The 115343-nt window shown below is 70.8% G+C and carries 88 protein-coding genes and 2 pseudogenes (2 of these 90 cut by a window edge); 34 read left to right on the top strand and 56 right to left on the bottom strand.

Annotated elements, in window-relative coordinates; translation table 11 throughout:
* The 4 genes from rhaI to AMK11_RS15110 all read right to left on the bottom strand — a co-directional run.
* Positions 1-471: the 5' end (the start) of an L-rhamnose isomerase gene (gene rhaI, locus AMK11_RS15125; protein ID WP_073727912.1), read on the bottom strand. 702 nt of this gene lie to the left of the window's left edge; only the first 471 of its 1173 coding nucleotides appear in the window; the start codon lies at positions 469-471; its stop codon lies beyond the left edge, outside the window.
* 64 nt (positions 472-535) lie between these two features.
* Positions 536-1330 (bottom strand): class II aldolase/adducin family protein, encoded by a 795-nt coding sequence (locus tag AMK11_RS15120; RefSeq protein WP_073727239.1) that lies wholly within the window; start codon positions 1328-1330, stop codon positions 536-538.
* Positions 1331-1389: 59 nt separating this feature from the next.
* On the bottom strand, positions 1390-3684 hold the full coding sequence (locus tag AMK11_RS15115) for an alpha-L-rhamnosidase (protein WP_198941369.1): 2295 nt from the start codon (positions 3682-3684) through the stop codon (positions 1390-1392).
* A 462-nt stretch (positions 3685-4146) separates the two neighbouring features.
* Complete coding sequence (locus tag AMK11_RS15110) at positions 4147-5100, bottom strand: LysR family transcriptional regulator (RefSeq protein WP_073727235.1); 954 nt, start codon at positions 5098-5100, stop codon at positions 4147-4149.
* Between the two features lie 163 nt (positions 5101-5263).
* On the opposite strand from AMK11_RS15110, the gene AMK11_RS15105 reads away from it, so the two are divergent.
* Both AMK11_RS15105 and AMK11_RS15100 read left to right on the top strand, forming a co-directional pair.
* Positions 5264-6385, top strand: a complete 1122-nt coding sequence (locus AMK11_RS15105; protein WP_073727910.1) for a PrpF domain-containing protein — start codon at positions 5264-5266, stop codon at positions 6383-6385.
* A gap of 106 nt (positions 6386-6491) precedes the next feature.
* Complete coding sequence (locus AMK11_RS15100) at positions 6492-7748, top strand: SLC13 family permease (protein ID WP_241846976.1); 1257 nt, start codon at positions 6492-6494, stop codon at positions 7746-7748.
* 435 nt (positions 7749-8183) lie between these two features.
* Here the strand turns inward: AMK11_RS15100 and AMK11_RS15090 are convergent, their stop codons facing one another.
* The 7 genes from AMK11_RS15090 to AMK11_RS15055 all read right to left on the bottom strand — a co-directional run bounded on the left by AMK11_RS15090 (position 8184) and on the right by AMK11_RS15055 (position 17241).
* Positions 8184-8963 (bottom strand): cupin domain-containing protein, encoded by a 780-nt coding sequence (locus AMK11_RS15090; RefSeq protein WP_073727229.1) that lies wholly within the window; start codon positions 8961-8963, stop codon positions 8184-8186.
* 30 nt (positions 8964-8993) lie between these two features.
* Positions 8994-9917, bottom strand: coding sequence for a PmoA family protein (locus AMK11_RS15085; protein ID WP_073727227.1), 924 nt, complete (start codon positions 9915-9917; stop codon positions 8994-8996).
* Positions 9910-11037 carry a Gfo/Idh/MocA family protein gene (locus tag AMK11_RS15080; protein WP_073727225.1) on the bottom strand — a complete coding sequence of 376 codons (1128 nt, stop codon included), beginning with the start codon at positions 11035-11037 and terminating at the stop codon, positions 9910-9912. The genes AMK11_RS15085 and AMK11_RS15080 overlap by 8 nt, the downstream gene beginning before the upstream one ends.
* Before the next feature lie 224 nt (positions 11038-11261).
* Entirely contained in the window at positions 11262-12947 is a 1686-nt protein-coding gene (locus AMK11_RS36855) for a substrate-binding domain-containing protein (protein WP_079187446.1), read from the bottom strand.
* Positions 12948-13072: 125 nt separating this feature from the next.
* Positions 13073-13750 (bottom strand): response regulator, encoded by a 678-nt coding sequence (locus AMK11_RS15065; protein ID WP_073727223.1) that lies wholly within the window; start codon positions 13748-13750, stop codon positions 13073-13075.
* Entirely contained in the window at positions 13747-14934 is a 1188-nt protein-coding gene (locus AMK11_RS15060) for a sensor histidine kinase (RefSeq protein WP_073727221.1), read from the bottom strand. The genes AMK11_RS15065 and AMK11_RS15060 overlap by 4 nt, the downstream gene beginning before the upstream one ends.
* A 93-nt stretch (positions 14935-15027) precedes the next feature.
* Positions 15028-17241 (bottom strand): MMPL family transporter, encoded by a 2214-nt coding sequence (locus AMK11_RS15055; RefSeq protein ID WP_073727219.1) that lies wholly within the window; start codon positions 17239-17241, stop codon positions 15028-15030.
* Positions 17242-17506: 265 nt separating this feature from the next.
* On the opposite strand from AMK11_RS15055, the gene AMK11_RS15050 reads away from it, so the two are divergent.
* The 3 genes from AMK11_RS15050 to AMK11_RS15040 all read left to right on the top strand — a co-directional run bounded on the left by AMK11_RS15050 (position 17507) and on the right by AMK11_RS15040 (position 21342).
* On the top strand, positions 17507-18853 hold the full coding sequence (locus AMK11_RS15050; RefSeq protein WP_073727217.1) for an MFS transporter: 1347 nt from the start codon (positions 17507-17509) through the stop codon (positions 18851-18853).
* A gap of 49 nt (positions 18854-18902) precedes the next feature.
* Positions 18903-19970, top strand: a complete 1068-nt coding sequence (locus AMK11_RS15045) for a zinc-dependent alcohol dehydrogenase family protein (RefSeq protein ID WP_073727215.1) — start codon at positions 18903-18905, stop codon at positions 19968-19970.
* Between the two features lie 100 nt (positions 19971-20070).
* Positions 20071-21342: a DUF4380 domain-containing protein gene (locus AMK11_RS15040; protein ID WP_079187445.1), complete on the top strand. Its 1272-nt coding sequence runs from the start codon at positions 20071-20073 to the stop codon at positions 21340-21342.
* A gap of 67 nt (positions 21343-21409) precedes the next feature.
* Here AMK11_RS15040 and AMK11_RS15035 read toward each other — a convergent pair whose 3' ends face one another.
* The 6 genes from AMK11_RS15035 to AMK11_RS15010 all read right to left on the bottom strand — a co-directional run bounded on the left by AMK11_RS15035 (position 21410) and on the right by AMK11_RS15010 (position 26894).
* Positions 21410-22282 (bottom strand): SMP-30/gluconolactonase/LRE family protein, encoded by an 873-nt coding sequence (locus AMK11_RS15035; RefSeq protein ID WP_073727211.1) that lies wholly within the window; start codon positions 22280-22282, stop codon positions 21410-21412.
* Positions 22283-22312: 30 nt separating this feature from the next.
* Positions 22313-23302, bottom strand: coding sequence for a sugar kinase (locus AMK11_RS15030; RefSeq protein ID WP_073727209.1), 990 nt, complete (start codon positions 23300-23302; stop codon positions 22313-22315).
* On the bottom strand, positions 23299-23967 hold the full coding sequence (locus AMK11_RS15025) for a bifunctional 4-hydroxy-2-oxoglutarate aldolase/2-dehydro-3-deoxy-phosphogluconate aldolase (RefSeq protein WP_073727207.1): 669 nt from the start codon (positions 23965-23967) through the stop codon (positions 23299-23301). The genes AMK11_RS15030 and AMK11_RS15025 overlap by 4 nt, the downstream gene beginning before the upstream one ends.
* 47 nt (positions 23968-24014) lie before the next feature.
* A complete protein-coding gene (gene dgoD / locus AMK11_RS15020) occupies positions 24015-25160 on the bottom strand; it encodes a galactonate dehydratase (RefSeq protein ID WP_073727205.1) in 1146 nt (381 codons plus the stop codon).
* 52 nt (positions 25161-25212) lie between these two features.
* Positions 25213-25998, bottom strand: a complete 786-nt coding sequence (locus AMK11_RS15015; protein WP_073727203.1) for an SDR family NAD(P)-dependent oxidoreductase — start codon at positions 25996-25998, stop codon at positions 25213-25215.
* Positions 25999-26162: 164 nt separating this feature from the next.
* Entirely contained in the window at positions 26163-26894 is a 732-nt protein-coding gene (locus AMK11_RS15010; protein WP_073727202.1) for a FadR/GntR family transcriptional regulator, read from the bottom strand.
* A 247-nt stretch (positions 26895-27141) separates the two neighbouring features.
* Here AMK11_RS15010 and AMK11_RS15005 point away from each other — a divergent pair, with 247 nt between their 5' ends.
* The 5 genes from AMK11_RS15005 to AMK11_RS14985 are packed head-to-tail and all read left to right on the top strand — an operon-like array spanning position 27142 to position 33965.
* Positions 27142-29466, top strand: coding sequence for a beta-galactosidase (locus AMK11_RS15005; RefSeq protein ID WP_241846975.1), 2325 nt, complete (start codon positions 27142-27144; stop codon positions 29464-29466).
* The gene (locus tag AMK11_RS15000) at positions 29459-30787 is read left to right on the top strand and encodes an ABC transporter substrate-binding protein (RefSeq protein ID WP_073727198.1); all 1329 of its coding nucleotides are present in this window, start codon (positions 29459-29461) and stop codon (positions 30785-30787) included. Before AMK11_RS15005 ends, AMK11_RS15000 begins: the two co-directional genes overlap by 8 nt.
* Positions 30784-31752, top strand: a complete 969-nt coding sequence (locus AMK11_RS14995) for a carbohydrate ABC transporter permease (RefSeq protein WP_241846974.1) — start codon at positions 30784-30786, stop codon at positions 31750-31752. The genes AMK11_RS15000 and AMK11_RS14995 overlap by 4 nt, the downstream gene beginning before the upstream one ends.
* Positions 31749-32651 (top strand): carbohydrate ABC transporter permease, encoded by a 903-nt coding sequence (locus tag AMK11_RS14990; RefSeq protein ID WP_073727196.1) that lies wholly within the window; start codon positions 31749-31751, stop codon positions 32649-32651. Before AMK11_RS14995 ends, AMK11_RS14990 begins: the two co-directional genes overlap by 4 nt.
* A 39-nt stretch (positions 32652-32690) precedes the next feature.
* Positions 32691-33965 carry a cellulase-like family protein gene (locus AMK11_RS14985; protein ID WP_073727194.1) on the top strand — a complete coding sequence of 425 codons (1275 nt, stop codon included), beginning with the start codon at positions 32691-32693 and terminating at the stop codon, positions 33963-33965.
* Positions 33966-33994: 29 nt separating this feature from the next.
* On the opposite strand, the gene AMK11_RS14980 is transcribed toward AMK11_RS14985, so the two are convergent.
* The 3 genes from AMK11_RS14980 to AMK11_RS14970 form a co-directional block, all read right to left on the bottom strand.
* Entirely contained in the window at positions 33995-36016 is a 2022-nt protein-coding gene (locus AMK11_RS14980) for a glycoside hydrolase family 31 protein (RefSeq protein WP_073727192.1), read from the bottom strand.
* A gap of 40 nt (positions 36017-36056) precedes the next feature.
* On the bottom strand, positions 36057-37121 hold the full coding sequence (locus tag AMK11_RS14975; RefSeq protein ID WP_073727190.1) for a rhamnogalacturonan acetylesterase: 1065 nt from the start codon (positions 37119-37121) through the stop codon (positions 36057-36059).
* A gap of 246 nt (positions 37122-37367) precedes the next feature.
* Positions 37368-38378, bottom strand: coding sequence for a LacI family DNA-binding transcriptional regulator (locus tag AMK11_RS14970; RefSeq protein ID WP_073727188.1), 1011 nt, complete (start codon positions 38376-38378; stop codon positions 37368-37370).
* Positions 38379-38834: 456 nt separating this feature from the next.
* Between AMK11_RS14970 and AMK11_RS14965 the strand changes: the two genes are divergently transcribed.
* The 5 genes from AMK11_RS14965 to AMK11_RS14945 all read left to right on the top strand — a co-directional run bounded on the left by AMK11_RS14965 (position 38835) and on the right by AMK11_RS14945 (position 45462).
* Positions 38835-39791 carry a carbohydrate ABC transporter permease gene (locus tag AMK11_RS14965; protein ID WP_073727186.1) on the top strand — a complete coding sequence of 319 codons (957 nt, stop codon included), beginning with the start codon at positions 38835-38837 and terminating at the stop codon, positions 39789-39791.
* The gene (locus AMK11_RS14960; protein WP_073727184.1) at positions 39784-40704 is read left to right on the top strand and encodes a carbohydrate ABC transporter permease; all 921 of its coding nucleotides are present in this window, start codon (positions 39784-39786) and stop codon (positions 40702-40704) included. Before AMK11_RS14965 ends, AMK11_RS14960 begins: the two co-directional genes overlap by 8 nt.
* A gap of 69 nt (positions 40705-40773) precedes the next feature.
* Entirely contained in the window at positions 40774-42057 is a 1284-nt protein-coding gene (locus AMK11_RS14955; RefSeq protein WP_073727182.1) for an ABC transporter substrate-binding protein, read from the top strand.
* Positions 42058-42207: 150 nt separating this feature from the next.
* Positions 42208-43770 (top strand): Gfo/Idh/MocA family protein, encoded by a 1563-nt coding sequence (locus AMK11_RS14950; protein ID WP_241846973.1) that lies wholly within the window; start codon positions 42208-42210, stop codon positions 43768-43770.
* Positions 43771-43818: 48 nt separating this feature from the next.
* Positions 43819-45462 carry a family 43 glycosylhydrolase gene (locus tag AMK11_RS14945; RefSeq protein ID WP_073727180.1) on the top strand — a complete coding sequence of 548 codons (1644 nt, stop codon included), beginning with the start codon at positions 43819-43821 and terminating at the stop codon, positions 45460-45462.
* A gap of 185 nt (positions 45463-45647) precedes the next feature.
* Here the strand turns inward: AMK11_RS14945 and AMK11_RS14940 are convergent, their stop codons facing one another.
* From AMK11_RS14940 to AMK11_RS14895, 10 genes are all read right to left on the bottom strand, one after another.
* A complete protein-coding gene (locus AMK11_RS14940) occupies positions 45648-45845 on the bottom strand; it encodes a ferredoxin (RefSeq protein ID WP_073727178.1) in 198 nt (65 codons plus the stop codon).
* Positions 45846-45918: 73 nt separating this feature from the next.
* Positions 45919-47139, bottom strand: coding sequence for a cytochrome P450 (locus tag AMK11_RS14935; protein ID WP_073727176.1), 1221 nt, complete (start codon positions 47137-47139; stop codon positions 45919-45921).
* Between the two features lie 43 nt (positions 47140-47182).
* Positions 47183-48403, bottom strand: a complete 1221-nt coding sequence (locus AMK11_RS14930; RefSeq protein WP_073727174.1) for a cytochrome P450 — start codon at positions 48401-48403, stop codon at positions 47183-47185.
* 136 nt (positions 48404-48539) lie between these two features.
* Complete coding sequence (locus AMK11_RS14925) at positions 48540-50093, bottom strand: carboxylesterase/lipase family protein (RefSeq protein ID WP_073727172.1); 1554 nt, start codon at positions 50091-50093, stop codon at positions 48540-48542.
* Positions 50093-51595 (bottom strand): MFS transporter, encoded by a 1503-nt coding sequence (locus tag AMK11_RS14920; RefSeq protein WP_073727170.1) that lies wholly within the window; start codon positions 51593-51595, stop codon positions 50093-50095. Before AMK11_RS14920 ends, AMK11_RS14925 begins: the two co-directional genes overlap by 1 nt.
* A gap of 59 nt (positions 51596-51654) precedes the next feature.
* Positions 51655-52728 carry a Zn-dependent alcohol dehydrogenase gene (locus tag AMK11_RS14915; RefSeq protein ID WP_073727168.1) on the bottom strand — a complete coding sequence of 358 codons (1074 nt, stop codon included), beginning with the start codon at positions 52726-52728 and terminating at the stop codon, positions 51655-51657.
* Positions 52725-54200 carry an aldehyde dehydrogenase gene (locus AMK11_RS14910; RefSeq protein WP_073727166.1) on the bottom strand — a complete coding sequence of 492 codons (1476 nt, stop codon included), beginning with the start codon at positions 54198-54200 and terminating at the stop codon, positions 52725-52727. The genes AMK11_RS14915 and AMK11_RS14910 overlap by 4 nt, the downstream gene beginning before the upstream one ends.
* Positions 54200-55399 (bottom strand): NAD(P)/FAD-dependent oxidoreductase, encoded by a 1200-nt coding sequence (locus AMK11_RS14905; protein ID WP_198941367.1) that lies wholly within the window; start codon positions 55397-55399, stop codon positions 54200-54202. The genes AMK11_RS14910 and AMK11_RS14905 overlap by 1 nt, the downstream gene beginning before the upstream one ends.
* Before the next feature lie 5 nt (positions 55400-55404).
* On the bottom strand, positions 55405-56670 hold the full coding sequence (locus AMK11_RS14900; RefSeq protein ID WP_073727164.1) for a cytochrome P450: 1266 nt from the start codon (positions 56668-56670) through the stop codon (positions 55405-55407).
* 234 nt (positions 56671-56904) lie between these two features.
* Positions 56905-57549, bottom strand: coding sequence for a TetR/AcrR family transcriptional regulator (locus AMK11_RS14895; RefSeq protein WP_073727902.1), 645 nt, complete (start codon positions 57547-57549; stop codon positions 56905-56907).
* A gap of 155 nt (positions 57550-57704) precedes the next feature.
* Between AMK11_RS14895 and AMK11_RS14890 the strand changes: the two genes are divergently transcribed.
* Positions 57705-59192 (top strand): MFS transporter, encoded by a 1488-nt coding sequence (locus AMK11_RS14890; RefSeq protein WP_073727162.1) that lies wholly within the window; start codon positions 57705-57707, stop codon positions 59190-59192.
* Between the two features lie 67 nt (positions 59193-59259).
* Positions 59260-60036 carry an SDR family NAD(P)-dependent oxidoreductase gene (locus AMK11_RS14885; RefSeq protein ID WP_073727160.1) on the top strand — a complete coding sequence of 259 codons (777 nt, stop codon included), beginning with the start codon at positions 59260-59262 and terminating at the stop codon, positions 60034-60036.
* A 30-nt stretch (positions 60037-60066) separates the two neighbouring features.
* On the opposite strand, the gene AMK11_RS14880 is transcribed toward AMK11_RS14885, so the two are convergent.
* Positions 60067-62139: an oxidoreductase gene (locus AMK11_RS14880; protein ID WP_241846972.1), complete on the bottom strand. Its 2073-nt coding sequence runs from the start codon at positions 62137-62139 to the stop codon at positions 60067-60069.
* 142 nt (positions 62140-62281) lie between these two features.
* Between AMK11_RS14880 and AMK11_RS14875 the strand changes: the two genes are divergently transcribed.
* On the top strand, positions 62282-63988 hold the full coding sequence (locus AMK11_RS14875) for a helix-turn-helix domain-containing protein (RefSeq protein WP_079187441.1): 1707 nt from the start codon (positions 62282-62284) through the stop codon (positions 63986-63988).
* Between the two features lie 138 nt (positions 63989-64126).
* Here the strand turns inward: AMK11_RS14875 and AMK11_RS14870 are convergent, their stop codons facing one another.
* The 3 genes from AMK11_RS14870 to AMK11_RS14860 all read right to left on the bottom strand — a co-directional run bounded on the left by AMK11_RS14870 (position 64127) and on the right by AMK11_RS14860 (position 68224).
* Positions 64127-65764: a choline dehydrogenase gene (locus tag AMK11_RS14870; RefSeq protein ID WP_073727156.1), complete on the bottom strand. Its 1638-nt coding sequence runs from the start codon at positions 65762-65764 to the stop codon at positions 64127-64129.
* A gap of 11 nt (positions 65765-65775) precedes the next feature.
* Positions 65776-66939: an NAD(P)/FAD-dependent oxidoreductase gene (locus tag AMK11_RS14865; RefSeq protein ID WP_073727154.1), complete on the bottom strand. Its 1164-nt coding sequence runs from the start codon at positions 66937-66939 to the stop codon at positions 65776-65778.
* A gap of 223 nt (positions 66940-67162) precedes the next feature.
* Positions 67163-68224 carry an isopenicillin N synthase family dioxygenase gene (locus AMK11_RS14860; RefSeq protein WP_198941366.1) on the bottom strand — a complete coding sequence of 354 codons (1062 nt, stop codon included), beginning with the start codon at positions 68222-68224 and terminating at the stop codon, positions 67163-67165.
* A gap of 613 nt (positions 68225-68837) precedes the next feature.
* Between AMK11_RS14860 and AMK11_RS14855 the strand changes: the two genes are divergently transcribed.
* A complete protein-coding gene (locus AMK11_RS14855; protein WP_079187440.1) occupies positions 68838-70100 on the top strand; it encodes an MFS transporter in 1263 nt (420 codons plus the stop codon).
* Positions 70101-70199: 99 nt separating this feature from the next.
* Here the strand turns inward: AMK11_RS14855 and AMK11_RS37400 are convergent, their stop codons facing one another.
* Positions 70200-71222 (bottom strand): PucR family transcriptional regulator, encoded by a 1023-nt coding sequence (locus tag AMK11_RS37400; RefSeq protein WP_073727150.1) that lies wholly within the window; start codon positions 71220-71222, stop codon positions 70200-70202.
* 178 nt (positions 71223-71400) lie between these two features.
* On the opposite strand from AMK11_RS37400, the gene pruA reads away from it, so the two are divergent.
* Positions 71401-72939, top strand: coding sequence for an L-glutamate gamma-semialdehyde dehydrogenase (gene pruA, locus AMK11_RS14845; protein ID WP_073727148.1), 1539 nt, complete (start codon positions 71401-71403; stop codon positions 72937-72939).
* A gap of 290 nt (positions 72940-73229) precedes the next feature.
* On the opposite strand, the gene AMK11_RS14840 is transcribed toward pruA, so the two are convergent.
* Entirely contained in the window at positions 73230-74051 is an 822-nt protein-coding gene (locus tag AMK11_RS14840) for an EamA family transporter (protein ID WP_241846971.1), read from the bottom strand.
* Between the two features lie 254 nt (positions 74052-74305).
* Positions 74306-75283, bottom strand: coding sequence for a quinone oxidoreductase family protein (locus tag AMK11_RS14835; protein WP_073727146.1), 978 nt, complete (start codon positions 75281-75283; stop codon positions 74306-74308).
* A gap of 107 nt (positions 75284-75390) precedes the next feature.
* On the opposite strand from AMK11_RS14835, the gene AMK11_RS14830 reads away from it, so the two are divergent.
* Together AMK11_RS14830 and AMK11_RS14825 are read left to right on the top strand one after the other, a co-directional pair.
* Entirely contained in the window at positions 75391-75729 is a 339-nt protein-coding gene (locus AMK11_RS14830; protein WP_073727144.1) for an ArsR/SmtB family transcription factor, read from the top strand.
* A 375-nt stretch (positions 75730-76104) separates the two neighbouring features.
* Positions 76105-76410 carry a hypothetical protein gene (locus AMK11_RS14825; RefSeq protein WP_073727142.1) on the top strand — a complete coding sequence of 102 codons (306 nt, stop codon included), beginning with the start codon at positions 76105-76107 and terminating at the stop codon, positions 76408-76410.
* Positions 76411-76529: 119 nt separating this feature from the next.
* Here the strand turns inward: AMK11_RS14825 and gndA are convergent, their stop codons facing one another.
* From gndA to AMK11_RS14800, 5 genes are read right to left on the bottom strand one after another with little or no spacing between them, the layout of a single operon-like run.
* Positions 76530-77993 (bottom strand): NADP-dependent phosphogluconate dehydrogenase, encoded by a 1464-nt coding sequence (gene gndA, locus AMK11_RS14820; RefSeq protein WP_073727140.1) that lies wholly within the window; start codon positions 77991-77993, stop codon positions 76530-76532.
* 32 nt (positions 77994-78025) lie between these two features.
* Positions 78026-79069, bottom strand: coding sequence for an L-idonate 5-dehydrogenase (locus AMK11_RS14815; RefSeq protein WP_073727138.1), 1044 nt, complete (start codon positions 79067-79069; stop codon positions 78026-78028).
* Positions 79070-79083: 14 nt separating this feature from the next.
* Positions 79084-79854 carry an SDR family oxidoreductase gene (locus AMK11_RS14810; RefSeq protein ID WP_073727136.1) on the bottom strand — a complete coding sequence of 257 codons (771 nt, stop codon included), beginning with the start codon at positions 79852-79854 and terminating at the stop codon, positions 79084-79086.
* Between the two features lie 50 nt (positions 79855-79904).
* Positions 79905-80972: a D-2-hydroxyacid dehydrogenase gene (locus AMK11_RS14805; protein WP_073727134.1), complete on the bottom strand. Its 1068-nt coding sequence runs from the start codon at positions 80970-80972 to the stop codon at positions 79905-79907.
* Entirely contained in the window at positions 80969-81607 is a 639-nt protein-coding gene (locus AMK11_RS14800; RefSeq protein WP_073727132.1) for an RraA family protein, read from the bottom strand. Before AMK11_RS14800 ends, AMK11_RS14805 begins: the two co-directional genes overlap by 4 nt.
* Before the next feature lie 478 nt (positions 81608-82085).
* On the opposite strand from AMK11_RS14800, the gene AMK11_RS14795 reads away from it, so the two are divergent.
* From AMK11_RS14795 to AMK11_RS37815, 9 genes are all read left to right on the top strand, one after another.
* Entirely contained in the window at positions 82086-83462 is a 1377-nt protein-coding gene (locus AMK11_RS14795; protein WP_073727130.1) for an MFS transporter, read from the top strand.
* Between the two features lie 56 nt (positions 83463-83518).
* Positions 83519-83719, top strand: coding sequence for a hypothetical protein (locus AMK11_RS14790; protein WP_073727128.1), 201 nt, complete (start codon positions 83519-83521; stop codon positions 83717-83719).
* A gap of 21 nt (positions 83720-83740) precedes the next feature.
* Positions 83741-84556: a LamB/YcsF family protein gene (locus AMK11_RS14785; RefSeq protein WP_073727126.1), complete on the top strand. Its 816-nt coding sequence runs from the start codon at positions 83741-83743 to the stop codon at positions 84554-84556.
* An 18-nt stretch (positions 84557-84574) separates the two neighbouring features.
* Positions 84575-85312 carry a 5-oxoprolinase subunit B family protein gene (locus tag AMK11_RS14780; protein WP_073727124.1) on the top strand — a complete coding sequence of 246 codons (738 nt, stop codon included), beginning with the start codon at positions 84575-84577 and terminating at the stop codon, positions 85310-85312.
* Positions 85309-86331, top strand: a complete 1023-nt coding sequence (locus AMK11_RS14775) for a biotin-dependent carboxyltransferase family protein (protein ID WP_073727122.1) — start codon at positions 85309-85311, stop codon at positions 86329-86331. The genes AMK11_RS14780 and AMK11_RS14775 overlap by 4 nt, the downstream gene beginning before the upstream one ends.
* A 49-nt stretch (positions 86332-86380) precedes the next feature.
* Complete coding sequence (locus tag AMK11_RS14770; protein ID WP_073727120.1) at positions 86381-87166, top strand: SDR family oxidoreductase; 786 nt, start codon at positions 86381-86383, stop codon at positions 87164-87166.
* A gap of 41 nt (positions 87167-87207) precedes the next feature.
* Entirely contained in the window at positions 87208-88377 is a 1170-nt protein-coding gene (locus tag AMK11_RS14765; protein ID WP_073727118.1) for a pyridoxal phosphate-dependent aminotransferase, read from the top strand.
* A gap of 32 nt (positions 88378-88409) precedes the next feature.
* Entirely contained in the window at positions 88410-88985 is a 576-nt protein-coding gene (locus AMK11_RS14760) for a TetR/AcrR family transcriptional regulator (RefSeq protein WP_073727116.1), read from the top strand.
* A 537-nt stretch (positions 88986-89522) separates the two neighbouring features.
* A complete protein-coding gene (locus AMK11_RS37815; protein WP_143194579.1) occupies positions 89523-89909 on the top strand; it encodes a hypothetical protein in 387 nt (128 codons plus the stop codon).
* A 314-nt stretch (positions 89910-90223) separates the two neighbouring features.
* Here the strand turns inward: AMK11_RS37815 and AMK11_RS14750 are convergent, their stop codons facing one another.
* Positions 90224-91195 carry a pirin family protein gene (locus AMK11_RS14750; RefSeq protein ID WP_073727896.1) on the bottom strand — a complete coding sequence of 324 codons (972 nt, stop codon included), beginning with the start codon at positions 91193-91195 and terminating at the stop codon, positions 90224-90226.
* 76 nt (positions 91196-91271) lie between these two features.
* Positions 91272-92102, bottom strand: a complete 831-nt coding sequence (locus tag AMK11_RS14745; RefSeq protein WP_073727112.1) for an alpha/beta fold hydrolase — start codon at positions 92100-92102, stop codon at positions 91272-91274.
* A gap of 162 nt (positions 92103-92264) precedes the next feature.
* On the opposite strand from AMK11_RS14745, the pseudogene AMK11_RS38505 reads away from it, so the two are divergent.
* A pseudogene (locus AMK11_RS38505) lies at positions 92265-92348 on the top strand (diguanylate cyclase); the annotation flags it as partial.
* Positions 92349-92552: 204 nt separating this feature from the next.
* Here the strand turns inward: AMK11_RS38505 and AMK11_RS14735 are convergent.
* The 4 genes and pseudogenes from AMK11_RS14735 to AMK11_RS14720 all read right to left on the bottom strand — a co-directional run bounded on the left by AMK11_RS14735 (position 92553) and on the right by AMK11_RS14720 (position 94733).
* The gene (locus AMK11_RS14735) at positions 92553-93173 is read right to left on the bottom strand and encodes a DUF4328 domain-containing protein (protein WP_241846970.1); all 621 of its coding nucleotides are present in this window, start codon (positions 93171-93173) and stop codon (positions 92553-92555) included.
* Positions 93058-93702, bottom strand: coding sequence for a hypothetical protein (locus AMK11_RS38500; protein WP_274535670.1), 645 nt, complete (start codon positions 93700-93702; stop codon positions 93058-93060). Before AMK11_RS38500 ends, AMK11_RS14735 begins: the two co-directional genes overlap by 116 nt.
* Positions 93699-93884: a hypothetical protein gene (locus AMK11_RS38960; RefSeq protein ID WP_274535673.1), complete on the bottom strand. Its 186-nt coding sequence runs from the start codon at positions 93882-93884 to the stop codon at positions 93699-93701. Before AMK11_RS38960 ends, AMK11_RS38500 begins: the two co-directional genes overlap by 4 nt.
* Positions 93885-93972: 88 nt before the next feature.
* Positions 93973-94733 (bottom strand): annotated as a pseudogene (locus AMK11_RS14720) (PIG-L deacetylase family protein).
* A 344-nt stretch (positions 94734-95077) separates the two neighbouring features.
* On the opposite strand from AMK11_RS14720, the gene AMK11_RS14715 reads away from it, so the two are divergent.
* The gene (locus tag AMK11_RS14715; RefSeq protein WP_073727106.1) at positions 95078-95704 is read left to right on the top strand and encodes a dihydrofolate reductase family protein; all 627 of its coding nucleotides are present in this window, start codon (positions 95078-95080) and stop codon (positions 95702-95704) included.
* A gap of 57 nt (positions 95705-95761) precedes the next feature.
* On the opposite strand, the gene AMK11_RS14710 is transcribed toward AMK11_RS14715, so the two are convergent.
* The 3 genes from AMK11_RS14710 to AMK11_RS14700 form a co-directional block, all read right to left on the bottom strand.
* Positions 95762-96655 carry an aminoglycoside phosphotransferase family protein gene (locus tag AMK11_RS14710; protein WP_079187437.1) on the bottom strand — a complete coding sequence of 298 codons (894 nt, stop codon included), beginning with the start codon at positions 96653-96655 and terminating at the stop codon, positions 95762-95764.
* 120 nt (positions 96656-96775) lie between these two features.
* Positions 96776-98353, bottom strand: coding sequence for an amidohydrolase (locus AMK11_RS14705; protein WP_073727102.1), 1578 nt, complete (start codon positions 98351-98353; stop codon positions 96776-96778).
* 6 nt (positions 98354-98359) lie between these two features.
* Positions 98360-98572, bottom strand: coding sequence for an MbtH family protein (locus AMK11_RS14700; RefSeq protein ID WP_073727100.1), 213 nt, complete (start codon positions 98570-98572; stop codon positions 98360-98362).
* Positions 98573-98661: 89 nt separating this feature from the next.
* On the opposite strand from AMK11_RS14700, the gene AMK11_RS14695 reads away from it, so the two are divergent.
* On the top strand, positions 98662-99771 hold the full coding sequence (locus AMK11_RS14695) for an alpha/beta fold hydrolase (protein ID WP_073727098.1): 1110 nt from the start codon (positions 98662-98664) through the stop codon (positions 99769-99771).
* An 80-nt stretch (positions 99772-99851) separates the two neighbouring features.
* Here AMK11_RS14695 and AMK11_RS39215 read toward each other — a convergent pair whose 3' ends face one another.
* The 5 genes from AMK11_RS39215 to AMK11_RS14675 all read right to left on the bottom strand — a co-directional run.
* The gene (locus AMK11_RS39215; protein WP_370443954.1) at positions 99852-99929 is read right to left on the bottom strand and encodes a 50S ribosomal protein bL37; all 78 of its coding nucleotides are present in this window, start codon (positions 99927-99929) and stop codon (positions 99852-99854) included.
* Between the two features lie 142 nt (positions 99930-100071).
* A complete protein-coding gene (locus tag AMK11_RS14690; protein ID WP_073727096.1) occupies positions 100072-101772 on the bottom strand; it encodes an ABC transporter transmembrane domain-containing protein in 1701 nt (566 codons plus the stop codon).
* A 6-nt stretch (positions 101773-101778) separates the two neighbouring features.
* The gene (locus tag AMK11_RS14685) at positions 101779-112680 is read right to left on the bottom strand and encodes a non-ribosomal peptide synthetase (protein ID WP_073727094.1); all 10902 of its coding nucleotides are present in this window, start codon (positions 112678-112680) and stop codon (positions 101779-101781) included.
* Between the two features lie 61 nt (positions 112681-112741).
* Positions 112742-114535: an ABC transporter ATP-binding protein gene (locus AMK11_RS14680; RefSeq protein ID WP_073727092.1), complete on the bottom strand. Its 1794-nt coding sequence runs from the start codon at positions 114533-114535 to the stop codon at positions 112742-112744.
* A protein-coding gene (locus AMK11_RS14675) for an iron-siderophore ABC transporter substrate-binding protein (protein WP_073727090.1) crosses the window boundary here: on the bottom strand, positions 114532-115343 show its 3' portion. The gene runs 250 nt beyond the window's last position; only the last 812 of its 1062 coding nucleotides appear in the window; the start codon falls outside the window, past its right edge; its stop codon occupies positions 114532-114534. The genes AMK11_RS14680 and AMK11_RS14675 overlap by 4 nt, the downstream gene beginning before the upstream one ends.

Raw genomic sequence — 115343 nt, 5'->3', positions numbered from 1 at the left:
GTAGTTGCGGCGCAGCCGGAAGTCGCCCTGCCCGGGGTAGTTGGTGCCGTCCGCCAGCCACATCGACATCACCTTCGAGCCGGTGGCCCGCATGACGTCGACGGCTTCCAGCGAGTGGTCGACCGCCTTGCGCCGGACGGCCGGGTCGAGGTTGGCCATCGAGCCGAAGCGGTAGTCGTCGTCCTGGAACAGGTTGGGGCTGATCGACCCGATGCGCACGCCCCGGTCCGCGGCGTACCGGGCGAGCGCCCCGTAGTCCTCGACCCGGTCCCACGGGATGTGCAGGGCGACGGTGGGCGCGACTCCCGTGAGGCGGTGCACGAGTGCGGCGTCGTCGATCTTCTCGTAGACGTCGCGGGGCGTACCGGGAGTGTTGAACACCTTGAACCGGGTGCCGGTGCTGACGTATCCCCACGACTGGGTCTCGATGTGCTGGACCGCCAGGCGGTCGAGGATCTGGTCCTTGCTCAGAGCTGCCACTGACTTCACTTCTTCCGGAAACGGTGGGTGCGGGTGGGTACCGGGCGGAGACTTGTCACTGGGCTGCGTCCGAGAGCATGCCGCGGCGCAGCACCTCGTCCGGCCGGGTGTCGATGCGCTCGCAGTCCTCTGCGGACAGGTGGCGGGTGCCCCCGACCGCGAGGGTGCCGCGCAGGATGCGGGCGCACTTCGTCGCCATCTCGGTGATGTCCAGAACTTCGCGAGTCGAGGACCCGAGGGCGAAGAAGCCGTGGTTGGCCAGGTATATGGCCTTCGGGGCGAGGCCGTGGCGGGCGGTGAACGCCCGCAGGTCGGCGCGGACCCGCCGGGCCAGGGCGAGACCGGGGTCGATGTAGGGGACGAGGAGCTGGTGCCGCCCGAGTACCACGATCTGGTCGGGGAACAGGCTCCCCTCGACGAGCAGTTCGGGCCGGGTCGAGCAGAGGAAGGCGTTGAGGTCGGTCGGGTGGCTGTGTCCGACGACCGAGGCCTGCCCCTCCGCGACGCAGACCGCGTGCAGCAGGGACTCCACGGACGGGCGCTTGGCCGCCGGGTCGGTCCGCGCCGCCGCGAAGGCCGCCTCGACCTCGCCGTCGCCGGCCGTGTCGTCGTCGATGAGCGCCGTCAGCTCCGCGAGTCGCACCCGGACGAAGTCCGAGCGCTCGGCCTCTCGCATGCGTGAGCCGGTGGCCTTGACGAGCAGCGTTCCGTCGCCGAGGGCGGCGGACACGTTGCCCTCGGCCACGCAGGCCCAGTCCCGGTCCTCGTGGCCGAGTCGTTGCGAGAGGTCCACCAGGTCGGCTGCGGCACGGGCCACGGTGGACTCGGAGGCCGAGTCGGAGAGATGCATGAGGGGGTTGGCTTTCTGCTGGTGGTGGACGTGCGGGCGATACTCCGGGCGGCCCCCGGTCAGGCCGTGGCCAAGGGCTCGTCGATCACGTGCTCCCCGGGAGTGAGGAGCCGCTCGTCGACGCCCGGCAGGCTGAGCACGCCCTCGGTGCCCTCCGGAACCTCGATCTCGACACGGATGCGGTCGCCGTCCAGCGTCCAGTCGAGGCGTGCCTGACCGTGCGGGGTACGCACCCGCGCGCCGGCCGACGACAGTCCGCCGCCGGGACGCGGTGCGAAGAGCACCCGTCGGTAGCCGGGCTCCAGCGGGCTCAGGCCCGCCACCACCCGGTGCATCCAGTCCGCGACGGAGCCGAAGGCGTAGTGGTTGAAGCTGGTCATCTCGCCGGGGTTGACACTGCCGTCGGGACGGATGGCGTCCCACCGCTCCCAGATGGTGGTCGCGCCCTTGCTCACCTGGTACAGCCAGGACGGGCACTCCTTCTGGGTCAGCAGCCGGTAGGCGGTGTCGGTGTGCCCGGAGATGCTGAGGGCGTGCAGGATGAACGGCGTGCCCACGAAGCCGGTGGCGATCACGTAGCCGCCGTCGGCGACGAGTTTGGCCAGCCGGTCCCCGGCCGCGCGGAGCTGCGCGCCGGACACCAGGCCGAAGGCGATGGCCAGGGCGTACACGGTGGGCGCGTCGGAGCGGATGTGGCCGTCCGCACCGACATAGCGGGTGGTGAAGCCCTGCCGGATGCGGGCGGCGACCGCGGCTCGGCGGTCCGCCTCCTCGTCGTCGCCGAGGGCGCGTGCCATGCGGGCGGCGAGGTCGACGGAGCGGTACATGCACGCGGTGGCGAGGACCTCCTTGTCGGCGCGGGCGGCGCCCGGGTCCTCCGGCGGGGCCGCGGGGTCGAGCCAGTCGCCGAGCTGGAAGCCCTCGGTGAGCGTCCCGTCCTCGTTGATGGTTTCCTCGATGAACTTGACGTAAGCCGCCACCGAGGCGCGCTGCTCGTCGAGGATGCGCAGGTCGCCGTACTGCTCGTACAGGGCCCAGGGAATCCACACGGCGCCGTCGTGGTAGAGGGCCATGGGCGCGGGCTTGATGACGACGCCCTCGGGTACCTCGTACATGCCGGTCTGGTACTTGAGGACGTCGGGCACCACGATGGGGACGAATCCCCCGGCCTTCTCCTGCTCCAGGGAGAGGTCGCGCAGCCAGTCGCGCATGAAGTCGCGCACGTCGAAGAGATAGGCGGCGGTGGGCGCGAAGGCGGCCAGGTCACCGATGTAGCCCATGCGCTCGTCGCGCTGCGGGCAGTCGGTGGGTACCTCCACGAAGTTGCCACGCATGCCCCAGATGACGTTCTGGTGCAGCTGGTTGAGGTCCGCGTCGGAGCACGTGAAGTGGCCGGTGCGGTCGAGGACCGAGCCGATGACCACTGCGCGTACGGCCTCCACGGCCTCCTCGTCCGTGCCAGTCCAACCTTCTATCGACGCGTACTGGAAACCGTGGAAGGTGAAGGTCGGCTCGAGGACGTCGTCGCCACCGGAGAGGACGAAGCGGTCCACGGCCTTCGCGGAGCGCAACGGGCGCACCGACAGACCGCCGTTCTCCAGTACCTCGGCGTGGCGGACCACCAGTTCGGTGCCTTCGGCGCCGCGCACCCGGATGCGGAGCCAGCCGACCAGGTTCTGCCGGAAGTCGAGGAGGAGACGCCCGTCCTGGTCACGGCCCACGACGGTGGGGGCGATCTCCTCCTGCCGGCGCACGGGCGGGCCGATGTACGGCTCCAGCACGGAGTCGTCGAAGTCCACCACACGGGCTTGGCCCCAGGCGTCGTCCGGGGCCAGGTGGGCCTCGGCGGGCATGAGCAACCGGGCGTCGGTGACCTGGCCGTCGTACCAGTCGTCCTCCACGATTCCGCTGGGCGCGGCCTGCCAGCCCGCGTCGGTCACCACGGTCTGGCGGTGTCCGTCCTCGAAGGTCACGACCAGTTCGGCGGCTGCGGCGCGTTCGTCACCGTAGACGGACTTCATGCCGAGCCAGCCCATTCGGCCGCGGTACCAGCCGTTGCCCACCGCGAGGACCAAGATGTTGGTCGGACGGATGAGTTCCAGGACGTCCCACTCGGTGTAGCGCAGTCGCTGTTCGTAGGCGGTCCAGCCGGGGGCGAGCACGTCCGGGGACACGGGGACACCGCCGAGGCGGGCCTCGACGATCCCGAGGGCCGTCGCGCGCAGGACCGCCGAAGTCACCTTCCCGTGACCGGTGTCGAGTTCGAAGGTCGTGCGCAGCAGCGGCGCGGACGAACAGTCGGCGGTGATCATTTGGGCGGACCAGTGCGGCTCTGACGCCGTGCGTGCGGACACGAGGACTCCTTGTACGTGGGTGCGGGAAGAGTGACTGCGGGGAGGGGTGCCGCTTCGCGTACGCGCTGGGCGCCAGGCGCTGTGGTGACCGGCGACCGTGGACACCCGCGCAAATGCCGCGGAAGGCTTACGGCGAGCGAGGGCCACCGGAGAGCGGAAGTCCTGGATCGCCTGTATGCCAAGGCCTTCTTCGGTGCAGGCCCGGACCTCCGTGGTCGCCTGCCGCGGTCCTGCCTCGACAAGCCGGCCGGTCCGGTCGGAGTCGGGCACTGACGGCCAGAACTGCGCGGCTGCGGATCATCGGCGTCCCACTCCTCAAGGTTGAGCACGACGGACGCCTCCCCCGTACGGGCGCCGACGACCGAGCAACAAAAATTTATTGCTGCTAAAAATTTAACTGTTTCTCCGCCCCCGTCAAGAGCCGTGTCACGCCGAAAGATGCCCTGACGTGCGTACCGGCGGTCAGCCGCGGCGCACGGACCCGAGCTGGGTCCGGTGCAGCCCCGGGGCCGCGAAGCGCTGGGCCACCGCGCGCAACACCCGGGCCATCGCCTCGGCGGGCGGGGTGGCGGGCCGGGACCGAGCGCTGGCGAGCAGGACCCGACGGGTGGGGGCGGGCACGTCGGAGGCGAACGGCAGCAGGCGGACGTCGCTGCGGCGGCTGGTGAGGGCCAGCCGGGGCGCGAGCGCGATGCCGAGACCGGCCGCCACCATGGCCTGCGCCTCCTGGTAGTCGTGCGAGGCGTAGGCGATACGCGGTTCGAAGCCCGCCTGACGGCAGCTGCGGCGCAGCACGTCGGCTACCGGGTGATTGTCGGCCCTGATGATCCATTCCTGCTCGGCGAGGTCGCTCAGGCGCACAGCCTGATCGACGCGCAGGGGCGAGTCGGCGGCAACCACCAGCACCGTAGGGTCGTCGAGGAGGTGGGTGAGCGTCAGGGCGGGGTCGTCGACCCGGCTCCAGCTGTAGTCCCACAGCAGCGCCTGCTCCACCTCGCCAGTGAGCAGCATCTCGCGCAGCTCGGCCAGGACTCCGGCACGCACCTCGATCCGCACGCCGGAGTGGCGGCGGCGGAACCGGGTGAGCGCCAGTGGCAGCAGGGACGCGCTGGCAGTGGGGAAGGAACCGAGCCGCAGGGTGCCCTGGTCGAGATCGGCAAAGGACTCCAGGTCGGCCCGGGCGGCACGCAACTCCCGGCGGATCGCCTGCCCGCGCTGCGCCAGCGCGGCGCCCGCCGGTGTGGGACGGACCCCTCGCGGCAGCCGCTCGATCAACGGCTGTCCGGCTTCTCTCTCCAAGAGGGACATCTGCTGCGAGGCGGCGGAAGTCGTCATCCCCATGGACTCCGCGGCGGCAGTGAGCGAGCCGCGCTCGGTGGCCTCGGTGAGCAGGAGCAGACGGCGGACGTTCAACATGCAGCTGACTTTAGTTGCACTAAACCTGAGTGAAGCAATCTGCCATTGTGCCCAAGGCACGCCTCTGCGAAGGTCTTCGCAATCACCGAGGCGGTTCACGTCTTGTCAACACGCCCGTAACCGTCCCCGGTCCTCTCCTGCGTTGATCGAGAAAGAGTCCGACGTGCACACTCCCGCCACACTGGTCCGCGGCGGCACCAGCAAGTGCTGGCTGTTCCAGCAGGTCCATGTCCCCGCCGAGCGGGGCGCATTGGAGAAGCTGCTGGTGGCCGCCTACGGTTCCACCGACCCCGTGGAACTCGACGGCGTCGGTGGCGCAACTCCCACGACCTCCAAAGCGGCGGTCGTGAGCGTCTCCCCCGAGCCCGGCACGGACATCGACTACCTGTTCGCCCAAATCGGCATTGGGACCGGCACCGTCGAGTGGACGAGCAACTGTGGAAACTGCGCCACCGGCGTTGCCCTGTACGCGGTCGCAAAGGGGATGGTCCCGATCACCGGCGACCAGACACGGGTACGGATGCGCAACATCAACACCGGTGCCCAGCTGGAGGGTGTCGTGGACACCACAGGTGGCCTCGTGCACGACTTCGGCGAGCAGACGGTGCCGGGGACGCGGGCGGGCGGTGTGGCTGTCGGCCTCACCTTCCTCGACCCGGCCGGCCGTTCGACCGGCGCCCTGGCCCCGACGGGGAAGGCCACGCAGGAGCTGCGTATCGGCTCGGCGGAGTCCGTACGCGTCAGCATGGTGGACGCCGGGGCCCCGGTCGTCCTGGTGGACGCCCTCAGCGCCAACCTGACGGGCTCGGAGACCCTCGACGAAATGCGAACGCACATCCCTTGGCTGCGCGCCGTCCGACATGCCGCCGCGCCGATGATGGGACTGCTCGTAAAGGGGCACGCCCCCGGTGACGCGGTGCCCAAGGTCGGTCTCGTCGGCGAGCCGGCGCCCTACACGACGACACTCAGCGAGATCGTCGCGGCGGAAGACTACGACGTAGCGGTACGCATGCTCAGCATGAACGCTCCGCACCCGGCCGTGGGCCTGACGTCCGCCGTCGCCGTCGCCGCGGCGGGCCTGCTGGAGGATTCCGTGGTCCACCGGGCCGCGGGCGGGCCGACCGGTGACTGGCTGCGCCTGGGCACACCCGCAGGCGTGGTCGCAGTCCGCTGCTCCGACTTGCGGGGCGGCCTGCCGGGCCGCGTCACCGTACAGCGGGCGGCGCGGTTGCTCGCCGACGCACGCATCTACGTACCCGAGCCCGGCCGAGCTCAGGCGGCCTGAACAGGGCGGCCGTCAACTCCCCGAGGTACTGGCCCTCACGTCATGCCCCGGGTCGACCTCGCGCCTTCGAAAAGCGCGCACTCCTGTCCCCACCGCATCAAGGACGATGATGTCTGCTGAAGTGATCTCTCTGGGCGCGCTCCTGGTGATGTTCGCGGTCGGTACCGCTCTGCCGATCAACCTGGGCATCCTGGCCTTCGTCGCCACCTTCGCCGTCGGCACCGCCTCGCTCGGCCTCAGCGAGGACCAGATCTTCGAGGGCTTCCCGGTGAAGCTGTTCGTCACCATCGTCGGAGTCACCTATCTGTTCTCCGTCGCGCGCCGCAACGGCACCATCGACTGGCTCGTGGCGGCCGGTGTGCGACTCGTGCGCGGCAAGGTGACGCTCATCCCGTGGGTACTGTTCCTCGTAGCAGCGACGCTCACGGCGTTCGGCACCTTCACCCCGGCAGCCGTGGCACTGTTGGTGCCGATCGCCATGAACTTCGCCTACCGGTACAGGATCAATCCCCTGGTGGCCGGAATGATGGTGATCAGTGGCGGGCACGCGGGTGCGTTCTCCCCGCTCGCCGTCTCCGGTGCCCTGGTGTTGGGTCTCGTCGACGACACCCAGCTCCACGTCTCGCCGGTGGCGCTCTTCGCCGCCAGCTTCACGATCAATCTGCTGATTTCCGTCCTCACCTTCGCCCTCCTCGCCAAACGGCCCGCTCCGACGGACGAGACGACCGCCGACTCCACGGCCGGCGAGGAATTCACCGACCCCCCGGGGCTGGACTGGCGGCAGTGGCTGACCCTCGGCTGCCTGCTCGCGCTGGTGATCGGCGCGCTCGGCTTCCACATGGAGATCGGCTTCCTGGCCCTGGTGGCGGGCGCGCTGCTGGCTCTGGTGGACATCAAGCGACAGGAGAAGGCCGTGGACGGCATCAGCTGGTCCACGCTCCTGCTGGTGGCCGGCATGATGACGTACATCGCGATGCTCGAGAAGGCCGGCATCATCGAGAATCTCTCCGAGCACGCCGCCGGTATCGGTGCTCCTCTCGTCGTCGCCCTGGTGCTCTGCTTCACCGTGGCGGTCACCTCCGCCTTCGCGTCATCCACAGCGATCCTTACGGCGATCATCCCCCTCGCGGTACCACTGCTGCTCTCCAGCCACCTCAGCGCCCCCGGTCTGATCGCGGCCCTGGCGGTGTCCACGACCATCGTCGACACCTCCCCGTTCTCCACCAACGGCGCGCTCGTGCTCGGCAACGCCCGCGGTGTGGACACCCGCCGCTTCTACCGGCAGGTCATGGGTTACACCGGCGGTATCGTCGCGATCGGTCCGGTCGTGGCCTGGGGTGCGCTCGTCCTGCCCTTCTCCTGACCTTCCCGGCCTCATCCCGACACCTCACATGCACCGGGCGCGCCTCCACAGCGCCCGGTGCACAGGTTTGCCCTGACCGTCACAGACAGCTTCGGGGCCGCTGGCAGAACGACTGGAAGGCGTCCGAGCTCCAGCGAAGGCCGCCAGATCACGACCCGGTGGCCACGGCCGACAAGATGTCCGGGCCGCACCCCGGCCGGCCTTGCCCGAGGCGACCGATCGCCGCCGCCGGAGCCGCCTCCACCTCACCGACTACATTTCCCCCACAGAGGTCCACGCCCAGCTGCTGACGCCCGGTCTGCCGGCCGACCACGCCGTCCGGTCCTGGACGAGATCCGAACGCGCGGCCCTCACCACGGACCTGAGCGCCTGCGTCTGTGCGGCGGTGTGAACCGCCGGAAGGGACGCGGGGGCCACGACGGCCGGGCCGGCGGATCAGGTGACGACATCCCGGGCGCCCGACCGAGGTGCCCCGCCAGCCGACGCTCCGGCCCGCCGGACCGGGTCGTAAGCATGGAGGAACCCGCACATGCCGAGTGTCTGCCCGCCAGGCCGCGCGATACGGTGCACCGCCGCGTCTGACAGGTGGCCGATGTCGCCCCGACGGAGCGCGTCGATGTGCTCGAGGGACTTCCGGGCCTCGGCGAGGGCACCGTCCTCGACCGTCCGCGCCCAGGCATCCAGCCGGGGGCGTACCAGCCGGGCGGCGGCGGCGCAGAAGTCGACGTAGGCCGCGTGCTTCCCGGAGTCCCACTGCCGCACCAGTTCCGCCATGCCTTCGACGGCCAGATCACGTCGCTCACGGGCGCGGGCGGCGCGGTCCGTGTCGTCGGCCCCGGTGAGTGTGGCTGCCTCCGCATACCGTTCCGGAGTGGTGAGGTGTTCGGGCGGAAAGGTCATCACCGCGTCGCCCGACTCCGGCAGGCCACTGTTCTGCATCACTATGACCACCCGCAGGTCGCCGTCGTTTATGGCGCGGTGGATGGTGCCGGGACCGAACCAGACGACGTCCCCCGGAGACAGTTCGGTCATCTTGTGGCCGTGGGCGTCGAGCGTCTGCAACCGTCCCCGGCCACTGATCACGACGTAGCACTCCCCACAGGTCAGGTGCATGTGCGGGGAGCCACCGTGTGCGCCATCCACCGTGGGCCACGGGTAGGCGTCCAGGCCGGTCAGCCCGACCGCTCCGGGGAAGGGCGGCAGTTCACCGGTCATGACGTGTGCCTCCTTTCGATCGGCCGTCGGTCACGGCATGAACTGCCGCGCGATCGGCTCCAGTTCGTTTCGACCGAGCTTGCGGTCGATGAAGACGAAGCGATGACTGAGAGTGAGGCGGCCGCCCGGCTCCAATTCGATTTCGGTGTCGAAGGCCGGAGAGGGGTTCAGGCAGGCGAAGGCACTGCTTCGGGCGAACCACTTCAACGGCACGGTGGCACTGGTGGTGCCGGCGTAGGCGAGGACCGTGGCCCCGCCGTCGATCTCGTCGTGGTCGCCGGTGGCGGCGGCCCAGGCGGCCCGCGATCCCATCGCCGCGTCGCCGTCCTGACCGTCGGCGGTGATGATGTCGCACCCCGTCCAGGCGCGCGGGCCGCGCCAGAACAGGCCGGTGTAGCCGGCGCCGGGGCGTCCGTGGGTGGTGGGGCTGCCCAGGGAGAGCGGAGCCTGGCGGGTGTTGGTCAGCTCCGTGGTGAAGTCCAGCGCCCAGGTTCCCGCGTGGGGGTCGACGCCGTGAAAGCGCAGGCCGCGCCGCTCACTGATCCAGGTCTCGCCACCGGAGGAGAGCCACTCCAGAGATTCGGCCAGGCGGACGGAACCGCCGTCACTGTGCTCCTCGGTGAAGTCCCGGTGCAGCTGGCGGCCGTGGTTCTTCCGCCACACATAGCCGTGGCCAGGGGCGCCCGGCGTGAAGGTGGGGCCGCCCCAGAAGTTGTCACCGGAGAGGTGGGACCAGGTGAGCTGGAGGCCCTTGTGCCAGCGGTGGTCGTGCGGTCGGTAGACGCCCACCGGCGCTCCGGAGAGAGTCTTCAGCGGATACAGGTAGGGCTTCGGAGACTCCTCGATGGGGGTGTCGGGCCGGTAGACGTAGGTCGCCACGTCGGTGCCGGCGGCGGAGACGACGAGCGCCCTCCTCGTGTCGTCATGGTGGACCTCGAAATCCGTATCAGACACCGACGTGCTCCTCGGTGAGGTCGTCCGGGGCGGTCTGCGCGGGCAGTCCGCTCATGGAACGGTAGAAGGGGTGGCCGGGGGTGAGCATGTCGGGAGTGACCGGTTGTCCGGTGCTCGCCGATGCGTACAGGGCGGTGATGAAGGCCATGACGCGACGGCCGTCGTCGCCGCCGGCCTCGGGGCGCTCACCGGCCCGTAGCGCGGCGAGCAAGGCACGGAACTGTGCCTCATGTGAGCTGGCGGTGTCCTCGGCGGGTGCGCCGAGGGCCGACGGAGTGGCGGTGGCCCGGTGCGGGGCGGGGGTCCACGTCCAGTGGCTGTTGTCGTAACCGTACAGATGGGAGAGTTCGACGGTGGCGTCGGTGAAGTCGAAGCGGAGGTAGCTGGTCTCCCGCGGGGAGAGGACGCTGTTGATCACCGACACCATCGCACCGTTGGCGAAGCGGGCGATCGCCATCGAGACGTCCTCGGTTTCGACGTCGCGGGCGAGAGTGCCGGTGGCTGCCCGCACCTCGGTCCACTCCCCGAGCAAGGAGAGCATCAGGTCCATCTGGTGGATCCCGTGCCCCATCGTGGGTCCGCCGCCCTCTGTCTCCCATTTGCCGCGCCAGGGCACCTCGAAGTACGCCTCGTCGCGGTACCAGAGGGTGTGACAGACGCCGACGAGCGGACGGCCGAGGCTGCCGGCTCGGATGTGTTCGCGCAGCGCCCGCGCGCCGGAGCCGAATCGGTGCTGGAAGACGTAAGAGACGTACGGTCCGCCGGGGCGTTCGTGCGCGGCGATGGCGTCGTACTCCGCCAGGGACAGCGCGGGCGGCTTCTCGCACCACACGGAAGCACCGGCGTCGAGGCATGCGGTGATGGCGGCGCGGTGGGCCACCGGCGGGGTGCAGACGACGGCGAGGTCGGGACGCACCGCCGTCAGCATCTCGTCCACGTCGTCGTACACGCCGGGTACTCCCCAGCGTTCGGCGAAAGCCGCCGCGCGGGCCAGGTCGACGTCGACGACCGCGACAACCGTGGCCGCGCCGCCCTGGGCCCGGATCGCGGGCATGTGAGCGCCGTCGGCGATGCCTCCGGCACCAACGATCGCCACGCGTACAGGAGAGGTGTCAGTCATGAGGTCTTCTTCCGTGAGGGCGGCCCCGGGCGGCCCACCGCGAACGCGGCGAGCAGGCCATTCGGGGAAGTCGACGGGTGCGTCGAGAGGGACGTGACAGCGGCACCGCGAAAATAGTGATCGATCACCTTCAGCGCGTCAAGGGTGACTGCGTGATCGTTCACTCAGATCCACGTGCGAAGCGCCTGCGCCGGTCGTGGTCCGGTGAGCCCGAGCGACGGGGGTCAGCCGGGGACCGGGCCGCTGGAACCCCGGGGAACGAGCCGGAAGAGGCCGTCGACGCGGACCGGGAGTTGTTCTTCGCCTCGCATCCGGGCGAGCAACGCCAGCATTGCCTGCCGGCCGTAGGCCTCCCGGTCGACCTGGATGGTCGAGAGGGCCGGCGTGACGTACTGGGCGAACTCCTCATCGTCCCAGCCGAAGACGCTGACCTGCCCCGGGACTGTGATGCCGCGGTCCTGCAGTCCGCGCATGACGCCCAGGGCCATGTGATCGTTGGCGGCCAGTACCGCCGTCACCCCGGAGCCCTCCGGGAGCGAGCGGATCGCCTCGTAGCCGGAGCGCACCGTCCAGTCACCGTCCAAGGTGCCGTACGACTCGAGCCCCATCCGACGCACGGCATCCGCGTAGACCGCCCGCCGGTTGCGCGCCGAGTTCCAATCCTTGGGTCCGGCGACGTGGAGGAACCGGCGGTGTCCCAGTCCGGCGAGGTGCCGCAGAATCTCCTCGACCGGCCGCCCGTCTGCGGTCTCTCCCCGGGCGCGCAGCGCGTCGTCGTACTCCCCGAGCACGATGACCGGGCGCGCGTCGAACCCGGTGCCCTCCGCCAGGGGGGCCAGGGAGAGCACCCCGTCGGCCTGTCGTCCGGCCAGCAGCGCGCCGACGCCCTCCGTCCTGCGCCGCTCGCCCCCTTCCAGCCCGACCACGTCGAGGGTGTACCCGGCTTCCCGTGCCACGGCCGCCGCGCCCTTCAGAATTTGGCCCGGTACGAAACTCGTGAGTCCGGGCAGCACGACCGCGATCCGGTGCGACCGTCTGGTGCGCATCGTCCGGGCGACAGGATCCGGTCGGTAGTCCAGCGAGGCCACCGCCCGGTCCACCTTCTGCCTGGTGGACGGCTTCATTCCCCCCTCGTCACGGAGATACCGGGACACGGTCTGGTGCGAGACCCCGGCCAGTCGCGCGACTTCCCAGATGGTCGCCCTCTTGTCCGCTCGGCGAGTCCTGGCGACCGGGGGCTCACCAGTCACCGCCGTTCGGTCGGACCGACCTGCCCGTTCGAGCAGGGTCCGCAGCAGTTCCTCGCCGGTTCCGTCGGCCGGCACGGAGAACCGGGGCAGAAAGGCAGCGATCCGCGGGGCCAGGCGCGCGGTGTCGACGAGTCCGCGGTCCTGCCCGTCGGCCAGCACCGCGCCGAGCAACGCGGCATCCGCGTTCGCACGCAGCAGGTCGACGAGGGTCCGTTCGGCGGTCGTGACGGGCAAACCGTCGACGAAGGTGACCTCGTCGGCGTCGACCGGCAGCCGGTGCAGGACCACGCCCTCGCTGCGGGTGGTCCGGCGGACCGGCGACGTTAGCTCGATCCGGTCGCCGGGCGGATCACCGAGGTTCAGCACCGCGCAGGCCGACGTGTGGGAGACGACCCCGGCTCCCGGGTCTTCGCGCCGCCGCCGGACGTCCGCCCCCGGGTCCAGCCGCAGCCAGGCGACCTTGAGCTCAAGGTGCCCGGTGCGTGGCGCGTCGGCGACGCGGTACACACCGTGTCCCACACCGACCAGCAGGCCCGCGCGCCGAAGACGCAGCAGTTGCACTCCCTCGACGCCGTCCAGCTTCGCCTGGGCCGCCGTTATCAGTCCCCATTGGCCCGAGGCTCTCTTCTCCAGCGCCTTCAGCGCGTCAGACTGCCGCATGCAGCAATCATTACATTGCTCCGGCGATCTTTTCACCTGCGGCAGGTCGTCGCCGGGTCCCTCAGGCTTGAGGATGACGCCCCGCTGCACGAGCTGGGCTCACCCGAGACAGCGGACTCGCGTCGTCAGCCGGGCGGCGGTGGCTTTACCAGTCCGCTGCGGTAGGCGTGGACGACGAGCTGGGCCCGGTCGCGGGCGTGGAGCTTGTTCATGGCCCGCTGGATGTGGCTGCGTACGGTCAGCGGGCTCACCACCAGTTCCTCGGCGATCTCCACGTTGGACCTGCCGTGTGCGGCCAGTGCCGTCACCTCACGTTCCCGCTCCGTGAGGACCTCCATGACATCGGGCACGGACGTGCTCGCCTCGTGGTGCGGGAGCGCCAGGAAGCGGCTGATGAGGGTACGGGTGGCGCCGGGCGAGAGGAGTGAGTCACCGGCCGCGACGGTACGGATGCCGGACAGCAGGGCGTCGGGGGTGACGTCCTTGCCCAGGAAACCGCTGGCTCCGGCACGCAGCGCCTTGGCGACGTTCTCGTCGTTCTCGAAGGTCGTGAGGACCAGGATGCGGCTGGCGGACAATTCGGGTCGTGCACAGATTGCGGCGGTGGCGGCCACTCCGTCCAGCTGCGGCATGCGGATGTCCATGAGAACCACATCGGGGCGGTGTGCCGCGGTCAGTTCGACCGCCTCCCGGCCGTCGGCGGCCTCGGCGACCACCGTGAGGTCGCTCTGCGCGTCGATGAGGATGCGGAAGGTGGCCCGGAGCAGGGCCTGGTCGTCGGCGAGAAGGACACTGATGGTCATCGGGAAGTACTCTCTGCCGTGCTGTTCAGCGGAAGGGTGCAGGTGACCTCGAAACCGCCCTCGGGACGGGGACCGGCACGGAAGGTACCGCCCGCCGCCATTGCTCGCTCACGCATTCCGACCAGGCCGAAGCCCTGCGGGCCCGCCGTCGGGACCGGCCCACCGGGCACCGACTCGTTGGTGACGGACACAGTCAAGTGGCGCCGGGTGTAGGCGAGGCGGACGGTGGCGGTGCGGGTCGCGGCATGTTTCGTGACGTTGGTGAGTGCCTCTTGAATGATGCGGTAGGCCGCCAGATCGGGGCCGGTCGGCAAAGGGCGGGCGTCGCCGTCGACCGTGACGCTCACGTCGAGGTCCGCAGTGGTGAAGCCGTCGATGAGTTCCGTCAATTGTCGCAGGCCGGGCGCGGGTGCCAGGTCGTCTGCGTAGTCGGAGGCCTGTCGCAGCAGCCCCACGGTGGCCTTCATCTCGGTCAGCGCGGCGGCGGTGGTGTCCGAGAGCCGGTCGAGCACCTCGAATGCCTGCTCCGGGTGGGTGCGGGCCAGATGGGCCGCGGTGCCGGCCTGGGCATTGGCCAGGGCAAGGTGGTGCGCCACCACGTCATGCAGTTCCCGTGCGATGCGCACGCGCTCTTGCGTGACCCGGTGGCGTGCCTCCTCCTCACGTTCCCGATCGGCGTGTTCGGTGCGGGCCAGCGCGTACTCACGACGTACCCGGACGTAGTTGCCGCAGACGGCGGCGAGCAGGACCCAGGCGGCGGGGCTGACGGTGACGAAGACCAACGAGTCGGGGAAGGAGGACAGGAACAGACCGGTGATCACCAGACAGGCGGCCGCCGTCAGCGCACTGTTCCAGGTGGCGATGCGGGCCCTGGCGCTCGCCCAGAACTGGCCGATCAGGAGGGGCGCCATGAGCAACGGTGTCAGGAGGTAGCCGAGTGCTCCCAGGCCCATGGCGCACAGCAGGGTGAGGCCGAAGGCGAGAACGGGATGGTCGCGCCTCCAGTACAGCGCCGCACAGGCGGCCGCGGACGGCAGCAGACCGGGCCAGAGCGCTTGCGGCTCCGGTGCGACCGCCGCTGACAGCGCGACACCGGAGACGGTGAAGCCGAAGAGGAGGATGAGAGACGCGGCTTCGGTGGCCGTGGGCCGGGCCGTCGCCAAGCGCTGCCAGTGCGTACTCATGGTGCTCCGGATCGTTCGTGAACGGTCATGGTCCCACGCGGCGGGCCGCGGTGCCGCGTTCGGCGGAACCGCGGCCCTGGTGGGCGACCGCTGTCAGAGGACGCGGGTCGCTTCGCGCGGCGCCGGGTCGTCGGCGGCGACGGCCGGCCCGGTGAGGCCGCTGCCTTCGACGTCGACGTGGGGCAGTACCTTGTCCAGCCGACGCGGTATCCGCCAGGCCCGGTCGCCGAGCAGGGCCAGCACGGCGGGGACGAAGGCCATGCGGATGACGAACGCGTCCAGCAGGACGGCCACAGCGAGGCCGAATCCCATGGTCTTGATCATCGACTCGTCCGCGCCGACGAACCCGGCGAAGACCGCGATCATGATGACCGCCGCGGCGACCACGACCCGGGCACTGTGCCGGAAACCGCTGACGACGGCCTGCGGCGCCCGGTCGCCGTGGATGTACGCCTCCCGCATGCGGGCCACCAGGAAGACCTCGTAGTCCATGGCGAGGCCGAAGACGATGCCCACCAGGAAGATCGGCATCAGGCTCATGATCGGGCCGGGCTGTTCGACTCCCAGCACTCCCGCGCCCCAGCCCCACTGGAAGACGGCCACGACCACGCCGAGGGAGGCGAGGACGGAGAGCAGGAAGCCGGCGGCGGCCTTGAGCGGGACGAGCAGGGAGCGGAAGACCACCAGGAGCAGCAGGAGGGCCAGTCCGACGACGACGGCGAGGTAGGGCACGAGCGCCTTCTGCAGGGCCTGCGCCACGTCGATGTTCATCGCGGTGGAGCCGGTCACCTGGAACGTGGCGCCGGTCGTCGTCTGCAGTTCGGGGCGCTCGGCACGGATGGTCTGGACGAGGTCCTTGGTCTTCTCGTCGTTGGGCCCGGTGGTGGGGACCGCCGAGAACAGCGCGGCGTCGCGGTCGTCGTTGAGTTGCGGGGTGGAAACGGAGACGACTCCGTCGGTGTCGCCCACCGTCCTGGCGATGGCCTCGGCCGCCGCATCCGGGTCGTCGGCGCCCTTGAGGTCGGCCACCACGGTCAGCGGCCCGTTGAAGCCGGCGCCGAAGCCGTCCGCGAGGGCGTCGTAGGCACGCCGTTCGGTGGAGGAGGTCGGCTGGGACTCGGCGCCGGGCATGCCCATCTCCAGGTGGGCGGCGGGCAGGGCGACGATGCCCAGCCCCGCGATGCAGGCCAGCAGGACGGGCACGGGGCGGCGCAGCACGAACCGTGCCCACCGGGAACCGCCGTTCTCCTCGGCCCCGGAGGCGTGGCCGGCGGCTCCGCCGCGCTTGCGCGTGCGCCGGGAGAGCACCGCGTCGGGCCACATGCCGAGCAGGGCCGGGACCAGCGTCAGGGCGATCAGCACGGCCACCAGGACGGCGGCCGCGGCGACGAGGCCCATCTTGGTCAGCATGGGCACCCCGACCACCGAGAGGCCGGCGAGCGCGATGACGACGGTCAGGCCGGCGAAGACCACCGCCGAGCCGGCGGTACCGACGGCGAGGCCGGCCGCCTCCCGCGCGGGGTGGCCGGCGGCGCGTTCCTCCCGGTAGCGGGAGACCACGAACAGGGCGTAGTCGATGCCCACCGCGAGCCCGAGCATCGACGCCAGGCTGGTGGAGGTCATCGACAGGCCCAAGGTGCTGCTGAGTGCCACGATGCCGGCCATGCTGATGCCGATGCCGATCACCGCGGTCAGCAGGGGCAGTCCCGCCGCGGCCAGCGAGCCGAACGTCACCAGCAGCACCACGGCCGCGAGGGCGAGGCCGACGACCTCGGCGGTGCCGCCCGGCGAGATGGCGGCGGCGAGCGCGTCGCCCCCGACCTCGACGGTGAGGCCGGTGTCACGGGCCTCGTCGACGCTCTTCTCCAGGGCCGCCTTGTCGTCGTCGGTGAGGTCGGAGGAGGAGACCGCGAAGTTGACGGTGGCGTAGGCGGTGGAGCCGTCCTCGCTCACCGCCCCGGCCTGGAAGGGGTCGGTGACACTGGAGACGTGCGGTCCGTCCGCTGCCTCGGAGACGAACGCCTCGACGGTGGCCCGCTCATCGGCCGCGGACATCTTGGAGCCGTCCGGCGCGATGAAGACGACCTGCGCGTAGGCGCCGTCGGTGGAGCCGCCGGGGAAGCGCTCGCCGATGAGGTCGGACGCCTTCTGCGCCTCGATGCCGGGCATGAAGGAGGTGTCCTCGGAGGCGGCGGGCGCGATGGCGGCGCCGACTCCCGCGATGCCGAGGATCAACACCCACAGGGAGGTCACCAGCCAGCGCCGCGCGAAGGCGGCACGACCCAGCCGGTAGAGCAATGTAGCCACGGAAACGGATCTCCAGGGTCTGGACGTCGGGTAGGTGACCAGCGTGGCCGGGAGAGGGGGGCCGAGGCATCGTGCTGCTGCCGCGTCCGCCGTCTGGTGCGTGCGCACTACGCGCGGCGCCGTACTCCTCCTCCGGGAGTAGGGGCCTCTTCGCTCATGTGACGGCCGCCACCATTGAAACCCCGAATTAATTCATATTTAATGGCTGCGCTTGCCGCTTCCGGCTACGTCCCCGGCCTGCCCCGGGCCCCAGGAAGGAACTTCGATGAGCACAGCCCCCGGCGCGCCGACGGTGCCGCGCAGCGCGCTGCCCTGGGTGGAGCGCATAGGCATCCCCCGCCCCCTGATGTGGGGATACGTCGCGGTCCTGATCTTCATGATCGGTGACGGTGTGGAGTCCAACTACCTAGAGCCGTACCTCCGCGACACCGGTTTCAGCTCCTCCGGCGCGGGTCTCGTCATCAGCGTCTACGGCGCCTTCGTCGCCCTCGGGTCGTGGCTCTCCGGCGCGCTGTCCAACGTCTGGGGACCGCGCCGCGTGATGCGGATCGGCGCGGTGCTGTGGATGCTCTTCGAGGTCCTGTTCCTCGTCGTGGCCCTCCCCAGTGAGAACCAGCTTCTCGTCTACGTCTTCTACGGTCTGCGCGGCATCGCCTATCCGCTGTTCGCCTACGCGTTCCTGCTGTGGATCCAGCTCACCGCCCGCAGGGAACTGCGCGGTTCCGCCGCGGGCTGGTTCTGGTTCGCCTACAGCGCCGGGCTGCCGACCATCGGCTCCGCCATCGCCGCCGTCAGCATCCCCCTGGTCGGCGCCTACGCCACCTTCTGGCTCTCCCTGGGGCTGGTCGCGGTGGGCGCGGCGATCGGCTCCTTCGCCGTCAAGGAGGCCCGCGGCACCCGGCCGATGGTCGACACCACGGCCCCGGGCTTCTCCTTCCGGTCGGAACTGCTGCGCGGTGTCAGTGTGCTCAAGCGCCACCCGCGCATCGGGATCGCCGCGGTGGTCCGGATGATCAACACCACGCCGTACTTCGGGTTCTTCGTCTTCCTGCCGTCGTTCTTCACCGACGACATCGGCATCAGCGAGTCCAAGTACCTCGCCCTGGTCACCTTCATGGGCGTCATCGGCATCCTCGCCGACCCGTTCTTCGGGCGGATCAGCGACCGGCTGGGCTGGCGTTCCACCATCGCCTGGGCCGGCGGTGTCGGCTGCGCGCTCGGCGTGGCGCTCGTCTACTGGGTGCCCCAGCTCGCGCCCGGCAACTACGCCGTCGCCCTGCTGGCCACCGTCGTCTACGGCATCATGCTCGCCGGATACATCCCGCTGTCGGCGCTGCTGCCGTCCCTGGTCCCCGAGGAGGACAAGGGCAACGCCATGGGCATCTACAGCCTCGCCGCCGGACTCTCCACCTTCGTCGGGCCCCTGACGTACTCCGTCGTCGACCCCCTCGTGGGCCACACCGGAGTCGTCATCGTCTACATCGGCATGTACCTGGTGGGCGCCCTGCTCACCTGGCGCTACCTGGACGTGCCCGAGGACCCGGGGTCGCGCCGCGCCGGTGGCCCCGGGACGGCGGTCTCTCTCGCACCGAAGGACCTCCAGTCGTCCTGACCGGCCGCCCCGCCTCCTCCCCCCCAGTACGTGAAAAACGAGGAACACCATGAGCACACACTCCCCCACCGCCACGATGACCGGCGCTTTCCTGCCCGGTGACGGCACCGTCGACCTGCGCGAGACGCCCCGGCCCCGTCCCGGCCATGGCCAGGTCGTCCTGCGCACCCGCGCCTCGGGGATCTGCGGCAGCGACATCCACTACATCTACAACGGCCACATCGGTGAGGGCGGAGCCCGCTACGACGACGTGGTGGCCGGGCACGAGCCGGCCGGCGAGGTCGTCGAGGTGGGACCCGGCTGCAAGCGGCTCAAGCCCGGCGACCGGGTCGCGGTCTACCACATCTCCGGTTGCGGCCAGTGCGACGAGTGCGCCCGCGGGTACTTCATCGGCTGCACCTCCGAGTCCCGCGCGGCCTACGGCTGGCAGCGCGACGGCGGCCACGCCCCCTACCTCCTCGCTGAGGAGAACACCTGCGTCCCGCTGCCCGAGCCGCTCACCTACGTCGACGGCGCCTTCATCGCCTGCGGCATCGGCACCGTCTACGAGGCACTGACCCGCATCGCACTGAGCGGCGCGGACCGGGTGCTGGTCACCGGGCTGGGACCGGTCGGCGCGGCGGCGGCCATGGTCGCCCGCGCCTTCGGGGTGCGGACGGTGTACGGCGCCGAGGTCGTCCCGGAACGGATGGAATGGGCCCGTTCGCTCGGCCTGTTCGACGAGGTGCTCGACTCCTCCGCCGATCCGCTGGACCGGGTCCTGGAGCTGACCGGCGGCACCGGTGTCGAGGCGGCCGTGGACTGCTCCGGCCACCCCGCGGCCCGCTCCCTCGCCCTCAAGGCGCTGCGTGTGCGCGGCCGGCTCGCGCTCGTCGGCGAGGGCGGGCAGATGACTCTCGACGTCTCGGATGACGTCCTCCACAAGCAGGTGTTGATCTCGGGCTCCTGGGTCACCTCGGTGCAGGGGATGACCCGGCTGGCCGAGCTCCTCGCCCGGCAGGAGCTGCACCCTGAGCGGCTGGTCAGCGACCGCTTCCCGCTCGCCGACGCGCAGCGCGCCTACGAGGCGTCGGCGGGCCGCGCCGCCGGCAAGGTCTGCCTCGTCTTCGAAGACTGAGAGCCAGCGCAACGCCGCTGTGACCTTTCCGCTTTCCGCACGGCCCGGACGGCGGGCGAGCCGCCCGCCGTCCGGGCCCCTTCGTTGGAGGAGTACGTCCGTGAGCACTACACCCGCACACCGCAGCGGCGAGGGCCGGGTCCGCGCCGTACGGCGGGCGCGGCCCGGACACGAAGTCGTGGAGCTGGACAACGGCCTGATCCGCCTGGTGATCGCCCCCGCGCTGGGCGGGCGGATCCTGTCGGCGGTCCGGGACGGCCGGGAGTTCCTGCACCACGATCCCGACCTCCTGGACGACGCGCTCGGCGCCCGGGACCCGCGGACCGTCGGTCCGCACGACGGTCCGATGTCCGCCTGGCACAACTGGGGCGGCGACAAGACCTGGCCGGCCCCGCAGGGCTGGTCGGGCCCCGAGGAGTGGGCGGGCCCCCCGGACCCTGTTCTCGACTCGGGAGCCTATGCCTGCGAGGTGGACGTCGCGGAAGACGCTTCGCGCGCCGACATCACTCTGATCAGCGGCGATGATCCGCGCACCGGGCTCCGCCTAACCCGCCGGATTACGCTCGCGGCCGGCCGGTGCGACTTCGCGTTGCGGCTCAGTGCCCGGAACGTCTCGGCGCGGAGTGTCCGGTGGGCGCTGTGGAACGTCACCCAGTTGCCGGGGCACCCCGCCGAGCGGCCGGGGGACGGGGTGTGGCTGGGGACGGCCGGTTCGGGCGCGCCGGACACCGTGGACCTGGTCGCGGGCACCGGACGGCCGCGCGTCGAGCGCCACGGTGACCTCCTGCACGTCCCGGCGCAGGACGTGGTCGGCAAGGTCGGCTTTCCCGATGCGGCCGGGTGGATCGCCCACGTCGGCCCCGCCGGAACCTGGACCTACCGCTTCCCCGTCGACCCCGACGCCCCCTACACGGATGGCGGTTCGCGGGCCGAGGTGTGGATGGAACACCCCCTGGACTCGCCTCTGGAACACCTGGGTGGCCTGCGGCCGCGCCACCGGGTCGTGGAGTGCGAGGCGCTCGGTCCCTACCGGGAACTGGCGCCCGGCGACACCACCGCACTGGACGGGACCGTGTCGCTCGGTCCCCGGCTCGGCGCGGTGGCCTCGGTCGGCGCGCACGCCTGGTGGGGCGAGCCGCTCACGTACGCCGAGGGGAAGGTGACCGGCGTGTGCGTGCCGTCGGGCGGCGGCCCGGCGTCCCTGCTGGTACGGGACGCGACCGGCCGGGTGCTTCGGCGCCAGGCCGTCGGTGAGTGCGATGCGGGCAAGCCCCTGGTGCTGGACGTCCGGTTGCCGACCGATCCGGGCGCTGCGCGGGTGGAGGTGTGCTGCGGGAGCCACGTCCTGGGCGCGGTGGCCGTGGCCGGTTGACCTTCTGCCGTACACCTGTGCCCGGCACCCAGGAAAACCCGGGGTGCCGGGCACAGGTGTACGGCGGTCAGGTCGCTGCGGAGCGGTAGGCGGCCGTCGGCACGCCGGGCACCTCCACCCGGGCACGGAACACGGCTCCGTCGAGCGGTCCGGGCGCGACGAGTCCCACGCGGGCCGTCGTGACGTAGAGGGTGTGTCCGTCGTCGCCGCCGAGGCAGACGCCTGCGGGCTGGGTCACCGGCAGGCGCAGTACGGTCATCAGGGTGCCGTCGGGCAGGTAGCGGCGGACCTCGCCCGCGCCCCAGACCGCCGCCCACAGGGCACCCTCGGCGTCCACGGTCATGCCGTCGGGGCTGCCTTCGGTGACCCGGGCGAACTCCTCGCCCTCGCCGAGGTCTCCGTCGCGCGGGTCCACGGAGTAGCGCCGTACGAGCCCACGCGCGCTGTCGGCGAGGTACATGGTGGTGCCGTCCCGGTCGAAGGCGGGGCCGTTGGGGATGGTGATGCCGTCGAGGACCCTGGTGACCGTACCGTCGAGGTCGGTCCGGTACAGGGAGCCGGCGTCCGGTGTCCCGTCGTAGGCCATGCTCCCGGCCCAGAAGCGGCCGTGCGGGTCGGCGCAGCCGTCGTTCATGCGCATCGCGGTCGGCGCGTCCCGTTCGGGCTCGGCCAGCCACTCGGGGTCCGTGCCGGGGGTGAGCAGGCAGATGCCGGTGCCGGCCGCCGCGATCCAGGCGCCGGGCCGGCCGGCGACCGGGGACACCGCGCCGAGCGGCACGTCCAGGCGGGCAAGGGTCCGCAGCGGGGCGGTGCCGTCGCCGTCCGGGGTGAGCAGGCGGCCGGTGAGGATGTCGACGCAGACGAGCCGGCCGTCGACCCAGCGGATGCCCTCGCCGAGTTCCAGGCGGTCCGGTGCGCCCAGGGGCATCAGATCGGTCATGGTGAGGCGCTCCCAGTGGTCGTGGACGGGTCAGCGGATCGTGGTGCCCGGGGCGGCGGCGAGCAGACCCAGCTCGTCGCGGCGGGGCAATCCCTCCCAGTCGCCGTCCGAGGCGACGGCGAACGCGCCGAGGGTGTTGGCGCGGGCGAGGCGTCCGTCCGGGGACAGTCCATCGAGCAGTCCGGAGAGGTAGCCGGCGCAGAACGCGTCGCCCGCTCCCACCGTGTCCCGAACGGGCACCCTCAGGGCGGGGACCATGTGCCGGGAACCGTCCCGGTCACGGAATGCGGCTCCCGCTCCCCCGCGCTTGACGATCACTTCCCGCACCCCGGCCGCCAACAGGCCGTCGACAGCGGCGTCCTCCCCCTGCGGCTGCTCGGTGAAGGCGCCGGTGACGACGGGGAGTTCGTCGTCGGAGGCGATCAGGACGGTGACGTGCTCCAGCAGGGGCAGCAGTGCCTTGCCCGCGTCCTCGGCCGTCCACAGGCGCTGCCGGTGGTTGACGTCCAGGACGACGGTCCAGCCGCGGGCGTGCGCGTGGGCGGCGGCCTCGTGCACCGCCTCCAGCGGGCCGGGGCCGAGGGCGCAGGTGATGCCGGTCAGGTGCAGGATCCGGGCGCCAGCGTCCAGGGCGGGCGCGAGATCGGCCGGGGCGAGCAGGGAGGCCGCGGAGTGGCGGCGCCAGTAGTGGACGCGGACCAGGTCGGCGACGCGTCGCTCGCGGAGCATGCCGCCGGTGGGCGCCTCGGGGCGGACGCCGGCATGTGAGATGTCGACGCCCTCGCCCCGCAGGGTGCGCAGGATCAGCCGGCCGGGTTCGTCGTCGCCGACCAGGCCCGCCCAGGCGGCCCGGTGGCCCAGGCGAGCCAGGCCGATGGCCACGTTGGATTCCGCACCGGCGATGGTGGTGCGGGCCTCGGCGCCGACCGCGAGCGGTCCGGGCAGCTGCGCGGCGAGCATGGTCTCGCCGAACGTGAGGACGTCGGCGGCAGCCTGTGCGGTCTCCGGAGTGACGCTCATGCCCGCCCTCCCGCGGTGTCGCCGGCGCAGAGCGCGACGAAGCGGCGGGCGCGTTCGCGCAGGGCCGCCAGGTCACCGCCGCGCGCGGCGTCGCCCACCAGCGGGGAGCCGACGCCGACCGCGACGGCGCCGTGCGCGAGGTACTGCTCGGCACCGGTCAGGTCCACGCCGCCGACCGGTACGAAGGGCAGGTCCGGGAAGGGGTCGCGCAGGGCCTTGAGGTAGGCGGGGCCGCCGATCGAGGCGGGGAACAGCTTGACGGCGTCGGCTCCGGCGCGCCGGGCGGCGACGGCCTCGGTCGGGGTGAGCGCCCCGGCCAGCACCGGCAGTCCGACGCGGACCGAGGCGGCCAGGGACTCCGTGAGGGCGGGGGTCACGATCCAGCTCGCGCCGGCCTCCCGGGCGCGGGCGACGTCGTCCTCGGTCAGCACGGTGCCCGCGCCGACGAAGGCCGAGGGACCGGCCTCGGCGACGGCCCGGCGGATGACGCCGAGGGCGTCGGCGGTGTTGAGGGAGACCTCGACGAGGGACACGCCCTCGTCGAGCAGGGTCAGGACGGTGCGCAGCGCGGCGTCGGCGTCCGGTCCGCGCACGATGGCGGCCAGCCGGGTGCGGCGCAGCACGGCGGAGAAGCTGTCGGTGGCGCGGGACTGCGGGGCGTTCATGGTCACGTCCGGAAGGGTCGGGGTCGAGCGGGGGTCTGCGGGCGGGGTCACCATTCGGCGAAGGAGCCGTCGGTGTGCCGCCACAGCGGGTTGTGCCAGTCCTCGACGGTGTCGTCGGCGGCGCGTACCGCCTTCTCGTCCACCTCGATGCCTAGACCGGGGGCGGTGGTGCGCAGCAGGTGTCCGTCGTGGAAGCGCAGCGGCGTGGTGTCGACCAGGTAGTCCAGCGGACCGGCGCCCACGTTGTAGTGGATGCCGATGCTCTGCTCCTGGATGAGGAAGTTCGGGGTGCCGAAGGCGACCTGGAGGCTGGCGGCGAGCGAGACGGGCCCCAGCGGGCAGTGCGGCGCCAGGAGTACGTCGAAGGTCTCGGCGAGCGCGGCGATCCGGCGGACCTCGGAGATGCCGCCAGCGTGCGAGAGGTCGGGCTGGAGGACGGCCACTCCGGCGGTGAGGGCGGGCAGGACGTCGGTGCGCGAGTAGAGGCGCTCGCCGAGGGCCAGCGGTACGGGGGACGACGCGGTCAGGTCCCGCAACCGGTGGGTGTACTCGGGGAGCAGGGGTTCCTCGACGAACAGCGGGTTGTACGGGGCGAGGTGCGGCAGCAGCTTGGCGGCGTTGGCGACCGTGAAGCGGCCGTGGAAGTCGACGGCGAAATCCCGGTCGTCCCCGAGCGCCTCGCGGGCGGCGGCGGCGCGGGAAACGACCTCGTCGATGTCGCGGACGGTCGCCAGCCGGTTCATCCGGCCGCTGGCGTTCATCTTGACGGCGGTGAAACCCGCCTCCACCTGCTCCCGGACCGCTTCGGCGATCTGGCCGGGCTCGTCGCCACCGACCCAGGTGTAGGCCCGAACCCGGTCACGCACGGGGCCGCCCAGCAGTTGGTACACGGGAGCGCCGTACACCTTGCCGGCGATGTCCCACAGCGCCTGGTCGAGTCCGGCGACCGCGCTGGAGAGTACGGGGCCGCCACGGTAGAACGACCCCTTGGTCATGGTCTGCCAGTGGTCCTCGATACGCAACGGGTCCTGACCGACGAGGAGTTCGGACAGCTCTTCCACGGCGGTGCGAACAGTGGCCGCACGGCCCTCGACCATGGGCTCGCCCCAGCCGACGACGCCGTCGTCCGTCTCGACACGGCACAGCAGCCAGCGCGGCGGCACGGCGAACGTCTCGACGCGGGTGATCTTCATGCTTCTCCTTGGTGCGGCCGGGCGCGGGTGCCCGCCGCGGACGGGCGCGTTCTCAGGACGAGGTCTTGTACGCACTCCAGCCGCCGTCCACGACCAGCGAGGCGCCGGTCACGAAGGAGGCGTCGTCGCTCAGCAGGAAGGCGGTGGCGCCGGCCACCTCCTCGGGTCGGCCGAGCCGGCCGGCCACGGTCTGTTCCGCGCTGGCACGTCGGTCCTCCTCACCGATGCCGTCCCAGGCACGGGTGAGGACGGGACCGGGCAGCAGGGCGTTCACCCGGACGTCCGGTCCGTACTCGACGGCCAACTGGCGTGCCAGGCCGGTGAGTCCGGCCTTGGCGGATGCGTAGGCGGGGCGGCCCGGAAGTCCGACGAGGGCGTGCACGGAGGAGATCAGGACGGCGCCGCCACGGGTGGCGCGCAGGTCCTCCAGGCATGCCCTGAAGCCGAGGAAGGCTCCGGTGAGGGTGACGCCGAGCTGCTGGTTCCACTGGTCGAGCGTCGTGGCGTGGGCCGGGGCGACGCGCACGGCGTAGGCGTTGGAGACCAGAGCGGAGACGGGGCCGTAGGCGCCGCGAACGGCGTCCAGCGCCGCGGCCCAGGACGCTTCGTCGCTCACGTCGGTGCGGTGGAAGAGCGCCTGGCCGCCGGCGTCCCGGATGGCGCGCGCCGTGCGCTCGCCCTCCGCGGTGTCGATGTCGGCGACGAGGACGCGGGCTCCCTCGTCCGCGAGCCGCCGTGCGGTCGCGGCGCCGATGCCGCCGGCCGCTCCCGTCACCACGGCGACACGCCCGTCGAAACGGGCCCCCGCCCGGGGAGGCTGCGGATACGAGGACGACATGGGCGACTCCGAGAGCTGCGGCGTGGACGGGTAGGTGGAGCGGGTGGGACGGTCCGGTGGAACGTGACCGCGCCACTGAAATTATTAAATATGAATTATTGACCGAGGCCAAGATGCCTCGCTTGAGGCGCAGGTCACAGCGTGCACGAGCAACGCTCGCCGGCTCAGCGGGCCCCGCCGGACGGCCGGGAGGCAGCCGAATCGCCGGTGAGCCGGCCGAGGTCCTCGACCGCCTTGGCCAGCAGGTCGAACATGGCAAGCTCGGCCCGGACCGGGTCACCGTCGCGCACGGCGTCGAGAACGGCGCGGTGACTGGGCACGGGGTCGTCGACGGCGGCGTGCGCGTGAACGAGGCGGTCGCGCTCGCGCAGACCGGGTTCGAGGAACAGGTCCATGCGGGCCAGCATTTCGTTGCCGGTGGCCGCCAGTAGGCCGCGATGAAAGGCGGCGTCGGCCTCGGCGGCTTCGGCGGAGTCCGCTCGGGCGCGCCCCATGGCGTCGAGCGCCATCTCCAGCGCCCCCAGGTCGGCGTCCGTCCGGTACAGAGCGGCGCGACGCGCGGCGGCAGGCTCGACAATGGAGCGGACGTCGGCGAGGTCCCGCATCAGCTGTTCACCGGCACCTCCCTCGACCAGCCAGCGGATGACGTCGGCGTCAAGGAGGTTCCAGTGCCTGCGCTCCCGGACGAATGTGCCCCGCTTCTGCCGCGCGTCGATGAGGCCCTTGCCGGCCAGGACCTTCAGTGACTCACGCATCACGGTCAGACTGACGTCGAGCTCCTCCCCCAGCGCCCGCACATCCAGGGTCGCCCCCTCGGGCACGGCACCGCCCACGATGCGCGCTCCGAGCGACTGCACCACCTGTCCGTGCACACCTCGGGCACTGTAGGCCGCCATGCCGTCATCTCCTTGACATCGAGCACGCCCGGGGCGCGCAAGGAAGGGCGCCGCGGGCGCGCGAGCGTGGGCCCATGATATCGCCGGACATTAATTATTAATACATCTTGACAGCCCTGTTACCGGCACTGACGATGAACCCCACTTCAGCGAGTCACGCTTCAGCAAGCCACTGACACGGGAGCCGCCCGTCATGCTTTTGTCGAATGCCCCCACGCCGCCCCCTCCCCTCTCGGGACACCTGCCCATGGGCAGCGCCGCGGGGACCCCGCGGCCCGTGTCGGTGGACAGCCGGTGTGTGTACCGGGACGGGCAACCCTGGATACCGGTCACCGGTGAGTTCCATTTCAGCCGCTACCCGGCCGACGGGTGGCGCGAGGAGCTGCTCAAGATGCGGGCCGGCGGTGTGGACACCGTGGCCACGTACCTGTTCTGGAACCAGCACGAGGAGCACCGCGGCGTCCGGCGGTTCGACGGCGGGCTCGACGTCCGCCGCTTTGTCGAACTCTGCGGCGAACTGGGGCTGGCCGTGGTGATGCGGATCGGTCCGTGGGCGCACGGTGAGTGCCGCAACGGCGGTTTCCCCGACTGGCTGGCGGAGACCGGCTGCGTACCGCGCACCGACGACCCCGCCTACCTGGATCTGGTCCGGCCCTACTACGCCCGGATCGCACAGGAGCTGCGCGGTCTGTCCTACGACGAGGGCGGTCCGGTGGTCGCCGTACAGATCGAGAACGAGCTGTACGACCAGCCGGCCCACTTGGCGACGCTGCGACGCACCGCCGAGGAGGCGGGGCTGCGGGCCCCGCTGTGGACGGCGACCGCCTGGGGCGCGGCGGATCTGCCCGCCGACGTGCTGCTGCCGCTGTACGGCGGTTACCCGGAGGCGTTCTGGGAGGAGGCGCACGACGGCTGGGCGCGGCACATGCGCCGCCACTACTTCTTCACCCCGATCCGTGACGACCACGCTATCGGCGCCGATCTCAGGTCCCACGCCCCCGCGGGCACGGGACCGGACGACCTCCGCTACCCGTACGCCACCTGCGAGCTGGGCGGCGGGATGGCCATCGCCTATCATCGCAGGCCCCTGATCCCGGCCGCCGACATCACCTCGTTGGCGCTGGCCAAGCTGGGCAGCGGCTCGGTGTGGCAGGGCTACTACCTGTACCACGGCTGCTCCCAGCGCCTGGACCACGAGTTGCCCAACCAGGAGTCGCACGACACCGGCTACCCCAATGACCTTCCGGTGGTCACGTACGACTTCCAGGCGCCGCTGGGCGAGTACGGTCAGGTTCGCCCGTCCTTCTTCGCCCTGCGCGCCCACCACCTCTTCCTGCACGACCGGGGGGCCGATCTGGCGCGGATGGCACCGGTGCCGTCGGAGACGAGGCCCGACGGCCTCGACGACCGCACCACCCTGCGTTGGACGGTCCGCTCGGACGGGAAGCGCGGCTTCCTGTTCGTCAACAACCACCAGCCTCACGAGCCCCTGCCCCGCCACGACGGGGTCCGCTTCCAGGTGCGCCTGGCGGACGGACGCGCGGTCACCCTGCCCGACCGGCCCGTGAGCATCCCGTCGGGCGCACACTTCGTGTGGCCGATCGGCCTCGGCCTCGGCCAAGGGGTCATCCTCGACTGGGCCACCGCCCAGCCCCTGACCCGGCTCGGAGTGGACGGTGTGCCCATGACAGTGCTGGCCGCCACCGCCGGCACACCCGTGACGCTCGCGCTGCCCGCGGGCCTGCGCGTGGAGGGACCGGCCGAGGTGCGCACGGGCACGGACGGAACCCTGGTCTCCGTGCCGCAACCGGGCACCGACGCCCTGCTCACGGTCCACGGGCCCGACGGCCCCGTACGCGTCCTCGTCCTGGACGAACAACAAGCTCTCACCGTCGACAAGGTCCACGTCCGGGGAACAGACCGGCTGCTCCTCAGCGACGACCTCGTCGTCACCGACGGCGACGAGATCAGCCTGCACACCACCGCGTCCACCACGTCCCTGGCCTTCCTCCCCGCGCCCGACGCGCTCACCGGCGGCGGTCTGGGTGCTCCGGTCGCCGACGGCGCCTTCACCCGGTGGCCGCTCTCCCCTCCCCGCGCCACGGCGGAGGCCAGGGCCGGCTGTGAACGCGCCGAGGCCACGGCCCCACCCGCACGCACGGGCGGATCGCACGACCGGGCGTCGGCCCCGCGCGACGAGGACTTCGACTCGGCGGCCGTGTACCGGGTGACGGTCCCCCAGGAGGCGTTCGCCGGCGGCGGCGAGGTGCTGCTGCGGGTGACGTACACCGGAGACGTGGCCCGCGCGTACATCGGCGGCCGGCTGGTCGCCGACCACTTCTGGTACGGCCCGGACTGGGAGATCGGCCTGCGCCGCTTCGCAGGGCAGGCCGTCGAGCACGGGGTCGAGATCCGCGTGCTGCCGCTGCCCGAGGAGAGCGAGGTGTACGTCGACGCCTCGGTGCGCGACGGTCTGGCGGCGGGGCGGAAGCGGGCTGCCGTGGACAGGGTGAGCCTGATCCCCGTGCACCGGGCCACCCTGCGCGTCGCCGACGGAGCCGATCATGGCTGACCCCGGCCGCAGAACCCTGCTGCGCGGTGCCGCGGGCCTCGGCCTCGGACTGCTGGCCGCCCCCGCTCTGACCGCGTGCGCGACGTCGTCGGCGGCACCCGTCGCCTCGGGGCCGGTGGACATCGACCTGTGGACCCACGACCCCGGGTACGTCACCACGTACCAGAAGGCGGTCCGGGACCGGGCCTTGATGCGTGGGTCGCGCTTCGACTACCGGATGCACATCACCAACGCCGCCCCGGCCGACATCGTCACGCGGCTGATGGCCCAGGCGATCGCCGACGGCGACACCCCGGACCTCGCGGGCATCGTCATCGACCAGTACCCCCGAGTGATGGGCTACGGCATCGCCGAGAATCTCTTCGTCGACCTCTCAGAGACCGTACGCCCCCTCGGCGACGGCCTCCTCAAGCTCGCCCCCTACACGGTGGACGGCGTCCCCTACGGCCTCGACTCCGACAACTCCGTCACCGTCCTCTACTACCGCCAGGACCTCTTCGAGAAGTACGGCATCGCGCCCGGCACCGAGACCTGGGAGGAACTCGCCGAGCAGGGCGAGCGGCTGCACGCCGACCACCGCGTCAGCCTCGGCATGGTCTCCACCGGTGACAACGGCTCCGTCGTCAACGGGTTCCTGCAACTGCTGCTCCAGCGCGGCGGTTCCTTCTTCGACGCCTCGGGGGAGCTGACCCTGGACTCGCCGGAGTCGGTGGAGGTACTGGAGTTCATGTGCCGCGGTGTGCGCACCGGCGTGTTGCTGGCCCTGCCCGACCCGTACGGCAGCGCCTGTGCCGCCGCTCTGAAGTCGGGGCGGCTCGCAGCCACCGCCATGCCGAACTGGTACAACGCCTACGGTCTCCAGGCCAACGTGCCCGAACAGAAGGGCCGGTGGCGGATGCGGACCCTCCCGCGCTTCGCCGGCGGCGGCCACCTCGCCTCCACGCTGGGCGGCACGGCCTTCACCGTCCTCAGGGACAAGCCCCACACCCGCGCGGCCCTCGAACTGCTCGGCCGCGTCTACCTCACCCGGGAGGGCCAGCTCCTGCGCTACCGCTCGGGCGGGTTCCTCCCCACTCTCACCTCCCTCTACGAGGATCCGGAACTGCTCGCCACCGAGGACGCGTACCTCGGCGGGCAACGCGTCTTCGACGTATACGGCCGCGCCGCCGCCGACCTCCCGCTCTTCTACCAGGCCCCCGGCATGCAGATCCTCACTGACGTCCTCGGAGGCCCGGTACTCGACGCGCTCAAGGGCCGCTCCTCCCCCACCGCCGCGCTCAAGGCCGGCCTGGCCGCCTACAGACAGCAGGTGAGACGATGACCGCTTCGCCACCGGCCCCCCTGACCGGCACCCGCACGACATCCGACGACACCCGTACGGGCACGAACCCCGACCGACGCTCCTGGTGGTCGCGCCGCCAGCGCACCTGGGCCCCGTACGTCTTCATCTCACCCTTCTACGTCCTGTACGGGCTCTTCCTGCTCGTCCCCGTCCTCGTCGGCCTGTACCTGTCCTGCACCGAGTGGGCCGGACTCGGCACCCCGCGCTGGGTCGGACTGCGCAACTACCGGGACCTGCTCGGGGACGACAGCTTCTGGACCTCGGTGGGCAACACCGGCTTCTACGTCGTCTTCGCGCTCTGCGTCGTGACACCGGCGGCGCTGCTCATCGCCCAGGCGCTCAACAGCCGCGGACTGCGCGGCCGGGACCTGTTCCGGCTGACGTACTTCATGCCCGTGGTGATCTCGCCCATCGTCATCACCCTGGTGTTCGGGCTGTTCTTCGACAACGAGTTCGGTCTGCTCAACGCGGCCGGGCAGGCACTGTTCGGGTTCGGCGGCATCGACTGGCTCGGCAGCCCCGGCTGGGCGCGGATCTGCGTGGTCGTACTGGTGCTGTGGCGCTGGACGGGCTACCTCACCGTGTTCTTCCTGGCCGGACTGCAGAACGTGCCGCGGGAACTGTACGAGGCGGCGGCCCTCGACGGGGCCGGCCCGGTGCGCCGCTTCCTGAACGTCACCCTGCCGGCGCTGCGGCCGGTGACCGCGTTCGTCGCGGTCACCGTCCTGGTCAGTACCGCGCAGATATTCGAGGAGCCGTTCCTGCTCACTCAGGGCGGTCCCGGCGAGTCCACGCTGTCGGTCGCCATGTTCATCTTCCGCGCCGGTTTCCAGCGCCAGCAGCTCGGTTACGCGGCGGCGGCCGGCGTGGTCCTCTTCGTCGCCGTTTTCCTGGTCGGACAGCTCGCGATGCGTGCCCTGGGCGTAGGAAGGAACGACCGATGACCGCCGCTGCCCCGCATCCCGCCGCCGTGACCGACGGTCCCGTCCCGCCTCGCCGTCCGCCGCGCGGGCGCCGCCTGCGCACCACGAGCGGTCGGGTCCTGCTGTACACGTTCCTGATCACCCTGCTGGCGGTGTTCGCGCTGCCGCTGCTGTGGGCACTGTCCTCGTCCTTCAAGGCACGGGGCGACATCTTCGGCTACCCGCCGCGTCCGCTTCCCTCGCCGGCCACCCTGGACAACTACCGGGGGCTGCTGGACGCCCAGCCGTTCTGGAGCTGGCTGTTCGTCAGCACCGTGGTGGCGGCCGTCTCCACAGTGCTGGCGGTCGGGTTGTGTGCCCTGGCGGGGTTCGCGTTCGCCAAGTACCGCTTCCGCGGCCAGAACGTTCTCTTCCACGTCATGTTCAGCTCACTGGCGGTGCCGTTCGCGGTGATCGTGGTGCCGCTGTTCATCATGCTCGCCAAGGCTCACCTGACCACCCCTTACTTCGCCCTGGTCGTGCCGTGGGTGGCGCCCGCCTTCGGGATCTTCATGATGCGGCAGTTCACGGAGCAGGCCGTGCCCGACGCACTGCTGGACGCGGCCCGGGTCGACGGCTGTACGGAATTCGGGCTGTTCCGGCGGGTGGTGGTGCCGCTGCTGCGGCCCGCCCTCGGCGCCCTCGGCGTGTGGTCCTTCCTCAACAGCTACAACAGTCTGATCTGGCCGCTGATCGTGGTGAGTTCTCCCGACGACTACACCTTGCCACTCGGCCTCCAGGCGCTGTTCGGGGCCACCGGCCGCCAGTACGACCTGGTACTCGCCGGATCCGTCCTCGCGGCCGTTCCGAGCCTGCTCGTCTTCTTCCTGCTGCGCAAGCAGCTCATCGAGGGGCTGACCGCGGGCGCCGTCAAGAGCTGACCGACCCACCACCCCAATTGCATGAAAGGCCTACGGACCTTGCCCACACCGCTGCCTGCCCATCTTCCCCCCGTCCTCGCCGTCTCCCTGTGGGACTTCTCCTGGTACACCCGCACCGGCCCCGGTGAGCCCTTCGACGACCTCGACCGGGCCTTCGCCGAGGCCGTGGAGCGCGGGTACAACACCGTCCGGATCTGCGCCATGCCGCTCCTGCTGTTCGGGAGCGGCCTCGACACCACCCGGCTGCGCCTCGGCCCACTGGGGGGTGACTACGGGCAGCGCGTCCGCTGGTACGACGTGCGCGCTTCGGCGCAGATCGACGCCCGCGCCCACCTGCTTGCCCTGTTCGAGGCGGCTCGGCGGCACGACTGCTTCGTCATCCTCTCCAGCTGGGAGTACCAGCAGTCACCGTCCTTCGCCGATGACCGCTCCTGGTACGACGCGGTCATGGCCGTCGAGCCGGAGCGTCGCGCGGAGACCCTGGCAGACGCCCTCGCCGACCTGGTCGACTTCCTCGCCGGGCACGACGGCTTCGACGACCGGATCGCCTTCACCGAACTGCACAACGAGGTCCAGGCCGGCCGCCTCACCGACGGCCTGCCCGCCGACGCGGACCCCGTCCTCGCGCTCCGCCCCCGCCTGGAGCGCGGACTGGCCCGGTTCCGTGAGCGCCATCCGGACCGCCCCGTCACGGTCAACTACGCCGAGGTGCCGGTCGGTTCTCTGCGCGGTGTCCCGCGTGACGTGGACGTCGCGGTCTTCCACCCGTACGTCTACGGCGTCCTCGGTGAACTCCTCGACACCTTCGCGCTGCGGGACCCGTCCCGGCCGTTCCCGCAGGAGCGAGCCGAGCGAGAACTGCTGCGCCCGGGAGCGCCCCGGCTGGAGGATTGGCTGCCGCCGAAGGAGGACCGGTGGCGTCTGGACGCCACGATCGTCGGCGCGCGCGAGGTGTACGTCCACGACTGGTGTGACCCCGACCGCTTCGACGCCTGGCTCTACGACCGGTACGCCATGCACCGCGTGGCCATGGAGACCACCCTCTCCCTCTGGATCTGGGCGGCCGCCGACTGGGCCGCCGACACCGGCGTTCCCCTGGTCTTCGGTGAGGGCTGGGTCGGCTACACACCCCTCAGCAGTGACTTCGAGGGAGGTCCGGTCGGCGCGGCCCTCTGTCGCCGGGCCGTCACCGAGTCCGCCCGTGCGGGGGCGCGGGGCGCCGTCGTCTGTTCCAACGCGGCGCCGCAGCACGCGATGTGGCGTGACATCGCACTCCAGCGGGAGTGCAACGCCCTGCTGGGCGGGGGCCGGTAGCGCGGGTAGGCTCCCGTCGCCCGTCCGCGTCAGTCGGCGCCCAGCAGTTCCGGGCGCCGGCCGTCGCGGACGAGGACGGGGATGACGGACAGCGGTGCGTCGAGCAGAGCCTCCTGGCCGCCCTCGTACACGCGGCCGTCGTGGAGGCTGGTCCACCGTGCGCCGTCGGGCAGGTAGACCGTCCGTTCCCGGGCGCCCGGCCGGGTCACGGGGGCCACCAGCAGGTCGGCCCCGAACATGTACTGGTCGGCCAGGTCCCAGCAGCGCTCGTCGGCGGGGAACTCGTAGAACATGGCGCGCAGGACGGGAGAGCCGGACTCGTGGCTCTCCCTCATCAGTTCGCGCAGGTAGGGGCGGAGCGACTCGCGCAGCCGCAGGTGGCCGGCGAGGATCTCGTACGTCTCCTCGCCGAAACTCCACACCTCGTTGCCGGCGCCCGTCGGGCAGCGCGGCGTGCCGTCGGCCCTGCGGACCTCGGACGCCGGGGTGCGGTCACCGTGCAACCGCATGACCGGGCAGAAGGTGCCGTACTGGAACCAGCGAACCAGCAGCTCACGGAAGGCGGGGTCGTCGGGGTCGCCGCCGTGGAAGCCACCGATGTCCGTGGTCCACCAGGGAATGCCGGCGATCCCCATGTGCAGCCCGGCGGTGATCTGCCTGCGGAAATCCTCCCAGGTGGAGCCGATGTCGCCGGACCAGACCAGGGCGCCGTAGCGCTGGCTTCCGGCCCAGGCGCAGCGGACCAGGTTGACGGGGTCGTCCTGGCCGGCGGCGACCATGCCCTCGAAGAAGAGGCGGGAGAACGCCTTCGGATAGAGGTTGCCGACCTGGAGGGCGGGGCCCTCGTGGTAGCGGTAGGCGGCGAAGTCGTAGGTCTCGTACTCCGGTTCCGCCTCGTCGAGCCAGAACAGCCGTACGCCCTTGTCGTGGTAGTTGCGCTTGCACACCTCCCAGACGTAGGTGCGGGCGGCCGGGTTGGTGGCGTCGAAGAAGACGGTCGGTTCTTGGAAGCGCATCTGCACGTCGATGCCCGTCTCGGTGCGCACCAGCATGTTGCCGTCGGCCAGGGGCCGGTAGTTCTCGGAACCGAAGGCCACCTGCGGCCACACGGAGACCATTAGCTCGACGCCCAGGTCCGCGAGCTCCGCGGTCATGGCGGCGGGGTCGGGGAAGAACTCCTCGTCGAAGCGGAAGTCGCCCTGGTGCGGCCAGTGGAAGAAGTCGCAGACGATCACGTCGAGCGGCAGGCCGCGCCGCTTGTACTCGCGAGCCACGTCCAGGAGCTGCTCCTGGTTCCAGTAGCGCAGTTTGCACTGCCAGAAGCCGAGGCCGTACTCGGGCATCATCGGCGGCCGCCCCGTCACCTCGGTGAAGCGCCGGACCAGCTCGGCCGGGGTATCACCCGCCGTGATCCAGTAGTCGAGCTGGCTGGTGCACTCGGAGCTCCACTCGGTGCGGTTGGTGTTGAAGCCGGCGCGTCCGATGCTCGGGTCGTGCCAGAAGAAGCCGTAGCCGGCGCTGGAGACGACGAAGGGGATACTGGCCTGGGAGTTGCGGTGGGCCAGCTCGAAGACGGCACCCTTGAGGTCGAACAGCTCCTGCTGATACTGACCCATGCCGTAGAGCTTCTCGTCGCGTGGTGCCTCGAAGGAGGCGGTCAGCCGATACTCGCCGCCGGGTATCTGCTGGAAGCGGCGGGCCTGGAGCTTGAGCGCGTTCTCGCCGCTGATCTCGCGCAGCAGCGGGCGGCCGTCGCGGTGGAAGTACTCGACGCGGCAGTGGACGACCTCGGGGATGCCGACGCCCATGAAAGCGCGGCGGGTGGTGAGGACCGCCTTGATCTTGCCGTTGACGATGACGGCGCTGTCGCCGTCGATGCCGATCACGGCTTCGGCCGGCGCGGAAAGGCCCAGAGCGTGTTCCGTGTCGAGGATGTCACCCATGGGACGGCAACGGATCCGCAGGCTGTCCTCCCCCCACGCCTGCACTCGCAGGGTCTCGCCGGGGCCGTGCCAGGTCAGAGCGTCACGGTCGACGGTGAACGATGTCATCAGCGGTCCTCTGGGTCGTCGACCGGCCCCCGGGCCGGTCTCAGCGGAACAGTCGCGGCGGGACGAGTCCTTGCTCGCGCAGCGAGTCGGCCACGATCTGCGCGTAGGTGGCAGCGCCATGGACGGACGTGTGGGTGTTGTCCCCGATGCCCGTCAGATACAGGTCCTTGGAGGCCTCGGGCCCCAACTCCTCCACCAGTTCCTTGGACGCCGCGGTGAGGTCGATCAGCGGCACGTCCAGTTCGGTGGCCAGTGAGCGCATCTCGGCGGGGAGGTCGGCCGCCATCACGTGCTGCGCGACCGGAGTCAGCCTTCCCTCCGGATTGAAGAGGCGACGGACCATGGGGGTGACGAAGACCGGCTGGCCCCCGCGGGCCCGGACGCGCTGGGCCATGGCCGTCAGGTTGGCGCGGTAGGTGGCGGCGGTGGTCGTCTTGTCGTTGTGCGCCAACTGGACGAGCACCAGGTCGCCCCGGCGCACGCGGCTCTCCAGTGCGTCGAAGAGAAGAGGGTTGCCAAGGAAACTGACGGTGCTCTCCCCGGAGTCGGCGTAGTTGGCCACAGCGGCGCCGCGCCGCAGCGATTGCGGCAGTCGCTGCCCCCAGCCGGTCCAGGGCGCGAGGGCCTGGTCGCACACGGTCGAGTCGCCGGCCAGCAGAATCTGAGACGCGTGGCGCGCCGGAGTGACCTTGACGTCTTCGAGGAGGGGCGCGGAGCCGCCGAAGCGGAGATCGAGACCGGGGGTGCCGATGTCGTCGTCCGTGGGCTGTCCCTCGACGGCCCGCACGTTCACGGTGAAGCTCCGGCGGACGTGCCGGCCGGGTGCCGTGACCGTCTCGTGAAGCATCGCGCGCCGTGTTTCGGCCTCGACCGAGGTGCTGCCGGCGGTGGCACCGCCGAGGACGGCGGTGACGTCGTAGTTGCCCGGCGGCACGTCGAAGTGGCAGACGACCGGCGCCGTGCCCACGCACGTGCCGGACAGGCCCGCGTGACGTTCACCGCGCGCCTGGGCCGGTAAGGCCAGCGCGGTGACGGTCGCGGCGGTGAGCGCGGCCAGCAGGGTGAGACGGGAGGTGGCTCTGGGAGACCGGAATGGTGCGCGCATGACATACCTCTCTGTGAACGTTCACTCGGCGAACTCGCCGAACTCGTGACACAACCGGTGACAGGCGAATGGAGCGGTGGCACGTGGGAACAGGCGGAGAGACGCAGGCAAGGCGCACAGGGAGTTGATACGTTTCAATCGATCGCCACGCCTGAACCTAAAGACGCCGCACACACACTGTCAACAGTCGTGCACGCAAGTCGTCGAAAAGCACGGCGACCGCCGCGCCAGGAAGCTGCTGACCGTTCAGTCCCGCACCGCGGCCGTCGACTCGCGCCAGACGATCGAGGTGATCGGGACGTGCCGGTCGGGCTGCGGCCGGTGCCCGAGTACAGCCAGCAGCCGCTCGACGGAGCGCCGGCCGAGACACTCGTGATCGACCGAGACCGTCGTGAGGGAGGGCACCATGACGGCGCCGAGCGGATTGTCGTCCCAGCCGGTGACGCTCAGGTCGCGGGGGACGTTCCAGCCTCGTTCGACCGCGCCGCGGATGGCACCCGCGGCGAGGAGGTCGTTGGCACACACCACGGCGGTGACTCCGCAGTCCTCGGGGAGGTCAAGCACTGCGGTGCGCGCCTCGGCCGCCAGCCAGTGGCAGTCGGCGACACCGTACGACTCGAGCCCCAGGCGCGCGATCGAGTCGAGGTAGACCTCCCTGCGGCGCCGGGCCGAGGTGTGCGCGTAGTCCCCGGCGATGTGCAGAAACCTGCGGTGTCCCCGCGCGGCCAGCCACTCGACCAGCTCGGCGACGGTGGAGGCGTCGGCCAGTTCGTCGATGCTCCGCATCTGGTCGTCGTAGGCGGCTGAGACGACGACCGGCGTACCACCCGCCGTGGCACGGTCGGGCAGCCGCGGCAGGGGGGCGAGGGACACCATGCCTTCGAAGAAGCCCGAGTCGGCCAGCTCCAGCACACGCGCCGGCCGTGCTTCCACCGGACCACCGAGAGTGACCACCTCGACGATGTAGCCGGCGTCGTGCGCTGCGGCCGTCGCCCCGGTGAGCAGCCCCAGGGAACCGACCGCGGTACCTGCCGGCATCAACAGGGCCAGCCGTCCGGTCTTGCGGTTGCGCATGGCACGGGCCACGAGGTTCGGCCGGTAGTCGAGCTGGGCGATCGCCTGACCGATGCGCGCCTGCAGGTTCTCGTTGACGGTCGCGTCGGCCCGCAGATAGCGCGACACCGTCTGGTGCGACACTCCCGCCAGTCGGGCGACCTCCCTGATGGTCGGCCTGCGCCTCGCCGGTTCTGAGCTCATGCACATTCCTCTTCATGAAGTCGCTGCATGCTGATTGACAGGTCGTGTGACCGTTCACTAGCGTCTCGCCCCGGGACGCAACAGGCAGCATTGCAATCAAATTTTCGTTGAGCAAGAGAAGATTCCGAAGTCCGAAGTGAACGGTCACTGGCATCGTGACCGACCATCGGCCTCATCGGTCCTGCCTTACTTCTTTCAGTACGTCACCCGTTGACGATCCGGCATGTCGCTGGCCTCAGCCGCGCAGTTCGATCCGGCATCGACTGAGGCGGTGACCGCCCAGCGATGCACAGCCGCTCTCCCGCTCTCGCCGGGGGCGGGAGCCCCGGCATCCCCAGACCACCCCCGACACCACGGGCGGATCCCGCACCGCCTGCCGGCGCGACGGACCGGGCCCCCGGGCACGTCCGCACCCAGGAGGACACACACCATGAACACCAAAGGGCCGCACATCCGATGAGCGCCATCAACGAGCTCAGCACGCTGCGCCGGAGGAGGCCCCGGTCCGCCGAAGAACGGCGGCTGCGGCGCAAGGAGGAAAGCCGCGACAACAGGGCGGCCTACCTGTTCCTCATGCCCTGGCTCATCGGCCTGCTGGCCGTGACGCTCGGGCCCATGCTGGCGTCCCTGTACCTCGCGTTCACCGACTACAGCCTGCTCCAGGCACCACGGTGGACCGGCCTGGACAACATCGAGCGCATGCTGCACGACGAGCGGCTGCACACCTCGCTGGTCAACACCTTCGTCTACGTCTTCGTCTCCGTGCCGTTGCAGCTGCTGCTGGCGCTGGTCCTGGCGATGGCCCTGGACAAGGGACTGCGCGGCATGGCGCTGTACCGCTCGGTCTTCTACTTGCCGTCGCTGCTGGGCGGTTCCGTCGCCATCGCGGTGCTGTGGCGTCAGATGTTCGGCAGTGACGGCCTGTTCAACCAGATCCTCGGCGTCTTCGGCATCCACTCGGACACCGGCTGGATCTCCGACCCGAAGTTCGCGTTGGGCTCCATCATCGTGCTGCACGTGTGGACGTTCGGCGCCCCGATGCTCATCTTCCTCGCCGGGCTGCGGCAGATACCGGAGATGTACTACGAGGCGGCGAAGGTGGACGGCGCGGGCCCCGTCCGGCGCTTCATGAAGATCACCCTGCCTCTGCTGTCACCGATCATCTTCTTCAACCTGGTCCTGCAGATCATCGGTTCGTTCCAGTCGTTCACCCAGGCGTTCGTCGTATCGAACGGGTCGGGCGGCCCCTCGGACTCGACCCTGTTCTTCACGCTCTACCTCTACCAGCGCGGCTTCGGGCAGTTCGAAATGGGTTACGCCTCCGCGATGGCGTGGCTGCTGCTGATCATCGTCGCCGCCTTCACCGCGATCAACTTCCTGCTGTCGAAGTACTGGGTGTTCTACGATGACTAGCCTTCACACGGCCGAAGCACCGGCCCCCCGCGCCCAGCGCGCCGACGACACACCCCGCAAGCCCGCCCCGGCCCGGCAGCCGGCCACCGGACGTGCCCGCCGGCTCACCAAGCACTTGGTGCTGATCGTCGCGAGCGCCGTCATGATCTACCCGTTGCTGTGGCTGCTGGTCAGCTCCTTCCGGCCGACCGAGGTCATCTTCCGTACGCCGGGCCTGTGGCTGAAGGACCCCACCCTCGCCAACTACTCCCGCGGCTGGGACGCGCTCGCCTCCCCGTTCGGCCACTACCTGATGAACTCCACGCTGGTCGTGCTGGGCTGCATCATCGGCAACGTCATGTCCTGTTCGCTGGCCGCCTACGCCTTCGCCCGGCTGAAGTTCCGCGGCCGCAACATCTGGTTCGCCGTGATGCTGCTGAGCATCATGCTGCCCATCCACGTGGTGATCGTGCCGCAGTACATCGTCTTCAACCACTTCGGCTGGGTGAACACCTTCCTGCCCATGGTGCTGCCGAAATTCCTCGCCACGGACGCGTTCTTCGTCTTCCTCATGGTGCAGTTCATCCGCGGTATCCCCCGGGAACTGGACGAGGCGGCCCGCATCGACGGCTGCGGCCACTGGCGCATCTTCACCCGGGTGATGCTGCCGCTGATGACGCCGGCGATCGCCACCACGGTCATCTTCACCTTCATCTGGACCTGGGGAGACTTCTTCACCCCGCTGATCTACCTGACGGCTCCGGAGAACTTCACCGCCCCCGTCGCCCTGCGTTCCTTCATGGACTCCACGGCGGGCAGCGACTGGGGCTCGATGTTCTCGATGTCCGTCGTGTCACTCCTGCCCGTCTTCCTGGTGTTCCTGTTCGGCCAGAAGTACCTGGTCAAGGGCATCGCGACCACCGGCGGCAAGTGACGCCGCAGTTCCCTCGCACGATCCGGCTCCCGCCTCGCACGACCCGGCATTCGCCTAAGGAGACACATCGTGATCACCCGTAGAGGCTTCCTCGGCCTCACCGGCGCCTCGCTCGCGGCCGGCGGCCTGGCACTGACCGGGTGCGGTACCGGCACCCGGTCCTCCGGCAGCGCCCTCCGCTTCGCCTGGTGGGGCAACGACGTGCGCCACCGCCTGACCGAGAAGGCCGTCGACCTGTTCACCAAGGACCACCGCGGGGTCGAGGTCACCACCCAGCCCGGCGACTGGACCGGGTACTGGGACAAGCTCGCGGTCTCCGTGGCCGGCGGCGACGCCCCCGACGTCATCCAGCAGGTCGACCCCTACATCGCCGAATACGCCCAGCGCGGCGCCCTCGCCGACTTGCGCGACATCAAGGGCATCGACCTGAGTCCCTTCGACGAGCAGGTCATGGCGACCGGCATCATCGACGGTGCGGTCTACGGCGTGCCCAGCGGCCTCACCTCCATAGCCGTCTGGTACAACGCCGGTGTCCTCAAGGAGGCCGGCGTCGAACTGCCCGACACCGACGCCTGGAGCTGGGACGACTACGCCCGTGTGTGTGAACGGGTCAATAAGAAGTCGGGCGGCCGGATCGCCGGTTCCAACCCCCTCAGCTTCGACCACGAGACCTTCACCGTCTTCGCCCGGCAGCGTGGCGAGGCCCTGTACGAGGGCAAGTCCCTCGGTTTCACCAAGGACACACTGGAGGAGTGGTTCGAGTATGTCCTGCGTATGCAGGGCAGCAAGGCGACTTGGTCGGCGCAGAAGGCCGTGGAGGAGTACGCCAAGAGCGTCGAGGAGAACGCGCTGGCGACCGGTCGTGCCGCGTTCGGCACCGGGTGGAGCAACCAGTTCACCGGAGTCATGGAGGCGTCGAAGGACGTCGACCTGCGGATGGTCCAGCTGCCGGGAGAGTCTTCCGGTCCACGGCGGGGCATCTACGTCAAGGCGTCCCAGATGTACTCGGTCTCGGCGAAGTCCGCCCGCAAGGACGACGCGGCCGAGCTGGTGAACGCCCTGGTGAGCGACGTCGCGATCGGCAAGGTTCTGCTGGCTGACCGCGGCGTGCCGGCCCATGCCGAGGTGCTGGCGGCCGTGCAGGACAAGTTCCCTAGGGGTGATGTGCTGGCCGCGGCGTACATCGACAAGGTCGGGAATCTGGTCCAGACACCTCTGCCGCCTTCCCCCGTGGGGGCCTCCACGATGGTCACCGCCTTCCCGCGCCACACGCAGGACGTCCTGTTCAAGCGGGCGTCCGCGGCCGACGCGGCGGACTCACTGATCTCGGAGATGGCGCAGGCGCTGTCCTGAGTGGAGTCCGCCCGCCCGTTGTCGGCTGTTCCGTCGCCGCTTCAGGTGCGGTGTGGATCCGCATTGTACGGGCGTGGTCGACCCGCCCTCACCCTTGTCACCTCCCGCATGCCCGTTGCCCGGGCACTCACAGCGAAAGCCTCGACATACGTGACCAAGCACCGTGCCGCCGACCAGAACCCGACCGCTCCCCGCCCCGTGGCACATCGCAGCACGGCCGCGGGGCCAGGGGTCGTGCCCGACTTCTCGCCGCCTCCCGCCGGTCGGCCCCGCCGCCGCTACGCGATCGCGGGGACCGGTCACCGAGCCGGCATGTACGTGGATGCCCTCACCGGTGAGCACTCCGACGTCGGTGAGATCGTTGCCTGGCTCGAGCCCAATCCCGCGCGCGTCGAGTACTACGACGCGGAGGTCGGCCTGGTCCTGGGCGACGGCTCTCCTGCGGGCCTGCCCCGTTACCTCCCCTCCGACCTGGAACGCATGATCGCGGAGCAGTCCGTGGACGCGGTGGTCGTCACCAGCCCGGACCACACCCATGCCGAGCTGGTCGACCGCAGCCTGCGCGCGGGTACGGACGTAGTGGTCGAGAAGCCGCTCACCACGGACGCCGCCGGCTGCCGCCGTATCACTCGGGCCGTGGCCGAGACCGGCCGGGACGTCGTGATGACGTTCAACTACCGGTACGCGCCGCGCAACTCCACCCTGCGGCAGCTCATCGCCGAGGGCACCATCGGCGACGTCACCGGCGTCCACTTCGAGTGGGTGCTCGACACCATGCACGGCGCCGACTACTTCCGCCGCTGGCACCGCGAGAAGGCCAACTCCGGTGGTCTGCTCGTACACAAGGCCAGCCACCACTTCGACCTGGTGAACTGGTGGCTCGACGACGTCCCCACCCGCGTGTTCGCCTCCGGTGGGCTGCGCTTCTACGGCGACGTGAATGCCGCGGCCCGAGGCATGGGACCCCGCCCCGAACGCGGCACCGGGGCGGTCGGTGACCCGTTCTCGCTCGACCTGCGGGACGACCCCCGCTTGGAGGCGCTGTATCTGAGGGCCGAGCACCACGACGGGTACCGGCGGGACCAGGATCCCTTCGCGCCGGGTGTCACCATCGAGGACAACATGTCGGTTCTCGTCGACTACTCCCGTGGAGCCACCCTCTCCTACTCCCTCAACGCCCACAGTCCTTGGGAGGGGTACCGCGTGTCCGTCAACGGCACGCTCGGGCGGGCCGAGCTGCACGTCGTCGAACGCGGCCACCTGGACTTCGGTGAGGGGCGTGCCCTCGACCCGTCGGCCACCCCCGAGGACGTCGAGGACGACCCGGTACGTCCGCCCGGTCACCGGCTCGTGGTACAGCGCCATTTCCGGCGGGCCGAGGAGCTCGTCGTACCGGACGGCGTGGGCGGGCACGGGGGCGGCGACGCGATCCTCCTGAAGGACGTCTTCCGCCGCGACCTGCGGATCGGGGCGGACCCGCTCGGGCGCGCGGCCGGCTATCTGGACGGCGTCCGGGCCGTGGCCGTGGGAGCGGCGGCGAACGAGTCACTGCTGACCGGGCAGCCAGTCACCGTGGAGAGCCTGCGTCTCGGCGTCCCGCTCACCGATCGGCACACCACCGTGCCTGTCGCCGCCGGCCCTCACCCCGCCGCTCCGGCCGCTGACTCACGGACCAGCTCCCCCGCCGCCGAGGAGCAGCGTCCGGTGGCCTGATCCCAGTGCCGCACTGCCGAGTTCCCTGACCGAGCAACGGAGGTTGTCATGGCTCCACCGCATGTCCCGCACATCGGCCGGCGAGCAGTTCTCGCCGGTGCCCTCGCCGGAACCGCCACCGTACTGGGCGGAGTCCCGCAGGCATCCGCCCACTCCACAGCCGGGCGCCCCTCCGCGTTCGGCACCATCCAGAACGACTCCTTCTGGCACGACACCGACGGCAATCCCATCTACTCCCAGGGCGGGGGCGTCTTCCGCTTCGGCGACCGCTACTACTGGTACGGCGTCCGCTACGCCGGGGCGGAGCTGTACTACCGCAACCCGACCCGGCTGTACGACAAGCACGCGACCTTCGTCTCCATCACCGCCTACTCCTCGCGCGACCTCGTCAACTGGACGTTCGAGAACGACATCGCCACCACTGCCACCGCCGTGCACATCCCGCCGTCGAAGGACGTGGCGGGCGACGCGCTGTCCCGGATGAAGACGCTCGCGGAGACCTCGTGGCTCGGCCGGCTCGGCGTCGTGTACAACCGCAACACCCGCAAGTACGTCCTGGTCACCCAGATGAAGACGGCCTACGACGCCAACCGCACAGGGCGTGCCCTGCTGTTCCTGCAGAGCGACACCCCTACCGGCGACTTCACCTACGCCGACATCCAGACGCACGTCGAGAACGTGGTGACCCAGGGCACGGGCGACCAGACCGTCTTCACCGACGACGACGGCAGCAGCTACCTGGTGTTCAGCAATGCCGAGGGCCGCAACAACTCGTACATCAGCCGCATCTCACCCGCCGACTCGCTCAGTATCGAGCCGGCCAAGAGGGTCGGGTACGTCGCGGCGGGGCGTGAGGGCAACGCCATGTTCAAGCTCGACGGGCACTACTACATCGCCACCTCGGACCTGCACGGCTGGAACTCCTCGCACACCTATCTCATCCGGTCGAAGACCGACGACATCCTCGGCGACTACTCCGGTGAGTACATCTTGCCCGGCACGGAGCGGGACTACAGTCACGTGACGCAGACCGGGTTCTTCATCAGCGTCAAGGGCAGAGAGCGGGACACCGTCATCTACGCCGGTGACCGGTGGGCGGACTTCGCCTGGAACGGTCTCGGCTACAACCAGTGGATGCCGCTGTCCGCCACCGCCGACGGCCCGGTCCTCCACTCGCTGAGCCAGTGGCAGCTCGATGCCCGCACCGGACGGTGGCGGGTGGGTGCGGGCAACAACTACCTGCTCAACCCGGAGTTCGCCGCCGACCGGGTGACGGTTACCGAGCTGACCGGTTGGGTCACCACCGTCGACACCGGGTACTCCGCCGCTCCCTTCATCACCAACACTTCGCCCGGTGCGAACGGTTCTCGGTTCGCCGCCACGCTCACCAGCACCGACCCATTCTCCGGTGCCCTGAGCCAGCGTAACGAGATCCCGCCGGGCACCTACCGCCTCACCGCCACCGTCAAGACGGCCGGGGGGCTCGAACACGCACGTATCAGGGTGACCGGGCGCCGACGGGAGTCCTATGTGCTCGACCTCAACCAGGCCACCGACGGCTGGGAGGACCGCACACTCGGGAGGCTGCGCCTCACGTCCGGTGAGGCCATCGTGAGTATCGAGGTGCGCGGTGCGGGTGGCGGCCAGGCGTTGTCGGTCGACTCGCTCTCCCTGACGCGCGACATGCACTGACCCGGCCGGACTTGCACCGCACAGGACTCGCCGGCACGGCCGCGCCGGAACCCTCCGCGCGCCACCGCGATGCGAAGGTCGGCTACGCGCGCTGCTTCCGTTGAGGCAGGTCGACGCATACGCACCAGTGCCCGGCGGGGCCCTCGCGGTGGCCCGCCGGGCACTGGTGCGTCCGGGCTCGGGGCCTACTCCTCGCTCACCGCGATCGCGGAGGCCGGGCAGACGGTGACCGCTTCGCGTACGGCGTCGTGCTGCTCGGCGGACGGCCTCTCGTCGAGGAGGACGACGATGCCGTCCTCGTCCCGCTGATCGAACACGTCCGGGGCGACGAGCACACAGGTACCCGCGCCGCAGCACTTCTCTTCGTCGACGGTGATCTTCACTGTGGTTCCTTTGCTTCCCTGTAACGGGTGGGGTCGGTGACGGGTAGTCGGAGCGGGCGGAGGGTCGTCTGTGCTACCAGTCGACGGGCAGGGCGCTCAGGCCGCCCACGCTCAGTCCGTCGATCTTCCGCAGTTCCTCCTCGGGCACGGCCAACCGGAGCGTGGGCACGCGGTCCAGCAGCACCTCCAGGCTGACCTGGAGCTCGGTGCGGGCCAGGGACTGGCCGAGGCAGGAGTGCGGGCCCGCGCCGAAGGTGAGGTGGGGGTTGGGGCTGCGCCCGAGGTCCATGTCGTCCGGGTCGGCGAAGGCGCGCTCGTCGCGGTTGGCGGAGGACATGTCGCAGAAGACGGTGGTGCCGGCGGACAGCGTCTGTCCGGCGATCTCGGCGTCTTCGTGCAGGTAGCGGCGGGTGCCGAAGTTGCCGAGGTTGGCGTCGTAGCGCAGTGCCTCGTCGACGGTGGTCCGCGTCAGGGAGCGGTCGGTGAGCAGGCGCTCCCAGCGGCCGCGGTCGCTCAGGAGCATGGCGGCCATCTTGACGATCATGTTGGCGGTGGTCTCGTGCCCGGCGACCAGCAGGGCCATGCCGGTGGCGACGAGTTGGTCGTCGCTCATGCCCGCGACTTCCGCCGCGCTCTCGGCGATCAGGACGCTGAGCAGGTCCTCGCCCGGCTCGGCGCGCTTCTCAGCGACCAGATCGGTCATGTAGGAGACGAACTCCCGGTGCGCGGCCTCCGTCTGCTGACTGGTGAAGCGGGTGACGCTGAGGAAGGAGTCGGACCAGTGGGAGAAGCGGTCCCGGTCGTGGGCGGGGGCGCCCAGCAGGTCGCAGATGACGTACACGGGCAGCGGGAAGCCGAACGCCGCCTTCAGGTCGGCCGGCCTTCTCCCCTCCAGCATGCGGTCGACCAAGAGGTGGGCTGTGTCCGTCATACGGGGGTGCAGCGCTCTCATGCGCTTGGCGGTGAAGTACTTGCTCAGGTGCCGTCGCCACCGCTGGTGTCCCTCCCCTTTGAGGGGGATCGCCAGGGAGGAGCCGCCGCCGGCCGCGACGCCACCGGCGCCTTCCGGTGCGATGCGGGCGGCCTTGTCCTCGGCCGTGGGGCGGGAGAAGCGGCCGTCCGAGAGAAGTTGCCGGACGTCTTCGTAACGGGTCAGGTAGGCGCCGGTGTCCCCGCTGGGCAGGACGGCGGTGGCCACCGGACACCGGTCGCGCAGCTCCTTCAGCGGGGCCGGCGGGTCGAGCGGGCCGTCGCTGGTCAGAGGCAGACGGATGGTGTATGCGCCGGAAGTCATGGTTCTCTCCAGGTGGGGCTGGACAGGGTGAAAGGTCTGCCGGTCACCAGGTCACGGGCAGCCGATGGACGCCGTAGACGACGCCGTACTCCTTGAAGGGCAGCTCGGCGCGGTCCACGGCGAGGCGGAGGGTGGGGATGCGGCGGAAGAGGGTGCCGAGGACGACCTGGAGCTCCACCCGGGCCAGCGGCTGCCCGAGGCATTGGTGGACGCCGAAGCCGAACGCCATGTGGTGGCGGGCGTTACGGCTGATGTCCAGGCGGTCGGGTTCCGGGAAGTAGCCGGGGTCCCAGTTGGCGGTGGCGCTGGGGATGACGATGCCTTCCCCGGCCCGGATGGTGTGGCCGGCCAGGTCGATGTCCTCCTTGGCCACGCGTCGGTTGCCCAGGTGGATGATGGTGAGGTAGCGCAGCAGTTCCTCGACGGCTCGGGCGAGTACCTTCGGGTCGTCGGTGTCCCGGACCGCGGCGAGCTGGTCGGGGTGTTCGAGCAGCGCGAGGGTGCTGAGCGTGATCATGTTGGCGGTCGTCTCATGGCCGGCGCCCAGGAGCAGCAGCCCGAGGGAGGCGGCCTCGAAGCGGGAGAGTTCGCCCTCGCGATGCCGTGCCGCGAACTCGGACAGCAGGTCGTCGCCGGGCCGGGCGAGCTTCGCGTCGAGCTGCTCCTCCAGGTACTGGAAGAGGGCTTGGTGCGCTGCCCGGGCCGCTTCCGGGGTGACGTCCTGGTGCAGGCCCACCTCACTCTGCGTCTGGAAGAACTCATGGTCGTCGTAGGGGACGCCGAGCATCTCGCAGATCACCAGTGAGGGCAGCGGCAGCGCGAGCGAGGTGACCAGGTCGGCCGGTGCGGGACTGGTCAGCATGCGGTCGATGAAGTCGTCGGTCATGCGCTGGACGGCGGGCCGCAGAGCCTCGATGCGCTTAATGGTGAACGATCCGGCGACCATGCGGCGGATCCGCGCGTGCTCGGGGTCGTCCAGGTTGAGGAAGGACGGCACTCCGCCACGGGACGCCGCCTCCCGGAAGGCCGGGTTGGTGTACGGGTATCCGTCCTTGGTGGGATCGACGCTGCAGCGCTGGTCGGCGAGGAGCGCCTTCTGTTCTTCGTAGCCGGTGACGAGCCAGGGGGTGCTGCCGTCCCACAGGCGGATCCGGGACAGTGGGCCCTCCGCCTGGGCCTGGCGCAGCCGCGGCGGCGGGGCGAAGGGGCATTCCGCCGCCCTCGGCATCGGGAAGTCGGGAACGGTCTCGGTGGGGGTGGACATCGCGCTCCTCGTCGGTCTTTCGGTGGGGGATGCCATCGAGGGTGGAATCAACGGGACGTGGATCCAGCGACAAATTAAGTCAGTCCGTTGATTTAAATCTTAGTGGCTGTCTGTCTCGCGTCAAGCATGGGAGTCCCTACCGGCCCCCCGTGGTCGGCGGCGCATCACCCAGCAGGGGCAGCGCCGTGAAGCTGTGACCGGCCCAGAGGCGACGCGAGGCCTCCTGCGGGTATGCGATGACGGACGGCTCCGTGTCGAAGACCCGGGTCAGCCGCGACCGCGGCTCGTAGGCGGGCCAGCCCGGGTCCCCGGTGGTGGCGAAGGCCGTCCAGGCCGGGCGGATCTGGGCGGTGAGCGCCTCGGCGGCGCCGATGTGGTCCGGGCCGATGGCGACCGGGCCGAGGTGGGCGTCGTACGTCCCGAACAGCAGGGGGCCGTCCAGTCCGTGGCAGGCACGGAGGAGTCCACCGCGCCCCGGAGACTGCCAGGCCAGTTCGTAGAGGTGGGCGCGTCCGCCGCCGGCGTGCTGGGCCTCGGCGAGGTGGAGGGTGGGCATGCGGAAGAGCCAGTCGGACTGCACCCGCTCGAAGAGGTCCTCGTCGGACGTGCCGGGGAAGGCGTCGCGGTAGGCCCGCGCTCCGTCCGCCCCTCCCGGGCCGAACCGCCGCAGAGCCTCCTCGGTCTCCACGGCGCTGATGGCGCCGAAGCGGTTGCCGAAGAGCATGAAGGTCCGCCACTCGTCGCGGTTGTGGCCGACGACGAGGGTGGTGTCCCGGGCGGCGCCGCCCGCCAGGCCCTCCCAGGGCGCGACCGGCAGCACGTCGCCGTCGACGACCGGTGAGAAGAGGGTCAGGGTGTGCGCGAACACGCCCCAGGACTCGGCGTACTGCCGCATCCTCGCCTCCACCGCGTGCCCGAGACGAGCCAGCCGGGACGGGTCGACCGCGGACAGCTGCGTCACGGACGGCTCCAGGCCCGCCTCGGCGGCGATGATGGCGCCGACGTCCCGGGCCAGGGCGTCGGAGAGGTACGTGCCCGGCAGGCTCTGCGCGACCGCGCGCTCGAACAGCCCGGCCGCCCGGTCCATGACCAGCAGGGCCGCGATGGAGCCGGCGCCGGCCGAGTCGCCGAGCACGGTCACCCGGCCGGGGTCGCCGCCGAAGGCGCCGATGTTGTCGCGCACCCACTCCAGCGCGGCGATCTGGTCGAGCAGACCCCGGTTGGCCGGAGCGCCGTCGATCGCGGCGAACCCCTCGACGCCGAGCCGGTAGTTGAGCGATACGAAGACGACGTCACCCTCGCGGGCGATGTGCTGGGCGTCGTAGCCGGGACTGCCGGAGAAGCCGTGCTTGTACGCGCCGCCGTGGATCCAGACCATGACCGGTCGGCGGGCCGCCGGATCGGGGGCGGGGGTCCACACGTTCACGGTGAGCCAGTCGTCGCCGCCGGTCCGGAAGAGGTCACCGCCGCTGCGGCCGGCCATGTGCGCGTCCTGCGGCGCGGGCGGTCCGTACGCGTTCGCCTCCCGTACGCCGTCCCACGGCAGCGCCGGGCGGGGCGCCTGGAAGCGGTCGGCGCCCAAGGGTGGACGGGCGTAGGGGATGCCGCGGAAGACCGCCAGGCCGTTCTCGGTGCGGCCGCGGACGGTGCCGCCGGTGGTACGGACCTCGGGAGAGGCGGTCGCCGGCATCACGACTCCTGTCGTTCGGTGGGGGCGTCGGACTGACGGGCGGCCGGCTCCAGGCTGCCCCGTAGGGTGACGGGCTTGAGCAGGAGCGCGGCGACGATACCCAGGGCGGCGACGCCGGTGCAGATCAGGAAGATCAGGCCGGTGGCGTCGCCGTAGGCCACGGCGCTCGTCTCTCCGGCGGTCGTCTTCTCGCTGACCTGCCGGGCCAGGACGGCACCGAGGACGGTGACCCCGAAGGTGCCGCCCAGCGTGCGGAAGAAGGTGACCGTCGTGCTGGCCGTGCCGATGTCCTTCATGGGCACGGAGTTCTGTACCACCAGGACGAAGTTCTGCATCGTCATGCCGACGCCGCAGCCGACGAACAGCATCGCCACGCTCATCAGCACCAGCGAGGTGCGGTGGTCGGTGAGGGCAAGCCCGGCGAAGCCGAGGGTGAGCAGCACTGAGCCGGTGAGCACGAACGGCTTGAGTTTCCCGCTCCGGCTGAGCATCCGTCCGGCGGCGATGGAGGAGACCAGGACACCGCCCATCATGGGAATGGTCAGCAGGCCCGCCTGCGTGGCCGAATAGCCGCGGCTGGCCTGGAAGTACTGGCTGAGGTAGACGGAGGCGGCGAACATGGCGGTGCCCGCCGCGAGACTGCCCAGGATGGCCAGCACGGTGGAGCGCTGCCGCAGGATGGGCAGCGGCACGATCGGCTCCGCGGCGCGGGACTCCACCCACAGGGCGGCACCCAGGAGTACGGCCGTCACGCCGAGCAGGGCGCCGGTCTGCCAGGAGAGCCAGGCGAAGGAGGCATCCACGAAGGAGACCCAGAGGAGCAGGACGCTCACGCCGGAGGCGATGAGCGACGCGCCCAGGTAGTCGATCCGCACCTGCTCACGCCGGTGGACGGGCAGGTGCAGGGTGCGCTGCACGAGGAGCAGGGAGGCGACGGCGACGGGCAGGCTGATCAGGAAGCACCAGCGCCAGCCCAGCCAGCCGGTGTCGACGATGAGGCCGCCCAGCAGCGGGCCGCCGATGGTGGACAGGGAGGTCACACCGCTCAGGTAGGCGGTGTAGCGTCCGCGTTCGCGGGGCGGGATCATCGCCGCGATGGCTATCTGCACCAGCGACTGCACGCCGCCGACGCCCACGCCCTGGAGCACGCGGGCGCCGATCAGCTGGCCGGCGTTCTGACTCACTCCCGCCGCCACCGAACCCAAGATGAAGACGACCACGGCGACCTGCACCAGCCGCTTCTTGCTGAACAGGTCGGCGAGCTTGCCCCAGATGGGCGTGGTGGCGGTGGTGCTGAGCAGGGTGGCCGTCACGACCCAGGTGTACTGCGTCTGGGAGCCGTGCAGGTCGCCGATCATCTTCGGCAGCGCGGTGGAGACCACCGTGCTGCTGAGGGTGGCGACGAAGAGCGCGGCGAGCAGACCACTGAGGGCGACCAGGACCTGGCGCTGGACTCCTGGCGGCCCGTCGGTGGTGGCTGTTCGTTCGGGTGCTGCGCTCATCGTCTTGCTCCGGGCGGTGGGTGGGAAAGGTGTCGGTTCAGGGAGGCGGGCCGGGTGGATCAGCTGATCACGGTGCGGACCCCCTCGCCCTGTTCGAGGAGGTGGAGGCCCTCGTTGACCTCGTCGAGGGTGATGCGGCGGGTGACCATGGACGCCAGGTCCAGGCGGCCGCTCTCGGCGAGGCGGATGAAGCGCGGGAAGTCGCGCAGGATCTGGGAGCCACCTACGACCGAGCCCTGGATGCGTTTGCCGCTGAAGATCGCGGAGATGGCCGGCAGGGTCAGCTCCGCGTCACGGCTCGGGGGCATGCCGATGTAGGTGACAGTGCCTTCCGGACGGGCCAGGTCGAACGCCTGAACCATCAACTGGGGCAGGCCGACCGCCTCGAAGGAGTGGTCGACGCCCCGGCCCCGGGTGAGCGCGCGGATCTGCTCGACGGTATCGCCGTCGGCCGGGTCGACGCCGTGGGTGGCTCCGGCGGCGAGGGCGGCGGCCCGCCGGTCGGCGGACAGGTCGACAGCGACGATGGTGGCGGCGCCGGCTATCCGGGCGCCCTGGACGACCGACTGCCCGACGCCGCCGCACCCGATGACGGCGACGCTCGAACCGGGCTGTACCCGCGCCGTGTTGAGGGCGGCGCCCAGTCCGGTGGTCACCCCGCAGCCGAGCAGGGCGAGTTGCTCGTCCGGCAGGTCGGTCTCCACCGCGACGACGCTGGCCTCGTCCACCACCATGGCCTCGGCGAACGAGCCGCAGCCGCACAGCGCCGGGGCGCGCCGGCCGTCGGGCAGGTCGAAGCGGGGCACCATACGGGTCGCCCCGCGCTCGCAGTGGTTGGACATCTCGTTGACGCACCACCAACAGGAGCCGCAGGCCGGGGAGACCGAGGCGAGGACCCGGTCGCCGGGACGCACCCGCCGTACGTCGGCGCCGACGGCCTCGACCGTGCCGCAGGCCTCATGGCCCGGGACGAGCGGGGTGTCGCGCTCGGCGCGGTTGATGGAGGTGAGGTCGGTGTGGCAGATGCCGCTGGCGGCGACGCGGACCAGAACGTCCCGTGGGCCGACCTCCGGAACGGGCAGGTCCTCCAGGACCAGCGGCTCGCCCGGCTCGTAGGCGACGGCGACCTTCACGAGGCGTCTCCCCGAGGGGCGAGGGCGGTCGGGATGCCGATGGTGTGCGGTTCGAGGTACTGGTGCAGGCCCTCCACGCCCAGCTCCCGGCCGAGGCCCGACTCCTTGAACCCGCCGAAGGGCGTCAGGGGCATCGGCGGTGTGCCGCCGTTGACCATCGTGCCGCCGGTGCGCAGCCGCCGGGCGACCGCGAGTCCCCGCTCGTCGTCCCCGGACCAGACGCTGCCGGAGAGGCCGTAGCGTGAGTCGTTGGCGATGCGGACGGCGTCGTCGTCGCCGTCGTGCGGGATGAGGCTGACGACCGGGCCGAAGAGCTCCTCCTGGGCGACGCGCATGGAATTGTCGACGTCGCCGAGGACGGTCGGCTCCACGTACCAGCCCTTGGGCAGGTGGGCGGGCCGGCCGCCGCCCGCCACGACGCGGAAGCCCTCCTCCGCGGCGAGGCCGATGTAGCCCTCCACCCGGGCCCGCTGCCGTTCCGCCACCAGGGGGCCGACCAGGGTCGCCGGGTCGTGCGGGTCGCCGACGGGGACGCTGCATGCCTTGTCGGCGGCGGCCTCCAACGCACGGCCGTAAACGGAGCGGGGCACCAGGATGCGGGTGATGGCCGCGCAGACCTGCCCGGAGTTGTGCATGCTGCCGCCGACCAGGTTGGCGGTGACGGTCTCCACGTCCGCGTCGTCGAGGACGAGGGCCGCGGACTTGCCGCCGAGTTCCAGCGAGACCCGCTTGATCTGCTCCCCGCACAGGCTCATGATCCGCTTGCCGGCGGCGGTGGAGCCGGTGAAGGCGATCTTGTCGGTGCCCGGGTGGGTGACCAGGTGTTCGCCGACCTCGCGGCCGCCCGGGACGAGGTTGAACACCCCGGCGGGCAGCCCCGCCTCGTGCAGCGCCTCGGCGAGGATGTAGGGGCTCAGCGGAGACTCGGGCGGCGGCTTCAACACGACGGTGCAGCCGGCCGCCAGGGCCGGGGCCACCTTCCAGGCGGCCAGCGTCACCGGCGCGTTCCAGGGCACGATCGCCCCCACCACGCCCACCGGGTCGGAGGCGATCAGACCGACCCGGTCGCCCTGGCGCACCACCCGGTCGAACGCGAAGGTGCGGGCCAGGCCGGCGTAGTACTCGAAGACCATGGCGACCGTGCCGACCTGCATGGGTGCCTGGCCGCTGGCGACGCCCATCTCGTCCACGAGGACCTGGACGATGTCGGGGGTCCGGGCCTTGAGGAGCCGGGCGGCCCGGTCGAGGACGTTCGCCCGCTCCCGGGGCGTCATCCGGGGCCAGGGCCCCTCGTCGAAGGCGGTGCGGGCGGCCACGACAGCGTGGTCGATGTCCTCCTCGACGGCGAGGGGCACCCGGCCGACGACCTCCTCGCTGGAGGGCGAGACCACTTCCAGGACGTCGGAGCCGGCGGGCTTGGCCCACGTGCCTCCGATGTAGAACTCGCCGCGGTGCATCAGGGATTCACGCATCAGCTCTGCCTTCCTGCCGCTACGGGGGTCTCGCCGGGGTGGGGTGCCGCGTCCACGACGAGCCGGCGCAGCTTGCGCAGCTCACGGTGGCTGTTCCAGCCGAGGACGCCGACGACCTTGCCGCCCTCGCAGTAAGCGACGACGAACCTCCGCTCGTCCGGGCTGCCGTGCAGCACGGTGGTCTCGGCGCCGCCGGGGAAGATGCCGAACGCCTGCATCTTCACGTCGTACTGGTCGCTCCAGAAGTACGGCACGGGAGCGAAGGGCTTCTGTCCGCCCAGGATGTTCCCGGCGACGGCCAGGGCCTGTTCGGTGGCGTTGAGACGGTGCTCGACCCTCATGCGCCGGGCGAAGTGCGGGTTGTGCCAGGAGGCGACGTCACCGGCCGCCCACACGCCGGGGGCGGCCCGGCAGTGGGCGTCGCACCGCACGCCGTCCGTGAGGTCGAGGCCGGAGCCGGCCAGCCAGGAGGTCGCGGGGGTCGAACCAACGGCGACCACGACGACGTCCGCCGGGACCACGCTGCCGTCGGACAGTTCGACGCCGGTGACCCGCCCGTCGGTCTGCGTGAAGCGGGCCACGCCCCGGCCGAGGCGGAGTTCGGCCCCGTGCTCCTCGTGCATCCGCCCGACCAGCGTGCCGATCCGCTCGCCGAACTGGCGGCGCATGGGGACCGGCAGCGGGTCGACCAGCGTCACCCGCAGGCCCATGCCCCGGGCCACCGCCGTGATCTCGGAGCCGAGGAAACCGGCGCCCACGACGACGACTTCGGGGCCGCCCAGCAGCTCGGCACGGAGCGCGAGGGCGTCATCCAGGCCGTGGACGACGTGTACACCGGCCAGGTCGTCGTTCGGGAGGCGGCGGGGGCTCACGCCGGTGGCGACGACCAGGGCGTCGTAGCCAAGAGTCTCGTCGCCGTCCAGGGTGATCCGGCGAGCGGCGGGGTCCAGGGCCTCGGCGGTACGGCCCAGCAGGAGCCGTGCGCCGAGCTTGGCAACGGTCGCCTCGTCCCGTAGCTGGACGCGCTCCGGTTCCCACGCGCCCGACAGGACCTGCTTGGACAGCGGCGGCCGGTCGTAGGGCAGCCGGTTCTCCTTGCCGACGAGAGTCAGGGTTCCTTCGTAGCCCTTGTTGCGCAGGGCCTCAGCGGTGGCGAGGCCCGCCGCCGAGGCTCCGACGATCACGACGTCCTCGGGCACGGCGCTCACCACGTGACCGGGAGCTCGTAGGCACCGTAGATGAACCCGTCGTGCTTGAACGGGATGTCGGCGAGGTCGACGGCCAGAGCGAGGTCGGGCAGGCGACGCAGCAGCGTGGGGTAGGCGACCTGAAGCTCCATGCGGGCCAGCGGCTGGCCGAGGCACTGGTGGATGCCGTACCCGAAAGTGACGTGGCGACGGGCGTCGCGGGTGAGGTCGAGCCGGTCGGGATCGGGGAAGACCTCGGGGTCGCGGTTGGCGGTCTCGTTGACGGTGATGATGCCCTCGCCGGCCTTGATCACCTGTCCGGCGATCTCGATGTCCTCCAGGGCGACGCGGCGCAGGCCACCGTGGGTGATGGTGAGGTAGCGCAGCAGTTCGTCGACGGCGCGGGCAATCACCTGCGGGTCCTCGGCATCGCGCACCAGCGCCGCCTGCTCGGGATTCTGGAGCAGGGCCAGTACGCCGAGAGTGATCATGTTGGCGGTGGTCTCGTGGCCCGCGAACAGCATCAGTACGCCCATGGCGACGGCTTCCTGCCGGGTCAGCTCCTCGGCCCTGACGCGCCCGGCGAGGCCGGTGAGCAGATCGTCCTGCGGATGGGCGAGCTTGTCGGCCAGCAGTCCGTCGAGGTACTCGGTCAGACGCTGGCGGGCGGCGACGCGGTCCTCTCCGGTGGTGTGCCGGTTGATGATGGCCTTGCTGTTGGTCTGGAAGAACTCGTGGTCGTCGTAGGGAACGCCGAGCAGTTCCGAGATCACCAGCGAAGGTACGGGGAGCGCGAAGGCTTCGACGAGGTCGGCCGGCTTCGGCCCGGCTGCCATGGTGTCGATGATGCCGTCCACCACCTGCTGGGTCGCCGGCCGCAGTGCCTCGATGCGCTTGATCGTGAACGCTGACGTCACCATGCGGCGCAGGCGTGCGTGCTCGGGGTCGTCCATCAGGATGAAGCTGTTCTCGGCGGCGGTGCGGCCCTGCTTCTGCGCCACCTCGATGTGACTCGCCTCGCCCTCGGAGAGCTTCGGCGCGCCGGGACGGAAAGGATCGACACTCACCCGCTGGTCGGAGAGGACCGCGCGGTGCGCCTCGTAGCCCGTCACGAGCCAGACCGGGGTGCCGTCCCACAGGCGGATACGGGACAGCGGGCCCTCCGTCTGCCGCGCCCGCATGGCGGGAGCCGGGTCGAGGGGACAGCGGGTGTTGCGGGCGATGTCGTACTCGGGAAGGCGTGCCGGGCACTGGCCGGGGGCGGCGCTTGCTGAGTTGCTCACTCATTCCTCCGGTGTCTGGGGGGCGGACGCGCGCCGGCTGAGCTGCCGGGCGGGGCGGCCGGGGTGGGGGGCGACCGGTCGAGCTGTCTCGTGACGGTGGGAGCGGACAACGGGCGCCGGTGTACCGATCAGGGCGTCCGGCCCGGTCCCCCGGCAGGGAACCGGGGCTCGTTCCCAGGGCCTCAGCCAATCAGGAGACGACCCATTAAGTCAACCGGTTGATTTAATAGTTCCTCACTCGCCCGGCGCGGAGACCGGGGCAAGCCACAGGGCCACGATCACGTCGACGAGTCCATCGGCGGCCTTACGCCAGCTCGCCCGCGCCGTAGCCGCACCGTCGGCCAGGGCCCGTTCACGCTCGGCCACCATGTGGGTGATCAGGTGGCGTGTCATGGCGACGCGCTCGGCGTGCACCATGACCGGAAGGCCGGGAACACACCTGTTCAGACCCTCCTGAAGGAGCCCCATGGAAGGGGAGGCCGCCATGAACGCCTCGGACATCAGCATCCGCAGCGCCGGATCGGCGGTGGTCTGGGCGATGAACCGGCCGTACCAGCTGGGCGCACCCAGGGCCTCGACGTGTTCGGTGACGGGTCGCACCGCGCAGGCCACCCAGTCACGCAGCTCCATCGACTCCTTGACGGCCTCGATCATCCGGAGCCGGCGCCGCTCGATGCCCTCGGCATGCCGGGAGGCGATAACCTGCACCAGATCGACCTTCGTGCCGAAGTGGTAGGCAACAGCCGCATTGTTGCCCTGCCCCGCGGCCTGGCTGATATGGCGATTCGCCACCGCGTGAACGCCCCTCTCGGCGAAGAGACGCTCCGCGGCCCGCAAGAGGGCCTCGCGGGTCGCACTGACCTGCCGGTCCCGCACCATCCACACCACTTCCGCACGCACAGCATCGGGGTCAACTTTAAATCAACCGGTTGATTTAATGTTACGCTGTAAGTGCCTCGCTGCCCAGTGGGTCGAACTAACGCCCCGCCGCAGAAGCATCGACTCTCCTTCCTGCCAATCACCGGAGCTCAGTCATGTCCGAATCGCCAGCCCCTCCGACCGCGGGCGCCGCCCCCGCGGTCCGCAACCCCAACGTGATCGTCGCCGTGCTCGCCTTCGCCGGCATCGTCGTGTCGCTGATGCAGACCCTGGTCATCCCGATCGTCCCGGAGCTGCCGAACCTGCTCGACGCGCCCGCCTCGGACACCGCCTGGGCGGTCACGGCGACGCTCCTGGCCGCGGCCGTGGCCACTCCGATCGCCGGTCGGCTCGGCGACATGTACGGCAAGCGTCGCGTCCTGCTGACCAGCCTGGTCACGCTGACCGCCGGTTCCGCGGTGGTGGCGCTGAGCGAATCGCTCACCCCGATGATCGTCGGCCGGCTCCTGCAGGGCCTGTCCGCGGGCGTTATCCCGCTCGGCCTGAGCATCATGCGCGACGAGCTGCCCGCCGACCGCCTCGGTTCCGGCACCGCCCTGATGAGCGCTTCCCTCGGCATCGGTGCCGCACTCGGCCTGCCCATCGCGGCCTTCGTCGCCGACAACTTCGACTGGCACGTGCTCTTCTGGGCCTCCGCCGTCATGGGCGCCCTCGGCTTCCTCGCCGTGCTGATGCTCGTGCCCGAGTCCAGCGTGCGCAGTGGCGGTCGCTTCGACCTCCTCGGCGGCGTCGGCCTGGCCGCGGGGCTCGTGTCGCTGCTGCTGGCCATCTCCAAGGGCGGGGACTGGGGCTGGGGTAGCGGCACCGTCCTCAGCCTGTTCGCCGTGGCCGTGGTCGTCTTCGTCGCCTGGGGCTTCTTCGAGCTGCGCACCCGCCAGCCCCTGGTGGATCTGCGCACCACCGTCCGCCCCCAGGTGCTGTTCGCCAACCTCTCCGCGCTGGTCTTCGGCTTCTCGCTGTTCGCGGTCCAGCTGATCGTCCCGCAACTGCTCCAGCTTCCGGAACAGACCGGCTACGGTCTTGGCGAGGACCTGCTCACCGTCGGACTGGTCCTGGCCCCGCAAGGCCTGATCGTGATGTTCGCGGCACCGCTATCGGCGAAGATTTCGCAGGCCAAGGGTCCCAAGATCACGCTCATGATCGGTGCGCTCATCGTCGCCGCCGGTTACGGCCTGAACATCGTCCTGATGAGCCAGATCTGGCAGCTCATTCTGGTCTCCTGCATCATCGGAGCCGGTATCGGCTTCGCGTACGGTGCGCTTCCGCTGCTCATCATGGGCGGGGTGCCGGTCAACGAGACCGCCGCCGCGAACGCCTTCAACACCCTGCTGCGCTCCATCGGCACCTCCATCGCCAGTGCCGCCTCGGGTGTGATCCTCGCCCAGATGACCACCGACTTCGGCGGCCACGCGCTGCCGTCGGAGAACAGCTTCAAGGTCATCATGGCGATCGGCTGCGGCGCCGCCCTCGTCGCGCTGCTCCTGGCGTCCTTCCTCCCCCGCCGGAACGCCACCGCGTCGGCAACGGCCAGCAAAACGGCGCCCGAGCCGACCGAGAACGACGTCACGCACGCCGGACGCTGACACCTCGCCCTCCGGCCCCGTCCGTCCACCGCCCTTCCCGACCCACCAACGAGTACGGAGCACTCTCATGTCTCAGCCCCTTCCCCCGACCGACCACGGCCTTCTCGCCGGGAAGGTCGCCGTCATCACCGGCGTCGGCGCCGCCGAGACGATAGGCGCGGTCACCGCCGGCCTCTTCGTCGCAGAAGGCGCTCGAGTGGTCGCGACCGACATCAGTGGCGCACAGGACGAGACGGCCGCCGAGCTCGGCCCCGCAGCCACCCCCTTCCAGGCGGACATCACCCGTGAAGAGGAGGTCGCCGCACTCTTCGCGTTCGCCCGCGACACATACGGACGGGTCGACGTCCTGGTCAACGTGGCCGGCACCCCGGGCAGCCGGCGCACGCCCGAGATCACGGTCGAGGAGTACGACAGTCTGACCAGCACGCATCTGCTGGGAACCCTCCTGACCAACAAGCACGCGGTGCGCGCCATGGCGCCGGCCGGTGGTGGGGCCATCGTGAACTTCTCCTCCGCCGCGTCCTTCAACATCGACGAGCGCATATCCCCCGCCTACTCGGCGGCGAAGGCGGGCGTCAATTCCCTTACCAAGTCGTTCGCGGTACACCACGGCCACGAGGGCATCCGAGTCAACGCGGTCGCCCCCGGCTTCACCCTGAGCAGGAAGAACACCCGCGTCCCGGCCGAGGCACTTGCGCAGTTGAGCGGCAAGTCCCCGCTGGGCCGCCCCGGCACCCCGCAGGAGCAGGCCCAGGTGGCTGCCTTCCTGGCCTCCGACCGTGCCTCCTTCATCACGGGTGTCGTGGTGCCCGTCGACGGAGGCTGGACCGCGCGGCTCGCCTGACGCGGTGCGTCCCCGTCTTCCGGGGTCCGTTCACAGGGACAGGGCGATGCGGCGCGCGTCGTACATCGCCGCGTGGATGTTGCGGCCCGCCACGGCATCGCCGATCCGGTACAGCCGGTAGAGCCCTTCGGCGTTGTTCACCAACTGCTGCGGAGCGACGGCTGCGTACGCGTCGAGGTCGATCTCGCCGAGGTTGGTGGACGCGTCTTTCAGTTCGAAGTAGATGTCGTCGTTGGGCTCCGTGCCGTGCTCGACGACGACCTGGTCCACACCCCGTTCCAGCAGTTCACCGGTGTATTCGTTGTGCAGCAGGGCTACCAGTGCGTTATCCGCACGGCGGACGCTGCGCAGGCGGTGGTCCGGGGTCAGACGTACACCCGCGCGGTAGAAGTTCTCCAGGTACGCCGGGTACAAGGTGCCCCGGACCTCGTGTCCCACTGCCCGGTCGGGAGTGACGATCTCGACGTCCGAGCCCGCCTCGGTCAGCCGCTCGACGGTCGACAGTGCCTGGTCGCCACCGTGATCGTCGAAGACCAGGACGCGCCGTGCTGGTGCCACCTCGCCGCCGAGGACGTCCCACGTCGAGACGGTGAGGTCGGCGCCGCTGAGGTGCGAGGGCGTCGCGGGCAGCCCACCGGTGGCGACGATGACGACGTCCGGGCCGAGCGCCCGAACGTCGTCGCCGTCGGCACAGGTGTTGAGCCGCACCGTCACGCCGAGCCGCCGTACTTCGGACTCCAGCCAGTTGACGATGCTGAGCAGCTCCCTCTGCCGTTCGTTCGCGCGCACGGCGAGTTGGACCTGACCACCGACTCGGCAGGCAGCTTCCAGCAGGGTCACCTCGTGCCCGGCTTCAGCACCGGTGCGGGCCGCTTCCAGGCCGGCCGGCCCACCGCCGACGACCACCACGGTCCTGCGGCGCTTCGCTGCGGGGGCTATGTGCGGAACCAGCTGCTCACGGCCGGTTGCCGGGTTGTGCAAACACAAGGAGTCGAGCCCGACGTAGATACGGTTGAGACAGTAGGAGGCCCCCACGCAAGGGCGGATCCGGTCCTCCTCACCGGACTCCAGCTTACGCACGATGTGCGGGTCGGCTATGTGGGCGCGGACCATGGCGACCAGGTCCACGCCCCCCTCACGCAGGGCATGGCGTGCGGTGGACAGGTCCGCGATGCGACCGGCGTGCATCAGCGGGAGAGCGACCTTGTCCCTGAAGGCCCGAACCAGCGGCAGGTAGCCGCCGAGCGGTGTGCCGAGCGGCGCGATCTGCTGTGACAGCTCCCGGTCCGTCGTGGCGGACCCCCCGGTCACGGAGATGAAGTCGACGAGCCGTGCTTCGGCCAGTCGCTGTCCGAGGATGACGGCGTCCTCCGCCGTCACTCCTCCCTCGACGTTCTCCGTCGCTGTCATGCGTATGCCGACGATGTAGTCGTCGCCGACCTCCGTACGGATCGCTTCGAGCACCTCCAAGGCGAAACGGAAACGGTTATCGAGGCTGCCGCCGTAGCGGTCGGTGCGCCGGTTCATCCGCGGCGACAAGAACTGGTCTATGAGGTGTCCGGCATAGGCACTGACCTCGACGCCGTCCAGGCCCCCGTCCTTGCACCGCCTCGCCGCTTCGGCGTACTTGCGTACCGTGCGGCGGATGTCGAAGTCCTCCATGGGCTTGGGGAAGCTCCGGTGCACCGGCTCCCGCAGCGTCGATGAGGAGAGGGGCGCAAGCCAGTGCGCGCTGTCCCACTCCGTACGGCGTCCCATGTGCGTGATCTGGGACATGATGGCCGCTCCGTGGGCGTGCACACGGTCGGCGATCTCCTGGAAGTACGGGATGATCGTGTCGTCCCCGACATGGAGCTGCCCGAACGTGGACGGGGAATCGATCGCGACGTTCGCGGAGCCGCCGATCATGGTCAACCCGATGCCGCCCTTGGCCTTCTCCTCGTGGTACAGCTGGTAGCGCAGTTTCGGCTTGCCCTCTTCGGCATAGGCCGGCTCATGACTGGCGCTGACGATGCGGTTGCGCAAGGTCAGGTGCTTCAGCCGGAACGGGGCCAACAGCGGGTCGTCCGAGGTCGTCTCGCCACCAGTGATCGCCTTCTTCACAGGCCGGTTCCTCCCATCTGCCCGCACGCGCCGCAGGCGGGTGGCAGCAACTATGAGAAGCGTGCGGGCGGTAGACAATGGCTTCGGAGCCCGCCTTCGGTGATCAATCGAGTCGAGTCAGAAGTCCTCATACACTGAGTGCATGGTCGGTCGTCCGCAGGGTCCTCTCGAAGTGACCCGCGCAGAGCGCGCGACACTCACGCGCTGGGTCCGCGGCAGCAACACACCCCAGGCGCTGGTGCAGCGTGCCCAGATCGTGCTGGCCTGCTCGGAGCATCCGACGACGGCCGAGGCCGCGCGAAGCCTCGGTATCTCCCGGGCCACCGTCGGGCGCTGGCGCTCACGCTTCCTCGACGACCGCCTCGACGGCCTCCGTGACCGCGCTCGCACCGGACGGCCGAGGACCGTCACCTCCGACGGCGGCGTGCAGCTCGTGGTGGCTATGCTGTTGACGCCCCCGCCATCGGCGGAAACCTGGTCGACCCGATCCCTGGCCGCCGCCACCGGACTCAGTCAGAGCACCGTGAGCCGGATCTGCGCTTCGCACTGGCCACGACGGGGGGCGCCGGCCCCCGCGGCCACCGAGCCCTTCCGCCATCTGGCCGGGATCTACCTCGACCCGGCACTCCATGTGCTCGCCGCATGCCCCGGCAGCGGGTCGCCCCCGCTCGCCCGTGCGGACCGGCCGGGGACGAACAGGAGCAAGCTCGCACGCAGCTGCGTCCAGAGCACGCTCGCCGCTTCAACTCTCGTCTCCCTGCCGGAGCAGAACGCTCCGGTCGAGCGTCCCTCAACGGGCGGGGGCGGATTGCTCCAGTTCCTGACGGCCCTGGACCGGACCGTCCCCGCCGGGCACACCATCACCCTCGTCGTCAAAGACACCGGTGGCCTCGACCCAGCGGCGGAACGGTGGCTGCAGCGGCGAGCCCGCGTCCGGGTGGTCCGCACCCCCGCGACAGCCGACTGGCAGACGTATGTCGAGCACATACTCGCTTCGCCGACACTGACGCTTGCCGACATCACCGACCTGCGTTCCCAGCTGCGCTCCTGGGTCCACACAGTGGAGCCGCGGTTCATCTGGAACCGCGAATGGAACGAGAATAATGATTCAGTACGCACATCGGACGCGTCGCGTGCGGCGAATGGCCGACGGCTGGCGGACCAGGTGGCTGACGCGTTGCGCGAGGCAATCGCGGCCAGGCGATTCCAGCCGGGTGAAAGGATCAAGGAAGCGCCGCTCGCCCACCGACTGCGCGTCAGCCGCGGACCGGTCAGGGAGGCACTGCGGGTCCTCTCCGAAGAGGGACTGGTCAACCTGGTGCCCAACCGTGGAGCGGTCGTCCCGCAGGTCCACGGAACCGACGTGCTGGAGACCTACGCGATCCGTTCCCCGCTCGGCGCAGTGCTGCTGCGGCGACTGGCGACACTCGGGCCCCCGGTGCTGGGCCCGCTCTCGGACACTGTGCCGGAGCTGCGAGCCGCCGCCCGCCGGGGCGACGCACACGAGGCCGGAGAGGCCGACCTGCGCTTTCAGGAAGCGATGGCCGATGCCGCCGGCCTTCCGCGCACCGCCCTCCACTTCAATCGGCTGGCGATACAACTGCGTATCTTCGTTGCGATCCTCGGTCTGGACTACGCCTACCCTCCCGAGCGCATCCTCCGTGACAACACGGAGATCCTCGAGGCCCTGCGGCATCGGTCCCCGGAGGACGCCGCCCGGATCTGGCGCGCGAAGATGGACCACTGCGTGCGATACCTGATCGCCCAACTCCCCGCGGAATCGTTCGACCAGGGTCTCTGGCTGACGGTCACTGGATCCGGCTCCTGCCGAGCTGCAGGCCCGCCTTGACCGGCCGTGACCCGTGGCGGGGCGTCGAGAAGCGGCGTTGCCCGGTTGGCGGGGCGGAGTCTTCGGTGCACGTCTCGCCGTCGATCCCGATCGCGACTGCGACCCCGCCATGTTGAGGAGACCGGCGTCCCTGAGGGCCTATCGAGGCGCGCGATAGTACGCCGCGGTGGACGGTGCCAACGGCTTTCTGCCGCGTATCTGATCCGCGATCTTCTCCGCCAGCATCATCACCGGGGCGTTCAGATTCCCGGTGACGACCTTGGGCATGATCGAGGCGTCCACGATCCGCATGCCGCGCACCGCGTTGACCCGCCCCGCACCGTCAACCACGGCATCCGCGTCCGTTCCCATCCGGCACGTACCGGACGGGTGGTAGGACGTTCCGGTAGCCTTGCGGATGAAGACCTCGAGTTCGTGGTCGCTGTCGACGTCCGGACCAGGGTTGAGTTGCCGCGGCCGGAACCTCTGCATGGCGGGCTGCCGGACCAGCCGGTCCCGGATCAGCCGTATGCCGTCGATCATGTCCCGCATGTCCTGACGGGACTCGTAGGTGTTGAACACGATCCGCGGCGGGTCCGCAGGGTTCCTCGACTGCAACGTGACGGAACCCCTGCTCTCCGGTCGGGAGAGGTCCATCCAGAACTGGAAGCCCGGCACCGGGATCAGTTTACCGTTCTCCAGCTTTCGGGTGAGCGGCAGGAACTCGTACTGCATGTTGGGAAAGCCGACGTCCTCGCGGGTCCGCAGGAATGCCCCGGTCTCGAAGAAGTTGGTCGTCCCGAGGCCCTTCCTGCGCAGTATCCAGTCCGCGCCCAGTCTGACCCGGCCGAGGTGGTTCAGCTCCGAGGTGAGCGAGTCCTCGTACCGAGTCGAGTACTGGATGTCGACTCCGGGGTGATTCTGCAGGTTCCGGCCCACTCCGGGGATGTCCACCAGGACGTCGATGTCGTGCCGCCGCAATTCCTCACCGGGTCCGAGGCCGGAGAGCAGCAGCAGTTTCGGCGTGTTGACGGCCCCCGCGCAGACGACGACCTCGCGTTCGCAGACCACACTGCGTGGGCCGTCGGGGGCGGCGACCTCGATGCCGATCGCGGCACCGCCCTGGACCAGTATGCGGTTCACGTGAGTCTTGGACATCAGTCGGAGATTGGGGCGTTGCAGCGCGGGACGAAGGTAGGCCCGTGGCGCACTCCATCGGACGCCGTTGTGGATGAAGGACTGCGCGACGTGAAAGCCCTCCTGCTGGTAGCCGTTGTGGTCCGACGTCACTCCGAAGCCGGCCTCCTCGGCGCCGCGGAGGGACGCCTCGAACAGCTTGTGCGCGGCCCTGGCCCGGCTGATGTGCATCGGGCCGTCACCCCCGCGGAACTCGTCGGAGCCGCCCGAGAACGTTTCCGACTTCCGGAAGTACGGCAGGCAGTGGGCGTAGTCCCAGTCCTCGAGACCTTTCTCCGCCCAGCCGTCGTAGTCCATCGGGTTGCCACGGTTGTAGATCATGGCGTTGATCGATGTGGATCCGCCGATGATTCTGCCCGCCTTCTCGTCAATCACCTTCCCGTTCAGATGGGGTTCGGGCCCCGACTGGTATCCCCAGCCGATCTTCTTGTTCTGGTAGACGAACGGCAGACCGCCGGGCATCGCGATGAACGGACGCCGGTCCGAGCCGCCTGCTTCCACCAGGAGCACGTTGACGTGGGGGTCCTCGGTGAGGCGGGAAGCCACGATGCAGCCGGCGGCTCCGGCACCGACGATGATGTAGTCGAACTGCTGGGCCATGAGTCGCCTCCCTAGATGATTCCCTGCTCGCGAAGCGGCGTGCCGTCGAGGAGGCGCTGCCAGCCGAGTCGGGTGAGGTCGATCGTCTGGTACCGCCCCTCCAGCAGGAGCTCCGCCATGGCACGGCCGGAGCCGGGGGCGTGCATCAGGCCGTGGCCCGAGAAGCCGGACAGCATGTGGAAGTTGCCGAGTCCGCCGGCGCCGGGCCCGATGATCAGGTTGCCGTCGAAGTCGTTCTGGTCGTAGAGGCCGGGGAGCGTGCTCAGGCAGCGGGTCCGCTCGAACTGCGGGAACCGGTGTGCCAGTGCGGGCCACACGGTGTTCTCGAAGTACATCCGGTCAACGCCGAAGTTGTAGCCGCGCGGTTCGTCGAGCGTGGGGACACCACCGGTGTAGCCCTTACCCTCCGGGCGGAATGCCAGTTTCTCGGTGTCTTTGAGGTAAGGCAGCGGCTCGATGGGATCCTGGCATTCGAAGTAGTGCTCGTAGCGGCGCAGCGGCTCGATGGGAACGTCGATGTCCAGCATCGCGCAGACGTCCTTCGCCCAGGCGCCGGCGGCGTTGACGAATTGGTCCGCCTCGATCTGGCGGCCAGACCTCAGGTGCGCGCGGGTGACGCGGTTCCCGTCGCGTCGCATTCCGACGACCTCGTCCGCCACGAACGCCGCACCCAGCGACCTGGCCTTGTTCCGGAAGCCCGTCAGGACGCTGTTCGGGTCCAGCCAGCCGTCATCGGGTGAGTGCACGGCCGCGCCGAGGTCGGTGACGTTCATCGAGGGGAACTTGTCCTTCAGTTCCTCCGGCTCCAGCCATACGACATTGCATCCCAGACGCTGTTCGACCTCGAAGTTCTGTTTCAGCACATCGCGGTCGGAAGGAGGGACGATGAACAGGTAGCCGTTCTTCTTGAGTCCGAGATCGGCATTGACTCCGTCGACGGCCATCGTCTCGCTGAACTCGTCGAAAAACGAGATGCTGTAGTTGGAGAGTTCGATGTTCTCCGGCAGATGGAAGAGCCGCCGGACGCCGCCGGACGCCCGTGGGGTTGATGCTCGGTCATAGGTGGGGTCGCGCTCGATGACGCAGACCTCGGCGCTGGAGTCCAGGGACTTCACGTAGTAGGCGACGGCGGCGCCGATCGCGCCGCCCCCGATGACGACTATGTCGGTTTTCATCTCACCTGCTGCCCGGTGCCCGAGTGGGGTACCCGATCGCTTCTGTTATGCCGCCGGTCCGATGTGCCGCCCGCTTGCCCGAGGAGACCATCACGACGCAGGGCTACCCGAACCAATGCAGGACATGGGGCTCGAGCGCGCACCGGACGCCGAGCGGCCGGGGACGGGCGGCCGTACGCAGTCCCCCCGCCCCGCGACGGACTGTGGGGCGGGGGGACTGCCTTCAGGAGTTCGGGGCGCCGACTTGGTCTCGCAGGTGGTCATAGACGGCCACGAAGCGGCTGTACTTGTACTCGCCGCAGGTGAACGGGGCGAATCGTGCGGGGTTCTCCGCGCTCACACAGTTCGGCAGTGGCTTGACCACCGCGTCGTAGTCGGCGTCGATGAAGAACGGGATCGAGTACCGTTCGGCCCCGCTGATATTGACGACCCGGTGAACGGTCGAGGAGTAGCGGCCGTTGGTCAGGGTCTGAACCAGGTCACCGATGTTGATGATGAAGGTGCCCTCGACGGGCGGTGCGCTCACCCAGTCACCGTCCCTGTTGCGGACCTGCAGGCCTCCGACGCTGTCCTGGGAAAGGATCGTCAGGAAGCCGTAGTCGGTGTGCGCGCCGATGCCCATTTCCCGCTGGGAGACCTCGCCCTCCTGCGGCGGGTAGTGCAGAAGGCGCTGAATCGTGATGGGCTTTCGCTGCATGGCCTCGAAGTAGCCCGCCGGCAGGTCGAGGCTGAGGGCGATCGCGCTGACCAGCTTCCGCGCCAACGCCATCATCGTGCTGTGGTATCCCTCGCAGGTCTCCCTGAACTCAGGGAGCTCCGAGGAGGTCGGCATGAGGTTCGGGCCGAAGAAGGGTGACACCTCTTCTTCGGGGGCGCCGAAGTCGAACGCCTCCTTGAAGTCGCGCGTGTTCTCGGGGTCCGCGTTCTCGGCGTACGTCGGGATGTAACCGCGCACCGTCGGCCCGGAGTTCGCGACGTTCAGCCGCTGCTTCGTTTCGAACGGCAGGTCGAAGAAGCGCTCCGTCGCCCGGTACATGCCCTCGATCGTTTCCGCGGGGACGCCGTGGTTCTTGACGTAGAAGAACCCGACCTGCTCGCAGACTTCACCGATCCGCTTGGCGACGCCGAGCGGGTCACTGCCGTCGATCAGAGGCGCGATGTCGATGATGGGGATCTCGCTGAACGCCGTCTGCTTGCAGGCGAGGAGAACGCTGGATTCGGTACTCACGTTGGAACTCTCCTTCTGTGGTGAGGGCATCCCGATCAACGGCGGCTGCGGCAGCAATCTCGCGGCTGCCGCCGTCGAGGTTCGTCATGCGGGACCCTTAGCGGCCGGCAGGTCGGCTCTGGGCGGCTTCGCTGTGCGCCGAAGCATCGGTCCGGGGCCCCACGGGGTGAAGCGGTGCGTCCGGCGCGGGAGGTAAGAAGCAGTCGCGAGGCGACTGTTCTCACGGCAATGACTGTAGGCGGGGGCCACTGCGGTCACATCCACGGCAGAGAGGAAAGGCTCCTCCGCGAGTCCGACAAATGTCGAAGGTCGTGGCAACCCGGTGTCGGCGGCCTACGCCTTTCGACAAATGCAGGAATCGAGGCCCCGGAATCCACTGATCGTAGCGATCACGGCCGGCGTCACTGGCCCACGATGGTCTGCGACTTACCGACCGTGACGTTCACTCATCCGTCACCAGGTGTTCCTGCGTGCGCTGGGGAGCGAGCGCCCGACCCGCAGCCTTCGCGCCTCGTCGTTCCCCGAGAGAAGGAAAGCCCATGTCATCCGTACCGACTACGAGGTGAAACCAGTGCCTTCACTTGAAATCTCGGCCGGCAGCCCGGGCCGAACCCCTGCCCGGGATTCGGGTCGGACCTCAGCGGCGTTCAGGCGTCGCTTCACTGTGAGGATGATCGTTGTCCTGACCGGTGGCATGTTCCTCGACGGTTACATACTGGGCATCGTCGGCCCCGTGTCCGCGACCATCGCCACGGACATGCACCTCAACGCATTCTGGGAAGGCCTCGTAGCCGCAGGCGCTTTGTTCGGCATACTGATCGGCTCACCGCTCGGCGGCTGGGCCGCCGACAAGTACGGCCGCAAGCCACTGTTCATGATCGACATGGCTCTCTTCGTGATCGCGTCGGCACTGCAGTTCTTCGTCGACTCCCCCACGCAGCTGGCCGTCGTGCGCCTGCTGATGGGTGTGGCGATCGGCGCCGAGTACTCCGTCGGCTGGCCGCTGCTGTCCGAGTTCGCACCTGCCCGTCTGCGTGGCCGGCTGATGGCTCTCACTCTTGTGGCCTGGTACGCCGGGTTCATGGTTGCCTTCCTCATCGGCTTCCTGTTGAACCGGGCCGGCCTCGACTGGCGTCTCATCCTCGGTACCAGCACCGTGCTCGCGCTGGGATTGTTCCTCGCCCGGCTCGGTCTGCCCGAGTCGCCGCGCTGGCTCTGGCACGCGGGCCGTCAGGAGGAGGCCCGTCGCATCGCCCACCGGTACATGGAGCACGCCGAGGACATGGCGGACGTCGAGCAGGAGGAAGCCCACAAGGGCAGCTTCGGGACCCTGTTCTCACCTGAGTACTGGCGTGCCACGCTCTTCGTATCCATGTTCTGGTTCTGCGCCGTCGCACCGTACTTCGCCATCGCGACCTTCGCGGACAGCATGCTGCAGAAGTACGGCCTCAGTGGAGGGCTGGCCGGTGGGGTTGGACTGTCCGCGGTCGCCCTCGCCGCCGTCGTGCTGACGGTGCTCCTGATCGACAGGATAGGCCGACGTGCCCTGACCGTGCCGCCGCAGTGGCTGTGTACCGCCATCCTCGCGGTGATCGGTCTGTGGGCGGGGGCGCCACCGCTGGTCGTCCTGATCCTCTTCCTCATGTTCTCGTTCTTCAATGCCATGTACACCACCCTGACGGGCGTCTACCCGAGTGAGGTGTTCCCGACCGAGATCCGCGGGATCGGCACGGGCTTCGCGGCCGCCGTCAGCCGGATCGGCGCCGGCCTCGGCACGTTCCTTCTTCCGGTGTCCATGGAGGGCCTGGGAAGCGGACCGACCATGCTCATGGCCGCGGGTGTGGCCCTGTTCGGCGCCGCCCTCTCGCAGTGGCTGGCCCCGGAGACGAAGGGCAAGAGCCTCAGCGAGACGGCCACCTCGGTCAGCCACTAGACGGCTCGTGAGCATGCGTTCCGGCCCCGCCGTCGAGCGCGGGGCCGGAAGCCGACGCGCGCCCTGGTGACGGTCCGGCCCCGGACAGCGGCGACGGGGCTACACGAAGGCGCTGCGATAGGCCGCGAGCCAGAGGGCCATGTGCAGACTGGTCCGGTCTCCCCCGGACCGCAGGTCGACGCCGGTCAGCTCCGCGATCCGGTTGAGGCGGTAGTAGAGCGTGGTGCGGTGTACATGCAATTCCTCGGCCGCGGCGCTGACCTCACCTCCGTGGTCGAGGACCACGCGGGCCGTGAGCAGCAGTTCGTCCCGCGTTCGCTCGAGGAGGACTTCGGCTCCGGGATGCACCTGCGCCACCGTCAGGGAGGCAGGCGCGTCGGTGATCAACCGCCAGGCGCCCAAGGCGTCCCAGGAAGGCGCTTCCAGTCGGGCGCCGGCTGCGATGGCCCGCCGAGTGACCTCCGCCCTACGTACCGCTTCGCCCAGTTCGGCCAGGGGAACCGGGCCGCCACTCGTCGCGTTCCGCGGACGGCTGCTGACGACGTGCGCGCTCATCGAACCCTGCAACGGCCATCCCCCGGCCGCCGCCGGTGCCTCGACCTGAACGCAGGCATCGGTCGGCAGGTGTTCCAGCAGCGCCAGCTCACGGGCGACGTCCTGGTCCGGAGCACAGATCAGACGCTCGATGAGCGCATCACGCTGCCGGTGCCGCCGCTCGGCCGCCTGCCTGGAGCCGGCCATCGCCTCGGCGGCCAGCTCCGCGCACTCCACCAGGGCCGGAAGGTCAGACTCCGTCAGCGTGCCGTCCGGATCCAGGACCCATAGGAGGCCGATCACCTTCTCCTCGTGCCGGACAGGCATGCACCACCGCGCCCACATGTCCGCCTCGGGGATCGCGGGCGTGTGCACCGGCCGGGTGGCACGGGTGAGTTTGAGCCGCTGTACGACGGCGGCGGCGGTCGGCTCCACATGCCGATCGAGGATCGTTCGCATACGCGTGCCGTCGACCGCTCCTCGGGTGCTCCACCACACCGGTCGCTGATCACGGTCTTCGATGAGAACCGAAAGTCCCACCGCCGACGCCAGGTCATCCACCACGGTCTGCATGTCGACCGGCTCCATCAGACTCCCCCTTCCCTCCCCGTCGGAGCGGCGCTCTCCTTGTCCATCCCGCAGAGCTGGCCGTTTCGACGATTGTATGAAGTCTGGCCGAAGGTTCCACCTCAGTGCCGAAGCCCCGCGGTGCGGGCCGCACCTAGGGTCAAGTCACACCGGATCGACACCGCCATCGGAGTCTGTCATGACCGAACTCGCCGCCGCCCTCGCCGAGGTCCGCGCCGCGGCCTACGACGTGCCCAACGTCATCGGGGGCCGAGAGGTTCGCACGGGCCGCATCCTGCCCGTCGTGACGCCACATGAGCACGCTGTGCAGCTCGGACAGGTGCACCACGCCTCCGTGGAGCATGTCGGTGAGGCTGTCGACGCGGCGATCGGCGCCTCCCGCTGGTGGAGCCGGCTCAGCCCCGAGGAGCGCGCCGCGCCTTTCCTGCGGGCGGCCGAACTACTGGACAGCGGACCGTGGCGCGAGCGGCTCACCGCCGCCACCATGCTCGAACTGTCGAAGACACCGGACCAGGCCGAGGGCGACGCAGTGGCCGAGACGGCCGACTTCCTCCGCGTCAACGCCGAGAACATGCGCGCGATGGCCGACGTACAGCCATTCTCCCCGGAGGGCGTCCGCAACCACGTCGAGTACCGGCCCCTGGAGGGTTTCGTCTTCGCGGTCTCACCGTTCAATTTCGTGTCCACCAACAACCTGGCATTCGCCCCCGCCCTCCTCGGCAACACGGTGGTGTGGAAGCCGGCCGAGAGCGCCGCGTTGACCGCACATCTGTCCCTGCGACTGCTGCGCGAGGCAGGCCTGCCGGATGGTGTCGTCAACGTCGTCCATGGGAGCGGAACGGAACTCGGCCCGGCGGCGCTCGGCCACCGCGACCTCGCAGCGGTCCACTTCACCGGCTCCACTGTCACGTTCCGGCAGATCTTCCGGACGGTGGGTGAGAACATCGACCGTTACCGGAACTACCCGCGCGTGGTCGGCGAGACCGGCGGCAAGGACTTCATCGTCGCTCATCCGTCGGCCGACGTCGAAGCCCTCGCAGTGGCCTGCGTCCGCGGGGCTTACGAGTACCAAGGGCAGAAGTGCGCCGCGCCATCGCGGTTGTACATCCCACGCAGCCTCTGGCCCTCCCTCAAGAGGCGGCTCGTCGAGATGACCCGGCGCGTCGTGGTCGGCGACCCCACCGTGCCCGGTACCCACATGGGGGCCGTCATCAGCGCCCGTCAGCACGCCAGGCACACCGTGGCGTTGACGCGAGCACGAGCGGAAGGCCTGGTCGTCGTCGGTGGCACCACGGACGACTCGGTCGGCTGGTTCGTCGATCCCACCGTCCTTCGAGTGAGGGACCCGCTCTCCCCGTTCATGACCGAGGAACTGTTCGCGCCTGTCACAGCCGCGTACATCTATGAGGACGCCGACTGGGAGGAGACCTTGCGGCTCGTGGACGAGTCCACCGTCTACGGCCTGACCGGCGCCGTGTTCGCCGAAGACGAAAGGGCGCTCACGGAGGCTGCCGACGCCCTGAGGTACGCGGCCGGCAACTTCTACATCAACGACAAACCGAGCGGCGCCGCCGTGGGCCAGCAGCCGTTCGGCGGTGCCCGGGCGTCGGGAACCAACGACAAGGCGGGCACGGTCTGGAACCTCATCCGGTTCGCCAGCCCGCTGTCCGTCAAACGCCCGGAACAGGTGGCACGTGCCCCCTGGCCGTCGACCTAGTCCAGCCTTCCGCTCCCGAGCTGCGCCGGTGGGAACGCGCTCGGTGTCGCGGCTCTCCCACCAACACAGCCGTGCCTGATGTACTGAGGCCATCGCGATCCTTACGGCGGCTGGTTCGGGACGCCGGGCGGGTCCAGCGTCCAGCGGCCTCCTCTCCGAGTGGGCCAGCGGAGCGAGGTGGCCGAAGGCGACGCCACAGGCGCCTCAGGAACCACGTCTCGACTTCACCGTCGACGAGCATGTCCCACGTCGTCTGGACGCCCGCATCCAATCCTGTTCCACGGCAACGCTCAGTTGGCCGAGGGGAGGTCGGCCTCCTCACGTCGGCCGCCTTCGGCTTGCGGGGTGCTCGTGGTGTGGACGCGTGAGGTACGGCGCTTACCGGCGCCCAGGTACGTGGCAAGGGTGGAGGCACCGGCGACTGCGGCAATGCCCCACCACTGGGGCCAGTTGAGGTGCTGACCGAGGACGAGTAGGCCGAACAGGGCACCGGCCGCTGGTTCCAGACTGGTCAGGACGCCGAAGACGCGGGGTGGGATTCGGCGCATGGCCTCCAGGTTGAGGGAGTACGGCAGCACGCTGGAGACCACCGCGACGACGGCGGCCACCCACAGGACGTTCGGGTCGAACAGGCCGATACCGGCGTGAATGATGCCGTAGGGGGCACTGAGCAGAGCAGCGAAGGCGATGGCGACGGCCAGACCCTGGCCACCCGTGAGGCGGGTGGCCATGCGCGCGGAGACCAGGATGTATCCGGCCCAGCAGCAGGCCGCTGTGGCAGCCAGCAGGAGTCCCGCCGCAGGCAAGGACGTGCTGCCGGTGCCGCTCAGCAGCAGCACGCCGATGGCGGCCATGCAAGCGGGCAGGAGGTCGAGCGCTCGCCGGGAGCCGAGCAGGGCGATCAGGAACGGGCCGAGGAACTCGATGGTGGCCACGATCCCCAGCGGAATGTGGTTGACGGCCTCGAAGAATGCGATGTGGTGCCCGGCCAGGAGCGCTCCAGCCGTCAACACCGTCGGCCACGTTCCCTTGACTCTCATGAGGCAGGTGAGCCGGGGGCGCCACAGCGTACACAGGATGCCCCCGGCGATCAGCAGGCGCAGGAAGACCACGCCCGCCGCTCCTGCCTGGGGATAGGCGCTCGGCGCGAGGGCGGCACCGAACTGGAGGCCGCATACACCCGTCAACACGAGAGCGGGGGCGGGAACCCTGCCGGCGAGGGTGGAGACGGGTGGGACTGAACTGGGTCGGTGCATGACAGATTTCCGGGGTCGTTCGGGCCGGGGGCCTCCCGGGAGCGGACCAGCAGGTGTGCGAGCGATCGGCGTGATAAATGGTGGCCGTTCGGCTGCCAGGCCGTCGGCGGTCAGCCGGCCACACGCAGCAGAAGCTTCCCGGTGGACGCGCGACTGTCCACGAGACGGTGGGCTCCGGCAGCGTCGGACAGGGGGAACTCGGCGCTGACGGGCAGCGACACCACTCCGTCGACCACGCTACGCAGGGCACGCTCCGTCAGCGTCCGGACGGCATCGGGAGCGCTGTGAGAAAGAGCGAGCACGGAGAAGCCGCCGACCGATCGGCCCTGCCCATACAGCTCGGGCTGTCCTACCTGCCACGCTTCGGCGCCACCGGCGTTGCCGTAGGACACCAGGCGCCCGAAGACGGCCAGCGCGTCCAGCCCGCGGCGCAGTGTCTCACCACCCACCGGGTCCAGGATCAGATCGACGCCTCTGCCGCCGGTGGCGCGCCGCACGTCCTCGGCGAAGGTGGCGGGCCGGAACAGTTCATCATAGCCGTGCTCACGCGCGTAATCGGCCTTGACGTCGCTGGAGACCACCCCGTAGACCGCACCGGCACCCGCCGCCCGGGCGAGCTGCCCCACCGCCGTGCCGATGCCGCCCGCAGCGCCGTGCACCAACAGGCTCTCACCGGCGCGCAGCCGCCCCACCTCGTGGACGAGGGCATGCGCGGTCGGCAGCACTATCGGCACGGTCGCCGCAGTACGCAGGTCCAATCCCTCCGGCAGGGCGAACACGGCCGCGGCCTCGGCAAGGACCACCTCCGCGTAACCTCCACCGTCGACGAGCGTGGCCACCTCCTGGCCTGCCCGCAGATGCTCGACGTCCCGTCCGACCGCACGAATGCGCCCGGAAACCTCCAGGCCGGGGCGGAAGGGCAACGAGGCCACCCGATAGCCGTCGGCGCGCGCCTTGATGTCGGCGAAATTGACCCCGGCCCAGGCGGCGTCGATCGTCACCTGGCCAGGCCCTGGCTCGGGCACCTCGGCCTCCACGATCTGCAGGACATCCGGCCCGCCGTACGCCCGGAACTCCACAGCGCGCATGCTCGGACCACCTCCACTGATGTTCAATCGAAAGCGAACATAGGCAATGTATGATGGACATCGAACATCTAGCAAGCGGGTACGTCGTCCGTACAGGAGGCAGAGCGATGTCGGAGCAGGCCACAGAGACCGCAGGTCACCGGCCGGCACCCGTGCACACGCACCCGCAGGACGTCTCCGTACTCACGGCCCTGTCCGCGCTCGCCGATCCCGTACGCATCCAGTTGGTCCGCACCCTGGCCGCCCACCCCGACTGGACGCTCAGCTGCAGCAACTTCGACGTCTCGGTCGGCAGAGCCGCGAAAAGCCACCACTTCTCCGTCCTGCGCGATGCCGGCCTGGTGGAGCAGCGCGATCAAGGCACCAAGCGCCTAAACCGGCTCCGCCGCGAGGAGTTCGAAGCCCACTTCCCCGGCCTTCTCGACATCGCCCTGCGCGACGGATGACGGCGCGGACCCTGCCTCTCGCCGCTTCTCCACCCCCCGATCGACTGCAGCCCGCCTCGGCACCACTCCTCCGCCGGCCGCACAGGACTGCCCACCGGTAGACGGCCGCCTCAGGCGCGACCGTGTGGCCTGGCCACCAACATCCGGGCACACCGGAAATCTCGGCCTCGGCGACGTGCCCACGCGAGCGGCTGCGGAGGCCAGCCTCAGCGACCCTCCCTCAGGAGGTCGGGCAAACACTCCTGACCTCAGTGGCCGCCACTCAGCTGCTCTGAGTCAGGCGGCCGCCGCACGCTCCAGCAGCGCGTCGAGCTGAGCCGCCGCCCTTCAGGGCCTGTGTCGTGGTGCCCCAGCGCGTCGAGCACCCGTTGGCAGATGAACGCTGACGGCTTGCACGGCCCCGACGAGTGCCATGAGGAAGCTGCTGGCACGGCCTTCTGGTGGACCGGCAGCCTTCCTGCGTGGCCTCATGGGGTGATCGTGTTCTGGCGGCACGGTCGGGACTGGCGGCTCATCCTGCTGGATCGTGATGAAAAGCTAGTCCGGGACGGCACTGGGCGGCTCCCCTGGCCGGCCGAGCTGCCACCGGACGAGGCCGCTCAGCGGGTCGCAGAACTGCTGACGGAGGCCCGCTGGCGTGAGGCCGCGACCGACATAGCTGCCACTCTGAAAAAGCAGTGAGTACTCCCCGATCAGAACAGCCTCACTCCATCGTCCAGCCTGCTCGTGCAGCACCGCGACGGGTTACTCCCGCAGCGGCTATTTTCTTCGCCTCCTCCACGGCTGCCCGCCAGCGGGTCTCACGCTCCCGTCGCTTGGGAGCCGGCATCTGTCCGGATCTCAGTGCGGTCACCGGACCAGAGGGTGTGGAACGTTCCCTCCTTGTCGGTACGCAGGTAGGTGTGGGCGCCGAAGAAGTCGCGCTGGCCTTGGACTAGTGCGGCGGGGAGACGGCTCGCGGCGAGGGAGTCGAAGTAGCTCAGCGCGGAGCTGAACCCGGGCACCGGGATGCCGGAGCGGACGGCGAGGGCGACGATGCGGCGCCAAGCGTCCTGGCCCTCGCTGACCGCTTGTGCGAAGTACGGGGCCTCCAGCAGGGTGACGATGTCAGGGCTGTCGGTATATGCCTCGGCGATGCGGTCGAGGAAGCGCGCGCGGATGATGCAGCCGCCCCGCCAGATCCTGGCCACGCGGTCGTTGCGGATGTCCCACCCATACTTGGCAGCGCCGGCGATGATGGCGTCGAAGCCCTGCGCGTAGGCGACGACCTTGGACGCGTATAGCGCCTTGGCGACGTCCTCGGCGAAGTCGGGGCCGGCCTCCTGGAGCGCGGGGCGGACGATGCCGAGCCGGCGTACGGCCGCGCGCTGGTCCGGCTTGGAGGAGACGGCGCGGGCGAATACGGCCTCCGCGATGCCGCCGACGGGGACGCCGAGGTCGAGGGCGTTCTGCACGGTCCACACGCCGGTGCCCTTGGAGCCGGCCTGGTCGAGGACGACGTCGACGAAGGGCTTGCCGGTGCCGGGGTCGACCTGCCGCAGGATCTCGGCGGTGATCTCGATCAGGTAGGACTCCAGCGGACCCTTGTTCCACTGGGCGAAGACGTCGGCGATGGCGAGCGGTTCGAGGCCGCCCACCGTCCGCAGCAGGTCGTAAGCCTCGCCGATGAGCTGCATGTCGGCGTACTCGATGCCGTTGTGGATCATCTTGACGAAGTGGCCGGCGCCGTCGGTGCCGACGTGCGTGACGCAGGGTTCACCGTCGGCGACCGCGGCGATCGAGGAGAGGATCGGCCCGAGGGTCTCGTAGGACTCGGCGGACCCGCCGGGCATGATCGAGGGGCCCTTGAGGGCGCCTTCCTCGCCGCCGGAGATGCCCACCCCGGCGAAGTGGATGCCGGTCGGGGCGATGCGCTGCTCGCGGGCGATGGTGTCCTGGAAGTTGGCGTTGCCTCCGTCCACGATGATGTCACCGGGCTCGAACCGCTCGACGAGCTGGTCGATCACCGCGTCCGTGCCAGCGCCGGCCTGCACCATGATGATCGCGGTGCGCGGCCGGGCCAGTGAGGCGACGAAGTCGTCGATGGACTCGGCGGCGACGAACCCGGCTTCGGGGTGGGCCGCGACGAGTTCGGCGGTGCGGGCGGGGGTGCGGTTGTGGACGGCCACGGTGTTGCCCTCGCGGGAGGCGAGGTTGCGGGCCAGGTTCGCTCCCATCACCGCCAGTCCGATGACACCGATGTTGGCCGTTGCGCGGGTGGTCATGTGTTGTTCTTCCGTTCGGTGGGACGGTCGCGTCAGAACGCGAGGAGGACCTTGCCGGAGACCGAGGCGTCGGCGGCGACGGCGAGCGCCTCCACGGCGTCGGCGGCGGGGAAGCAGTGGGTGACGACCGGTGCGACGGCGAGGGAGCCGTCGCCGAGGGCCGCGATCACCTCGTCGATCTCGTCGTTGAACCGGAAGGAGCCGACCAGGTTCAGCTCCCGGGTGATGGCGTGGGCGATCTGCACCGGCTGGTCTCCCTGGGGAAGCAGGCCCACCATGACCACCGTGCCGCCCCGTGTGGCGCCGCGGAGCGCGGAGGCGAGGCCCCGGTGGTTGCCGGAGGACTCGATCACCACGTCGGCGTCGACGGCGGCGACGGCCTCGGCGTCGCCCGCGTCGAGGGTTCGTGCCGCCCCCACCTCGGTGGCGATCCGGCGGGGCGTGTCGTGCAGGTCGACGGCCACGATCTCACCGGCGCCGGCCCGCTTGGCGACCGCTACGGCGAGGGCGCCGATGGGGCCGCTGCCGACGACGAGGACGCGCTTGCCGCGCACGTCGCCGGCCCGCGAGACGGCGTGCCAGGCGACGGCGGCCGGTTCGGCCAGGGCGGCGACGCGCAGGTCGAGGTTCTCCGGCAGTTCGCGGAGCATGGCCGCGGGCAGGACGACCTCGCGGGCGAAGGCTCCCTCGGTGTGTGGGAAGCGTGCGGCGGAGCCGAGGTAGCGCACGCCCGGCGAGAGGTTGGGCCGGTCGTGGGGGAAGCGGATAGCGGTGGGTTCGTGCCGCGAGGGGTGGACCGCGACGCGGGTGCCGGCGGCCGGGCCGCTGCCGTCGGGCGCCGCCCGCAGGACGGTCCCGACGACCTCGTGTCCGAGGACCATTGGGGCCCGCAGCACGGACTCGCCGACGGCGCCGTGCTTCCAGTAGTGCAGGTCGGAACCGCAGATCCCGCCGAAGGCCACGGTGACGACCGCCTCATGCGGCTCCGGGGAGCGCAGGCCGATCTCCTCGACCCTGACGTCGCCGGCGCCGTGGGCGACGACCGCGGTGGTGGTGTGGGTGAACCGGGTGGACACGGAGGGTTCCCTTCTCAGACGACGACCGTCATGCCGCCGTCGACGAAGACGACCTGGCCGTTGACGTAGTCGGAGGCGCTGGAGGCGAGGAAGATGGCGGGTCCGACGATGTCGGCCACTGTGCCCCAGCGCCGGGCGGGGGTGCGGCCGAGGAGCCAGGAGTTGAACTCCTCGTCGTCGACGAGGTTCTGGGTCATCTCGGTGTGGATGTATCCGGGGGCTATGCCGTTGATCTGGAGTCCCTCGCCGGCCCATTCCGCCGTCATGGCCCGGGTCAGGTTGCGCAAGGCGCCCTTGGCCGCGGTGTAGGGGGCGATGGTGGGGCGGGCGAGGTCAGTCTGTACCGAGCAGATGTTGATGATCTTGCCGGCGCGGCGCGGCAGCATCCGACGGGCGACCTGTCGGCCCGTGACGAAGGCGCCGGTGAGGTTGGTGTCGAGCACTCGCTGCCAGTTCTCCCGGCTTACGTCGAGGAGGAGTTCGCGGTGCTGGACCCCGGCGTTGTTGACCAGGACGTCGACCGGGCCCACCTCGGACTCGACCGACGCGAGGGCCGCCGCGACGGCGTCCTCGTCCACGATGTCGAAGGCGCGGGCCGCGACGCGGTCCTCGCCGAACCGTTCGGCGAGCGCGGCGCGGGTGGCTTCGAGGCGGGCGGGATCGACCCCGTTGAGGACGAGGGTGGCTCCGGCTTCCGCGAGACCGGTGGCAATGCCCAGTCCGATGCCGCGGCTCGATCCGGTGACCAGGGCTGTTTTGCCGGTGAGGTCGAAGGGAGAGGTCATGCGTGGTGGTCTTCCTGGTCGTTCGGTCGTCAGGTCGGGTTCGGTGGGGCTCAGTAGAACTCGACCGTGTTGACGCGGTTGAGGAGTGACTGTCCGTCGAGGAGGCGGGTCGCGTTGGCGGCGAAGAGTTCGGCGATGAGCCGGTCCTCCGCCGCGTCGAGTGCCGCGGTGTGCGGGCTCACCAGCACCCGGCCGTCGTCCCAGAGCGGGCTGTGCGCGGGCAGCGGTTCGGTCTCGAAGACGTCCAGGGCGGCGAAGCCGACCCGTCCGGAGCCGAGCGCGGCGACCAGCGCGGCCTCGTCGACCACGGTTCCCCGGCCGACGTTGACGACCGTGGCGCCCGGCTTGAGGGCGTCGAAGAACCGTACGCCGAGCAGGTGGTGGGTGGCGTCGGTGCCGGGCAGCGTGTTGACGACGGCGTGAACGTCGGGGGCCAGCCCGGTGATCCGGTCGGGGTGGACGACGCGGGAGACGCCGGGGACGGTGACGTCCCGGCGGCTGGTGCCGACGACCGTCGCGCCCAGTGCGTCCAACGACGCCGCGACACGGCGGCCGATCCCGCCGAGGCCCAGCACGAGAACGGTCTGCCGGTGCACCTGGCCCATCGTCCAGCGGCCGCTCCATTCCCGCGCCCGCTGCTGGCGCTGGAGCCGGGGCAGGTGCTTGGCACCCGCGAGCACGCCGAAGACGGCGAACTCGGCCAGCGGACGGCCGTGCACACCGGCGGACGTGGTGAAGGCGACCCGGTCCAGCTCGCCGGCGTCGAGTCCGGCGGCCTTCACCTGTCCGCCGCCGCCCGCGGCCATCGTGTGCACCCAGCGCAGCCGCGGGTTGGCCCGTACGGCGCGCGCCAGGGCGGCGGGGTCCACGTCGGGTATGCCGTACAGCGCGTCGGCGGAGTCGATCGCCGCCTCGTAGGCGCACTGCTGCTCGGGGGTGCGGTGCCAGTCGGGGTCGCCGGCGAAGTCGGCGGGCCAGCGCATCGGCGGCAGCAGCGAGGGGTCGACGACGAGGTCGACGCGCGGTTCCAGCTCCTGGATGCGGGCGCGGTTCTCCTCGGACAGTGGGGCGGCCACCGCGACGCGCAAGCGTTCCGGTGGCGTCGGCGCGGCGGTCACCTGGCGGCCTCGGCGCGCAGCGTTTCGACCTCGGCGTCCAGGGCCGCCTCCCGGGCGACGACGGCCTCGACCGCTTCAAGTGCTTCCTCAGCACGATGCGGCGGGATGACGATGACCCCGTCACCGTCGGCGGCGATGATGTCGCCGGGGTGAACGACGACACCGCCGATGGCGACCGCCTCGCCGATGGTGCCGGGGCCGTTCTTGAAGGGACCGGCGGGTGTGAGTCCGCGGGCGAAGACCGGGAAGGCGAGGTCGTGGATGATGGCGGCGTCGCGGACATAGCCGTCCACGACCGCGCCGGCCGCGCCGTGGACGGCGAAGCGCTGGGCGAGGTTGTCACCCATGATGGCGCGGCCCTCGTAGCCGAACGCGTTGATGACCAGCATGTCGCCGGGGCGTATGTGCTCCAGCGCGGCGATCACGGCCTTGTTGTCGCCCGCCACGGAGAGGACCGGCAGCGCCGTGCCGACGGCCTTGGCGCCGTTCCAGACAGGCACGATGCCGCCGTCGACGATGTTCAACCGGTCCAGGGCGTCACCGAGGTTGGCCACCGAGTGGGCCCGGAACCGGTCCAGCAGTTTCTCTTCGACGCGGTTCCACTCGGTGTGGACGCGCACGTTGTCCTGGGTCATCGGCAACTCCTTGCGGGGAACTGATCGCAGTGGCGACGAGGGTGGCCGTGGTCGCCGTGGTCACGCCGGCGCCACGGGGCGGAAGACAGGGGGAGGAACCGCCACCACCCGGAAGTGCGAAAACTTTCGCGTTTCGCTTGAGTCAGTCTGCATACATCCGTGGCGCAGCACAAGGGTGAGCTGCGGTCGGACCACCTTCCGACCCCCGCTTCAGACCGGGAATCACGACGGAATCGGAAGGTTAACTTCGGGGCAACACGAGTCCTTGACCGCCGCGAGAATGCGAACCTATTCTCATTCGCGATTGAAGTCGCATCTTGGGCGCGGCGCTGTGATCCGCATGCCGACAGCCCCGGAACACGTCACTCCCTCTCCCGGGGTTCCCCTCTACGCTCCCCGCCCGCACCGGGGCGAGCAGGCATACCTCGACGCCGTCAGGACACCACGCAGGGGTCCGCGACACCGAAAGTGAACGCGTATGACAACGTCAGATCGGCTCGGCACCACCTCAGATCGTCACGAAGCGGCGTCGGACACCATCGACGCCGCGGCCGTCGACGTCGTCTCCTCCCGGGACAAGGACGTCCGCAAGGCCACGGTCGCCGGCGCGATCGGTTCCTTCGTCGAGTGGTACGACTACGGCATCTACGGCCTGCTGGTCACCTACCTCGCCCTCACCATCATGGGCGAGGGAGACGCGGGCAGCCTCTTCCTCACCAACGTCGGCTTCCTCGTCAGCTTCGTCGCGCGGCCGTTCGGCAGCGTCATCTGCGGCTACATCGGGGACCGGATCGGCCGCAAGAGCCTGCTCGCCGCCCTGCTGATACTCATCTCGGCCTCGACCGCGGCCATCGGCCTGATCCCGTCCTCCAACGTCATCGGCATCGCCGCGCCCATTCTGCTGGTCCTGCTGAGGGTGCTTCAGGGCTTCTCCGCAGGAGGCGAGGTGGCCGGGGCGATGTCCTTCGTCGGCGAGTACGCGCCGGACCACCGCCGCAACTACATGATGAGCTTCATCGCGGTCGGGTCGTTCGTCGCCCTCATGGTCGGCAGCGTCCTGTCCGCCCTGCTCATCACGGTGCTCGGTGACGACGCGATGACCTCCTGGGCCTGGCGGGTGCCGTTCCTGCTCGCCGTCCCGCTCGGCTACGTGGGCTTCTACATCCGCCGCCGACTGGAGGAGACCCCCCACTTCGAGGCGCTGCGCGAGCAGAACACCGTCGCGCGCAACCCGCTGCGCGAGGCGCTCGGCTCGCCCCGTCACCTCAGGGCGATCGTGCTGACCATCTTCCTGCCCGCGCTCAACGGTCCCGGCTATTACCTGCTGTTCGTCTACATGCCGACCTACCTCAAGACCTCGCTCGGCGACAACAACTTCTCGATGCTGCGGGCGCTCCTGGTCACCGCGGTCAGCCTGGTCGCCATCGCCCTCTGTATCCCGCTGATGGCTCGTCTGTCGGACCGGATCGGCCGCAAGCCCGTCCTCGCCGGGTCCGCGATCGCCATGGCCGCCGTCTCGTACCCGATGTTCGAGCTCATCACCACGGGCCACACCGGACTCGCCTGCATCGGCACCGTCGTCCTGGCCGTCGCCTTCTCCGGCCACGCCGCGGTCATTCACACGGTCCTCGCCGAGATGTTCCCGACCACGGTGCGCTACTCCGCCTACAGCATCGGTTTCAGTCTCTCGACCATCATCTTCGGCGGCAGCGCCCCGCTGGTGATGACCGAGCTGATCGAGTCGACCGGGTCCCAGCTGGTGCCCGCGTTCGCCGCCATCGTCACCGCACTGATAACCCTGGTGAGCCTGGTCTTCGTCCGCGAGACCAAGGGCCGGCCGCTCGCCGCCCGTTGAGCCACCGCCCACCGGGCCGTCAACAGCCCGAACACCGCTCCTCGAAGGGAGCCGCCGTGGGACCCGTCCACGCGCCCGGCGCCGACGCCCATGACCCGCGCCGCCCGCGGGCCGTGGACGCGGTCCGCAGGAACCGGGCCGTCGCCGAGTACGTCGAGCGCGGCCTGGAACGGGGCGAGCATCCCGTCGTCCTCGTCCCGCCCGTGGCCTTCCTCCGGGGGGCGCCCTCCGCCACCCGATCACACGCCGAACCGTAGAACCCGCACCAGGAGAACCACATGGGAATCAACTCCGTAGCCGTCGTCGCCGACCTCGGCGAGAGCTTCGGCAACTACACCATCGGGGACGACGAGGCCCTGCTCGGCCTCGTCACCTCCTCCAACATCGCCTGCGGCTTCCACGCCGGCGACCCGCGCATCATGGACCGGACCGTCGCCCAGTGCGTCGAGCGCGGCATCGAGCTGGGCGCCCACCCGGGCTACCCCGATCTCGTGGGCTTCGGCCGCCGCCTGATCGAGGCGACCGAGGAGGAGATCCGCACCGACGTGCTCTACCAGCTCGGCGCGCTCGACGGTTTCGCCCGGGTGCACGGCGGCACCATCAGCCACGTCGCGCCGCACGGGCGCATGGGCTCGATCGCGCAGACCGACGCCAAGCACGCCCGCGCCATCACCGAGGCTGTCGCCGCGTACAACAAGGACTACATCGTCATCTGTCAGCGCGGTCTGCTCGCCGAGGAGTCACGCAAGCGCGGCCTGGAGGTCGGCTACGTCTTCCTGGCCGACCGCGGTTACGGCGACGACGGCATGCCGGTGCCGCGCTCGCACGAGGGCGGCCTCATCCACGACCCGCAGCTCATCGGTGAGCGTGCCAGGCAGGTCGTGCGCGAGGGCACGGTCCGTTCCGTCAACGGCAACGTGGTCCCGCTCGGGCACGACGCCGACATCCTGCTGCTGCACGGTGACCACCCCACCGTGCTGGAGAACGGCACCGCGCTGCGCGCCGCGCTGGACGCCGAGGGCATCCGCGTCACCGGTCTGCGGGACGTCCTGGCGGAGAAGGCACGGAAGACGGAGGCCGCGTCGGCCCGCTGAGGCCGGGCGCACCAGGAGATGACCACAGCACCGTACGGCGCCGTCACCGTCGAGCCCTTCGGGGACTCGGCGGTCATGCTGACCATCCCCCACCCCGAGCAGACGATCCGCAGGGCCGCGATCGTCGCCTTTCGGGACCGCTTTCTGGCCCACCGGCCGCCCGGCGTCCTCGACGTCGTCTCCGGTCTGGAGTCGCTGCTCATCGAGTTCGACCCGTTGCGGACGGCCCTGCCGCACATGGAGTACGCCGCTCGCCTGGTCGCGGAGTGGGCGCCCGCGCCCACCACGGGCGCAGGCGGCGCGCGGGAAGCGCGCACCTTCGAGATCCCGGTCGTCTTCGACGACGAGGCGGGCCCCGACCTGGCATCGGTGGCACGGGAACTGGACCGCTCCCCCGCCGGGGTCGTCGAGGCCATCGCGGACTCCACGTTCACCATCTCGTTGCTGGGCGCGGCGATGGCGCCCATGATGGACGGGCTGAAGGTGCCCCGGCCGGTCCGCCGACGCGCCGAACCGCGTACCGACGTCGTCCCCGGATCGGTGATGATCGCGGGCACCAACGCCATCATCCAGCCGTTCCCCGGACCCACCGGGTGGAGGGTGGTCGGCCGCACCCCGCACACCATCGTCGACATCACCCGTCCGGAACCCGTCTCGTTCGCCCCCGGTGACGTCGTGCGCTTCCTCCCGGTGACCCGGGCCGAGGCGGACGGGCTGGACGCCGGTTTCCTGCTGCCGGTGGAGGACCGCGCATGACGACCGTGGGACTCGACATCACGCACACCGGCTGGGTCACGACGTTCCAGGACCTCGGGCGGCTCGGTTCCGAGCAGCTCGGCGTGCCCACGGGCGGCGCGGCCGACCAGCACGCGGCGGTCGTCGCCAACCTGCTCGCGGGCAACCCCGCGCCCGCGACGCTCCTGGAGAGCCTCGGCGGCGAACTGGCCCTGGTGCCGGACTCCGACGTGCTCCTGTCGGTGACCGGTGTCCCGGCCGAGGTGACGGTGGCCGGAATGCCCGCGGACACCTGGACGCCCCTGGTGGTGCCGGCCGGGCAGGAGATCCGCGTCCGCCCGGACATCGGCCGCGGGATGCGCACCTATCTGGCGGTCAACGGCACGCTCGCCGCGAAACGGCTGCTGGGCAGCGCCGCGCCGGACGCCCGGATGGGCTTCCAGCAGACCGTGTCGCGGGGTGACCGGTTGCTGCTGGAGACGGAGTTCCGGGGCTTCGCCCACCGGCCGTTCGAGCCGTCGCTGTTCCGGCTCCCCGTGCCAGTCCCCCGCTTGGACGACGGCATCTGGGTCGTCGACGTCGTCGCGAGCCACGGCATCCACGACATCCCCGGCATCCGGGAGCTGATCGAGGACTCGGTGTACGCCGTCACCCCCCGCTCCGACCATGTGGGGCTCCGGCTCGACGGGCCGGTGCTGCACCCGGACGGCGACGCCGAGATCGTGTCGCACGGGGTGCCCGTCGGGGCGCTGCAGATCCCGCACGCGGACGAACTCATCGTCCTCGGCCGCTACCGGAGCCTGACGGCGGGTTACCCGATCGTCGGTGTCACCTCGCGGTTCTGCCTGCCCCTGCTCGGACAGGCGGGACCGGGACGCCGGCTGCGTTTCCGGTGGACCGACCGGGAGACATCGGTGTACCGGTCCGCGCAGCGTGCGGCGGAGGTGCGGACACTGGCACACGCGGCCGCTGAAGCGTTCGCCGCCCTCGGCTTCTCAGCACCCTTGTCGCACATAAAACGAGAAGCTATTCTCACTTGAAGGAAAAATCTCACTTAATCATGCTCAAACCGATCAAGGAGGTGACCTGGTGACAACGGCCAAGACCGCGCTCATCACGGGCGCAGGCAGCGGAATGGGCCTGGAAACCGCGCGGCTGCTGGCCCGGGACGGCATCCGCGTCGTCCTGCTCGGCCGCCGGCAGAAGGCCCTCGACGAGGTCGCGGACACCATCCGCAGCGAGGGTGGCACGGTTCTGGCCCTCGCCGCCGACATCACCCGCGCCGAGGACGTCACGCGCGTACTGGAGCGGGCTCGCGCCGAGTTCGGCCCCATCGACATCCTGGTGAACAACGCGGGCAGCTCCTCCTCGGTACTCAACCCGCAGTGGCTGCCGCACGAGGAGTGGCGCCAGGTGCTCGACGTCAACCTCACGGCCGTCTTCCAGCTCACCCAGGCCGTCCTGCCGGACATGCTCGGACGCGGCACCGGAACCATCGTGACCGTCTCCTCGCTCGCCGCCGTCAACCCCAACCTGCTCGGCGGAGCGGCCTACGGCGCGGCCAAGGCCGGCGTCCGCAACTTCATGACGTTCCTGCACAACACCTTCCGCAACCAGGGGCTGCGCGCGATCACCGTGCTGCCCGGCGAGGCGGACACCCCGATCCTCGACAACCGGGCGCGCCCGCCGGCCCCCGAGGAGCGCGCCGGCATGGTGCAGCCCGTGGACGTGGCCGAGGCCATCCGCCTCGCCGTCACCCTCCCTCAGCGGGTCGTGCTCCAGGAGATGGTCGTCGCTCCCACCCGGCAGCGCGACACCTCCGGCGACCTGGAGGTCAGCCGCTGGGCGGGAGCTCCCGCCGACGCCAAGCCGTGAACCCGCACGCCCGTCACCGCGACCGCCACCAGGAGAGTCCGATGTCCCCCGCCCTCGCCGCACCGTCCCCCACCTTCGCGGCGGCCGACGCCGTCGCCCGGATCGCCGCCGCCTCCCGCCGCACCCAGCAGCCGCAGTCCCGCGACGACCTCATCTCTCTCGCCATGGGCGAGCCCGACTTCGACACCCCCGAGGCGGTGACCGAGGCCGCCCTCCGCGCGCTGCACGCCGGCCGCACGCACTACTCGCCACTGCTGGGCGAAGCGGCACTGCGCGAGGCGCTCGCCGAGCGGCTGACCGGTCTGGCCGGGGTGCCGGCGAGCGCCGGCGACATCCTGATCACCCAGGGCGGCACCGCCGGTCTCGCCGCCTCGGTCCTCGCCGTCGTCAACCCCGGTGACCGGGTCGTCGTCCCGGACCCCACCTACTCCCTCTACGCCGACCTGGTCAGCATGGCCGGCGGCGTCGTCGTGCCCGTACCGCTCGCACCGGACCTGCACTGGGACCTGGACCGGCTGGCCGACGCCCTCACCGATGCCCGGCTCTTCGTCTTCTGCAACCCCTGCAACCCCACCGGTATCGTGCACAGCCGCGAGGAACTCGAGGCGCTCGCAAAGATGCTCGACGGCACCTCGACGATCGTCATCTCCGACGAGGCGTACTCCGCGCTGGACTTCACCGACCTCCCTTTCACCTCCGCGATCTCGCTCGACGGTCTGCGCGAGCGCACCGTGTACTGCCAGACCTTCTCCAAGAGCTACGCGATGACCGGCTGGCGCGTGGGGTATCTCTGGGGTCCGCCAGAGGTCATCCGGGCCTCGGCCCGCATCCACAACACCTTCAACGGCTCCGTCAATACCTTCATCCAGGACGCGGCGCTGGTCGCGGTGGAGCGCTGCGAGGCGGACGTGGAGCGGATGTGCGCGGCGTACCTCCAGCGACGCGACATCATGCGCGACGCGCTGGCCCAGATACCCGGCCTGACACTCAGTTCGCCGGAGGGGGCGTTCTACCAGTTCCCGCGCTACGACCTGGATCTGCCGTCCGTGGAAGTCGTCGCCGCCCTGCGCGATCACGGCGTGGCCGTCCGGCCCGGCAGCGAGTTCGGCGCCTGCGGCGAGCGGCACCTGCGCCTGTCGTACGCTGCCAGCCCGCAGTCCATCACCGAGGGCGTCCGCCGACTCGCCCTGGGCTTCGCCGCCTTGCGATGACCGCCGCCCCCGACGCGAGGAGAAGTCGCCCCATGCGCAGTGACACCGAGCGCAACCGCAGGCACCTCATCAAGGCCGCCGCGCTCCTGTTCGAGAACTCCCCGGAACCGGTCAGCCTGGCGGAGATCGCCAAGCACGCCGAGGTGTCCACCGCGACCGCCTACCGCCACTTCTCCTCCGTCGAGGAGGTACTGCACGCGTTCCGCGCCCAAGTGGGCGAGGAGCTGAAGGAGTTCAGCGCACGGCAGACCGTGCGGGGCATGGCCAGACTCGAAGCCGTGTCCCGGTACTGGGTGTCCCTGGTACTGGAGCACGGTGGCGCGATGGCCCAGATGCGCTCGCACCGCGGCTACCTCGAACGACTGAGGGAGAACACTGGCTACCTCGTCCCGCAGGCCGAGGCGCTCGCCGAACCGCTGCGGCAGACGACCGAGGAACTCGGCCTGGGCGACCTCGGCGTCGAGGCCCTGTACCTGTGGAACGCGCTGTTCGACCCGCGCGACATCCTCGACCTCATCAAGAGCGGCCGCGGAGAGGAGGAGGCGGCCACCCGTCTCCTGTCGGCCCTGCGCGGCGCCCTGATCGGCTGGGCTACCCAGCGACTCTGAACGACAGGGAGACAGCACGTCCATGGACGTCAGCGCCCATATCGGCTCCCCCGCACCGAGTTGTGCCGGTGCGACCGGGGAGAGGCTGAGGTCACCAGGCCGCGTGTGAGGTCCTGACGGTGACAGACCCCGTGCTGCGGGCGCGTCCGGAGCACGGGGTCTGTCACATGAGCATGACCCTGCTCGTCTTCGCCGGGCACCACCACCCTGGTGAGCGCGCTGTCCATCCCCGCGCCCACGTACCGGATGGACCCGGCCGAGCGTGCGACGGCCCTGGACATCGGTCGGTCCCTGGCACAACAACGACCCACGCCCCGCAGGAGGGGCCCGCCTCCGTGTGGAGTCCTCAGCGCGTCCCGGGACGGCCCGCTCACCGGCACGACCCCGCAGATAGGACCACCCGATGGTCCCACGCACCCCCACCATGAGCCACCTCACGGATGAACCCGAAGACACCGACGCCCTGATCACCAGGGCCGGTCCGGCGGGTCTGTGCAACGCGTACTGTGCAGTCTTCGCCACCTGAGCGTCACCGTCATGAACAACCTGCCGCAGGACGCGGTGATGCTGCAGCTGGACGCCTACCTCGCGCAGGTCACCGAGGAAAAGCACCGTAAACGTGCACTGGCCGCGTCGCGGCAGCCCAATGGGGCAAGTTCGATGATCGGTGCGTCAGCGCACACTGCTCCGCGGGCGGCCAGTCCTGTGCCTGCCGAGTATTACGTCGGCTACCGGTGCCGCCTGCCAGCCCAACTGCCAAGCCCTGAACCAAAACTCATTCTGAAACGATCAGTAAGAGCCGCGAGCTGGCCAACCTCGGCGGCGACCACCTCGCCGATGTCGCCGACGCAGCCGAACGCGGCATCCACCGAGTCTGCTCCAGCGAGCAACTCCCATGGTCCTCCCTCGCCCACACCGGCCTGACCCTTCATCCCCAAACACCACAGAACTAACGAAAAACTCAGTAGGACCGACCCGCCACTGGCCGCGCAAGGTGGCGAGGTGATCCAGGTCGGCGGCCTACCCGCAACAGGCGGCATCGAGCGCAGTCCGCGCTCAGCGAACGGTGCTGCCCGCGTCGATGGCTAGTACCTCACGGGACGGCGTCGGCAACAAACAGAGGTGACACGGAACTGGCCTGCCGGCTGGAGCCGATGTGGACGCTGCGGGATTCTCGCTTACCAGTCAGGCGCAGCAGCGATCTGTCCTGTCGACGTACGGTGCACCGTATCCGCAGGTCAGCGCGCCCTTCGTCGCGGCTTCAAGGGCGCGTTCGGCAGTTCCGGCGCGGGCAGCGGAGCCCCGTCGTAGCCGTGCACCTCGCCGAAGCGGTCCCCCTTCATCCAGTCCTCGCGAGCCTGTACGATCTCCTCATGTGACCGCCCGATGAAGTTCCACCACATGATGATCTCCTCGGGGAACGGCGGTCCGCCGAGCAGCACCAGCCGGGCGGTCGCGGCCGACTCGTTGGTCAGGGTCAGCGTCCGGCGGCCCGGCGCGAGGTAGCCCAGTTCGGTCGGCCGTACGGTGTCGCCGTCGACGCGTACGTCACCGCTGTCGACGAGAACGCCGTGTTCGAACCCCGCGTCGACGTCCAGGGTCATGGTGCCGCCCGGGTCCAGCGACACCTCGGCGCCCAGCAGCGGCGTGAAGGTACTGACGGGTGAGGTGTCCCCGGCGAGCGAGCCGAGGAAGACGCGCACCGTGCCGTCGTCGAGGGTGACCGGTACGGGCGCGTGGTGCTGGAAGTCCCGGTCGGTGCCGCGGTGTTCGTCCGGCAGTGCCACCCAGAGCTGGACACCGTGCAGAACGGTGGTGTCGGCCGTGGACACCTCGGAGTGGGCGATGCCGAAGCCGCCCGTCATGAGGTTGAGTTCACCCGGCCTGACCGACGCGTGGGTGCCCAGGCTGTCCCGGTGCTCGATCTCGCCGCTGAAGAGCCAGCTGACCGTCTGCAGACCGGTGTGCGGGTGCGGTGGGACGTTCATGCCGCCCGACCCGGCCACGTCGTCGGGACCGTAGTGGTCGGCGAAGCACCAGGCTCCGATCAGCGTCCGGGCCCGTTGGGGCAGCGTGCGCCGCACCTTCATGGCGCGCGGGCCGCCGAGGGGGACGTCACGGGCGGTGAGGACCTCGATGCCGGCGGCGGGCACGTCGTCCTCCGAGGTGCCGCACCTCATCTCCGCGGGGTGTGTCTCCGTGTTGCTCATGCTCACCGCACCCGCCCCGACGACGCCGACGCGAAAGTTCCACTTTCAACATCCATGGAGTGATGATAGAGCCGGACTAGGACTTCACGAAGTCCAGCAGGTCCGGGTTGAGCACTTCGGGGTGGGTGGCGAGCATGCCGTGCGGGAGTCCCTCGTAGGACTTCAGCGTGCCGTTCTTGAGGAGCTTCACCGACAGCGGCGCCGCGTCCTCGTACGGCACGACCTGGTCGTCCGTGCCGTGCGCGACCAGCACCGGGACGTCGATCCGCTTCAGGTCCTCGGTGAAATCGGTCTCGGAGAACGCCTTGATGCACTCGTAGTGGGCGTTGGCCGCGCCCGTCATTCCCTGCCGCCACCAGTTGTCGATGAGCCCTTGGGAGACCTTCGCGCCCTCCCGGTTGAAGCCGTAGAACGGGCCGGAGGGCACCTCGATGTAGAACTGCGCGCGGTTGGCGGCCAGAGCCGTCCGGAAGCCGTCGAAGACCTCGATCGGGGTGCCGCCGGGGTTGGTCTCGGACTTGACCATCACCGGTGGCACGGCGCCGACGAGCACCGCCTTGGCCACCCGGCCGGGCTCGGCACGTGCCACGTAGCGCGCGACCTCGCCGCCGCCGGTCGAATGCCCGATGTGCACGGCGCCCCGGAGGTCCAGCGCGTCGGTCAGCGCCGCGACGTCGGCGGCGTAGGTGTCCATCTCGTGGCCCGTCGAGGGCTGACTCGAACGCCCGTGGCCGCGCCGGTCGTGGGCGATCACGCGGAAACCCTGGGAGAGGAAGAACAGCATCTGGTTGTCCCAGTCGTCCGCGGTGAGCGGCCAGCCGTGGTGGAAGACGACCGGCCGGCCGTCACGCGGCCCCCAGTCCTTGTAGAAGATGCTCGTGCCGTCGGAGGTGGTGACCCTGCCCATCACTGTTCCTTCCGCGTCTGTGTCGGATCTGTCAGAAGCGGCCGGCGGACCTGGTTGCGCGACCAGGAACCCCGGCGGAATCCACGCCAGCCACCCTACGCCCATGTCCGGTATGTCTCACCGGGAGATTGCGTCCGGGGCCCGCGGCCCACGGAAGAGGGAGCGGACGTGCTGGAGCACTTCGTGCCCGGCTTCCGGCGTACGGACTTCGTCGACGTCATCGAGAAATCGGCCTGGCCGGAGTAGCCGGTCCTCCCCCATTACGGGCGCACCCCAGTTCGGCTACCGCCTTCGCCGGAGTGGGGCGCCGCGTCCCGGCCGTGCACCAGGGTCGTGCGGCGGCACAAGCCGGCGTCGAAGAACGCGACGGACAGGTCCAGGTCGGTGCGGTTGCCCGCCCCCGTTGCCATGCGCATTCTCCGGGCCGGGCTCGCGGGCCCCGCGGAGGGCTCAGTGCCCCGGCACGGCCGGCCCCGCGAGGGCCTTCTCGTGCTGTGCGGCGGTCAGCCGGCGCACGAAGAGGATCGCGAGCACCGCGGCCAGGGCGTCGAAACCGGCACTGGCCATGACCAGTCCGGCCGCGTCGTGGATCGCGTCGACGTCCTGGGCCTTGTCGTACGTCCTGGACGCGTAGCGGTCGAAGACCATGGCCCAGACCCAGGCACCCCACCAGGCGTTGAGGAGTCCCCGGTGCCGCGGGGCCCCGCCGTAGGGGTCGGGCTGGGCGGCCCGCAGCACGTCGGCGGCGATGCCGCGCGGGATCCAGAGGTTGGCGATCGGGATGAACCAGCAGGCGATCGCCCAGCCGGGGGTCCTGCTCTGGGTGTCGGGCGCGAAGACCTCCGCGTTGTGTCGGACCCGGTGGAACCAGATGACGAAGACCACAGCCGTCGCCAGCATGGCGATGACGTACAGCATGGCCGACCCGGCCATCGCGTAGTCGGCGCGGTTCGCCTCACCCTCGTCGAAGTCGACCACGCCGCCCGAGGCGACCTTGCCCATCAGGGACCGCATGTTGAGCGATGCCGCGACGATCAGCAGATCGGCGACGATGACGACACCGAGCAGCACGGTGACGGCCTGCGCGAGGCCGACGGGCGAGCGCAGCACAGGGCCGGGCGCGGGCGGGTGAGAACTGGGCATGGGTGTGGACGCATACGTCATGTCGGGCCCCCCGGGGATGGTGTTGAGCGCGGCGACCGGTCCGAGGACGGCGCGGCAGACGACCACGTGTGCGCGATCGGCCTCGGGACTTTATCCCATGTCGGCGGGCCGATTCCGCCGGCCGGGCCCCGCAGCTCGTCCCGGCCGCCCCGTACGGTCGTCCCTGGTCGAGGCGCCCGGTGACGGCCATACCAGCGCCGAGCCCGATCATGGCCAGGCCGCCGGTGCCACCGATCAGTGCCGTCCCGCGAGGAGAACGGCCCAACCAGTCGCGCGTGGTCGACACGGTCAGCCCCCAGACCCCGTCGAAGAGCAACTGCAACAGGGCGCCGGCCAGGCCGAGAAAGAGTATCTGAGCTGCGACACGACCGGCCTCGCGATCCACGAACTGTGGCAGCACCGCGGTGTGGAAGACGAGGCTCTTCGGATTCGTCACCCCGACCACGAGCCCCGTCCGGACCGAACCCCTGGTGCCGCCGGCGGGTGGCCCCGCGGTGACACCGTTCCCACCGCCCGGCTCCGCCAAGTCGCCCGCACCGCCTTCGCACCCAGAAACATCAGGTAGGTGGCACCGGCCAGCTTGACCGCGTGGAAGAGCAGGACCGACCGCTCGACCACGTTCCCGACTCCCAGAGCCACGGCCACGACCAGGAGGACGACGGACTCACCAGACCGACTTTCGACCTGGACCGGGCGTCCGGCGGTCTCAGACCGTCAGTTCGCTCTGGACCGGGGCCACGCGAACGGGCGGGTGCCGGATGAACCACTCCGTCGCGAGCAGCTGCCCCCGGGCCCGGTGCCCGAGTCCGGCGATCACGCCCGGCAGGGCGCCCCGCTCCGCTTCGGAGCGGTGGGCCAGTACCGCGGTGATCTTCCGGTCCAGCCAGGGGCGGACGTCGACGATCGCGGTGACGTGCTCGTCCGGGACACTGAACCGCGCCTTGCGCGCCCCGACCACTTCGCATAGGGCCGGGACGGCTGAGTGCGGGTGGGTGACGAGGTAGAGGGCTCGGGGGCGCCACGGGGCGCCGGCGTCCGGGTGGAACAGGTCGAGCCCTGCCGCCTGGACCGCCAGTACGGCCACCCGGTGGGTGCGCAGGTGGTCCGGGTGGCCGGTCAGCCCGCCGTACGCGTCGTGGGTGACGACGATCTCCGGGCGGAAGTCCCGGATGTGCGCCACCAGCTTCCGCACCGCCTCGTCGAGCGGCGCGTCGCGGAACCTCGGCATGCGCGGGGCCGACGACGGGACGCGCGCGTCGGCGTAACCGAGCATCCGCGGCGGGCCCGCGCGCCGAGCGTCCGCAGGGCTTTGGCCAACTCAGCGGCCCGCGGGCTGTCCTCGGCCCAGGTCGCCGTGACGACCGCAGTGCGGGCCCCCACGGCGGCGTGCCGGGCGAGCACCCCGCCCGCCGACAACGACTCGTCGTCCGGGTGGGCGAAGACTGCGAGCAGGCTCGGCGGGGGCACGGGCAGGGGCATGGGCGGAACCTCCGGATCGGCCGGGAAGATCGTATGCGTCACCTGCCCGGAGGGGAACGGACGCCGGCGGCCCGGCCTCACGGAATCTTCGCGCCGACCGGTTCGGGGCGTCGGTCTGACCGCGGACGGACGGCCGTGCGCATCGAACGTACCGTGTGGGCCGCACGCCGCCCCCGACCACGTCCCGTCCCCGCGGGCCGGCTCTCTGGAGCCCGTCGCCCCGCCGCCACTGGGCGGCCGGGCGAGTCGACAGCTCGCCGCCGGAGGACGAGGATGTGAGACATCGGCCCGTCCACCCGGCAGGCCGCCGCTCTCGGTGCGAAGGAGTAGCGATGACCGATCGACCGGGCAGGGTGATCGGCGACATCACGATCTCGGTCGACGGGTTCTCGGCCGGGCTCAACCAGACGCAGGACCGCCCCTTCGGCGACGACGGCGGTGACGGCTCGGGGGCCGGACTGCACGCCTGGATGTTCGACACCCCCGACGAGAACCGCGCCGAGCTCGAGCAGTTGGCCGCCGCGAAGGCGTTCATCATGGGTCGCAACATGTTCGGCCCGGTGCGCGGCGCGTGGGACCGGCCCTGGAACGGCTGGTGGGGCGACGATCCTCCGTTCCACGCCCCGGTGTTCGTGCTCACCCATCACGCGCGCGAGCCGCGGCCGATGGAGGGCGGCACCACGTTCCACTTCGTCACCGACGGGATCGCGTCGGCGCTGGCGCGGGCCCGCGAGGCGGCCGGCGACGGCGACGTACAGGTCCAGGGCGGCGCCACCACCGTGAACCAGTACCTCGCCGCCGGCCTGATCGACGAACTGCGCCTGCACATCGCGCCGGTGGCGCTCGGCGCGGGCACCCGGCTGTTCGACGGCGTACCGCCCTTGCGGCTGGAGCAGGTGTCGTCGCGGTCGGCGAGCCTGGTCACGCACGTCACCTATCGCGTCCGGGGCGTGGCCTGAGGGCCGCGGTCCGGTGACCGGGCGAGGCGAGGGCCGTCCGCGCGGATCGTCGGCCGTTCAGCCCGTGAGGGCCTGGGTGATCTGCCGGGTGGTCTGTGCCGCGACCCTCGGGCTGACGGCGGCGTAGGCCGTGTAGGCGTTGAGGCCCGTCGCGAGGGCCCAGCCGCGCCCGCGGGTCCAGGTGGCGTCGTCCACACCGAGCGCGGCGCGGAAGGCGGCTCGCGGCGCGGCGGACATCAGGGTGAAGGCGATGGTCAGGTCACGGGCGGGGTCGCCGATGCCGAGTTCGCCGAAGTCGATGACCGCGCTGAGGCGGCCGCCGACGGTCAGCAGGTTGCCCGTGTGGAAGTCGCCGTGGAACCAGACCGGAGGACGGTCCCAGTCCGGGGCGTTCAGCGCCTCGTCCCACAGTGCGGTCATGGCGGCGGCGTCGAACACGCCGTCGACCTGCGCGATGGCGGCGCGCGTCGCCCGGTCCCGGTCGGCCAGCGGTGAGCCGGTGAGGTCCCGGCGGGCTCCCAGTGACGCGGTCTCCCCGGGCGCGAACCGTTGTAGTGCGCTCAGGAATCCGGCCAGTTCGACGGCGGCCTCGCAGGAGTCGCCCAGGGTCCGGACCGTGGCCGCCTCACCGTCCAGCCAGCGGGTGACCGCCCAGGCCCACGGATAGCCGAAGCCGGGTTCTCCCACCGCCACGGGGACCGGGACCGCCAGAGGCAGGTGCGGGGCGAGCCGGGGCAGCCACTCGGAGTCCTTGCTTGCCTGCCCGAGGGCACCCGCGTGGCAGGGCAGCCGGACGGCGAGGTCTTCACCGAGCCGGTGGATCACGTGGTCCGAGCCGGCCGGTTCGAACCGTTCCAGCGGCAGTTCCGCCCACTGCGGGAACTGGCTGTCCACCAGGCGTCTCACCAGTGCGGTGTCGATCGAGGGGCGGTCCGGAGCGCTCCCGGTCACCAAGGACGTCTCCTGACGTCGGCCCGCTGCGTGCGGCGGGCGGTCAGGGCCATGGAACGGCGTCGCCCGTCGCCGTGTCGACCGGATTTCTCCGACGCGTCTCGTGCGGGAGTGGCGGGCTCACGCGGCCGGGCGTCCGGTCGGGAGGCCGTCCACGTACGTCTCCACGACCTCGATGTCGCCGATGCGCGAGGTGTCGACCCGCCGGGGGTCGTCGCCGAGCACCACCAGGTCGGCCCGCTTACCCGGGGTCAGGCTGCCCAGGTCGTCCTCCCAGTGGCAGGCGTGGGCGGCGGCGACCGTGTAGGCGTGCAGGGCCTCGTCGGCGGTGACCCCCTCGTCGGGGCCGATGGTCAGGCCGGACTCGGAGGCGCGCTCGACCATGAACTGGACGGCGCGCAGCGGCGATCCGTCGGTGACGGGGCGGTCGGAGCTGCCCACCAGGGGGACGCCGTGGTCCAGGAAGGCCCTGCCGCGGTAGAGCCAGGGGGCGCGCTCCTCGCCCATGATCGCGGCGTAGTCGTCGCCGAAGTACCGCAGGAAGTTCGGCTGCACGACCGCGCTGACGCCGAGCCGTGCGAAGCGCGGGAGCTGGTCGGGGCGGATCAGGCCGGCGTGCTCGACGCGGTGCCGGGCGTCGGGGCGCGGGCGCAGCCGCTGGGCGCGTTCGAGGGCGTCGAGGGCCACGTCGGCGGCACGGTCGCCGATCGCGTGCACGGCGAGCTGCCAGCCGGCGAGGTGACCGTCCACGATGGTGTCGGCGATGACGTCCGGATCGTCCTGCAACTGTCCCGCGTGGCCGAGCCCTTCGTACGGGGCGGTGAGTGCGGCGGTGCGGGCCATCATGCCGCCGTCGGTGAAGACCTTCAGCGCGCCGACGGACAGCCGGTCGTCGCCGAAGCCGGTGCGCAGGCCCAGGTCGAGCGCCCGGGGGATGCCGTCGCTCTCGTGGGCGGCGACCGGGTGCAGGGTGTCGGCGGCCACCATGAGCCGCACCCGCAGCGGCAGCAGGCCCTTGTCGCGGGCGAGTTGGTAGGCGCCCAGTTCGACCGGGCTGTGTCCCAGGAGGGCGCCGCCGATCCCCGCTTCGGCGCAGGCGGTGACCCCCTCGGCCAGGCAGGTGCGGGCGGCCCGCCCGATCGCCTCGGCCAGCTCCTCCTGGGCGTACGGCAGTCGCAGCGCGCGGGCGGCACCCATGGCGCCCTCGGCGAGGAAGCCGTTCTCGTGCGGGGTGCCGGCGGGGAGCAGGTCCAGGACGGCGGAGTTGACGACGCAGCCGTGTCCGGAGTCGTGCGTCACGTACAGCTTGTGGCCGTGGCTGACCTTGTCGAGTTCGGCGGCGGTCAGGTGGCGGCCCAGCACCCGCTGGTCGTATCCGGCGATGCTCACCCAGGTGCCGGGCGAAGCCTTGCGGGTGACGGCCTCCTCGACGCGGGCGAGCACGTCGTCGACGCGCGTGCACCCGGCGATGCTCGGGGTGCTCTGCTTGAACCCGGTCCAGGCCAGGTGGACGTGGGCGTCGATGAAGCCCGGCAGTACGGTGGCGCCCTGGAGGTCGACGACCTCGCGGGCGGGCAGGGACGTCACCGCGTCGTCGAGCCCGACTATCCGGCCCCGCCAGACGCCGACGTCGTGTGCGACGGGGTGGCCGGGGTCCATGGTGAGGAAGCGGGCGTTGGTCAGCCGGGTGTCGAGCACGGTGCGTCAGGCCTCGGTGGCACGGGGGAGGGAACGGGGGCGCAGGTCCGCCCAGTTGGCCTCGACGTAGGCGAGGCAGGCGTCGCGGGAGTCCTCCCCGAAGACGGTCGTCCACCCGCCGGGCACCTGGGCGAAGGACGGCCAGAGCGAGTGCTGGCCCTCGTCGTTGACGAGGACGAGGAAACGGCCGTCGGCGTCGTCGAAGGGGTTGGTGCTCATGCGCGGGGCCTCCCGATGCATTAGGTTAGGCTCGCCTAAATCGAGATCGAGCTTAGCTTTCCCGCTTTCCGCTCCACAAGGAGACGTCGATGAGGCTCGTGGGGGAAGAGGCGTTCACCGCGTACGGGTTGCGCGGCACGCCGGGCGGCGACGGGTTCTGGGCGGCCGCGAGCGCGCCCGTGGCGGTACCGGACGGCGACGGCTGGACGACGCTGTTCCTGCGGCGCGGCTCCGAGGCGGCGAGCGTCGTCTTCGAGAGCTGGTCGGAGCCGGTGGAGCTGCGCCGGTGGGGTGCCACGGACTGCTGGTACGCCGAGGTGCGGATGCCCGCACGGCTGCGGGTGACGTACTGGTTCCGCGTGGGCGGCGCGGCGTACGCCGACCCGCTGAACCCGCTGGGCGCGGGCGGTGACCGGTCCATCGCCGCGACCCCCGACGCACCGGCCCAGCCGCACTGGCCGGCCGTCGGCGCCGACGACGTACTGCCTCTGCCCGGCACCCGGTTGCGCTGGACCGGCGGGCTGCTCGGCGGGCGGCGCACGGTGCGGGTCCACCCGGTGGGCGGCGGTGGGCCGGTGGTTCTGCTGCTGGACGGGGACGACTGGCTGCATCTGCACCCGGCGACGACCGCGTTCGAATCGGCGGTCGCCGGCGGTGACATGCCGCCGGTCACCCTCGTCTTCCTGCCGGCCAAGGACCGGACGGCGGAGTTCGGGTGCCGTCCGGAGCTGTGGGAGGCGGTCCGGGACGAGCTGCTGCCGCTGGTGGTGGATTCCGGGGTGCCCGCGGATCCGGGGCGGCTGGTGGTCGCGGGGCAGAGCCTCGGCGGGCTGAGCGCCCTGTACGCGGCGCTGCGGTTCCCGGATCTGGTGTCACGGGTCGCCTGCCAGTCGGCGTCGTGCTGGTGGACGCCCGGTTCGGCGGAGCTCGCGGACCCGTTGGGCGGTCCGGTCGGCGGGTTTCTCGCCGAGCGTCTGCGGGAGGGGCCGGATCTGTCCGGCTTGCGGGTCGCCTTCGACGTGGGGGAGCACGAGCGGCGGATGCTTCCGCACTGCGAGCTGGTGGAGAGCCTGGCCGCGGAGGCTGGTGCGACGGTGCGGGTCGCGCGGTCGGCATCGGGCCACGACCGGGCGGGCTGGCGGCACGCGCTGCTGCGGGACGTCGCCTGGGCGCTCGCCGGATCCGGCCGCCGGTGGTAGCGGCGACCCCGCGGCCCCGTCGCGGGCGCGGTGCCCGGGGTGGGTGGCGTCGGCCACCCACCCGGTGCTTCGTGCCGTCCTCAGCTCTGCGGACGGCTGCCGTGGTTGGCGCCGTTCTTGCGGCGGGCCTTCTTCTTGCGACGTCGCTTCGAGGACATCGAAACCTCCTGTTTCTCATATTTCCGGACAGTGTGCACCGGATTGTCACCACCGGTGATCACAGAGCCCCTTTCCCGGCCACGCTGTCGCAAACACGCGAAACGGAAGCAAACAGGTGGCGCGCGTCACCGCTCCCGGCGGTCACCGGGCCACCGCCAGGCAGTAGCCCTCGTCGGTGGCCAGGAGGTTGCGGTGCGTGTCCTCGGCGGTGATGACGCCGTCGTCCAGGACGAGGACCCGGTCGGCGACGTCGAGCAGTGCGGGACTACTGGTGATCACGACGGTGGTGCGGCCCCGGCGCAGCTCGGCCACATGGCGCGCGATGAGCTGCTCGGTGACCGCGTCGACGGCCGTCGTCGGGTCGCGCAGCACGAGGACGTCGGCGTCGGCGGCGAGGGCGCGGGCCAGGGAGAGACGCTGGCGCTGGCCGCCGGACAGGTTCGCGCCCCGGTCGCGGACGGGGTGGTCGAGGCCGTCGCGGTGCAGGGCTACCACGTCGGTCAGCATGGACGCCTCGACGGCCTCCGGGACCGTACGGCTGGTGCCCGACGGGTCGATGTTGGTGCGCAGGGTGCCGGCGAAGATCTCCCCGTCGTACGGGTTGACCAGCAGCTGCGCGCGGACCGCCGCAACCGGCAGGTCCGCGAGGTCACGGCCCGAGACGCGCACCGCCCCCTCGTAGGCGTCGGGCGGCACCCGCAGGGCGAGCACCGCCGCGAGGTCGGCGGCGGCGCGCGGCTGGTAGGCGGCGATCGCCACGAACTCCCCGGCCGCGACGTGGAACTTCAGCTCACGCAGGGCGCCGTGGCGCACGCAGTCGACCTCCAGCCCGCCGCCCGCGGCCGGCCGCTCGGTCCCCGGGGTCGTCACCGGCGGCGCGTTCAGCACCAGCGCCATCCGTTCGGCGGAGGCGCGCGCGATCATCACGTACTTCGGCATCTCGGAGAAGAGCTTGAGCGGCTCCATGATGAACTGCGCGAGCCCCACCGCCATGACGAGTTCACCGATGTTGATCCGGCCCTCGAACGCCAGCCACCCGGCCGTGAGCGTCACGGCGGCGGCGAGGACGGCGTTGAGGGCCAGCGCGGTGCCCGCGTACACGCCGTTCACCTTCGCGACGGTGACGGCCTGCCGCTTCGCCTCCGTGCTGACCCGCCGGTAGGACCGGAACGCCGCGTGGTTGCCGCCGAAGCCGTGCAGCGGACGCAGGCCGATGATCAGATCGGCGACCTTGGCGCCCGCCCGCGCCACCCGGGCCTGCTGCTCCTGGGTACTGGAGCCGATCCGTCCGGACATCACGCTCAGGACCGTCAGGATGGCGACCGTCCCCGCGATCACGAGCACCCCGAGCCGCAGGTCGGCGAGGCCCAGGGCGACGGCCGCGATCAGCACCGCGACCAGCGAGCTGATCAGCAGCGGCACCACCTCGATGATGTCGGCGGTCTGGTCGGCGTCCTCGGTGGCGATGGTCAGGACCTCGCCGGACTTGAGGTCGACGTCCCTGGCCACCGGCTGGAGTCCGCACTCCGCCACCCGCACGCGCCAGCGGTGGGCCTCGGTGGTGTTGGCCTTCTGCAATACGCGCATGCCGAACCGCCACGACAGCGACACGGTCGTGATGATCACCGCGAGGGCGGCGATCGACACGCCGAGCGAGCCGGGGCTCCGGTCGCGCATCGTGTGTTCGACGATCAGGCCGAGGGCGATGGGGAAGGCCGTCTCACCGGCCTGGTACAGGCCCATGAGGAACGTGCCCCCGGCCATGGCTCCCACATTGCGGCGCAACGCGGTCCGCAGGATGTCGGACCCCGGTCGGGGCCGCTTCGTGTCAGCAGTGGTCATCTCGTGTCAGTGGTCGTCGAGGTGGCGGGCGATCGCTTCCGGGGTTCGCAGGGCCAACAGGTCGCGGATGGTGATCACCGGACCGTACTCCCGGCGGAGCAGCCCCGTCAGCCGCACCGCCAGCATGGAGTGTCCGCCGAGGGACACGAAGTCGCTCACCGCGCTCACCTCGTCGTCGTCCAGGTCCAGTGCCTCGGCGAAGAACGCGCACACCGCGGTCTCGGTCTCCGTCACCGGACCCCGCTCCCCCGCCGTGGTCAGCGCACCCAGCGGTTTGGCCTCGGGCAGCGCCTTGGTGTCGGCCTTCCCGTTCACGGTCAGCGGGATGGCGTCGACCTGCGCGTAGTGCGTCGGGCGCAGGAAGTCCGGCAGCCCGGCGCCCACCGCTGAGGCGACCTCCGCCAGGTCGGCGCCGTCCAGCACGAGGTAGGCGGCCAGCCGGTACGCGCCGTCGACCTGCGGGTCGGGCTGGGCGACCACGGCGACGAACCGCACCGCCGGGTGCGCCGCGAACACGGCTTCGACCTCGCCGAGTTCGACCCGGTGGCCCCGGATCTTGACCTGCTGGTCGGTGCGGCCCAGGTACGTCAGGTTGCCGTCGGGCCGCCGCGTCACGAGGTCCCCGGTGCGGTACATGCGCTCGCCGGGCGCGCCGAAGGGGCAGGCGACGAAGCGGTGCGCGGTCTGCGCGGGCTGCCCGAGGTAGCCGCGCGCGATGCCGATGCCTGAGACGTACAGCTCGCCGGGCACGCCGTCCGGCAGCGGTCGCAGCCACGGGTCCAGGACGTACACGTCGGTGTTGTCGATCGGCACCCCGACCACCGGGTCGGGGCACTCGAAGGTGCCGACGCCGAGGGTGTTGATGGTGTACTCGGTAGGCCCGTACAGGTTGTAGCCGGCCGTTCCCTCCGTGTCCGCGAGCCGCTGCCACAGGGCCGGGGTGACGGCCTCGCCGCCGAGCAGCACCAGCGCGGGCCTGCGCGCCGGGTCGTCGAGGAGGCCCTCGGCGGCCAGTTGCTGCGCGTAGGTCGGTGTCACGTTCACGACGTCGATGCCGTGCTCCAGGCAGTAGGCGACCAGCCGGGGCGCGTCGCGGCGCAGTTCCTCGTCGCAGATGTGCACCTCGTGGCCGTCGGCGAGCCACAGCAGCTCCTCCCACGACATGTCGAACGCGAACGACACCGTGTGCGCGATCCGGAAGACCCGGTGCCCGTGCTCGGCCAGCACCGGTCCGAAGATCCGCCGCTGGTGGTTGACCAGCATGTTGGTGAGTCCGGCGTACTCGGTCACCACGCCCTTGGGCTTTCCGGTCGAACCGGAGGTGTAGATCGTGTACGCGGGGTGCCGCAGCCGGCCGGGGTCGTCGGGGTCGAACGTCGCGAACGGTTCGGCCTCGGGCAGCGGGCGGTCCAGCTCGATCAGGTCGCCGGTCAGGCGGGGCGACACGGCGCTGACCGTGAGGATCACCTCCGGGCGGGCGTCGGCGACGATCGCGGCGATCCGCTCGTCGGGGTGGTCCAGTTCCAGGGGCACGTACGCGGCGCCGACGCGCAGCACGGCGAAGAGCGCCACGATCGAGTCGAGGGAGCGCGGGACCGCGATGCCCACCGTCGTCTCGGGACCGATGCCGCGCCGGGCGAGCACACCGGCCACTTCGCGGCTGCGGTCCCTGAGCTCGGCGAAGGACATGGCCGCACCGTGGGCGACGAGCGCCACCCGTTCCGGGTCGCGGTCCGCGGCCAGGTCGAAGCGGTCGACGACGGTGTCCGTGCCGACGTCCGTGCGGCGGGCGGGAACCGGCTCGGGTCCCACCCCCGGCAGTGCGCCGACAGGTCCGGCCGACCGTGTCAGGTCGTCGAGTACGCGCAGGTAGTCGTCGAGCAGGCGGCGGGCTCGGTCGGTGTCCTGGTCGCGGTACTCCAGTTTGACGGTGAGCCGGTCGCCGGGGGTGACGACCCAGGTGAACGGGTAGTGCGTGGAGTCGTCGGCGCGTACCGAGGTGATGCCGTGCTCGGCGTTCATCTCGGCGAGGGCGTCCAGGTCGAGGAAGTTCTGCAGCACGAACAGGTTGTCGAAGAGGGTGTCGTGTCCGCTGGCCCGCTGGATCTCCCCGAGCCCGAGGTGCTCGTGCTCCATCGCCTCGGTGCGGGCCGTCTGCACGGCCGTGAGGTACTCGCGCACCGTGTCGCCCGGCCGTGGCCGCGTCCACGTGGGCACGGTGTTGAGCAGGACGCCGACGACGCCGGACAGTCCCTCGCCCTCCCGGCCGGAGACTGTCACGCCGAACACGGCGTCCTCCCGGCCCGTACGGGCGCCCAGCAGCAGGCCGAAGGCGCCGGTCAGTACCGAGTTGAGGGTGACGCCGTGGGTCCTGGCGGCCGCCCGCAGCCGGTCGGAACGCTCGGCGGAGAGCGTGTGTACGAGGGCGCGCGGCAGGTCGTCGGGGAGGTCGGGGGCGGGTCCGGCCAGCAGCGTCGGTCCGGACAGGCCGGACAGGTGCCCGGCCCAGAAGCGTTCCGCGACGGTGGGGCCCTTGGCGGCGAGTGACCGGGCGTGGTCCTCGAAGCCCGGTGTGGCCGGGACCGGGGCCGGTGGCTTCCCCGCCAGGACGGCCCGGTAGGCGCCGAACAGGTCCCGCAGCACGATCTCGCGGGACCAGCCGTCCCACAGCAGCAGGTGGTAGCTGAGGAGCAGCCCGTCGCGGTCGCCGGGCAGGCGCACCACGGTGAGCCGGATCAGCGGTGGCTCCGCCGGGTCGAAGCCGGTGCTCCGGTCCCCGGCCCGCAGGGCCTCCACCTCCGCGTCGGTCGCCGCCTCGACCGTGGTGACATCGACCCGTCGGCCCGCCGAGAGTACCTGTACCGGGTTTCCGTCCGCGTCGGTGGTGAACCCGGCGCCCGCGACGGGGTGCCGCGCCATCACGTACGCCATCGCGTCGGCCAGCGCGCCCGCGTCGAGACGCCGGTCGAAGGTGAACCAGCTCTGCGCGACGTAGTGTCCGGCCGGGCCCGTCAGCTGGGCCTGGAAGTACAGGCCGCGCTGGAGCGGGGTGACCGGTGCCGTGCGCTCGGCCGTCGCCGCGGCGTCCGCGATGCGGGCCAGTGCGTCGTGCCAGTGCCCGGTGATCTCGCCGGGGACGCCCTCGGCGAGGATGAAGGCCGCGTGCAGGCTGCCGGTGGCCTCGTCGGTCCAGGCGTTGACCTCGACCGCGTACGGGCTGCCCTGGTCTCCGGAGGTGACGGGCAGCGCGCGGGATTCGCTCCCCCGGCCCAGGTAGTTGAGGAGCACCTGGGGGCGTGCGGTCAGCAGCGGGGCCGTCTGCGGGTCGAGGTACCTGAGCCGGCCGTAGGCGACGTGCGCGTCGTCGTCGGGGCGGCGTGCGTCGGCCTCCTTCGCGGCCGCCACGGGGTCGGTGTGCGCGGTCAGCCGCACGGGCGCGACGGCGGTGAACCAGCCGACGGTGCGGGTGTAGTCGTGGTGCGGGAGGGCGGGCACCCGGCCGTGCCGCTCCAGGTCGATCGCGAGCTCGGTGGGCTCGGGCTGGACGCGGGTGAGTGCGGCACGCAGGGCACCGCAGAGCAGTTCGGTGACGTCGATGCCGAGCGCGGCCGGTGCGGTGCGCGTCAGGCGTTCGCTCACGTCGGGGGCGAGCACGACCGTGGTCTCGCGCCGTGCGCCGCCGGTGGGGAGCGGGGCGGGCGCCTGGAGCGTGGTGATCCAGCCGTCCAGGGTGTCGGCCTCACGGACGGGCCGCGAGGCGAGTGCCTCGGCGTACTCGGCGTAGGGGGTGGTCGGCGGGGGCAGGGGCGCTCCGCGCATGGCGGTGGTCAGGTCGTCCAGCAGGATCAGCCAGGACACCGAGTCGACGGCGAGGTGGTGGACGGTGACCACCAGAGTCCGGCTCGTCTCCAGCCAGGAGAACGCGACGACGTGTCCGGATTCGGGGTCGAGCCGTCCTGCGGCTTCGTTCGCCGCGGTGGTCGCGTCCGAGTCCGCCCGCTCGACGGTGACCTGGCGGGCGGGTCCGGTGCGCAGGGACCACACCCCGTGGTCGACGCGCAGCCGCAGCCGCAGGACCGGATGGACGGCGACGACGGCGCGGGCGGCGCGTTCGGCATCGGCGAACCTGGTTCCCTCGGGCGCCGGTACTGCCCTGGCCTGGGCGAACCGGGCCAGTGAACCGCCCAGTTCCCGCTGGCGCAGGACGATGGGGGTGGGCGGCAGCGGGCCGTCCTCGTGGCGGACGGGTGCCGCCTGCGCAACCTCGGCTCCCTCCGCCGCCAGGTGTGCGGCGAGCGCGCGCGGGGTCTTGCGCAGGAACACGTCCTTCGGGGCGACCGGCAGGCCGAGGGCACGGGCCCGGTTCACCACGGTGATGGCGACGATGCTGTCGCCTCCGGCGCGGAAGAAGTCGGTGTCGGCGTCGACGGGTACGCCGGGCAGGGTGTCGGTGAAGATCTCCACCAGGGCGTCGAGTCCGGCACCGTCCTGGCCGCCGTCCGCGTCTGGCGGCACGCCGTCAGGGTGTTCCCGTGCCGCGCGCTCGGTCAGTGCCTTCCGGTCCAGTTTGCCGTTGACCGTCAGCGGCAGGGCGTCCAGGGGCAGCACCCGGCCCGGCACCATGTACGCGGGCAGCTTGGCCGACAGGGCGCCGGTGAGGTCGCCGGGCGCCCGGCCCACGACGTGCGCGACGAGGTGGTCGCCGCTGGCCGCGACGGTGACGGCCACGTCGGCCACGCCGTCGATCTCCCTGATCGCGGACTCCACCTCGCCGAGTTCGATGCGGAACCCCTTCAGCTGGACCTGGTCGTCGGCGCGGCCCGTGAACTCCAGCTCGCCGTCGAGCGTGCGGCGGGCGAGGTCGCCGGTGTGGTACATGCGGGAGCCGTCGCCCGTGAACGGGTTCGCCACGAATCGGCCCGCGGTGAGTCCGGGCCGTCCCAGGTAGCCGAGCGACAGCTGGTCACCGGCGACGTAGATGGCGCCCTCCTCCCCCGGCGGGACCGGGCGGAGCCGGTCGTCGAGCAGGTGGGTGACCAGGCCGGGCAGCGGGCCGCCGATCGGGCTGACGTCGTCGCCGGTGGTGAAGTCCGCATCGGTGAGCACTCGATGGGTGACGTGGACGGTGGTCTCGGTGATGCCGTACATGTTGACCAGTTCGGGCGAGGCGGTGCCGTGCCGGGCGGCCCAGTCACGCAGCCGCCCGAGGTCCAGTGCCTCGCCTCCGAAAACGACGCGGCGCAGGGCGGGCAGCGGTTCGCCGGCCTGCCGGTCGGCCTCCATGAACCGGTAGAACGCCGACGGCGTCTGGTTGAGCACGGTCACCCCCCGTTCGCGGACCAGGCGGTGGAAGTCGACCGGGGAACGGGTCAGGCCGTACTCCGGTACGAGCAGTTCCCCGCCGTGCGCCAGCGCGCCCCACAGCTCCCAGACCGCGAAGTCGAAGGAGAAGGAGTGGAACTGGACCCAGACGTCGTCCGGGCCGAAGGCCATGTCGCGCCGGGTGTTGGCGAGCAGTGTCACCACGCTGGAGTGCGGGACGACGACGCCCTTGGGCCGACCGGTCGATCCGGAGGTGTAGATCACGTACGCGGGGTCGTGCCACCCCGGTCCGGTGTCCTGGCCGGTGACGCCCCCCGGCGGCTCGTCCCCTTGGACGAGTATCCGCGCCCGTACACCCGCCCGGGACAGCAGCCGACTGATTCGGTCGTGCCGCTCCGCGTCGACCAGGACGACCTGCGGGGACGCGTCGGCGAGGACGTACTCCAGGCGGTCGTCGGGGTAGGACAGGTCGAGCGGCACGTACGCGGCGCCCGCGCTGACGGTCGCGACCAGGGCGACGACCTGTTCGACGGAGGGTGGGACGGCGACGGCGACCAGTCGGCCCGGTCCGGCACCGGCCGCGCGCAGTGCCGAGGCCGACGCGGCTGACGCGGTGGCCAGTTCGCCGTAGGTCAGGGACCGCCTGGCCCCGTCGAGAGCGCACTGGGTGACGGCGACGGCGGCGGGATCGCGGCGCACGGCGGCGTCGAAGAGCCCGGCCAGGGTGGTCCGGACGACCGGTTCGGGGAGTCGGGTCCCCTCGGAGGCCACGTCGCCGACCGGGGCGTCCGGCCGGGTGAGCAGGCCGGTGAGGGTCCGGACGAAGGTGCGCAGGAGTCCCCGGGCACTCGTCTCCCGCAGCAGTTCGCCGTCGTAGATCAGGTTGAAGCGCGGACGGCCGTCGGCCGTGCGTTCCGCCACCAGCGTCAACGGGTAGTGGGGTGCGCCCTCGTTCGTGATGCCGGTGATGACCAGCGTGTCGTCCGGCCGCCGCAGAGCCTCGACGTCGGGCGCGACGTCGAAGACCACCAGGGTGTCGAAGAGGGTGCCGGTGCCGGCCGCGCGGGCGAGTGCGGACAGTGAGACGTGCTGGTGAGGCAGTACCGCGCTCTGGTGCCCACGGACCGAGGCGAGCAGTTCACGGGCGCTGGTGTCGGCGGACCACCGGGCGCGCAGGGGGATGGTGTTGATGAACAGACCCACCATGTCCTCGACGCCGGGCACGTCGGCGTCCCGTCCGGACACCGTGGAGCCGAACACCACGTCGGTGCGGCGCAGGATGCCGCCCAGCGTCACCGCCCAGGCACTGTGCACGGCCACGCTCAGCGGTACGCCGGCCGACCGGGCTGCCGCGTCGATGTCGTCCGCCGGTTCCACCGCCGTGTCGGCGAACCGGTCGGACGGGGTGTGTCCCTCGGCGACCAGTGAGGGGCCGGCGAGTCCGGCGAGCTGTTCGCCCCACACCCGGTCACCGAGCCCGTCGTCGCCCCGCGCGAGCCGGCGTACGTGGTCGGGGAAGCCGCCGAGCGGGTACACCGTCCCCGGCGCGTGGTACTCGGCCAGCAGGGTGCGGAGCATCGGCATCACCGACCAGCCGTCGGCGACGATGTGGTGGACGGTCTGCACGAGGACGTTCCGGCCGGTGCCCCCGCGGACGAGCGTGCAGCGCATCAGCGGGCCGGTGGCCAGGTCGAAGCCGGCGCGGCGGTCCCGCTCGGCCAGGTCGCGGATCTCGTCGTCGGTGATGCCGGGGCGGTCCAGGGTGGTGAAGGGTGCCTCGGCACCGCCCTCCAGTACGGAGACCACCCGGCCGTCGGCGAGGGGCACGAACCTGGCGGCGAGGTTCGGGTGGAGCGTGAGCAGGCGGGTGGCCGCCGCGGCCAGCCGGTCGGCGTCCACCTCGCCCTCCAGGGTGAGCAGTTGCTGCTCCACGTAGCTACCGGTGGAGTCCTCGTCGTAGACGGAGTGGAAGTACAGGCCCTCCTGGAGCGGGGTCAGCGGCAGGATGTCCCGAAGCGCCGGGCCGTCCAGGGCGTCGACGTCGGACTGGGTGAGCGTCAGCGGGGCGAAGTCGCTGGGCGAGTGGCCGCCGTGTTCGAGGGCGGCCAGCCCGGTCAGGGCCTGGAGGTAGTAGGCGCCGAGGGTGTCGATGTCCTCGTCGGTGAACGTTCCGTCGGGCCAGGAGAGGGTGGTGGCGAGCCGGTACCCGCCGGCCGGGTCGGGTTCGGCGATCGCGTTGAACTCCAGGAGCCGCGGCAGACGCATCCTCGGGTCCCGGCGTTCGCCCAGCTGCCCGGTGGTGCCGGAGAGTTGCCAGTCGCCGGGCGCGCCCGCCTCGAAGCGGCCCAGGTAGTTGAAGAGCACCTGGGGTGCCGGGGCGTCGAACTCGCTGTCGGCGAGGTGGCGCAGGGCGCCGTAGGAGACGCCGTTGTCCGGGACCCCGGCGAGGTCTTCCTTGACGGCCTTGAGCGCGGCCGCCAGGTACTCGGGGGTGGTGGGGTCGGCGGCCGGTCCGGGGTCCACGGTCACCGGGAAGAGGGTGGTGAACCAGCCGACGGTCCTGGACAGTTCGGGCTCGAAGCCGGCCGTGGGCGCCACGAACCGCGGCTCGCGGCCGTGGCCTTCGAGTTCGATGTGGGCGAAGGTCTGGTCCTGTCCGAGGTCGCGGCGCCGGCGGGCGAGGGCGACGGCGAGCGCGGTCAGCAGGATGTCGTTGACGCCCGCGTGGAACTTCGCGGGGGTCTCGCCCAGCAGCGCGGCCGTGACCCCGGGGTCCACCGAGACGGTGCGCAGCCGTTCCCGGGCGACGGTGTCCGACTCGTTCAGCGCCCGCCTGCCCAGCGGCCGGTCCGGGCCCGGCAGAGGCCGGCGGTAGTAGGTGCCGTCCGCGTCGAACGCCGCGCGTTCCAGCAGTTGGGTCCAGCGGCGGAACGACGTGCCGGCCGGAGGCAGTTCGACCGGCGCTCCGGAGGCGTACTGGCGCCACGCGGTGGCCAGGTCCTCCATCAGGATCCGCCAGGAGACGCCGTCGATCACGACGTGGTGGGCGACCAGGACGAGCCGGCGGGCGTCCCGGTTCCACACGGCGCTCAGCATGGCGCCGTGGTCCGGGTCCAGCCCGGCCGTGGCAAGAGCCAGGCAGGCGTCGAGCGGCCGGTCGCTCTCCCGCCACCGGGGCGTGGAGCCGTCCGCCTCCGGGATGTCGAAGCTCCAGCGTTCGCCGCGCACCAGCCGGGCGCGCAGCATGGCGTGCCGCGCGACGAGGGCGGCGAGCATGGCGTCGAGGGCGTCGGCGGTCAGTTCCACCGGGGTGGTGAGGACCACCGACTGCACGAAGCCGTCGATGGCGTCCGTGGTCTCGCCGAGCCACTGCACGACGGGGGAACCGACCACGGGACCGGTCGCCACGTCGCGGTGGTCCACGACGGCGGTGTCCTCGCCGCTCGCCACCGCCGCGAGCGCCCCCAGGGTGCTGTGGGTGAGGATCTGCCCTGCCGTGACGTGGAGTCCCGCCTCGCGCAGGGCGCCGAGCAGGGAGATCGCGAGGATGCTGTCTCCGCCGAGCTGGAAGAAGTCCTGGTCGACGCCGACCCGGTCCAGTCGCAGCAGCGCCGAGACCGCCGCGCACACCGCGCGTTCCTTCTCCGTCGTCGGCGGCACGGCCGAGGCCGTCGTGAGCTCGGGTTCGGGCAGCGCGTGCCGGTCGAGCTTGCCGTTCGCGGTGAGCGGGAACTCCGCCAGGACGACGACGTGGGCGGGCACCATGTACTCGACCATGTGCTCGCCGGCCCAGGCCCTGACGTCGGCGGCCCGCAGCGTCTCGTTCCCTGCGGCCGGGATCACGTAGCCCACCAGGTAGGTGCCGCCTGCGGCGTTCTTCTTGGCGACGACGCAGGTGTGCCGGACGCCGGGGTGCTCGGCGAGTCCGGTCTCCACGTCCTCGATCTCCAGCCGCATCCCGCGGATCTTGATCTGGTTGTCGGCCCGGCCGAGGAAGTCCAGTGAGCCGTCGGGGTTGTAGCGGGCGAGGTCGCCGGTCCGGTAGAGCCGGGAACCGTCGTCGGCGAAGGGGTTCGCCACGAACCGGGACGCCGTCAGGCCCGGCGCGTTCACGTATCCGCGGCCCAGGAGGAAGCCGCCGACGTACAGTTCGCCGCCGACCCCGACCGGGACCGGGCGCAGTTCGTCGTCGAGCACGTACAGCCGGGTGTTCGGGTTGGCCTTGCCGATCGACGTCGTCAGGCGTTCGGCCGCGCCCCGGTAGACGACGTGGGAGACGCCGATGGTCGTCTCGGCGGGCCCGTAGCCGTGGTACATGGGGATGCCGAGCCGGGTGCGGAACCGTTCGTAGAGCTCCGGGGTCAGCACCTCGCCGCCGCACCAGACGTGCCGCAGACTGTCGAGGCGCCCGGAGCCGCCCGCGATCTCCAGCAGTACGTCGAGCATGGACGACACGAGGTAGGTGAAGGTGACGCGCTGCTCGGCGATGACGCCCAGCAGGTGGTGCGGGTCGCGCTCGCCGCCGGGGCGCAGGACGACCAGTCGGCCGCCGCAGACCAGCGGCAGGAAGATCTCGTTGACGGAGATGTCGAAGGACAGCGGCGCCTTGAACAGCGAGGCGTCGTCGGGGCCGAAGCCCAGGATCTGGTGGACCTGCCACAGCAGGCGCTCGCTGATGGCCTCGTGCCGGATCATGGCGCCCTTGGGGCGTCCGGTCGAGCCGGAGGTGAAGATCACGTAGGCCAGGGCGTCGCCGGGGACGGTGACTTCGGGGGCCTGGCCGGGGAGTGCGCCGTGGCGCCAGTCCGCCAGGTCCACGGCGACCGCGGCCGGTTCGCCGGCCGGGTGCTCCCCCGAGGCGTTGAGCTGTACGACGACCCCGGCGTCCTCGATGACCACGGCCCGGCGCTCGGCCGGCCAGTGCGGGTCGAGCGGCACGAAGGCGCATCCGGCCTGGAGCACGGCGAGCAGTCCGACGACCATGTCGGCGGAGCGCTCCAGGGAGATGCCGACCAGTTGTTCGTCGGTGAGCCCCAGCTTCACGAGGTGGTGGGCCAACTGGGCAGAGAATTCGGCCGTCTGGCGGTAGGTCAGCGTCCGCCGTTCGTCGACGACGGCGACGGCGTCCGGCCGGGTCCGCGCCTGCTCGCGGAACATCTCCACCAGGGTCGGGCGGACGCGGTCGGCACCGGTGTCGTTCCACCGGGCCAGTTGCTCCCGCCGCGTCGCCACGTCGGCCGGTGCGATGGTGCCGACGGGCCGGTCCGGGAAGTCGGCGAGGTCGTCCAGGGCGAGCCGCGCGTCGCCGGGTGCGACGCCCGCCGGCAGGGGGACGCTCCGGCCGTCCGCGCCGGCCGGCCCGTCACCGCTCGCGGAGCCGCCGTTGTCGACCCAGCCGAGTACGTCGGGAAAGAGGGTGCCCGGTGCGAGGTCGATGCCGTCGGGGCTGCGGCCGGTGGCCCAGTACGACAGTCCGATGGCGCAGGCCTCGGCGATGGTGCGGTCGGAGAAGTCGCCGGTGCGGCGGCGGATGCCGGCCAGCTGCTCGGGGGAAAGCGGGATGTGACGAGCGCTCGGTTCCATCATCGAAGACTCAACGCCCCTTCCAAGGAATGAAGGCAGGCTAGCCTGACTTAGGGTCACCTAACTAGGCCGCCTGGCTGCCCTCCCGCCAGGCTCGCCACAGCCGCGCGTACCGGCCGCCCAGGGCGACCAGCTCCTCGTGCGTCCCTTCCTCCACGACCCGCCCCGCGTCCAGCACGACGATCCGGTCGGCCGCCATGGCCTGGGTCAGCCGGTGGGCGACGAAGAGGGTGGTCCGGCCCGCGCAGGCGGCCAGCACGGCGCGTTCCAGCTCGGCGGCGCCCTCGCTGCCGGCCTCCGCCGTCGATTCGTCCAGCACCACCACCGGCGACCGGCTCAGCACCAGCCGGGCCAGGGCAATCTGGGCGATCTTGGTGACGTCGAGGCGTTCGCCGCCCTCGCCGACCACGGTGTGCAGCCCGTCGGGCAGCGCGTCGGCCCAGGAGCCGGCTCCCACCGTACGCAGGGCGTCCGTGAGTTCGGCGTCGGTCGCCCCCGGCGCGGCCAGCCGCAGGTCGTCGGCGAGCGGGCCGGAGAACACGTGCGTCTCCTGCGTCAGGATGCTCACCAGGGCCCGTGCCCCGGCCTCGTCGAGGGACGCCAGGTCGGTCGTCCCGACCCGCACCGACCCCGCCTCGGGGGTCCCGATGCCCGCGATGAGCGCGGCCAGCGTGGTCTTGCCCGCGCCCGTCGCCCCGACCAGGGCGAGCGAGCAGCCGGCCGGAATGGACAGGGACACGTCCCGCAGGACCGGCTCCTCGGCGTCGGGGTAGCGGAACGTCAGCCCCTTCACCGTCACCGGGTACGGCCCGGCGTCCGCCGTCGCGGACTCGTCGCCCACCAGCCGCTCCTCCGCCTCCTCCCCCAGCACGCCGACCAGCCGGGTGAGGCTCGCGCCCGACTTCTGCGCCTCGTCGAAGGTGAACATGATGGCGCCCAGCGGGGTGAACAGCCGGTGGAAGAGCAGCGGGGCCGCCGAGACCTCGCCCAGGCTGGCGGCACCGGCCTCCAGCAGGGCGTACCCCACCACGATGATCAGGGACAGGCCGATGAACTCGGCGCGGTTCTCCCGGCCGACGAACCGGCCGAAGAAGCGGAACACCTCGATGCCGAGGTCGCGCACCCGCCAGGACTCGCGGGTGACCTGCTCGCGGAAGGCCTCCTCGAGCCGGTACGCGCGGACCGTGTCGATGCCGTTGAGTCCGCTGATCAGGGCCTGCGCCCGGTCGGCCTGCGCCCTGCGCTGCTTCCGGTAGAGCGGCGCGGACCGGGGCAGGTACCAGCGCAGGGCCAGCGCGTACGCGGGCAGCGCGCCGGCGCCCGCGAGACCGAGCCGCCAGTCCAGGCCGAACATCCCGGCGGTGGCGATGGCGACGAGGACACCCGCCGAGAACACCGTGGGGACGGCGGTGCGGATGCCCTTGGAGATGACGGCCACGTCGTCGCCGACCCGGGAGAGCACGTCTCCCCGGCCGACCTGCTCGATGCGGGCGCTGGGCATCCCCAGCACCGCCCGCACGGCTCCTTCCCGCAGCCGGGCGAGCAGGTCGGCGCCGAGCCGCCCGATCAGGTACGTCGACGCCGCGCCGGCCGCCGCCCCGAGCAGCGCGGCGGCCACCATCAGTGCCCCGACGGTGACCAGGACCGACTGCGACTCGCCCTCGACGACGGCGTCGACCACCCGGCCCAGCAGCAGCACCGGGAGCACCTGGAGCGCGGCTCCCGCCACCGTGGTGAGCACGGTGGCGGTCGTCAGCCACGGCACCTCGCGGCAGTGTGTCCCGACCCAGCGGGCGGCCTCACGTCCGGTCGCCGTGCGCAGGATCGCCGGGGCGACGTGTGTGTCGGTGCGGCTCACCCCTGTCCGGCCGCCTCGACCAGTTCGTCGATGGCGTAGGGCATGGACAGCAGGGTGCCCTGGGAGATGGCGGCGCCGACCGCCGGGCCCTCGCTGTCGAGCAGGTACGACACCTTGCCGTTCTTCACCGCGTTCAGGTTGTTGAACAGTTCGGACTTCTTCAGCGCGTCCTGGTCCGCCTGGTCGTTGATGACGAAGACGCGGTCGACGTCGACCAGGTCGAGCCGCTCCGGGGAGAGCGTCGTGTAGAAGTCGCCGCCGGCCACCTCGTCGATCTCCGTCTGGTACTTGAACCCGATGCCGGTCACGAGGCGTCCGCGTACGTCGGTGGAGGTGAAGGGCGCCACCGACTTCTCGTACCAGGACAGCACCACCGCGGTCTGGTCCGCGAACTCGGGGTGCTCCTTCTTGGCCGCGTCGAGTTTGGCCTGGACGTCGGCCACCATCTTCTCGCCCTCCTCGGCCTTGCCGAGTGCCTTGGCGATGTGGAGCGCGTTGTCCTGCCAGGGCGCGCTGAAGGGTTCCTTCTCGGTCTTGGTGCGGGCCACCGTCGGGGCGATCTTGGACAGCTTGTCGTAGCCGGCCTGGTCGATCTCGGAGTAGACCGCGACGATCAGGTCGGGGCGCAGGGCGGCGATCTTCTCGTAGTTGGGGCCGTCGTCGCCGTTCTTCATCACGACCTCGGGCTTGGTGTCACCCCACTTGTCCTTCACCCAGGGCCACTGGGTGTTGATGTCGGGGCTCTGGCCGGCCGGGTTCGGGTACTGGTCGACCATGCCGACCGGCTTGATGCCGAAGGCCAGGACGG

The organism is Streptomyces sp. CB02414 (assembly GCF_001905385.1).
GTDB lineage: Bacteria > Actinomycetota > Actinomycetes > Streptomycetales > Streptomycetaceae > Streptomyces.
Note: the sequence above shows the minus strand (reverse complement) of the source record. Positions and strands in the feature narration are given on the sequence as shown.

Coding starts and splice junctions, on each gene's coding strand:
- AMK11_RS14945 (WP_073727180.1), top strand. CDS start 43,819: ATGGCTCCACCGCATGTCCCGCACATCGGCCGGCGAGCAGTTCTCGCC.
- AMK11_RS14810 (WP_073727136.1), bottom strand. CDS start 79,854: ATGACCTCTCCCTTCGACCTCACCGGCAAAACAGCCCTGGTCACCGGA.
- AMK11_RS15100 (WP_241846976.1), top strand. CDS start 6,492: ATGATGTCTGCTGAAGTGATCTCTCTGGGCGCGCTCCTGGTGATGTTC.
- AMK11_RS15110 (WP_073727235.1), bottom strand. CDS start 5,100: ATGTTGAACGTCCGCCGTCTGCTCCTGCTCACCGAGGCCACCGAGCGC.
- AMK11_RS14835 (WP_073727146.1), bottom strand. CDS start 75,283: ATGCGCGCTGTGGAGTTCCGGGCGTACGGCGGGCCGGATGTCCTGCAG.
- dgoD (WP_073727205.1), bottom strand. CDS start 25,160: ATGAAGATCACCCGCGTCGAGACGTTCGCCGTGCCGCCGCGCTGGCTG.
- AMK11_RS14935 (WP_073727176.1), bottom strand. CDS start 47,139: ATGACTTCCGGCGCATACACCATCCGTCTGCCTCTGACCAGCGACGGC.
- AMK11_RS15015 (WP_073727203.1), bottom strand. CDS start 25,998: ATGTCGTCCTCGTATCCGCAGCCTCCCCGGGCGGGGGCCCGTTTCGAC.
- AMK11_RS14695 (WP_073727098.1), top strand. CDS start 98,662: ATGAGGCTCGTGGGGGAAGAGGCGTTCACCGCGTACGGGTTGCGCGGC.
- AMK11_RS14920 (WP_073727170.1), bottom strand. CDS start 51,595: ATGAGCGCAGCACCCGAACGAACAGCCACCACCGACGGGCCGCCAGGA.
- pruA (WP_073727148.1), top strand. CDS start 71,401: ATGACCGAACTCGCCGCCGCCCTCGCCGAGGTCCGCGCCGCGGCCTAC.
- AMK11_RS14715 (WP_073727106.1), top strand. CDS start 95,078: ATGACCGATCGACCGGGCAGGGTGATCGGCGACATCACGATCTCGGTC.
- AMK11_RS14775 (WP_073727122.1), top strand. CDS start 85,309: ATGACGACCGTGGGACTCGACATCACGCACACCGGCTGGGTCACGACG.
- AMK11_RS14760 (WP_073727116.1), top strand. CDS start 88,410: ATGCGCAGTGACACCGAGCGCAACCGCAGGCACCTCATCAAGGCCGCC.
- AMK11_RS14825 (WP_073727142.1), top strand. CDS start 76,105: ATGAACGCTGACGGCTTGCACGGCCCCGACGAGTGCCATGAGGAAGCT.
- AMK11_RS15035 (WP_073727211.1), bottom strand. CDS start 22,282: ATGACCGATCTGATGCCCCTGGGCGCACCGGACCGCCTGGAACTCGGC.
- AMK11_RS15080 (WP_073727225.1), bottom strand. CDS start 11,037: ATGACTGACACCTCTCCTGTACGCGTGGCGATCGTTGGTGCCGGAGGC.
- AMK11_RS15000 (WP_073727198.1), top strand. CDS start 29,459: ATGGCTGACCCCGGCCGCAGAACCCTGCTGCGCGGTGCCGCGGGCCTC.
- AMK11_RS14995 (WP_241846974.1), top strand. CDS start 30,784: ATGACCGCTTCGCCACCGGCCCCCCTGACCGGCACCCGCACGACATCC.
- AMK11_RS15025 (WP_073727207.1), bottom strand. CDS start 23,967: ATGAACGCCCCGCAGTCCCGCGCCACCGACAGCTTCTCCGCCGTGCTG.
- AMK11_RS15050 (WP_073727217.1), top strand. CDS start 17,507: ATGAGCACAGCCCCCGGCGCGCCGACGGTGCCGCGCAGCGCGCTGCCC.
- AMK11_RS15045 (WP_073727215.1), top strand. CDS start 18,903: ATGAGCACACACTCCCCCACCGCCACGATGACCGGCGCTTTCCTGCCC.
- AMK11_RS14980 (WP_073727192.1), bottom strand. CDS start 36,016: ATGACATCGTTCACCGTCGACCGTGACGCTCTGACCTGGCACGGCCCC.
- AMK11_RS15010 (WP_073727202.1), bottom strand. CDS start 26,894: ATGGCGGCCTACAGTGCCCGAGGTGTGCACGGACAGGTGGTGCAGTCG.
- AMK11_RS14800 (WP_073727132.1), bottom strand. CDS start 81,607: ATGACCCAGGACAACGTGCGCGTCCACACCGAGTGGAACCGCGTCGAA.
- AMK11_RS14780 (WP_073727124.1), top strand. CDS start 84,575: ATGACCACAGCACCGTACGGCGCCGTCACCGTCGAGCCCTTCGGGGAC.
- AMK11_RS14975 (WP_073727190.1), bottom strand. CDS start 37,121: ATGCGCGCACCATTCCGGTCTCCCAGAGCCACCTCCCGTCTCACCCTG.
- AMK11_RS14890 (WP_073727162.1), top strand. CDS start 57,705: ATGTCCGAATCGCCAGCCCCTCCGACCGCGGGCGCCGCCCCCGCGGTC.
- AMK11_RS14855 (WP_079187440.1), top strand. CDS start 68,838: ATGATCGTTGTCCTGACCGGTGGCATGTTCCTCGACGGTTACATACTG.
- AMK11_RS14930 (WP_073727174.1), bottom strand. CDS start 48,403: ATGTCCACCCCCACCGAGACCGTTCCCGACTTCCCGATGCCGAGGGCG.
- AMK11_RS15090 (WP_073727229.1), bottom strand. CDS start 8,963: ATGACCGGTGAACTGCCGCCCTTCCCCGGAGCGGTCGGGCTGACCGGC.
- AMK11_RS14745 (WP_073727112.1), bottom strand. CDS start 92,102: ATGGGCAGGGTCACCACCTCCGACGGCACGAGCATCTTCTACAAGGAC.
- AMK11_RS15005 (WP_241846975.1), top strand. CDS start 27,142: ATGGGCAGCGCCGCGGGGACCCCGCGGCCCGTGTCGGTGGACAGCCGG.
- AMK11_RS36855 (WP_079187446.1), bottom strand. CDS start 12,947: ATGCGGCAGTCTGACGCGCTGAAGGCGCTGGAGAAGAGAGCCTCGGGC.
- AMK11_RS14990 (WP_073727196.1), top strand. CDS start 31,749: ATGACCGCCGCTGCCCCGCATCCCGCCGCCGTGACCGACGGTCCCGTC.
- AMK11_RS15120 (WP_073727239.1), bottom strand. CDS start 1,330: ATGCATCTCTCCGACTCGGCCTCCGAGTCCACCGTGGCCCGTGCCGCA.
- AMK11_RS14830 (WP_073727144.1), top strand. CDS start 75,391: ATGTCGGAGCAGGCCACAGAGACCGCAGGTCACCGGCCGGCACCCGTG.
- AMK11_RS14925 (WP_073727172.1), bottom strand. CDS start 50,093: ATGCCGGCGACCGCCTCTCCCGAGGTCCGTACCACCGGCGGCACCGTC.
- AMK11_RS14870 (WP_073727156.1), bottom strand. CDS start 65,764: ATGGCCCAGCAGTTCGACTACATCATCGTCGGTGCCGGAGCCGCCGGC.
- AMK11_RS15065 (WP_073727223.1), bottom strand. CDS start 13,750: ATGACCATCAGTGTCCTTCTCGCCGACGACCAGGCCCTGCTCCGGGCC.
- AMK11_RS14865 (WP_073727154.1), bottom strand. CDS start 66,939: ATGAAAACCGACATAGTCGTCATCGGGGGCGGCGCGATCGGCGCCGCC.
- AMK11_RS15060 (WP_073727221.1), bottom strand. CDS start 14,934: ATGAGTACGCACTGGCAGCGCTTGGCGACGGCCCGGCCCACGGCCACC.
- gndA (WP_073727140.1), bottom strand. CDS start 77,993: ATGACCACCCGCGCAACGGCCAACATCGGTGTCATCGGACTGGCGGTG.
- AMK11_RS14785 (WP_073727126.1), top strand. CDS start 83,741: ATGGGAATCAACTCCGTAGCCGTCGTCGCCGACCTCGGCGAGAGCTTC.
- AMK11_RS14765 (WP_073727118.1), top strand. CDS start 87,208: ATGTCCCCCGCCCTCGCCGCACCGTCCCCCACCTTCGCGGCGGCCGAC.
- AMK11_RS14700 (WP_073727100.1), bottom strand. CDS start 98,572: ATGAGCACCAACCCCTTCGACGACGCCGACGGCCGTTTCCTCGTCCTC.
- AMK11_RS37400 (WP_073727150.1), bottom strand. CDS start 71,222: ATGGAGCCGGTCGACATGCAGACCGTGGTGGATGACCTGGCGTCGGCG.
- AMK11_RS14965 (WP_073727186.1), top strand. CDS start 38,835: ATGAGCGCCATCAACGAGCTCAGCACGCTGCGCCGGAGGAGGCCCCGG.
- AMK11_RS39215 (WP_370443954.1), bottom strand. CDS start 99,929: ATGTCCTCGAAGCGACGTCGCAAGAAGAAGGCCCGCCGCAAGAACGGC.
- AMK11_RS14960 (WP_073727184.1), top strand. CDS start 39,784: ATGACTAGCCTTCACACGGCCGAAGCACCGGCCCCCCGCGCCCAGCGC.
- AMK11_RS15030 (WP_073727209.1), bottom strand. CDS start 23,302: ATGAGCGTCACTCCGGAGACCGCACAGGCTGCCGCCGACGTCCTCACG.
- AMK11_RS14690 (WP_073727096.1), bottom strand. CDS start 101,772: ATGACCACTGCTGACACGAAGCGGCCCCGACCGGGGTCCGACATCCTG.
- AMK11_RS14910 (WP_073727166.1), bottom strand. CDS start 54,200: ATGCGTGAATCCCTGATGCACCGCGGCGAGTTCTACATCGGAGGCACG.
- AMK11_RS14795 (WP_073727130.1), top strand. CDS start 82,086: ATGACAACGTCAGATCGGCTCGGCACCACCTCAGATCGTCACGAAGCG.
- AMK11_RS14895 (WP_073727902.1), bottom strand. CDS start 57,549: ATGGTGCGGGACCGGCAGGTCAGTGCGACCCGCGAGGCCCTCTTGCGG.
- AMK11_RS14685 (WP_073727094.1), bottom strand. CDS start 112,680: ATGATGGAACCGAGCGCTCGTCACATCCCGCTTTCCCCCGAGCAGCTG.
- AMK11_RS14970 (WP_073727188.1), bottom strand. CDS start 38,378: ATGAGCTCAGAACCGGCGAGGCGCAGGCCGACCATCAGGGAGGTCGCC.
- AMK11_RS37815 (WP_143194579.1), top strand. CDS start 89,523: ATGAACAACCTGCCGCAGGACGCGGTGATGCTGCAGCTGGACGCCTAC.
- AMK11_RS14875 (WP_079187441.1), top strand. CDS start 62,282: ATGGTCGGTCGTCCGCAGGGTCCTCTCGAAGTGACCCGCGCAGAGCGC.
- AMK11_RS14885 (WP_073727160.1), top strand. CDS start 59,260: ATGTCTCAGCCCCTTCCCCCGACCGACCACGGCCTTCTCGCCGGGAAG.
- AMK11_RS14750 (WP_073727896.1), bottom strand. CDS start 91,195: ATGAGCAACACGGAGACACACCCCGCGGAGATGAGGTGCGGCACCTCG.